At 69.6% G+C, this 110,530-nt stretch carries 118 protein-coding genes (1 of these 118 cut by a window edge); 37 read left to right on the top strand and 81 right to left on the bottom strand.

Translation table 11 applies throughout. The annotated features are described in order from the left end of the window. Nucleotides 1–403: 403 nt before the first annotated feature. The gene (gene tyrS, locus ABD736_RS12865) at nt 404–1,708 is read right to left on the bottom strand and encodes a tyrosine--tRNA ligase (RefSeq protein WP_344792258.1); all 1,305 of its coding nucleotides are present in this window, start codon (nt 1,706–1,708) and stop codon (nt 404–406) included. A gap of 117 nt (nt 1,709–1,825) precedes the next feature. On the opposite strand from tyrS, the gene ABD736_RS12870 reads away from it, so the two are divergent. Beyond that, nucleotides 1,826–2,449, top strand: coding sequence for a DNA-binding protein (locus tag ABD736_RS12870; RefSeq protein WP_344792259.1), 624 nt, complete (start codon nt 1,826–1,828; stop codon nt 2,447–2,449). Nucleotides 2,450–2,452: 3 nt separating this feature from the next. Continuing rightward, on the top strand, nt 2,453–3,034 hold the full coding sequence (locus tag ABD736_RS12875; RefSeq protein ID WP_344792260.1) for a hypothetical protein: 582 nt from the start codon (nt 2,453–2,455) through the stop codon (nt 3,032–3,034). On the opposite strand, the gene ABD736_RS12880 is transcribed toward ABD736_RS12875, so the two are convergent. The 14 genes from ABD736_RS12880 to infC all read right to left on the bottom strand — a co-directional run bounded on the left by ABD736_RS12880 (nt 2,982) and on the right by infC (nt 16,462). Next, the gene (locus ABD736_RS12880) at nt 2,982–3,638 is read right to left on the bottom strand and encodes a DNA-3-methyladenine glycosylase (RefSeq protein WP_344792261.1); all 657 of its coding nucleotides are present in this window, start codon (nt 3,636–3,638) and stop codon (nt 2,982–2,984) included. The two genes, ABD736_RS12875 and ABD736_RS12880, sit on opposite strands and share 53 nt — an antisense overlap. A gap of 1 nt (nt 3,639) precedes the next feature. Next, on the bottom strand, nt 3,640–3,783 hold the full coding sequence (locus ABD736_RS12885; RefSeq protein ID WP_344792262.1) for a hypothetical protein: 144 nt from the start codon (nt 3,781–3,783) through the stop codon (nt 3,640–3,642). After that, on the bottom strand, nt 3,783–5,228 hold the full coding sequence (argH, locus tag ABD736_RS12890; RefSeq protein ID WP_344792264.1) for an argininosuccinate lyase: 1,446 nt from the start codon (nt 5,226–5,228) through the stop codon (nt 3,783–3,785). The genes ABD736_RS12885 and argH overlap by 1 nt, the downstream gene beginning before the upstream one ends. Then, nucleotides 5,221–6,162: an ornithine carbamoyltransferase gene (gene argF, locus ABD736_RS12895; protein ID WP_344792265.1), complete on the bottom strand. Its 942-nt coding sequence runs from the start codon at nt 6,160–6,162 to the stop codon at nt 5,221–5,223. Before argF ends, argH begins: the two co-directional genes overlap by 8 nt. Further along, nucleotides 6,159–7,409, bottom strand: a complete 1,251-nt coding sequence (locus tag ABD736_RS12900) for an acetylornithine transaminase (protein ID WP_344792266.1) — start codon at nt 7,407–7,409, stop codon at nt 6,159–6,161. Before ABD736_RS12900 ends, argF begins: the two co-directional genes overlap by 4 nt. Further along, nucleotides 7,406–8,338: an acetylglutamate kinase gene (gene argB / locus ABD736_RS12905; protein ID WP_344792267.1), complete on the bottom strand. Its 933-nt coding sequence runs from the start codon at nt 8,336–8,338 to the stop codon at nt 7,406–7,408. The genes ABD736_RS12900 and argB overlap by 4 nt, the downstream gene beginning before the upstream one ends. 4 nt (nt 8,339–8,342) lie before the next feature. Beyond that, complete coding sequence (gene argJ / locus ABD736_RS12910) at nt 8,343–9,503, bottom strand: bifunctional glutamate N-acetyltransferase/amino-acid acetyltransferase ArgJ (RefSeq protein ID WP_344792268.1); 1,161 nt, start codon at nt 9,501–9,503, stop codon at nt 8,343–8,345. After that, nucleotides 9,500–10,540, bottom strand: coding sequence for an N-acetyl-gamma-glutamyl-phosphate reductase (argC, locus tag ABD736_RS12915; RefSeq protein WP_344792269.1), 1,041 nt, complete (start codon nt 10,538–10,540; stop codon nt 9,500–9,502). The genes argJ and argC overlap by 4 nt, the downstream gene beginning before the upstream one ends. Nucleotides 10,541–10,743: 203 nt before the next feature. Then, entirely contained in the window at nt 10,744–13,257 is a 2,514-nt protein-coding gene (gene pheT, locus ABD736_RS12920; RefSeq protein WP_344792270.1) for a phenylalanine--tRNA ligase subunit beta, read from the bottom strand. Beyond that, entirely contained in the window at nt 13,257–14,303 is a 1,047-nt protein-coding gene (gene pheS / locus ABD736_RS12925; RefSeq protein WP_425555028.1) for a phenylalanine--tRNA ligase subunit alpha, read from the bottom strand. Before pheS ends, pheT begins: the two co-directional genes overlap by 1 nt. A 47-nt stretch (nt 14,304–14,350) precedes the next feature. Then, complete coding sequence (locus ABD736_RS12930; RefSeq protein WP_344792272.1) at nt 14,351–15,151, bottom strand: TrmH family RNA methyltransferase; 801 nt, start codon at nt 15,149–15,151, stop codon at nt 14,351–14,353. 105 nt (nt 15,152–15,256) lie between these two features. Continuing rightward, the gene (gene rplT, locus ABD736_RS12935; protein ID WP_344792273.1) at nt 15,257–15,640 is read right to left on the bottom strand and encodes a 50S ribosomal protein L20; all 384 of its coding nucleotides are present in this window, start codon (nt 15,638–15,640) and stop codon (nt 15,257–15,259) included. Nucleotides 15,641–15,672: 32 nt separating this feature from the next. Further along, nucleotides 15,673–15,867 (bottom strand): 50S ribosomal protein L35, encoded by a 195-nt coding sequence (gene rpmI, locus ABD736_RS12940; protein WP_344792274.1) that lies wholly within the window; start codon nt 15,865–15,867, stop codon nt 15,673–15,675. A gap of 4 nt (nt 15,868–15,871) precedes the next feature. Next, nucleotides 15,872–16,462 (bottom strand): translation initiation factor IF-3, encoded by a 591-nt coding sequence (gene infC / locus ABD736_RS12945; RefSeq protein WP_425555029.1) that lies wholly within the window; start codon nt 16,460–16,462, stop codon nt 15,872–15,874. A gap of 345 nt (nt 16,463–16,807) precedes the next feature. Here infC and ABD736_RS12950 point away from each other — a divergent pair, with 345 nt between their 5' ends. Both ABD736_RS12950 and ABD736_RS12955 read left to right on the top strand, forming a co-directional pair. Further along, nucleotides 16,808–17,140: a DUF1844 domain-containing protein gene (locus tag ABD736_RS12950; RefSeq protein ID WP_344792275.1), complete on the top strand. Its 333-nt coding sequence runs from the start codon at nt 16,808–16,810 to the stop codon at nt 17,138–17,140. A gap of 99 nt (nt 17,141–17,239) precedes the next feature. Further along, nucleotides 17,240–18,115 (top strand): hypothetical protein, encoded by an 876-nt coding sequence (locus ABD736_RS12955; protein WP_344792276.1) that lies wholly within the window; start codon nt 17,240–17,242, stop codon nt 18,113–18,115. A 21-nt stretch (nt 18,116–18,136) separates the two neighbouring features. Here ABD736_RS12955 and ABD736_RS12960 read toward each other — a convergent pair whose 3' ends face one another. The 6 genes from ABD736_RS12960 to ABD736_RS12985 all read right to left on the bottom strand — a co-directional run bounded on the left by ABD736_RS12960 (nt 18,137) and on the right by ABD736_RS12985 (nt 22,590). Continuing rightward, nucleotides 18,137–18,961 carry an SseB family protein gene (locus tag ABD736_RS12960; protein ID WP_344792277.1) on the bottom strand — a complete coding sequence of 275 codons (825 nt, stop codon included), beginning with the start codon at nt 18,959–18,961 and terminating at the stop codon, nt 18,137–18,139. Then, complete coding sequence (priA, locus tag ABD736_RS12965; RefSeq protein ID WP_344792278.1) at nt 18,945–19,691, bottom strand: bifunctional 1-(5-phosphoribosyl)-5-((5-phosphoribosylamino)methylideneamino)imidazole-4-carboxamide isomerase/phosphoribosylanthranilate isomerase PriA; 747 nt, start codon at nt 19,689–19,691, stop codon at nt 18,945–18,947. The genes ABD736_RS12960 and priA overlap by 17 nt, the downstream gene beginning before the upstream one ends. A 62-nt stretch (nt 19,692–19,753) precedes the next feature. After that, entirely contained in the window at nt 19,754–20,404 is a 651-nt protein-coding gene (gene hisH / locus ABD736_RS12970; RefSeq protein ID WP_344792279.1) for an imidazole glycerol phosphate synthase subunit HisH, read from the bottom strand. Beyond that, the gene (gene hisB, locus ABD736_RS12975) at nt 20,401–21,009 is read right to left on the bottom strand and encodes an imidazoleglycerol-phosphate dehydratase HisB (protein ID WP_344792280.1); all 609 of its coding nucleotides are present in this window, start codon (nt 21,007–21,009) and stop codon (nt 20,401–20,403) included. The genes hisH and hisB overlap by 4 nt, the downstream gene beginning before the upstream one ends. Nucleotides 21,010–21,013: 4 nt before the next feature. Then, on the bottom strand, nt 21,014–22,138 hold the full coding sequence (locus tag ABD736_RS12980) for a histidinol-phosphate transaminase (RefSeq protein ID WP_344792281.1): 1,125 nt from the start codon (nt 22,136–22,138) through the stop codon (nt 21,014–21,016). Between the two features lie 41 nt (nt 22,139–22,179). Next, complete coding sequence (locus tag ABD736_RS12985) at nt 22,180–22,590, bottom strand: LysM peptidoglycan-binding domain-containing protein (RefSeq protein ID WP_344792282.1); 411 nt, start codon at nt 22,588–22,590, stop codon at nt 22,180–22,182. Nucleotides 22,591–22,818: 228 nt separating this feature from the next. On the opposite strand from ABD736_RS12985, the gene lexA reads away from it, so the two are divergent. After that, complete coding sequence (gene lexA / locus ABD736_RS12990; RefSeq protein ID WP_344792283.1) at nt 22,819–23,520, top strand: transcriptional repressor LexA; 702 nt, start codon at nt 22,819–22,821, stop codon at nt 23,518–23,520. A 21-nt stretch (nt 23,521–23,541) separates the two neighbouring features. Here the strand turns inward: lexA and ABD736_RS12995 are convergent, their stop codons facing one another. Beyond that, a complete protein-coding gene (locus ABD736_RS12995) occupies nt 23,542–24,534 on the bottom strand; it encodes a methylenetetrahydrofolate reductase (protein WP_344792284.1) in 993 nt (330 codons plus the stop codon). Continuing rightward, nucleotides 24,531–26,081 carry a GTPase HflX gene (gene hflX / locus ABD736_RS13000; protein ID WP_344792285.1) on the bottom strand — a complete coding sequence of 517 codons (1,551 nt, stop codon included), beginning with the start codon at nt 26,079–26,081 and terminating at the stop codon, nt 24,531–24,533. Before hflX ends, ABD736_RS12995 begins: the two co-directional genes overlap by 4 nt. A 45-nt stretch (nt 26,082–26,126) precedes the next feature. On the opposite strand from hflX, the gene ABD736_RS13005 reads away from it, so the two are divergent. Continuing rightward, nucleotides 26,127–26,741, top strand: a complete 615-nt coding sequence (locus ABD736_RS13005) for a class I SAM-dependent methyltransferase (RefSeq protein WP_344792286.1) — start codon at nt 26,127–26,129, stop codon at nt 26,739–26,741. Nucleotides 26,742–26,804: 63 nt separating this feature from the next. Here ABD736_RS13005 and dapF read toward each other — a convergent pair whose 3' ends face one another. From dapF to dapA, 12 genes are all read right to left on the bottom strand, one after another. Then, a complete protein-coding gene (gene dapF, locus ABD736_RS13010; RefSeq protein WP_344792287.1) occupies nt 26,805–27,689 on the bottom strand; it encodes a diaminopimelate epimerase in 885 nt (294 codons plus the stop codon). Then, complete coding sequence (gene miaA, locus ABD736_RS13015) at nt 27,602–28,618, bottom strand: tRNA (adenosine(37)-N6)-dimethylallyltransferase MiaA (RefSeq protein WP_344792288.1); 1,017 nt, start codon at nt 28,616–28,618, stop codon at nt 27,602–27,604. The genes dapF and miaA overlap by 88 nt, the downstream gene beginning before the upstream one ends. 2 nt (nt 28,619–28,620) lie before the next feature. After that, entirely contained in the window at nt 28,621–30,258 is a 1,638-nt protein-coding gene (gene miaB / locus ABD736_RS13020) for a tRNA (N6-isopentenyl adenosine(37)-C2)-methylthiotransferase MiaB (protein WP_344792289.1), read from the bottom strand. Nucleotides 30,259–30,325: 67 nt separating this feature from the next. Beyond that, entirely contained in the window at nt 30,326–31,033 is a 708-nt protein-coding gene (locus ABD736_RS13025; protein WP_344792291.1) for a regulatory protein RecX, read from the bottom strand. Nucleotides 31,034–31,044: 11 nt separating this feature from the next. Beyond that, nucleotides 31,045–32,112 carry a recombinase RecA gene (gene recA, locus ABD736_RS13030; protein ID WP_344792292.1) on the bottom strand — a complete coding sequence of 356 codons (1,068 nt, stop codon included), beginning with the start codon at nt 32,110–32,112 and terminating at the stop codon, nt 31,045–31,047. Between the two features lie 202 nt (nt 32,113–32,314). Next, nucleotides 32,315–32,548: a DUF3046 domain-containing protein gene (locus ABD736_RS13035; RefSeq protein WP_344792293.1), complete on the bottom strand. Its 234-nt coding sequence runs from the start codon at nt 32,546–32,548 to the stop codon at nt 32,315–32,317. 70 nt (nt 32,549–32,618) lie between these two features. After that, complete coding sequence (locus tag ABD736_RS13040) at nt 32,619–32,933, bottom strand: helix-turn-helix domain-containing protein (RefSeq protein WP_344792294.1); 315 nt, start codon at nt 32,931–32,933, stop codon at nt 32,619–32,621. Between the two features lie 145 nt (nt 32,934–33,078). After that, nucleotides 33,079–33,588: a CinA family protein gene (locus tag ABD736_RS13045; protein WP_344792295.1), complete on the bottom strand. Its 510-nt coding sequence runs from the start codon at nt 33,586–33,588 to the stop codon at nt 33,079–33,081. Beyond that, complete coding sequence (gene pgsA, locus ABD736_RS13050; RefSeq protein WP_344792296.1) at nt 33,581–34,177, bottom strand: CDP-diacylglycerol--glycerol-3-phosphate 3-phosphatidyltransferase; 597 nt, start codon at nt 34,175–34,177, stop codon at nt 33,581–33,583. The genes ABD736_RS13045 and pgsA overlap by 8 nt, the downstream gene beginning before the upstream one ends. A gap of 38 nt (nt 34,178–34,215) precedes the next feature. After that, entirely contained in the window at nt 34,216–37,044 is a 2,829-nt protein-coding gene (locus ABD736_RS13055) for an FtsK/SpoIIIE family DNA translocase (protein WP_344792297.1), read from the bottom strand. Nucleotides 37,045–37,147: 103 nt separating this feature from the next. Continuing rightward, entirely contained in the window at nt 37,148–38,824 is a 1,677-nt protein-coding gene (locus ABD736_RS13060; protein WP_344792298.1) for a ribonuclease J, read from the bottom strand. 44 nt (nt 38,825–38,868) lie between these two features. After that, a complete protein-coding gene (gene dapA / locus ABD736_RS13065) occupies nt 38,869–39,846 on the bottom strand; it encodes a 4-hydroxy-tetrahydrodipicolinate synthase (RefSeq protein ID WP_344792299.1) in 978 nt (325 codons plus the stop codon). A gap of 97 nt (nt 39,847–39,943) precedes the next feature. On the opposite strand from dapA, the gene ABD736_RS13070 reads away from it, so the two are divergent. The 3 genes from ABD736_RS13070 to ABD736_RS13080 all read left to right on the top strand — a co-directional run bounded on the left by ABD736_RS13070 (nt 39,944) and on the right by ABD736_RS13080 (nt 41,430). Continuing rightward, on the top strand, nt 39,944–40,396 hold the full coding sequence (locus ABD736_RS13070; protein WP_344792300.1) for a TlpA family protein disulfide reductase: 453 nt from the start codon (nt 39,944–39,946) through the stop codon (nt 40,394–40,396). A 42-nt stretch (nt 40,397–40,438) separates the two neighbouring features. Then, on the top strand, nt 40,439–40,927 hold the full coding sequence (locus ABD736_RS13075) for a DUF4395 domain-containing protein (RefSeq protein ID WP_344792301.1): 489 nt from the start codon (nt 40,439–40,441) through the stop codon (nt 40,925–40,927). Nucleotides 40,928–40,998: 71 nt separating this feature from the next. Further along, nucleotides 40,999–41,430 (top strand): OsmC family protein, encoded by a 432-nt coding sequence (locus ABD736_RS13080; protein WP_344792302.1) that lies wholly within the window; start codon nt 40,999–41,001, stop codon nt 41,428–41,430. A 9-nt stretch (nt 41,431–41,439) separates the two neighbouring features. Here ABD736_RS13080 and ABD736_RS13085 read toward each other — a convergent pair whose 3' ends face one another. From ABD736_RS13085 to dapB, 3 genes are read right to left on the bottom strand one after another with little or no spacing between them, the layout of a single operon-like run. Further along, a complete protein-coding gene (locus ABD736_RS13085) occupies nt 41,440–41,976 on the bottom strand; it encodes an adenine phosphoribosyltransferase (RefSeq protein WP_344792303.1) in 537 nt (178 codons plus the stop codon). A 9-nt stretch (nt 41,977–41,985) separates the two neighbouring features. Then, a complete protein-coding gene (locus ABD736_RS13090; RefSeq protein WP_344792304.1) occupies nt 41,986–42,468 on the bottom strand; it encodes a tetratricopeptide repeat protein in 483 nt (160 codons plus the stop codon). Further along, nucleotides 42,465–43,229, bottom strand: coding sequence for a 4-hydroxy-tetrahydrodipicolinate reductase (dapB, locus tag ABD736_RS13095; protein ID WP_344792306.1), 765 nt, complete (start codon nt 43,227–43,229; stop codon nt 42,465–42,467). Before dapB ends, ABD736_RS13090 begins: the two co-directional genes overlap by 4 nt. Before the next feature lie 25 nt (nt 43,230–43,254). On the opposite strand from dapB, the gene ABD736_RS13100 reads away from it, so the two are divergent. Continuing rightward, nucleotides 43,255–43,734, top strand: coding sequence for a GNAT family N-acetyltransferase (locus tag ABD736_RS13100; RefSeq protein WP_344792307.1), 480 nt, complete (start codon nt 43,255–43,257; stop codon nt 43,732–43,734). Nucleotides 43,735–43,738: 4 nt separating this feature from the next. On the opposite strand, the gene ABD736_RS13105 is transcribed toward ABD736_RS13100, so the two are convergent. After that, the gene (locus ABD736_RS13105) at nt 43,739–44,248 is read right to left on the bottom strand and encodes a winged helix-turn-helix transcriptional regulator (RefSeq protein WP_344792308.1); all 510 of its coding nucleotides are present in this window, start codon (nt 44,246–44,248) and stop codon (nt 43,739–43,741) included. Between the two features lie 84 nt (nt 44,249–44,332). On the opposite strand from ABD736_RS13105, the gene ABD736_RS13110 reads away from it, so the two are divergent. Then, nucleotides 44,333–44,845 (top strand): pyridoxamine 5'-phosphate oxidase family protein, encoded by a 513-nt coding sequence (locus ABD736_RS13110; RefSeq protein WP_344792309.1) that lies wholly within the window; start codon nt 44,333–44,335, stop codon nt 44,843–44,845. A gap of 22 nt (nt 44,846–44,867) precedes the next feature. Here ABD736_RS13110 and ABD736_RS13115 read toward each other — a convergent pair whose 3' ends face one another. Both ABD736_RS13115 and ABD736_RS13120 read right to left on the bottom strand, forming a co-directional pair. Further along, the gene (locus ABD736_RS13115; protein WP_344792310.1) at nt 44,868–45,227 is read right to left on the bottom strand and encodes a nuclear transport factor 2 family protein; all 360 of its coding nucleotides are present in this window, start codon (nt 45,225–45,227) and stop codon (nt 44,868–44,870) included. Nucleotides 45,228–45,254: 27 nt separating this feature from the next. After that, nucleotides 45,255–45,731, bottom strand: coding sequence for a carboxymuconolactone decarboxylase family protein (locus tag ABD736_RS13120; RefSeq protein ID WP_344792311.1), 477 nt, complete (start codon nt 45,729–45,731; stop codon nt 45,255–45,257). Between the two features lie 92 nt (nt 45,732–45,823). Here ABD736_RS13120 and ABD736_RS13125 point away from each other — a divergent pair, with 92 nt between their 5' ends. After that, a complete protein-coding gene (locus tag ABD736_RS13125) occupies nt 45,824–46,732 on the top strand; it encodes a LysR family transcriptional regulator (protein ID WP_344792312.1) in 909 nt (302 codons plus the stop codon). Between the two features lie 32 nt (nt 46,733–46,764). On the opposite strand, the gene ABD736_RS13130 is transcribed toward ABD736_RS13125, so the two are convergent. Continuing rightward, complete coding sequence (locus tag ABD736_RS13130; RefSeq protein ID WP_344792313.1) at nt 46,765–47,367, bottom strand: histidine phosphatase family protein; 603 nt, start codon at nt 47,365–47,367, stop codon at nt 46,765–46,767. Further along, complete coding sequence (locus ABD736_RS13135) at nt 47,364–48,719, bottom strand: M16 family metallopeptidase (RefSeq protein WP_344792314.1); 1,356 nt, start codon at nt 48,717–48,719, stop codon at nt 47,364–47,366. Before ABD736_RS13135 ends, ABD736_RS13130 begins: the two co-directional genes overlap by 4 nt. Nucleotides 48,720–48,926: 207 nt before the next feature. Here ABD736_RS13135 and ABD736_RS13140 point away from each other — a divergent pair, with 207 nt between their 5' ends. Beyond that, on the top strand, nt 48,927–49,541 hold the full coding sequence (locus tag ABD736_RS13140) for a TetR/AcrR family transcriptional regulator (protein ID WP_344792315.1): 615 nt from the start codon (nt 48,927–48,929) through the stop codon (nt 49,539–49,541). Nucleotides 49,542–49,571: 30 nt separating this feature from the next. On the opposite strand, the gene ABD736_RS13145 is transcribed toward ABD736_RS13140, so the two are convergent. The 4 genes from ABD736_RS13145 to ABD736_RS13160 form a co-directional block, all read right to left on the bottom strand. Continuing rightward, the gene (locus ABD736_RS13145; RefSeq protein ID WP_344792316.1) at nt 49,572–50,705 is read right to left on the bottom strand and encodes an aldo/keto reductase; all 1,134 of its coding nucleotides are present in this window, start codon (nt 50,703–50,705) and stop codon (nt 49,572–49,574) included. Nucleotides 50,706–50,904: 199 nt separating this feature from the next. Next, nucleotides 50,905–53,157 (bottom strand): polyribonucleotide nucleotidyltransferase, encoded by a 2,253-nt coding sequence (locus ABD736_RS13150; RefSeq protein WP_344792317.1) that lies wholly within the window; start codon nt 53,155–53,157, stop codon nt 50,905–50,907. Between the two features lie 228 nt (nt 53,158–53,385). Then, nucleotides 53,386–54,162, bottom strand: coding sequence for a fructosamine kinase family protein (locus tag ABD736_RS13155; protein ID WP_344792318.1), 777 nt, complete (start codon nt 54,160–54,162; stop codon nt 53,386–53,388). Nucleotides 54,163–54,175: 13 nt separating this feature from the next. Beyond that, on the bottom strand, nt 54,176–55,393 hold the full coding sequence (locus tag ABD736_RS13160) for an MFS transporter (RefSeq protein WP_344792946.1): 1,218 nt from the start codon (nt 55,391–55,393) through the stop codon (nt 54,176–54,178). Nucleotides 55,394–55,483: 90 nt separating this feature from the next. On the opposite strand from ABD736_RS13160, the gene ABD736_RS13165 reads away from it, so the two are divergent. After that, the gene (locus ABD736_RS13165) at nt 55,484–56,386 is read left to right on the top strand and encodes a LysR family transcriptional regulator (RefSeq protein WP_344792319.1); all 903 of its coding nucleotides are present in this window, start codon (nt 55,484–55,486) and stop codon (nt 56,384–56,386) included. On the opposite strand, the gene ABD736_RS13170 is transcribed toward ABD736_RS13165, so the two are convergent. The 4 genes from ABD736_RS13170 to rpsO form a co-directional block, all read right to left on the bottom strand. Beyond that, on the bottom strand, nt 56,368–56,865 hold the full coding sequence (locus ABD736_RS13170) for a VanZ family protein (RefSeq protein WP_344792320.1): 498 nt from the start codon (nt 56,863–56,865) through the stop codon (nt 56,368–56,370). The genes ABD736_RS13165 and ABD736_RS13170 overlap by 19 nt on opposite strands. Continuing rightward, nucleotides 56,865–57,497 carry a hypothetical protein gene (locus tag ABD736_RS13175; protein ID WP_344792321.1) on the bottom strand — a complete coding sequence of 211 codons (633 nt, stop codon included), beginning with the start codon at nt 57,495–57,497 and terminating at the stop codon, nt 56,865–56,867. Before ABD736_RS13175 ends, ABD736_RS13170 begins: the two co-directional genes overlap by 1 nt. Next, a complete protein-coding gene (locus ABD736_RS13180) occupies nt 57,478–58,167 on the bottom strand; it encodes a lysoplasmalogenase (protein ID WP_344792322.1) in 690 nt (229 codons plus the stop codon). The genes ABD736_RS13175 and ABD736_RS13180 overlap by 20 nt, the downstream gene beginning before the upstream one ends. A gap of 123 nt (nt 58,168–58,290) precedes the next feature. Further along, nucleotides 58,291–58,560: a 30S ribosomal protein S15 gene (gene rpsO / locus ABD736_RS13185; protein WP_344792323.1), complete on the bottom strand. Its 270-nt coding sequence runs from the start codon at nt 58,558–58,560 to the stop codon at nt 58,291–58,293. Between the two features lie 181 nt (nt 58,561–58,741). Here rpsO and ABD736_RS13190 point away from each other — a divergent pair, with 181 nt between their 5' ends. After that, nucleotides 58,742–60,727: an acyltransferase family protein gene (locus ABD736_RS13190; protein ID WP_344792324.1), complete on the top strand. Its 1,986-nt coding sequence runs from the start codon at nt 58,742–58,744 to the stop codon at nt 60,725–60,727. A gap of 9 nt (nt 60,728–60,736) precedes the next feature. Then, nucleotides 60,737–62,083 carry an MFS transporter gene (locus ABD736_RS13195; protein WP_344792325.1) on the top strand — a complete coding sequence of 449 codons (1,347 nt, stop codon included), beginning with the start codon at nt 60,737–60,739 and terminating at the stop codon, nt 62,081–62,083. Between the two features lie 69 nt (nt 62,084–62,152). On the opposite strand, the gene ABD736_RS13200 is transcribed toward ABD736_RS13195, so the two are convergent. The 3 genes from ABD736_RS13200 to ABD736_RS13210 form a co-directional block, all read right to left on the bottom strand. Next, nucleotides 62,153–62,527 carry an FKBP-type peptidyl-prolyl cis-trans isomerase gene (locus tag ABD736_RS13200; protein WP_344792326.1) on the bottom strand — a complete coding sequence of 125 codons (375 nt, stop codon included), beginning with the start codon at nt 62,525–62,527 and terminating at the stop codon, nt 62,153–62,155. A 223-nt stretch (nt 62,528–62,750) separates the two neighbouring features. Beyond that, nucleotides 62,751–63,923 (bottom strand): PrsW family intramembrane metalloprotease, encoded by a 1,173-nt coding sequence (locus ABD736_RS13205; protein ID WP_344792327.1) that lies wholly within the window; start codon nt 63,921–63,923, stop codon nt 62,751–62,753. Between the two features lie 7 nt (nt 63,924–63,930). Beyond that, entirely contained in the window at nt 63,931–65,313 is a 1,383-nt protein-coding gene (locus ABD736_RS13210; protein ID WP_344792328.1) for an FAD-binding oxidoreductase, read from the bottom strand. Nucleotides 65,314–65,364: 51 nt separating this feature from the next. On the opposite strand from ABD736_RS13210, the gene ABD736_RS13215 reads away from it, so the two are divergent. Further along, nucleotides 65,365–66,168, top strand: coding sequence for a glycosyltransferase family 2 protein (locus ABD736_RS13215; protein WP_344792329.1), 804 nt, complete (start codon nt 65,365–65,367; stop codon nt 66,166–66,168). Here ABD736_RS13215 and ABD736_RS13220 read toward each other — a convergent pair. From ABD736_RS13220 to ABD736_RS13245, 6 genes are all read right to left on the bottom strand, one after another. Further along, nucleotides 66,155–67,060: an alpha/beta fold hydrolase gene (locus ABD736_RS13220; RefSeq protein WP_344792330.1), complete on the bottom strand. Its 906-nt coding sequence runs from the start codon at nt 67,058–67,060 to the stop codon at nt 66,155–66,157. The two genes, ABD736_RS13215 and ABD736_RS13220, sit on opposite strands and share 14 nt — an antisense overlap. Continuing rightward, nucleotides 67,057–67,953, bottom strand: coding sequence for an alpha/beta fold hydrolase (locus ABD736_RS13225; protein ID WP_344792331.1), 897 nt, complete (start codon nt 67,951–67,953; stop codon nt 67,057–67,059). Before ABD736_RS13225 ends, ABD736_RS13220 begins: the two co-directional genes overlap by 4 nt. A 122-nt stretch (nt 67,954–68,075) precedes the next feature. Next, a complete protein-coding gene (locus tag ABD736_RS13230) occupies nt 68,076–69,461 on the bottom strand; it encodes an HNH endonuclease signature motif containing protein (protein ID WP_344792332.1) in 1,386 nt (461 codons plus the stop codon). A gap of 179 nt (nt 69,462–69,640) precedes the next feature. Next, nucleotides 69,641–71,035, bottom strand: coding sequence for an aspartate ammonia-lyase (locus ABD736_RS13235; protein WP_344792333.1), 1,395 nt, complete (start codon nt 71,033–71,035; stop codon nt 69,641–69,643). Nucleotides 71,036–71,053: 18 nt separating this feature from the next. Further along, nucleotides 71,054–72,472, bottom strand: a complete 1,419-nt coding sequence (locus tag ABD736_RS13240; RefSeq protein WP_344792334.1) for an aldehyde dehydrogenase family protein — start codon at nt 72,470–72,472, stop codon at nt 71,054–71,056. A gap of 16 nt (nt 72,473–72,488) precedes the next feature. Then, complete coding sequence (locus tag ABD736_RS13245) at nt 72,489–73,898, bottom strand: serine hydrolase domain-containing protein (RefSeq protein WP_344792335.1); 1,410 nt, start codon at nt 73,896–73,898, stop codon at nt 72,489–72,491. Nucleotides 73,899–73,939: 41 nt separating this feature from the next. Between ABD736_RS13245 and ABD736_RS13250 the strand changes: the two genes are divergently transcribed. Further along, nucleotides 73,940–75,259, top strand: a complete 1,320-nt coding sequence (locus tag ABD736_RS13250; RefSeq protein ID WP_344792336.1) for a uracil-xanthine permease family protein — start codon at nt 73,940–73,942, stop codon at nt 75,257–75,259. A gap of 94 nt (nt 75,260–75,353) precedes the next feature. After that, the gene (locus tag ABD736_RS13255) at nt 75,354–77,267 is read left to right on the top strand and encodes an APC family permease (protein ID WP_344792947.1); all 1,914 of its coding nucleotides are present in this window, start codon (nt 75,354–75,356) and stop codon (nt 77,265–77,267) included. Here ABD736_RS13255 and ABD736_RS13260 read toward each other — a convergent pair. Next, nucleotides 77,236–78,234, bottom strand: a complete 999-nt coding sequence (locus ABD736_RS13260; protein WP_344792337.1) for an alpha/beta hydrolase — start codon at nt 78,232–78,234, stop codon at nt 77,236–77,238. The genes ABD736_RS13255 and ABD736_RS13260 overlap by 32 nt on opposite strands. Beyond that, a complete protein-coding gene (locus ABD736_RS13265; protein WP_344792338.1) occupies nt 78,215–78,637 on the bottom strand; it encodes a hypothetical protein in 423 nt (140 codons plus the stop codon). The genes ABD736_RS13260 and ABD736_RS13265 overlap by 20 nt, the downstream gene beginning before the upstream one ends. Before the next feature lie 128 nt (nt 78,638–78,765). On the opposite strand from ABD736_RS13265, the gene ABD736_RS13270 reads away from it, so the two are divergent. Then, the gene (locus ABD736_RS13270; protein ID WP_344792339.1) at nt 78,766–79,233 is read left to right on the top strand and encodes an Hsp20/alpha crystallin family protein; all 468 of its coding nucleotides are present in this window, start codon (nt 78,766–78,768) and stop codon (nt 79,231–79,233) included. 68 nt (nt 79,234–79,301) lie between these two features. Here the strand turns inward: ABD736_RS13270 and ABD736_RS13275 are convergent, their stop codons facing one another. Beyond that, a complete protein-coding gene (locus ABD736_RS13275) occupies nt 79,302–79,997 on the bottom strand; it encodes a response regulator transcription factor (RefSeq protein ID WP_344792340.1) in 696 nt (231 codons plus the stop codon). 28 nt (nt 79,998–80,025) lie between these two features. Further along, the gene (locus ABD736_RS13280) at nt 80,026–81,321 is read right to left on the bottom strand and encodes a sensor histidine kinase (protein ID WP_344792341.1); all 1,296 of its coding nucleotides are present in this window, start codon (nt 81,319–81,321) and stop codon (nt 80,026–80,028) included. Between the two features lie 170 nt (nt 81,322–81,491). Here ABD736_RS13280 and ABD736_RS13285 point away from each other — a divergent pair, with 170 nt between their 5' ends. After that, nucleotides 81,492–82,145, top strand: a complete 654-nt coding sequence (locus ABD736_RS13285) for an MmpS family transport accessory protein (protein ID WP_344792342.1) — start codon at nt 81,492–81,494, stop codon at nt 82,143–82,145. Between the two features lie 12 nt (nt 82,146–82,157). On the opposite strand, the gene ABD736_RS13290 is transcribed toward ABD736_RS13285, so the two are convergent. Beyond that, nucleotides 82,158–83,114, bottom strand: a complete 957-nt coding sequence (locus ABD736_RS13290; RefSeq protein ID WP_344792343.1) for an NADP-dependent oxidoreductase — start codon at nt 83,112–83,114, stop codon at nt 82,158–82,160. Nucleotides 83,115–83,138: 24 nt separating this feature from the next. On the opposite strand from ABD736_RS13290, the gene ABD736_RS13295 reads away from it, so the two are divergent. After that, nucleotides 83,139–85,274, top strand: coding sequence for a S9 family peptidase (locus ABD736_RS13295; RefSeq protein ID WP_344792344.1), 2,136 nt, complete (start codon nt 83,139–83,141; stop codon nt 85,272–85,274). A gap of 70 nt (nt 85,275–85,344) precedes the next feature. Continuing rightward, entirely contained in the window at nt 85,345–86,001 is a 657-nt protein-coding gene (locus ABD736_RS13300) for a hypothetical protein (protein ID WP_344792345.1), read from the top strand. Nucleotides 86,002–86,198: 197 nt separating this feature from the next. Here the strand turns inward: ABD736_RS13300 and ABD736_RS13305 are convergent, their stop codons facing one another. Both ABD736_RS13305 and ABD736_RS13310 read right to left on the bottom strand, forming a co-directional pair. Next, nucleotides 86,199–87,224: a 6-phosphofructokinase gene (locus tag ABD736_RS13305; RefSeq protein ID WP_344792346.1), complete on the bottom strand. Its 1,026-nt coding sequence runs from the start codon at nt 87,222–87,224 to the stop codon at nt 86,199–86,201. A gap of 40 nt (nt 87,225–87,264) precedes the next feature. After that, nucleotides 87,265–87,906 (bottom strand): CYTH domain-containing protein, encoded by a 642-nt coding sequence (locus tag ABD736_RS13310; protein WP_344792347.1) that lies wholly within the window; start codon nt 87,904–87,906, stop codon nt 87,265–87,267. A gap of 80 nt (nt 87,907–87,986) precedes the next feature. Here ABD736_RS13310 and ABD736_RS13315 point away from each other — a divergent pair, with 80 nt between their 5' ends. Then, the gene (locus ABD736_RS13315) at nt 87,987–88,220 is read left to right on the top strand and encodes a hypothetical protein (protein WP_344792348.1); all 234 of its coding nucleotides are present in this window, start codon (nt 87,987–87,989) and stop codon (nt 88,218–88,220) included. 47 nt (nt 88,221–88,267) lie between these two features. Here ABD736_RS13315 and ABD736_RS13320 read toward each other — a convergent pair whose 3' ends face one another. From ABD736_RS13320 to ABD736_RS13340, 5 genes are all read right to left on the bottom strand, one after another. Further along, nucleotides 88,268–90,433 (bottom strand): DEAD/DEAH box helicase, encoded by a 2,166-nt coding sequence (locus ABD736_RS13320; protein ID WP_344792349.1) that lies wholly within the window; start codon nt 90,431–90,433, stop codon nt 88,268–88,270. 200 nt (nt 90,434–90,633) lie between these two features. Then, entirely contained in the window at nt 90,634–90,969 is a 336-nt protein-coding gene (locus ABD736_RS13325; RefSeq protein ID WP_344792350.1) for a DUF6804 family protein, read from the bottom strand. A gap of 72 nt (nt 90,970–91,041) precedes the next feature. Next, on the bottom strand, nt 91,042–91,482 hold the full coding sequence (locus ABD736_RS13330) for an RbsD/FucU family protein (RefSeq protein ID WP_344792351.1): 441 nt from the start codon (nt 91,480–91,482) through the stop codon (nt 91,042–91,044). A gap of 186 nt (nt 91,483–91,668) precedes the next feature. Next, nucleotides 91,669–92,187: a GDSL-type esterase/lipase family protein gene (locus tag ABD736_RS13335; protein WP_344792353.1), complete on the bottom strand. Its 519-nt coding sequence runs from the start codon at nt 92,185–92,187 to the stop codon at nt 91,669–91,671. Nucleotides 92,188–92,254: 67 nt separating this feature from the next. After that, nucleotides 92,255–93,103 (bottom strand): LysR family transcriptional regulator, encoded by an 849-nt coding sequence (locus ABD736_RS13340; protein WP_344792354.1) that lies wholly within the window; start codon nt 93,101–93,103, stop codon nt 92,255–92,257. A 97-nt stretch (nt 93,104–93,200) separates the two neighbouring features. On the opposite strand from ABD736_RS13340, the gene ABD736_RS13345 reads away from it, so the two are divergent. Together ABD736_RS13345 and ABD736_RS13350 are read left to right on the top strand one after the other, a co-directional pair. After that, nucleotides 93,201–94,505 (top strand): MFS transporter, encoded by a 1,305-nt coding sequence (locus ABD736_RS13345; RefSeq protein ID WP_344792355.1) that lies wholly within the window; start codon nt 93,201–93,203, stop codon nt 94,503–94,505. Nucleotides 94,506–94,549: 44 nt separating this feature from the next. Then, nucleotides 94,550–95,491 carry an ROK family protein gene (locus ABD736_RS13350; RefSeq protein ID WP_344792356.1) on the top strand — a complete coding sequence of 314 codons (942 nt, stop codon included), beginning with the start codon at nt 94,550–94,552 and terminating at the stop codon, nt 95,489–95,491. Nucleotides 95,492–95,617: 126 nt separating this feature from the next. On the opposite strand, the gene ABD736_RS13355 is transcribed toward ABD736_RS13350, so the two are convergent. The 5 genes from ABD736_RS13355 to ABD736_RS13375 all read right to left on the bottom strand — a co-directional run bounded on the left by ABD736_RS13355 (nt 95,618) and on the right by ABD736_RS13375 (nt 99,090). Continuing rightward, a complete protein-coding gene (locus ABD736_RS13355) occupies nt 95,618–96,556 on the bottom strand; it encodes a bifunctional riboflavin kinase/FAD synthetase (protein WP_344792357.1) in 939 nt (312 codons plus the stop codon). Beyond that, entirely contained in the window at nt 96,553–97,059 is a 507-nt protein-coding gene (locus ABD736_RS13360) for a hypothetical protein (RefSeq protein WP_344792358.1), read from the bottom strand. Before ABD736_RS13360 ends, ABD736_RS13355 begins: the two co-directional genes overlap by 4 nt. 133 nt (nt 97,060–97,192) lie before the next feature. Next, nucleotides 97,193–97,555, bottom strand: coding sequence for a hypothetical protein (locus tag ABD736_RS13365; RefSeq protein ID WP_344792359.1), 363 nt, complete (start codon nt 97,553–97,555; stop codon nt 97,193–97,195). Beyond that, on the bottom strand, nt 97,556–98,485 hold the full coding sequence (gene truB / locus ABD736_RS13370) for a tRNA pseudouridine(55) synthase TruB (protein ID WP_344792360.1): 930 nt from the start codon (nt 98,483–98,485) through the stop codon (nt 97,556–97,558). Then, nucleotides 98,482–99,090, bottom strand: coding sequence for a TetR/AcrR family transcriptional regulator (locus ABD736_RS13375; RefSeq protein ID WP_344792361.1), 609 nt, complete (start codon nt 99,088–99,090; stop codon nt 98,482–98,484). Before ABD736_RS13375 ends, truB begins: the two co-directional genes overlap by 4 nt. 73 nt (nt 99,091–99,163) lie before the next feature. Between ABD736_RS13375 and ABD736_RS13380 the strand changes: the two genes are divergently transcribed. Then, nucleotides 99,164–100,600: a DHA2 family efflux MFS transporter permease subunit gene (locus ABD736_RS13380; RefSeq protein WP_344792362.1), complete on the top strand. Its 1,437-nt coding sequence runs from the start codon at nt 99,164–99,166 to the stop codon at nt 100,598–100,600. A 10-nt stretch (nt 100,601–100,610) separates the two neighbouring features. Then, nucleotides 100,611–101,594, top strand: a complete 984-nt coding sequence (locus ABD736_RS13385; RefSeq protein ID WP_344792363.1) for a ketopantoate reductase family protein — start codon at nt 100,611–100,613, stop codon at nt 101,592–101,594. Here the strand turns inward: ABD736_RS13385 and ABD736_RS13390 are convergent. Both ABD736_RS13390 and ABD736_RS13395 read right to left on the bottom strand, forming a co-directional pair. Continuing rightward, nucleotides 101,572–101,784: a helix-turn-helix domain-containing protein gene (locus tag ABD736_RS13390; RefSeq protein WP_344792364.1), complete on the bottom strand. Its 213-nt coding sequence runs from the start codon at nt 101,782–101,784 to the stop codon at nt 101,572–101,574. The two genes, ABD736_RS13385 and ABD736_RS13390, sit on opposite strands and share 23 nt — an antisense overlap. After that, nucleotides 101,784–102,452, bottom strand: a complete 669-nt coding sequence (locus ABD736_RS13395; RefSeq protein ID WP_344792365.1) for a hypothetical protein — start codon at nt 102,450–102,452, stop codon at nt 101,784–101,786. Before ABD736_RS13395 ends, ABD736_RS13390 begins: the two co-directional genes overlap by 1 nt. Before the next feature lie 76 nt (nt 102,453–102,528). Here ABD736_RS13395 and ABD736_RS13400 point away from each other — a divergent pair, with 76 nt between their 5' ends. Together ABD736_RS13400 and ABD736_RS13405 are read left to right on the top strand one after the other, a co-directional pair. Continuing rightward, complete coding sequence (locus ABD736_RS13400) at nt 102,529–103,059, top strand: P-loop nucleotide/nucleoside kinase family protein (protein ID WP_344792366.1); 531 nt, start codon at nt 102,529–102,531, stop codon at nt 103,057–103,059. Nucleotides 103,060–103,066: 7 nt separating this feature from the next. Then, nucleotides 103,067–103,591, top strand: coding sequence for an AAA family ATPase (locus tag ABD736_RS13405; protein WP_344792367.1), 525 nt, complete (start codon nt 103,067–103,069; stop codon nt 103,589–103,591). On the opposite strand, the gene ABD736_RS13410 is transcribed toward ABD736_RS13405, so the two are convergent. Beyond that, a complete protein-coding gene (locus ABD736_RS13410) occupies nt 103,588–104,004 on the bottom strand; it encodes a TIGR03668 family PPOX class F420-dependent oxidoreductase (protein ID WP_344792368.1) in 417 nt (138 codons plus the stop codon). The two genes, ABD736_RS13405 and ABD736_RS13410, sit on opposite strands and share 4 nt — an antisense overlap. Before the next feature lie 18 nt (nt 104,005–104,022). Beyond that, nucleotides 104,023–104,592 carry a nucleoside/nucleotide kinase family protein gene (locus ABD736_RS13415; protein WP_344792369.1) on the bottom strand — a complete coding sequence of 190 codons (570 nt, stop codon included), beginning with the start codon at nt 104,590–104,592 and terminating at the stop codon, nt 104,023–104,025. A gap of 71 nt (nt 104,593–104,663) precedes the next feature. Here ABD736_RS13415 and ABD736_RS13420 point away from each other — a divergent pair, with 71 nt between their 5' ends. From ABD736_RS13420 to ABD736_RS13450, 7 genes are all read left to right on the top strand, one after another. After that, a complete protein-coding gene (locus ABD736_RS13420) occupies nt 104,664–105,551 on the top strand; it encodes an HhH-GPD family protein (protein WP_344792370.1) in 888 nt (295 codons plus the stop codon). A 46-nt stretch (nt 105,552–105,597) separates the two neighbouring features. Further along, nucleotides 105,598–106,185, top strand: a complete 588-nt coding sequence (locus ABD736_RS13425) for a GNAT family N-acetyltransferase (protein ID WP_344792371.1) — start codon at nt 105,598–105,600, stop codon at nt 106,183–106,185. A gap of 73 nt (nt 106,186–106,258) precedes the next feature. Beyond that, nucleotides 106,259–107,209 carry a J domain-containing protein gene (locus ABD736_RS13430; protein WP_344792372.1) on the top strand — a complete coding sequence of 317 codons (951 nt, stop codon included), beginning with the start codon at nt 106,259–106,261 and terminating at the stop codon, nt 107,207–107,209. 60 nt (nt 107,210–107,269) lie between these two features. Continuing rightward, nucleotides 107,270–108,259 carry a siderophore-interacting protein gene (locus tag ABD736_RS13435; protein ID WP_344792373.1) on the top strand — a complete coding sequence of 330 codons (990 nt, stop codon included), beginning with the start codon at nt 107,270–107,272 and terminating at the stop codon, nt 108,257–108,259. A gap of 1 nt (nt 108,260) precedes the next feature. Beyond that, nucleotides 108,261–109,265, top strand: a complete 1,005-nt coding sequence (locus tag ABD736_RS13440) for a FecCD family ABC transporter permease (protein ID WP_344792374.1) — start codon at nt 108,261–108,263, stop codon at nt 109,263–109,265. Continuing rightward, a complete protein-coding gene (locus ABD736_RS13445) occupies nt 109,262–110,317 on the top strand; it encodes a FecCD family ABC transporter permease (protein ID WP_344792375.1) in 1,056 nt (351 codons plus the stop codon). Before ABD736_RS13440 ends, ABD736_RS13445 begins: the two co-directional genes overlap by 4 nt. Beyond that, nucleotides 110,314–110,530 carry the 5' end (the start) of an ABC transporter ATP-binding protein gene (locus tag ABD736_RS13450; protein WP_344792376.1) on the top strand. Its footprint extends 608 nt past the window's final position, so 217 of the gene's 825 nt are visible here — the first part of the coding sequence; it begins with the start codon at nt 110,314–110,316; the stop codon falls past the right edge of the window. The genes ABD736_RS13445 and ABD736_RS13450 overlap by 4 nt, the downstream gene beginning before the upstream one ends.

A 110,530-nucleotide genomic window follows, 5' to 3' on the forward strand; every position in this document is an offset into this window, starting at 1 on the left:
AAAACTGACATTCAAATAATCAAATAAACCAAAAGGAATCCCATGCCCAACCAAAAAGGCCAGACACCGGGGTATTGGCATTGACAATGTGCACGCTGTTGAGTTCTCAAGGACCGTACGCACCCGGCCTAGACCTTTCGGCCATCGCACCGGGGCAACTTTCCAAAGTTACCACACTCGCGGCCCTCACCTGGCCGCTAGACGCGACCGGGAGCCGGTGTGGACTTCCCATCCTAAGCACTCGACTCGGGTCAGACAAGTGACCTTCGGAGGCTTGTGATGAGGTCCCGCTTGAGGCCGGCGAGCCGACCGGCTCAGCCGCACCTTTGGGGTGACAAGTAAGTAATTTACGTGGATCGGGCGGGGTGCTCAAATCCGGCTCGCACCCCGGGCGTGTCGCGCCCTAGTTCGCCGCGAACACGCCCGCCAGGGTCTTCTTCCCACGGCGAAGCACGGCCAGCCGGCCGTCGATCAGGTGCGCGCCGATCGTGGCCTGGTCGTCGTCGATCTTGAGGTTGTTGACGTAGACGCCGCCCTGGGCGATGGCGCGACGGGACTCGGAGAGGCTGCCGGTGAGCCCCGCGTCGACGAGCAGTTGAGCGACGCTTGACGTCGGCTGCGCGTCAGCGCTGGGTAGCTCTCGCAGAGCCGCCTCGAGAGTCGCGGAGTCGAGGGCGCCGAGGTCGCCGTTGCCGAAGAGAGCCTGCGACGCGAGGATCGCCGCGTTCGCGGCATCCGCCCCGTGCACGAGCGTCGTGACCTCGAGCGCAAGCGCGCGCTGCGCCTCGCGCCGGAAGGGCTCATTCGCCACCGCCTGCTCGAGACGCTCGATCTCGGCGCGATCGAGGAAGGTGAAGATCTTGAGACGCGCGATCACATCGGCATCGTCGGTGTTGAGCCAGAACTGGTAGAACGCGTAGGGACTCGTGAGCGACTCGTCGAGCCACACCGCATTGCCTTCGCTCTTGCCGAACTTGGTGCCGTCGCTGTTCGTGATCAGCGGAGTGCCGATCGCATGCGCCGACACCCCCTCGACCCGCCGGATGAGGTCCGTCCCGCTCGTCAGGTTGCCCCACTGATCGCTACCGCCCGTCTGCAGGACGCAGCCGTGCTGCCGGTAGAGCTCGAGGAAGTCGAGACCCTGGAGGATCTGGTAGCTGAACTCGGTGTAGGAGATGCCGGCGTCGGAGTTGAGCCGGGCCGCCACTGCGTCCTTCTTCAGCATGGTGCCGACGCGATAGTGCTTGCCGATGTCACGCAGGAAGTCGATCGCGCTGAGCTGACCGAACCAGTCGAGGTTGTTCACGAGGCGCGCGGCGTTGTCGCCCTCGAAGCTCAAGAACTTCGAAACCTGCGCCTGGAGGTAGCCGACCCACTTCGCCACGGTGTCTTTGTCGTTGAGCGTGCGCTCGGCGGTGGGGCGCGGATCGCCGATGAGGCCCGTCGAGCCGCCGACCAGTCCGAGCGGGCGGTGGCCGGCGAGCTGGAGGCGCCGCAGCAGGATGAGCTGCACCAGGTTTCCAAGGTGCAGGCTGGGCGCGGTCGGGTCGAAGCCGCAGTAATACGTGATCGGGTCGCCTGCGAGGAGCTGCTTCAGCTCGTTCTCATCGGTGGAGACATGAATGAGGCCGCGCCAGACGAGCTCGTCCCAGATGGTCTCGAAGGACGGATCGTTGTGCTGCGCTGCCAGGATCTCAGGCGTTGACACGCGCTCAACGGTATCAGCGGGCGGACGCCGGGATTCCAGGATTCACCTAGAGGCGACAGTGGTTAAGGGTCTAGGCTTTATTTGACCGTAATTAGGTGTAGAGGCTTAAGGAGGCGGATGTTCGTCATCACAGCGGACCAGATCGACTCTCGCACCGGCGACGACCTCGCGGGAGCCGAACGAGACCGGATCCAGTCGAGCTACGGCGCACGGCTCGCGCTTCCGGTCGACCGCACCGCGGGCGATGAGTTGCAGGCGCTGACGGCGGATGCGGAGACGGCGCTCGCGCTGGCGCTCGAGCTGACCCGCACACGGGCCTTTCACGTCGGCATCGGGATCGGGCCCGTGCGGTCGCCGCTGCCGGAGTCCACACGTGAGGCCAGCGGGCCCGCGTTCTTCGCGGCGCGGGATGCCGCGACGAGGGCGAAGCGGGCAGACATCCGACTCGCCATCCAGACCCAGCGCGAGGCGAACGGGGACAGCGCGCGCGCGGACGAAGCCGAGGCCCTGCTCGCTCTGCTGCTGATCGTTCGCGAGCGCCGATCGGAGGCCGGATGGGAGCTGTTCGATCTGATCGTCGAAGGGCACACCCAGGCCGAGGCCGCCGCACGGCTCGGAATCTCGGCGCCCGCCGCGAGCGCGCGCGCCAAGGCCGCGCACGTGAAGGCGGAGCTCGCGGCGATCCCTGCGCTCACTAGGCTCTTGGAGCAGACCGACCTCATGACGAGACAGGAGCCGTGAGCCGTGAGCTACGCCGGACCGGGACTCATTCTGACCGTGCTCTTCTGGGCTGTACTGACGCTCGTCGTCGCCGGCGGAGTGGTCTTCTCGGTGCTCGCCGTCAAGGGCGGCCGATGGCCGGTGATCGCCGCGGCTGCGTTCCTGCTGGTGGCCGTGGTGATGGTCGGGCTGCCACACCCGCAGGGGCCGGCGCTGCTCGGCGCGCTGGTCGCGCTCGGCGCCGTCGCGATCTCTGCCTTCGGCGGCTCGCCTGCGGTGCGCACCGTGCTGTCGCTCGCGACACGGCAGGTGGTCGAAGGCGAGGCCGGCGGCATCCTGGTGGCACCGCGCGACGCCGTCGATGGTGAGCCCAAGCGCGAGGTGCTGCGAGGCGGCCTGACGATCGGCATCCTCGAGCGGATCGCGACGACGGCGTCGATCCTGGCCGGAGTCCCCGAGGCGATCGCCGTCGTGATCGCGGTCAAGGGCGTCGGCCGGTTCAGCGAGCTCGGGGCGTCAGAAGCGCAGGAGCGCTTCATCATCGGGACGTTCGTCAGCTTGGGTTGGGCCGCGGTGTGCGGGGCGCTCGCGCACCTCGCCTGGTAGCCGGACGATAGACCGAAACGGTCGGGTCACCGGCGATCCAGAACCGCCACGGGAACGCCTCTCCCCCGCCCTCTCCCGAGACGCCGACGCGCGGGCCGGTCAGGTGCGCCGACGGATGCGTCTCGAGTTCGATGGCGAACGGAGGCGCGAGCAGGTCGGCGCCGTTCTCATCGAGGCGGATTCCGGCTGCGACGGTGAGGCGCGCCGGCCCACGGGCGAGGTCGCGTGGCGGAACGGAGCCACGGCGGAGCTGTGCGAGCGGCGCGCCGTCGACGACCTCTGCGGCGCGCAGCAGCACCGCAGAGGCGCTGCCCGGGGGTGAGCACACGATGTTCGCGCACGCGTGCATGCCGTAGGTGAAATACACGTAGACGTAGCCCGGGTCATCGAACATCACACCGTTGCGGCGCGTGCGGCCGCGGAACGCGTGGGAGCCGGGGTCGGCGCCGTCACCGAGGTACGCCTCGACCTCGGTGATGCGCAGGACCACGGCCCCGGCATCCGTCTCATGCGTCAGCCGAGCCCCGAGCAGCAGCGGCGCGATCTCGGTAGCCGGCCGCGCGAAGAAATCGCGGTCGGGGGTGAAGAGGCCGCCCTCTGCCACGTCAGAAGAGGTGGCCGCCGACGGCGTAGGTCACGATGATCCCGGCCACGATGATCGCGACGGCGACGCCGAGGATCGCGTACCAGAGCCAGGGCGCCATCGCCTTCTTCGGGCGCGGGGTGCTGTCGAGCCGGAAGCGGGCCATCACAGCGCCTCCTGCGTCGCGCCGATACGCGCGGTGACCTGGCGCACGCGCTCGGCGAGCAGGGCGCGCTGCTCGGCGACACGAGCCGGGGCCGTGCCGGCGATACCGTCGCGGCTGCCCACCGAGCCCTCGATCGTCAGCACCTGGCGCACCTCGGGGGTGAGGTGCGGCGAGATCGCGGCGAGCGAGTCGTCGTCGACCTCTTCGAGGCCGATGCCGCGGGATTCCGCGAACGAGACGAGCGAGCCCGTGATCTCGTGGGCGTCGCGGAAGGGGACGTGCTGCTTCACGAGCCACTCGGCGACGTCGGTCGCGAGCGAGTAGCCCTCGGGTGCCAGCTCGCGCATGCGGTCGGTGTGGAAGCGCAGTGTCGCCACCATGCCGGTGAAAGCGGGCAACAGGATCTCGAGCGTCTCGATGGAGTCGAAGACGGGCTCCTTGTCTTCCTGCAGGTCGCGGTTGTACGCGAGGGGCAGGCCCTTGAGCGTGGTGAGCAGGCCCGTGAGGTTGCCGATGAGGCGGCCCGACTTGCCGCGCGCCAGCTCGGCGATGTCGGGGTTCTTCTTCTGCGGCATGATCGACGAACCCGTCGAATAGGAGTCGTCGAGCGTGACGAACCCGAACTCGCGGGTGTTCCAGAGGATGATCTCTTCCGCGAGGCGGGACAGGTCGATGCCGATCTGGGCCGTCACGAACGCGAACTCGGCGACGAGGTCGCGCGACGCCGTCGCATCGATTGAGTTGGGAGCGACGGCCGCGAAGCCGAGTTCGTCGGCGATGAGTTTCGCATCGAGACCCAACGTGTTGCCGGCGAGTGCGCCGGAGCCATAGGGCGAGGAATCCGCGCGCCTGCGCCAGTCATCGAGTCGTTCGAGATCGCGCACGAGCGGCCAGCAGTGCGCCAGCAGGTGGTGCGCGAGCAGCACGGGCTGGGCGTGCTGCAGGTGGGTGCGGCCCGGCATGATGGCCGAGCCGTTCGCCTCGGCCTGAGCGGCGAGGGCGTCGATGAGGTCGACGATGAGGCGCGCCAGCTCGGCGGAGTGGTCGCGCAGCAGCATCCTGATCAGCGTCGCGATCTGGTCGTTGCGGCTGCGGCCTGCGCGCAGCTTGCCGCCGAGCTCCGCGCCCGCGATCTCGATCAGGCCGCGCTCGAGCGCCGAGTGCACGTCTTCGTCGGTCGCGGCGGGCACGAACTCGCCCGCGTCGACGCGACGCTGCAGCTCATCGATAGCGGCGATCATGCCCTCGAGCTCCGCGTCGTCGAGATACCCGGCGCGATTCAGCGCGCGGGCATGGGCGCGCGAGCCGGTGAGGTCGTAGCCCGCGAGCTGCCAGTCGAAGTGCGTCGACTTGCTGAGCCGCGCGAGCTCGGGCGACGGGCCGCCCGCGAATCGGCCGCCCCAGAGCGCGCCGGCCTCGCCCGCGCGGTTGACCTGATCAGGCATCCGTGCCCCCTTCGTTCTCGGCAAGCAGCCAGGCCAGCAGCGCCTTCTGCGCGTGCAAGCGGTTCTCGGCCTCGTCCCAGATGACCGACTGCGGGCCGTCGATGACCTCGGCCGTGACCTCGTAGCCGCGATAGGCCGGCAGGCAGTGCAGGAAGATCGCATCGGGCGCCGCCGTGGCCATCAGCTCGGCGGTGACGGTGTAGCCGGCGAAGGCGACGGCGCGGGCTTCCTTCTCGTCTTCCTGGCCCATCGAGGCCCACGTGTCGGTGACGACGACATCGGCCCCGGCGGCGCCCTCCCCCGGCTCGGCGAGAACCGAGACGCTGCCGCCCGTCGCAGCCGCGATGCGCGCCGCTTCGGCGAGGATGTCCTGCCGCGGCTGGTAGGCCGCGGGGGTGACGATGCGCACGTTCATGCCGGCGGTCGCGCCCGCGAGCAGGTACGAGTGCGCCATGTTGTTCGCGCCGTCGCCGAGGTAGCTCAGGGTGAGGCCGGCGAGAGTTCCCTTGTGCTCGCGTATCGTCAGCAGATCGGCGAGCAGCTGGCAGGGGTGGAAGTCATCGGTGAGGGCGTTGATGACCGGAACCCCGGCGTACTGCGCCATCGTCTCGAGATCGGACTGCGCGTAGGTACGCCACACGATCGCAGCGACCTGTCGGCCGATGATGCGCGCCACGTCCGGCACGGACTCGCGCGTGCCGATCTGGGCCTTCGCTCCGTCGACGAGGAACGGCGCGCCCTGCAGCTCGGTGACGCCCACCGTGAAGGAGGTCTGGGTGCGCAGCGTCGGCTTGTCCATGATGAGGGCGACGGTCTGCGGCCCGGCGAGCGGCGCCGCCGCGAACCGGTCTGCCTTGAGGCGGGCGGCGAGATCGAGGATCTCGGCCTGTTCGGCCGGGGTCACGTCGTCGTCGCGCAGGAAATGGCGGGTCACGCGGTCACCTTCCGGGTCGTGGGCTCGCTGTCGGCGGTTGTCGCGGCGACCTTCGCGAGGGCAGCGCCGAAGCGGTCGCGGAACTCACGGAGCTCGAGGTCGCCGATGATGAGCGGTGGAGCGAGGCGGATGCTGTCCGGGCCGGTCGCGTTGATGATGAGGCCCTGATCACGCGCCGCTGCGACGAGCTCGCCGCTCACCGGCTGGGCGAGCGCGATGCCGATGAGCAGGCCGCGACCGCGGGTGCCGGCGACGAGGGGTGAGCCGAGCCCGGCGATGAGCTGCTTGAGCTGCTCGCCGCGAATGCGGGCGTTCTCGACCAGGCCCGCGCGCTCGATCTCGCCGAGCACGGCGTTGGCCGCCGCCGTGGCGAGCGGGTTGCCGCCGAACGTCGTGCCGTGCTGACCGGTGTGGAACAGCTGCGACGCTGCGCCGAAGGTGACCAGGGCACCGATGGGCACACCGCCGGCCATGCCCTTGGCGAGCGTGATCGCGTCGGGGGTGATGCCCTCGTGCTGGAACCCGAACCAATCGCCGGTGCGGCCAGCGCCGGTCTGCACCTCATCGAGGATGAGGAGCGCGCCGTTCCGCTCGGTGAGTTCGCGCGCTTTGGAGAGAAAGCCTGCGGGCAACTCGATGACGCCGGCCTCGCCCTGGAGCGGCTCGATGAAGACCGCCGCGACCGACGCGTCGATCGCCGCCTCGAGCGCCTCGAAAGTCGCCGGGATGTGCTCGACGCCCGGAACCATCGGCAGGAACGGCTCGCGCATGTACGCCTTCCCGGTGAGCGCGAGCGCGCCCATCGAGCGCCCGTGGAACGCGTTCTCGAGCGCGATGATGCGCGTCCTCGAGCCGGTGCCGCGGTTGAGCCTGGCCAGCTTGAAGGCTGCTTCATTCGCCTCGGTGCCCGAGTTGGCGAAGAAGACGCGCCCTGCCTCGCCTGCGCCGGTGAGCCGCTTCAGACGCTCGGCGAGCTCGAGCTGAGGCGCGGAGGCGAACAGGTTCGAGACGTGCGCCGCGAGCGACACCTGGCGGGTGACTGCCTCGACGAGCGCGGGATGCGCGTGGCCGAGTGAGTTGACGGCGATGCCGCCGAGGAAGTCGAGGTACTTCCTGCCTTCGGCGTCCCACACCCAGGCGCCCTCACCGCGGTCGAGCAGCAGGGGCGGCGTCGAGAAGGTCGAGACGAGGTCGTGCTCGTAACGCTGCTTCCAGGGCGCGTTCGCCGCAGATGGCTGGTCGTTCACGGGGTGACCTCCGTTCCGATGCCCTGCTGGGTGAAGATCTCGAGCAGGATCGAGTGCGGGATGCGGCCGTCGATGATCGCGGCCTTGGGGACTCCCCCGTCGACGGCGTCGAGGCATGCCGACATCTTGGGGATCATGCCGGACTCGAGGCCTGGCAGCAGTTCGCGCAGTTCGTCGGCGGGGATGCTCGTGAGCATCGACGAGCGATCCGGCCAGTCGCGATACAGGCCGGCGACATCGGTGAGGACGACCAGCTTCTCGGCGCCGAGCGCGACGGCGAGAGCCGCAGCCGCGGCATCCGCGTTCACATTCAACGATTGCCCGGGAACGTCCGCGTCGGGCGCGACCGAGGAGACGATCGGGATGCGCCCCGCGTCGAGCTGCGTGAGGATCGCCTCGGGGTCGACCGCGACGACGTCGCCGACGAGGCCGAGGTCGACCTCGACGCCGTCGACGATCGCGCCGCGCTTCCGGCCCGTGAACAGGCCGGCGTCTTCGCCGGACATGCCGAGCGAGAGCGTCGGGTTGAGGTCGTTGATCGAGCGCACGATGCCGCGGTTGATGTGGCCGGTGAGCACCATGCGCACGACCTCCATCGCCTCAGGCGTCGTCACCCGGTAGCCGCCCTTGAATTCGCTCTCGATGCCGAGCTTGTCGAGCATCGCGGAGATCTGGGGGCCGCCCCCGTGCACCACGACGGGCCGCAGGCCCACGTAGCGCAGGTAGACGAGGTCTTCGGCGAAAGTGCGCTGGAGCTCGGGGCGCACCATGGCATTGCCGCCGAACTTGATGACGACGATCTTGTCGTGGAACTTGCCGAGCCACGGCAGCGACTCGATGAGGATCGCGGTCTTGTCGAGCGCTTCCTCGCGGGCGGCGACGATCTCTGCGTCTTCCGGATCGATCGTGGTGAGGGTCTCGTCTGCCATGGTCTCAGCTCGAATACGCACTGTTCTCGTGCACGTAGTCGTGCGTGAGGTCGTTGGTCAGGATCGTCGCGGTCTCGGTGCCGACCTTCAGGTCGATGCGGATGTCGACCCGGCGAGGTGTGAGGTCGACCAGATCGCGCGGCTGGTCGGGCTCACCCGCTGCGCACACGCGGATGCCGTTGAACCACACGTCGACGTCGTAGGGATCGAACTCGGCCGAAGTCGTGCCGACCGCTGCGAGCACGCGGCCCCAGTTGGGATCGTTGCCGAAGATCGCGGCCTTGAAGAGGTTGTTGCGGGCGACGGCGCGGCCCACTTCCACTGCGTCGCTCTCGCTCCTCGCGTTCTCGACGCGGATGGCGATGTCGTGGGATGCTCCCTCCGCATCGCTCTGCAGCTGCTCCGCCAGGCTCTGGCACACCTCGGTGAGCGCCGCCGTGAACTCGGCTTCGTCGGCCGTCACGCCGCTCGCACCTGAGCCGAGCAGCGCCACGGTGTCGTTGGTCGACATCGCCCCGTCGGAGTCGAGCCGGTCGAACGTGACGCGGGTCGCCGCGCGCAGCGCGCGGTCGAGCTGGGCGCTCGAGAGCTCGGCGTCGGTCGTGATCACCACGAGCATCGTCGCGAGGCCGGGGGCGAGCATGCCAGCGCCCTTCGCCATGCCGCCGACCGTCCAGCCGGCGGGTGACGTATGCACCGCCTGCTTCGCGACGGTGTCGGTCGTCATGATCGCCTCGGCCGCGGCCTGACCGCCCTCAGCCGTGCCGGCGAGTGCGGCCGCGGCATCCGTCACACCTGCCGTCACCTTGGCCAGATCGAGCTGCTCGCCGATCAGGCCGGTCGAGCACACGAGGACGTCTGCGGCGGACACGTCGAGCAGCTCTGCCACCCGCTCGGCGGTCGCGTGCGTCGTCTGGAAGCCCTGCGCCCCGGTGTAGCAGTTGGCGCCGCCCGAGTTCAGGACGATCGCCGAGACGGTGCCGTCTTTGATGACCTCTTTGCTCCACAGCACGGGGTTCGCGAGACACCGGTTGCTCGTGAACACCGTCGCTGCGTTCTGCAGCGGGCCGACGTTGCGCACGAGAGCGACGTCGCGCTTCCCTGTCGACTTCAGCCCTGCGGGGACACCCGCGGCGAGGAATCCGGCGGCGGCGGTCACGCTCACGGGGCGACTCCGTTCGTGGTCAGCGCGGTGCCCTCAGGCAGACCGAGCGCGATGTTGGCGGATTGGATCGCGGCACCGGCGGTGCCCTTGACGAGGTTGTCGACGGCGATGATGGCGACGACCTTGCCCGCCGCTTCATCGACGGTCACGCCGATGAGCGCGGTGTTCGCGCCGAGCACGTCGGCGGTGCGCGGCCAGACGCCGTCGGGCAGAAGCTGGACAAAGGCCTCGCCGTCGTAGGCGGCCTGCCATGCCTCGCGCACCTGGGCGCCGGTGACGCCCGGCTTGAGCGGCGCGGTGACAGTGGCGAGGATGCCGCGTGCCATCGGCACGAGCACCGGGGTGAACGACACCTTCGGATCGGTCGCGCCTGCGAGCTTCAGGTTCTGCACGATCTCGGGGATGTGCCGGTGGCCGCCGCCGACGCCGTAGGGATTCGCCGACCCGAGCAGCTCGCTCGCGAGGTACTGCACCTTGAGGTTCTTGCCGGCGCCCGATGGCCCGACGGCGAGCACCGCGACCACGTCTTCCTCGATGAGTCCGGCGGTGATGCCGGGGGCGATCGCCAACGAGACGGCACTCGCGTTGCATCCCGGCGCTGCGATCTTCTTCGCACCGGCGAGCCGGTCGCGCAGCTTGCCACCGTCGGCAGCGAGCTCGGGCACGCCGTAAGCCCACGGTTCGTTGAATTCGCCGCCGTAGAACTTCGCCCACGCCGCCTCATCGGTGAGGCGGTGGTCGGCGCCGCAGTCGATGACGAGCACGTCATCGGGCAGCTGGGCCGTGATGGCGCCGGATGCCCCATGCGGCAGCGCGAGGAAGACGACGTCGTGGCTCCCGAGGACCTCGGCCGTGGTCTCTTTCAGGATGAGATGAGCGTACGACCGCAGGTGCGGCTGCAGCTCGACGAGCGGTTTGCCCGCGTTCGATGAGGCGGTGACGGTCGTCACCTCGAGTTCCGGGTGGCCTGCGAGCAGCCGCAGGACCTCCCCGCCGGCGTAACCGGATGCTCCGGCGACGGCGACCGTGTACGTCATGTGGGTTCCTTGTTCTATCTGGACGGCGACGGAATCGTTGTCACGGCGACGCCTGCGTGGAACCGACAGTGGTGACGGTTACGCGAGCGCCGCCGAGATTCGGCCGGCCAGAAGACGTCGACGCAGCACGCGACGAGCGCGCTGACGCGCGACGACGGTGCGGCGGACGGAAGTCATGCGGTCAGCATATCGGTCGTCGCGGCTCACTCGCGAACCACCGCGCCGAAGCGCTCGCCCGCGAGCCGCGCACCGGCGAGCTTCGCCTCGGTCGCCTCGGCCGCGGTGAGCGTGCGGTCGTCTGCGCGGAAGCGCAACGCGAAGGTGAGGCTCTTCGCCTCCTCGGCCACCCCCTGCCCGCGATAGTCATCCACGAGGTGCGCGCGCTCGAGCAGCTCGCCGGCGCCCTCGACGACGGCGGCGAGGACCTCGCCGGCCGGAAGCTCACGGGGCACGACCAGCGACAGATCCTGCGTCGCCGCCGGGTACGACGAGATCGGCTCGATCTCGAGCTGCACCGGCGAGGCCGCGATGAGCTTGCCGAGGTCGAGCTCGAACACGGCGACCACGCGCGGCAGGTCGAGCTCGGCGGCGAGGGCCGGCAGCAGCTCGCCCGCGTACCCGACGGATTCCTCACCGGCCGGCGTCACGACGAACAGCTCGGCGGTGCGGCCCGGGTGCAGGCTCGCGTGCGAGCCCTGTCGCACCTCGACCTCGACGCCCACGGAGGCCGCCAGCGTGCGCACCGCCGCCAGCGCGTCGGCGAGGCCAGCCGGCACGGCCGCGCGGCCCGGCTGCTTGGGCGTCGCGTTGCCGAGGAAAAGGCCAGACGCGAAGCGCGGCTGGGGCGGGATGCTGTCGTTGAGCGCTGCCAAGGTGGCGTCGTCCGGCCGCGCGTTCCCGATCGGCAGGCCGTCGATGCCGTAGCGCACGCCCGCTTCGGGGCGGAACACGAGACCGAGCTCGTAGATCGCCAGGTCGGTGAGCCCGCGGGACAGGTTGCGCTGAGCGATGTCGATCAGACCAGGCAGCAGCGACGTGCGCAGGAACGGAACCCGGGCGTCAAGCGCATTGGCGAGCTTGACCGCCGGGACCGGGCCGCCGGCCGCTGAGCCGAAGGCGTTGTTCTGCGCTGCCGTGACGAACGGCATCGCGAGTACCTCGGTGAGGCCGCTGCCCGCGAGCGCCCACGCCGCCTGGCGGCGCAGCTGCTGCTCGCGCGTGAGGCCGCGGCCGGGCGGTGCGACCGGGATGACGCTCGGAATCCGGTCGTACCCGCCGACACGCGCCACCTCTTCCGCGAGCGTGGCCGCGTCGATCAGGTCGGGGCGCCAGCTCGGGGGAGTCACCGAGAAGCCGGCATCCGTCTTGGCGACGTCGGCGCCGATCGCGGTCAGCGTGCGCTCGATCTCGGCGTCGTCGTAGTCGACGCCGATCAGGCGGCTGACCGCACCGTCGGCGAGCTCGATCGGCTGCGGCGCGCGCTCGTTGTGGATGCGCGCCCCCAGCGGAACCGCATGCCCGCCGGCGAGCTGCTCGAGCAACTGCACCACGCGGGCGGCGGCTGCCTCGGCCACAGCCGGGTCGACGCCGCGCTCGAAGCGCCGCGACGCCTCGGAGGGCAGCTTGTGACGGCGGGCCGTGCGCGCGATCGACACGGGGTCGAAGTTCGCGGCCTCGACCAGCACGCGCGTCGTCGTGTCGGACATCTCGGTCTGCGCGCCACCCATGACGCCGGCGAGCCCGATCGCGCCCGAGTCGTCGGTGATCAGCAGATCCTCCGGGTCGAGCGTGCGCTCGACTCCGTCGAGGGTCGTGAGCTTCTCGCCCGGCTGAGCGCGGCGCACGGTGATGCCGCCGCGCAGCTTGTCGAGGTCATAGCCGTGAATCGGCTGACCGATCTCGAGCATCACGTAGTTCGTGATGTCGACGGGCAGCGAGATCGAGCGGACGCCTGCGAGCCGCAGTCGCGCCGCCAGCCACGGCGGCGTCGGCCGGGTCGCGTCGATGCCCTCGACCGCGCGCGCCACGAAGACCGAGGCGCCGACGTTGCCGCGCACCGGTGCGTCGTCGGAGATCGCCAGCGGGAAGCCGTCGGCTGGGGCATCCGTATCGACCTGCTCAGCCGGGTCGCGGAAGACCGCGCCGGTCGCGTGGGAATACTCGCGTGCGATTCCGCGAATCGAGAACGCGTAGCCGCGATCAGGGGTGACGTTGACCTCGACGGCGGCGTCGTCGAGACCGAGCAGCGTGATCGCGTCGGTGCCGACCTCGGGGTCGAGACCCAGGGTCGAGAGCACGAGGATGCCGGCGTGCTCGTCGTTGAGGCCGAGCTCACGGCCGGAGGCGATCATGCCGTCGCTCGTGTGACCGTAGGTCTTGCGCGCCGCGATCGGGAACGGACCGGGCAGCACCGCGCCGGGAAGCGTGACCGCGACCTTGTCGCCTGCCGCGAAGTTGTGGGCGCCGCAGACGATGCCGCGCACTCCCCCGTTCGCCTCGCCGACGTCGACCTGGCACCACCGGATGGTCTTGCCGTTGCTCTGCGGCTCTTCCACGAACTCGAGCACCTGGCCGACGACGATCGGCCCGCTCACCTCGAAGCGGTGGATCTCCTCCTCCTCAAGGCCGACCTTGACGAGCGCTGCGTGCACGTCTTCAGGGGTCGAGCCGGGGAGCAGCTCGACGTATTCGGCGAGCCAGCTGAGTGGGACGCGCATCAGACCACCATTCCGAAAGCGTGCGAGAAGCGGATGTCGCCCTCGAGGAAGTCGCGCATGTCGCTCAGGTCGTTGCGGAACTGCAGCGTGCGCTCGAGGCCCATGCCGAAGGCGAAGCCGGTGTACACCTCGGGGTCGACGCCGGCGGCGCGCAGCACATTGGCGTTGATCATGCCGCAACCGCCCCACTCGATCCACCGCGCGCCGCCCTTGGCGGACGGGTGCCAGACGTCGAGCTCGGCCGAGGGCTCGGTGAACGGGAAGTAGTTCGGCCGCAGGCGGATCTTCGCCTCTTCGCCGAACATGACGCGGGCGAAGTGCTCGAGCGTGCCGCGCAGGTGCGCCATGGTGAGGCCCTTGTCGACGGCGAGGCCCTCGATCTGGCTGAAGACCGGCAGGTGGGTCGCGTCGATCTCGTCGGTGCGGAAGACGCGACCGGGGGCGACGATGTAGACGGGCAGCTCGCGGTCGAGCAGCGAGCGGACCTGCACCGGGCTCGTGTGCGTGCGCATCACGAGGTGGCCTTCGGCCGGCTCGACGAAGAACGTGTCCTGCATGGCGCGGGCGGGGTGGTCCTCATCGAAGTTGAGCGCGTCGAAGTTGAACCACTCGTTCTCGAGTTCGGGGCCTTCCGCGATCTCCCAGCCCATGCCGATGAAGATGTCACTCACCTTCTCTTGGATGAGCGAGAGCGGATGCCTCGAGCCGACGCGGCCCGGCACCGCAAGAGCCGTGACATCGACAGCCTCTGCCGCGAGCTGGGCGCGCTCTTCTGCCGCCGAGATCTCGGCCTCCTTGGCGGCGAAGGCCTGATTGACCTGACCACGGGCGCCGCCGACCAGCTTGCCGAGCACGGCTTTCTGCTCGTTGGGCACGCTGCGCAGCTGGCCGTTCAGGCGAGCGAGCGGCGAATGCTCGCCGAGGTGCTGCGCGCGCACGTCCTTCAGGGCTGCGGAGTCGTCGGCTGCAGCGATGGCCGCGAGGGCGGCGTCGACGGCGGCGCGGACGGACTCCTCGTTGAGCTCGGGAGTGTCTGACACGATCATCAATCCTATCGGGGCCGCTCTGGGCGCCCCGACGACCGCGAGCGAGGTCAGCTGCGCTGCGCGAACGCCGATTCGTAGAGGCAGACGGACGCCGCGGTGGCGAGGTTCATCGACTCCGCGTGCCCGTACACGGGGACGGTGATGACGCGATCGACGAGCTCGAGGTCGTCGTCTTCGAGGCCGCGCGCCTCGTTGCCGAATACCCAGGCGGTCGGTGCGGCGAGCAGGTTCTCGTGCCGGGCGAGCAGAAGGTCCTCGCCCTTCACATCGGCGGCGAGCACCTGCAGGCCGGCGGAGTGGGCGCGGCTGACGACGTCTGCGAGCCCGGCCCCGACCGCGACCGGCAGATGGAAGAGGGACCCCGTGGTCGACCGCACGACCTTCGGGTTGTAGAGGTCGACCGAGCGGCCCGTGAAGATCACGGCATCCGCCCCCGCCGAGTCCGCGGCACGCACGATCGTGCCCGCATTGCCCGGGTCGCGCACCTCTTCGAGCACCGCGATCAGCTTCGGCTCTGCCGAGAAGATGTCTTTCACCGAGGTCGGGAACTGGCGCACGACGCCGACGAAGCCCTGCGGCGTGACCGTGTCGGCCATCGCGTTCAGGACTTCTTCGGTGACGAACTCGACGTCGATGCCGGCATCGGATGCTGCCCGCGCGATGTCGCCGTAGCGCTCGAGCGCCGTCGGCGTCGCATAGAGCTCGATGACCAGCTCTGGGCGGTAGGCGAGAACCTCACTCGCGGCCTGCGGGCCTTCGAGCAGAAATGCGCCCGTCTCGGCCCTGGCGGTCTTCTTCGCGAGCTTGGCGACGGCGCGAACGCGCGGAGAGCGGGGATTGTCGAGCACAGCCGCAAGTGTACGGAAACCGCCCGTCGCATTCCGGATGCGGCGCGGGGGAACAGCAGAAGGCCCGGTCACCGTGCGGTGACCGGGCCTTCCTGAGCGAGATGCTTACGCAGCCTTGGGGGCCGAGGTGTCGGCCGGGAGCGCCTTCTTCGCGGCCTCGACGAGGCCCGCGAAGGTGGCGGGCTCGTTGACGGCGAGGTCAGCGAGGATGCGACGGTCGACCTCGATGCCGGCCAGGTTCAGGCCCTGGATGAGACGGTTGTAGGTCAGGCCGTTCTGGCGCGACGCGGCGTTGATGCGCTGGATCCACAGGCGACGGAACTCGCCCTTGCGAGCGTGACGGTCGCGGTAGGCGTAGACGAGCGAGTGGGTGACCTGCTCCTTCGCCTTGCGGTAAAGGCGCGAGCGCTGGCCGCGGTAGCCCTCGGCGCGCTCCAGGATGGTCCGACGCTTCTTGTGTGCGTTTACTGCGCGCTTGACACGTGCCATTTCTGTACTTCCTTAAACGTTCGGGGCCGGGCTCAGCTGGCGAGCAGGCGCTTGATGATCTTGGCGTCGCTCTTCGGGAGGACCTGGTCCTCGTTGAGGCGACGGGTGCGGCGGCTCGACTTGAGCTCGAGGTTGTGGCGCATGCCGGCCTGCTGCTTCATGACCTTGCCGCTGCCGGTGACCTTGAAGCGCTTCTTGGCGCCCGAGTGGGACTTCTGCTTGGGCATCTTGTTATTCCTTCTCGTTCGTCGCCTGGGGCTGAGGGGCCTCAGCGGGCGAGTCGTTCGTGTCCTGCGCGCGTGCGTCGGCTTTCGCCTCTGCCCTGCGCGCGTTGGCCTCGGCCTTCGCCTCCGCCTTGTTCTTCAGCGGGCCGATGACCATGACCATGTTTCGACCGTCGATGGTCGGGTTCGATTCCACAGAACCGAATTCCGCGACATCCTCGGCAAATCTCTGGAGCAGGCGGACGCCCTGCTCGGGGCGGGACTGCTCACGACCACGGAAGAGGATCATCGCCTTCACCTTGTCCCCCGCCTGGAGGAAGCCGATGGCGCGCTTCATCTTCGTCTCGTAGTCGTGCTTGTCGATCTTGAGGCGGAACCGAACCTCTTTGAGGATCGTGTTCGCCTGGTTGCGCCTGGCCTCTTTGGCCTTCTGCGCAGCCTCGTACTTGAACTTGCCGTAGTCCATGATCTTCACCACGGGCGGCTTGGAGTTCGGGGCGACCTCAACGAGGTCGAGGTCCGCTTCCTGCGCCAGGCGCAGGGCGACCTCGATCTTCACGACACCGATCTGCTCGCCACTGGGGCCGACGAGTCGCACTTCGGGGACGCGGATGCGGTCATTGGTACGGGGATCGCTGATGCGTAGCTCCTCTGTTAGAGAACTTCCGGCTGCCTTGCGCAACGAGAGGAGAACGACTTTCACCGCGACGCCCGCGCACCTGCGCGTGCAATCACTCGGCACACCCCCAAGAGCTTGCGCCCTGTGCCGGCGAGCCGGCCTACCGGAGAACCGGCGGAGGGTATCGACCCGGTAACCTGTTGAGGCGGTCAACGCGGGTGGGAAAGAGATTCCACTTTCGTTCCGGCGCACTGAGACACCGGAGCCAGTGATCGAGTCTACCAGACGGCGCTGCCCCGACGAAGCACGCATGAAAGCAGGAAGATGAGCGACCTCGAGGATGCCACGCGAGACATCGCCGAAGTGCCGGCAGCCGAACTGATCACCACGGTGTCCGTTCACTTGATGAGCGCAGCCGCGGTCAAGCTCGGTCTCGCCGAGAACGGCGAGAAGGACCTCGATCTCGACGAGGCGCGGAAGCTGATCGACGCGCTGGCCGGTCTCGTGACGGCATCCGCCCCGCATATCGGCGACCAGCACGCCCGACCGCTGCGGGACGGGCTGCGCACGCTGCAGCTCGCCTTCCGCGAGGCGTCGACCTTCCCGGACGAGCCGGGCAAGGGACCCGGCGAGAAGTGGACCGGCCCGGTCAACTGACCCCTTATCTGAGGATCGCCGCCGATCCCCCGGCGATACCTAGGTCCTTCGGCGCTCGCGTCCGGGTTCCTGCCAGACGACCCGGTTAGCGTCATCGACGTGGGTAGGCGACAGGCTCTCGGGTGGCTCGGTGCGGCCGTCTGCTCTGTCGCCCTCGTCATCGCCGGCGGCCTCGTTCTGAGCAGCGTCGCCGTGCACCGCTACCTTCAGGCATCCGCCTCGCAGCTGCAGAGTGGCGACGCGCGCGACACCGGCGCCACGCCGCTTGCCGCCGAGGTCGCCAGCCTGCAGCACACCGTCTCGGCGCTCGAGTCGATGCCCGGGGTCGCTGCGGCAAGCAGCACCGTCACCACCGGCTCGCACGCGAAGACCGTCAGCTACGACGTAGCCGTGACAATGGATGCCGACGCCACAGCCGCGGAGAGCACCGACGTCGTCTACGCCATGACTCAGCAGCTGCGCAACGGGCGAGTGAACCTCGAGCTCACCCTGCCGGCGAACGCGCGGCACGCGGCATCCGTCATCGAATACCGAAATGCGTTCGACACGCCGGTCGCGCGCTCCACGGTCGAGTCGGTCTCCCGCGCGGTCGAGGTCGCTGCTTCCGTCCCCGGCGTCACGTCGGTCCACGTGACCGTGCCCTACACCTGGAACCTCGCCTCAGGCGACCTCGATGTCGAGATGGCCGGCGATGATTCGAGCGGCAGTGCCGCGCTGCGTCATGCACTCGCGCGCACCGCGCTGGCCGACGTCGACTGGTCGGGCACGGGTGCGCCGGCGTCACCGAGCTCGTCCGGGCGCACGAAGGCGCCGAGCGTGCCGCCCGCGCCCGCCCCGACGACGTCGCCGGATGTCGATGATTCGCCGACCTCCCCCGCGGTGAGCGATTTGCCGACGCCCGACTCGCCTGTTCCGACCGCCTCGGCGACGCCGACCGCCCCGCCTTCGTCGGGCGGCAGGCACGGCTCGCACTAAGGCTCAGTCGCGCTCGCGCCGTCAGGCCCGAACCAGCTGAAGGGCGAGCGAATCGACGCTCGTCGCGATCGCCGGCGAGGCCGCCCAGCGAGACGACAGCCGCGAGGTCAGCGCCTGCAGCGCCGCCTGATCGAGCCCGTCACGCAGCCGCAGCCGGATCGCCAGCTCCGCCGCCCGCATCCGGTGCTGCGGGTCGCCGGGGATGAGCTCGAGGCCCAGAACGTCGGGCTCATCGGCTCGGGAGCGCTCGAACGCCGCGCGCACGGCCGGGTCGCGCTCCGGCGACCGCCACGGTTCGCCTTGGGCGAGGGCGAAGACGGCGGGCCGACGCAGCACGAACTCGGTCGGGCTCGCCGGGTCGATGACGATCAACTCCGTCTGCTCGCTCACCGCGGCGAGAGCGACGCGGGGACCGGCCGCGGGGACGGGCCGTGCCTGGGGATCCCAGGCCGCGAGCGTCTGCACCGAGGTGAAGGCAGGCAGGACCTTGCGGCCGTCGGGCCCTGCGACCGTGACGATCGAGAGCTCCTGCGTCTTGTCGACCAGGTGACCGTCGGCCGCGACGCCGACCTCGCCCGCGTGGGCGAGCAGCGGGATGAGCACGCGTGCGGAGCGGAATGCCTCGACGACGTCTTCCGGGCGGGCTGTGCCGGCGGCGAATCCGTTCAGCGCATGGAGAAGCGCGGGATCTGCAGAGCCGTCATCGGCCGCCGCCGGATTCGGCGTGAAGCTGCGGCCGGCCCACGGCTGGCCCGCGGAATCCGTCGGCGCCGGATCGTTGCGGCCACCGTGGTGGCCATGGTGGCCGTCGCCGACGCCGTTGTGCGACTCAGGCGCCGGCGACACCGAGCGCCTCGGTCAGCGTGAAGCGGCCCGAATAGAGGGCCTTGCCGACGATCGCCCCCTCGATGCCGTTCGGCACCAGTGCGCGCAGCGCCGCGATGTCGTCGAGACTCGAGATGCCGCCCGAGGCCACGACCGGCTTGTCGGTCTTCGCCGCGAGCTCGGTGAGCAGCTCGACGTTGGGGCCGCGCAGCGTGCCGTCTTTGGTGACGTCGGTGACGACGTAGCGGCGGCAGCCGGCATCCTCGAGGCGCGAGAGCACCTCCCACACATCGCCGCCCTCGCGGGTCCAGCCGCGTGCGGCGAGGGTCGTGCCGCGCACGTCGAGGCCGACAGCGATCGCCTCGCCGAACTTCCCGATGACGGCGTCGGCCCAGTCGGGGTTCTCGAGGGCGGCCGTTCCGAGGTTCACGCGCGTCGCGCCGAGTTCGAGGGCATGCTCGAGCGACGCGTCGTCGCGGATGCCGCCCGAGAGCTCGATCTTCACGCCCTGCACCTCGCGCAGCACGTCGCGCATGACCGACCGGTTCTCACCTCGGCCGAATGCCGCGTCGAGGTCGACCAGGTGGATCCATTCCGCGCCCTGTTGCGCCCAGTCGAGCGCCGCGTCGATGGGGCTGCCGTAGCTGGTCTCGCTGCCGGCCTCGCCCTGGGTCAGGCGCACGGCCTGACCGCCCGCGACGTCGACTGCGGGCAGAAGGACGAGCTTGGGCGAGGTGGTGGCGTCAGTCATTCGGGTCTCTCTTGTGATGCGTGTGGATCGTTGGGGGCGCGAGCCGGCCGCCGGTGCGCTGATTACTTGCGCAGCGAGTTCACCCAGTTGGTGAGCAGACGGATGCCTGCCTGCCCGGACTTCTCGGGGTGGAACTGCGTGGCGCTGAGCGGCCCGTTCTCGACGGCGGCGATGAACCGCGCGCCGTGCTCGGCCCAGGTGACGCGCGGGGCCGGGAAGGGCGGCTGCGTCTCGAGCCGCCAGTCCTGGGCGGCGTAGGAGTGCACGAAGTAGAACCGCTCCCCCTCGAGCCCATCGAAGAGCACCGAGCCCTCTGGTGCCTCTACCTCGTTCCAGCCGATGTGCGGAAGGACCGGCGCATCGAGTTCGGTGACGTCGCCGGGCCACTCCCCCAGTCCGTCGGTCTCGACGCCGCGCTCGTCGCCATGCTCGAACATGACCTGCATGCCGACGCAGATGCCGAGTACGGGGCGGCCACCCGCCAGCCTGCGCTCGATCAGCTCGTCGCCGCGCACCGACTTGAGCTGGTCGACGACGGCGCGGAAGGCACCGACGCCGGGGACCAGCAGCCCGTCGGCATCCATCACGGCCTGGCGGTCGCGCGTGATCGTGACCGCTGCACCCGCCGCCTCGAGCGCTTTGGCCGCCGAGTGGACGTTGCCGCTGCCGTAGTCGAGGATCACGACCGTGGGGCGCGATGGCGCGTCGGTCACAGGGCGCCCTTGGTGGATGGGATGCCGCTGACCGCGGCGTCGAAGGCCTTCGCCTGGCGGAAAGCGCGGGCGAATGCCTTGAACTCGGCTTCAGCGATGTGGTGCGGGTCACGCCCGTCGAGCACGCGCACGTGCACCGTGAGAGCCGCGTTGAAAGCGATCGCCTCGAAGACGTGCCTGACCATCGAGCCCGTGAAGTGGCCGCCGATGAGGTGCAGCTCGAACCCGGCGGGCTCGCCGGAGTGGACGAGGTAGGGCCGGCCGGAGATGTCGACGACCGCCTGCACGAGCGCATCATCGAGCGGCACGAGCGCGTCGCCGAACCGGCTGATGCCGCTCTTGTCGCCGAGCGCCTGGCGGATCGCCTGACCGAGGACGATGCCGGTGTCTTCGGCGGTGTGGTGGACGTCGATGTGGGTGTCGCCGGTCGCGCGAACGGTGAGGTCGGTGAGCGAGTGCTTGGCGAAGGCCGTGAGCAGGTGGTCGTAGAACGGCACAGCGCTCTGGATGTCGCTGCGCCCGGTGCCATCGAGGTCGAGGCTCAGCTCGATGCGCGACTCACTGGTCTCTCGCGTGATGGAGGCGGTGCGGGGGCCTGCGGTCATGCGCTCAGCCTACTGGGGCGCGCTCGGATGTTTCCGCGAGCGGGCTGCCGTGACGCTCGACGTAGCGAGCCATCGCGTCGAGGAACTCGCTCGTCTCAGACTCGGTTCCCGCGGAGACGCGGAGGCTGTTCGGGATGCCCATCTCACGGATGATGATGCCCTCCGCCAGCAGCTCGTCGAACACCTCGCGCGGGTTGGCGACGCGATCGAAGAGGACGAAGTTGGACCACGTGCGGTAGGGGTGGAACCCGAGCGCCGTCAACTCGGTGACGATGCGGTCGCGCTGCACCTTGATCTCGTCGACCATCGCGAGCATCTCGCGCGCGTGGGCGAGCGCCCCAAGCGCCGCCGCCTGCGTCAGCGCGGACAGGTGGTACGGCAGCCGGACGAGGCGGAGCGCGTCGGCGATGGCGGGGTCTGCCGCGAGGTACCCGAGTCGGACGCCCGCGAAGGCGAACGCCTTGCTCATCGTTCGCGAGACGACGAGGCGCTCACGACCAGGCAGCAGCGTGAGCGCACTCGGCTCACCGGCCGGGAAGAACTCGGCATATGCCTCGTCGACGATCACGATGCCGGGCGCCACCTCGTAGACCGCCTCGACGACGTCGAGAGACAGAGGCGTGCCCGTGGGGTTGTTCGGCGAGCACAGGATCACCACGTCAGGCTGAGTGCGGCGCACCCAGTCGGCGGCTCGCTCAGCCGACAGCTCATAATCGGCGTCTCGGTCGCCCGCGACCCACTCGGTGCCGGTGCCGGAGGCAAGCAGCGGATACATCGAGTATGTCGGCGCGAAGCCGAGCACAGTGCGGCCCGGGCCACCGAACACCTGGAGCAGCTGCTGCAGGATCTCGTTCGAACCATTCGCCGCCCAGAGGTTGTCGCGCGTCAGGCCGTGGCCCAGATAGCCGGCCAGCGCGTCGCGCAGCTCGACGAACTCGCGGTCGGGGTAGCGATTCGCGCCGCTCACAGCCTTCGCGAGCCGCTCGAGCACGTCGGCCTGCACGTCGTCGGGGATGGGGTGAGTGTTCTCGTTGACGTTCAGCTCGACCCTGACATGCTTCTGCGGCGCGCCATACGGCTCACGGCCGCGCAGGTCGTCACGGATCGGGAGGTCTGAGAGAGACGTCACGCCTCTATCGTAGGCGGCGCCTTGACAGGCCTCCGCTTGAGCTACCTCGCGTACTGCGCGGGGATCGCGAGCGATTCGCCGGGCGTCACGACGGTGCTCTGCAGCCCGTTCATGTCAACGATTGCGTCGATCACTTCACGCGGGTCGGCGTGAGGGGCGACACGCTCGGCGATCTGCCACAGCGACTCACCTTGCGCGACAGTGACGTGCTCGACGCTGCCGTGTGCGGTCGCCGCCGACGGCGCCTGCGCGGACGCGGCCCCGGTGCTGACGCCGAACCAGAGCGCGGCGGCCAGCAGAGGCGCCGACGCCAGCGCGACCAGCGCGAGCCTGCCGCGCCGGGTCACACGGAGTCGCGAGCGAACCGCCGGGCCGGGATGCGCCGGCGTGCCGACGGGCCGTCGCACGTTGAACGCTGCCCTCGCGGACGTGTGAACAGTGAAGCTGCTCATCTCAACCCTCAACCTTCGTCACCTGGTTCGGAACGCCTGTTCGATATTTCGGACGCTTACGAACCTATCTTCGATCTAAACTTGATGCAAGCCCCGCATGATTCACGAACTTATCCACCGGTTTCGGCGACTCGCTCGAACAAATCCCCTACACAGAGGGGGTTTGTCGCTAGTGTGTGGCTCACTGGTGGAAATGCAACCAGCGACCACTGACATTGGGGATTTGACGTGACCACAGATGCCGTCAGCGCCGACACCGGCGCTGCACCGAAGCGCCGTACCCGCCGCCGCAAGAACCTCAGCGACAAGCAGCTCGCGATCCTCGACGTGATCAAGAAGTCGCTCGCCGCGCGCGGCTACCCGCCGAGCATGCGCGAGATCGGCGACGCGGTCGGTCTCGCCTCACTGTCGAGCGTGACGCACCAGCTCAACCAGCTCGAGCTCTCCGGCTACCTGCGCCGCGACCCGAATCGGCCACGCGCGCTCGAGATCCTCATCGACCCTCCGTCACCGGCCGAGCAGACCGACGACTTCGAGACCAAGGCGCCCGTCGGCGACGCGATGCTCGTTCCCCTCGTCGGGCGCATCGCCGCAGGCATCCCCATCACCGCCGACCAGCAGGTGGAAGAGGTGTTCCCCCTCCCCCGCCGCCTCGTCGGCAACGGCGACCTGTTCATGCTCAAGGTCGCCGGCGAATCGATGATCGACGCCGCGATCTGCGACGGCGACTGGGTGGTCGTGCGCCAGCAGCAGGACGCCGTGAACGGCGAGATCGTGGCCGCGATGCTCGAGGGCGAGGCCACGGTGAAGGTGTTCCGTCAGCGTGACGGCCACACCTGGCTGCTGCCGCGCAACTCGGCCTTCGAGCCGATCGTGGGCGACGAGGCGGTCATCCTCGGCAAGGTCGTCGCCGTTCTGCGCGCGGTCTGACGCTCAAGCACGTCGGGGGGCCTACGAGGCGGGCTCCCCGACGATGGCCTGCGCCTCGCTCGTGAACTCGGGCGCGATCAACTGCGCATAGCGCGCGTCGTCGATGAGGCCGACGCGCGCAAGCACGGCGAGGGGTACCTCGTGCATGTTCCGCGTGTACAGATGGATGCCTGGCGCCCCGCCTTCGATGAGGCGCTCGGTGAGCTTCGCGGCGAAGTCGATGCCGATCTCGCGCCGACCGGCCTCGGTCGGCTCGACCTCGAGCGCCACGGCGAAGTCGGCCGGTGCTTGCTCGCCCGAGAGCTCGAGATTGCGCGCCAGTCCCGCCGGTGTCGTCACGGGCGTGATCGCGGGCAGGATCGGCAGCTCGACACCGGCGGCGCGCGCGGCGTCGACCATGCGGAAGTAGTCCTCGGCGTGGAAGATCATCTGGCAGATCGCGAGGTTGGCGCCGGCAGCTTGCTTGGCGAGCAGCGTGTCGATGTCCTGCTGCCAGGAGCGGGAGGACGGGTGTCCGTTCGGGAACGCGGCGACGGCGATGGCCGCGCGCTCGCGCCCGTCGCGGTCGACCGTGATTCCCGGCGTGCCCGGAACCGCGACCTCGCGCCACGGCCTGCGCTCGTTCTGGACTGCATGGATCAGCTGGACGAGTTCGGCTGCTGTGCGGATGTCGCCGGGGAAGGCATCCTCAGGTGCGCCGACGGGCAGATCACCGCGGACGGCGAGGAAGCTGTGCACGCCGGCATCCATGAAGGTCCGCACGGTTTCGTGCGCGTGCTGCACCGTCGACCCGACGCAGGTGAGGTGCGCCATGGTCCGCACTCCGGGGTGGTTCTCGATCACGTGCTTCAGCACGTCCAGCGATGCGTCTTGCGACGAACCGCCCGCGCCGTAGGTCACCGAGACGAATTCGGGCCCCGCGGCGACGAGGCGCGCGATGCGGTCGGGCAGCTGCTTCGCGATGTGCTCGGAGCGGGCGGGATGCAGCTCGAACGAGAACGGCACCTTCCTCATGCGCGCGGAGCCGCCTCGAGGCGATACGGCTCGAACGGCGCGACGCGGCTCGGGTCGATGAGCGCCGAGATGCGCGTGCCCTGCTCGGTGTAGCTCTGCGAGGTCACGCGGCCGTGATCGTGGAGCGCCGCGATGATCTCGCCGTGCTCGTAGGGGACGAGCAGCTCGATCGGGACCGAGTGGTCGGGAATCAGGTACGCGATGCGGGCGAGCACCTCGTCGATACCCTCGCCGGTGCGGGCGCTCGCGAAGACGGCGCCGGGCACGAGTCCACGCAGCACGAGGCGGGTGTCGTCATCGATCAGATCGGATTTGTTGAACACCACGAGCTCGGGGATGTCTCGCGCACCCACCTCGCCGATGACGTCGCGCACCGTCTGCAGCTGGCTCGCCGGGTCGGGGTGAGAGGCGTCGACGACGTGCACGATCACGTCGGAGTCCTGAACCTCCTCGAGCGTCGAGCGGAAGGCCTCGACGAGCTGGTGGGGAAGGTTGCGCACGAATCCGACGGTGTCGGCCAGCGTGTACGGTCGGCCGTCGAGTGTCTGCGAGCGGCGCACCGTCGAGTCCAGCGTCGCGAAGAGGGCGTTCTCGACGAGCACTCCCGCACGCGTGATGCGGTTGAGCAGACTCGACTTGCCCGCGTTGGTGTAGCCCGCGATGGCGACCGATGGCACCTCGTTGCGGCGGCGATTCGCGCGCTTGGCGTCACGGGCCGGCTTCATGTCCTTGATCTGACGGCGCAGCTTCGCCATGCGCGAGTGGATGCGGCGGCGATCGAGCTCGATCTTGGTCTCACCGGGGCCGCGGCTCCCCATGCCGTTTCCGGCGCCGCCGACCTGGCCACCGGCCTGACGGCTCATGGACTCGCCCCACCCGCGCAGACGGGGCAGCAGGTACTCGAGCTGCGCGAGCTCGACCTGCGCCTTGCCCTCGCGGCTCTTGGCGTGCTGGCTGAAGATGTCGAGGATCACGGCGGTGCGGTCGATGACCTTCACCTTGACGACGTCTTCGAGCGCACGACGCTGGCTCGGCGCGAGCTCGGTGTCGGCGATCACCGTGTCAGCGCCGAGGTGCGCGACGATCGCGGCGAGCTCTTCCGCCTTGCCGCGGCCGAGGTAGGTGCTGGGGTCGGGGTGCGGACGGCGCTGCAGCAGGCCGTCGAGCACAACCGCCCCGGCCGTCTCTGCCAGCGCCGCGAGCTCGCGCAGCGAGTTCTCTGCATCTTCGAGCGAGCCGCCCGAGTAGACGCCGATCAGAACGACGTTCTCGAGGCGCAGTTGCCGATATTCGACCTCGGTGACGTCTTCGAGCTCGGTCGAGAGTCCGCCCACGCGGCGCAGCGCCGCGCGCTCATCGCGGTCGAACTGCTCGCCGTCGGCGTCGCCGAAGGGTGAGGCATCCGTCGTCGCCTGCAACGCCTGCGCGCGCTGGCCGAACAGGGAATACCCGGCCGCCTTCGAATCGGCGTGCGCGAGAACGCGAGCAACGACGTCGTCGTCGACGCGGCTGTCGTTCTCGGAGGAGGTGGTGTGATCTGAGGTCATATTTGAGGATTAACTCTAGTTCTGTCGGTGCTGTACGTTTCTGACATGTCTTCCGGTGACCACTACTTCAGCGCGTCACCGGGAAGCGACCCGAAGCTGAGGCCTATCGATGTGCGCCTCGCCGGGCGCGACCTCACGGTGACGACCGGCGCCGGGGTGTTCAGCCCCGACCATGTGGACACCGGAACCGCCGTGCTGCTCGGCAACACCCCGGAGCCGCCACCGGGAGGTCATCTGCTCGACCTCGGCTGCGGCTGGGGGCCGATCGCGCTGTCACTCGCGCTCAACTCCCCGCATGCGACGGTGTGGGCCGTCGACGTGAACGAGCGGGCACTCGATCTCGTCAGCCGCAACGCGGCCACCCTCGGACTCACCAACGTCAACGCGGTGCGCCCTGAGGATGTTCCGGCCGACGTGTTTTTCATGACGATCTGGTCGAACCCGCCGATCCGCGTGGGCAAGAACGAGCTGCATAGCCTGCTGCAGACGTGGCTGCCGCGACTCGAGGTCGGGTCGGATGCCTGGCTGGTGGTCGCGCGCAACCTGGGCTCGGACTCGCTGCAGCGGTGGCTCGAGGCGTCGCTGCCGGCGTTCGGCACCACGCGCGCGGCGACCAGCAAGGGCTTCCGCGTGCTGCGCGTGCGCCGGCATCAGGACTGAGACGCCGCCTCAGCCTCAGCCTCAGCCTCAGCCTCAGCCTCAGCCTCAGCCTCAGCTTCAGCTTCAGGCGAGGGTGACCTCGCCGTCGAAGACGAGCTCGGCCGGCCCGGAGAGCGAAACATGCTCGCCGTCTTCCTCGGTCGGGAACATGCGCACGGCCACCGTGCCGCCTGGGATGGTAACGCGCCACTCGTCCGGTGCGCGCTCGCCCGCCCAGTGTCGGATCGCGAGCGCGGCAGCGACTGTGCCCGTGCCGCACGACAGCGTCTCGCCGACGCCCCGTTCGTGGACGCGCATGCTGATGTGGCCGACACCGTCTCTGATGAGCGGCTCCCCCGGCACGACGAACTCGACGTTCGCGCCGTTCACCGGCTCGGGATCGATGACGGGCACGTACGCGAGGTCGAGCGCCTCGAGCTCTGCGTCATCGGAGAGCGCGACGACGACGTGCGGGTTGCCGACGTCGATGCCGAGGCCCGGGCGGGCCACCTTGAGGCCTTTGGCGCTGACCAACGGCTCATCGTCTTCGAGCCACCAGCGGCCCATGTCGACCTGGTAGCCGAGGGCGGAGCGCTGCACATCGCGCACGCCTGCGCGCGTGCCGATCGGCAGGATCTCGCCCTGGGCGAGCTCGGCGAGACCGCTGCGGGTCAGGAACTCCGCATAGACACGCACGCCGTTGCCGCACATCTCGGCAACCGAGCCGTCCGCGTTGTAGTAGTCCATATACCACTCGGCGCCCGGGTTCTCGACGAGGGCCGCGGCCCCTGCGTCGAGGTTCGCGGACCGCACAGCGCGGATCACGCCGTCGGCGCCGATGCCGAAGTGCCGGTCGCACAGCGCGCGGATCTGCTCGGCGGTCAGCTCGAGAGAGCCGTCGGGGTCGGCGAAGAGGATGAAGTCGTTGCCGGTGCCGTGACCCTTGCTGAAGTGGAGCTTGACCGCCATTCGTCCAGCCTATCGACGGCGGCGAGCGCCCTGTGCGTGGCATCCGTCGCCTCGGTGTCGAACCACGTGACGTGCTCGTAGCGCTTGAACCAGCTGACCTGGCGACGGGCGTAGCGGCGCGTCAGCGCCTGCGTCTGCGCGATCGCGTCCTGCTCGGCGAGCTCGCCGCGCAGCTGGGCGAGGGCCTGTGCGTAGCCGATCGCGCGCGAGGCGGTGACGCCCCGCTCGATGCCGGCGGCGCGCAGGCGGTCGACCTCGGCAAGCATCCCGCCCGACCACATCGCCGTGACGCGTGCGTCGAGACGCCCGACGAGGATCTCACGCGGCGTCGTCAGTCCGATGATGAGCGAGGGATGCCACAGCCGCGGCGACTCTGGCAGGGTGGCTCCGTGGCCGCGCTCGGCGAGCTCGTGGATCTCGAGGGCTCGCACGATCCGCCGGCCGTTCGCAGGGTCGACCTTCGTGGCGGTCTCCGGGTCGGAGGCCTTGAGCCGAGCGTGGAGCGCGCCCGGCCCGAGCTCGTCCAGCTCGGCTTCGAGGCGCGCGCGCAGCTCGCGATCACGACCGGGAAACCGGAAGTCGTAGATGACGCTCGAGACATAGAGACCCGAGCCGCCGACGAGAATCGGCACCGCGCCGCGCGCGCCGATGTCGTCGATCGCCGCACGCGCGTCACGCTGGTAGGCGGCGACACTCGCCTCTTCCGTGACGTCGAGGACATCGAGGAGATGATGCGGGATGCCGCGGCGCTCACCTTCCGGGACCTTCGCGGTGCCGATGTCCATGCCGCGATAGAGCTGCATCGCGTCGGCGTTGACGATTTCTGCCGCCTCGCCTCGGGCGCGCAGCAGCTCGCCGATGCGCAGGGCGAGTTCGGACTTGCCCGTGCCCGTCGCGCCGACGATGACGACAAGCGGCGCGGTACTCACGGTCAGCGCAGCTCGTCGTGCGGGTCGTAGATCGGCGTGGTCGCGACCGAGATGGTCGTCTCGCCGAGGGGGCGAAGTGTCGGCATGCCGAGCGAGACCGAGCCCGCTGCGGCGGTGGCACCGTGACCGTGGCCGCTCGGGATGCCGCAGGACTCCGCCTGCTCCAGGTCCCAGGCGTCGCCGGCACGGGTGCGCCGGATTGCGAGCGGAGCGCCGTCGCGCGAGTCTGCCAGCAGGTGGAACGGCGCCGCGTGCGTCACCTCGACGGTGACGACGTCGCCGGGCCGGGGCACGGGCGAGCCGGCAGGGACCTCGAAGTGCACGAGGCGGCTGTCTTGCGCGCGACCGCTCATGCGGTGCGTCTCGCCGTCTTTCTTCCCCTCGCCGGTGGAGACCAGAACCTCGACCGTGCGGCCGAGCTGCTTCTGGTTCTCTTCGAGCGAGATGCGCTCCTGCAGAGCGACGAGTCGGTCGTAGCGCTCCTGCACGACCTGCTTCGGCACCTGGTCACCCATGGTGGCGGCCGGGGTTCCGGGGCGGATCGAGTACTGGAAGGTGAACGCCGACGCGAACCGAGCCTGCTCGACGACGCGCAGGGTGTCTTGGAAGTCCTCTTCGGTCTCGCCGGGGAAGCCGACGATGATGTCCGTCGAGATCGCCGCGTTAGGGATCTTCGCGCGCACGCGGTCGAGGATGCCGAGGAACTTCTCGGAACGATAGGAGCGGCGCATCGCGCGCAGCACCCGATCGGAGCCGGACTGCAGCGGCATGTGCAGCTGCGGCATCACATTCGGCGTCTCGGCCATCGCGTCGATGACGTCGTCGGTGAACGCCGCAGGATGCGGGCTGGTGAAGCGCACGCGCTCGAGTCCCTCGATCGCGCCTGCTGCCCGCAGCAGCTTCCCGAAGGCCTGGCGGTCGCCGAACTCGACACCGTAAGAGTTCACGTTCTGCCCGAGCAGCGTGACCTCGATGGCGCCTTGATCGACGAGCGATTGGATCTCGGCGAGGATCTCGCCGGGGCGGCGGTCGCGCTCTTTGCCGCGCAGCGACGGGACGATGCAGAAGGTGCAGGTGTTGTTGCAGCCGACGGAGATGGAGACCCAGCCGCTGTAGCTCGAGTCCCGCTTCGTCGGCAGCGTGGAGGGGAAGGTCTCGAGCGCCTCGAGGATCTCGATCTCTGCGGCGTCGTTGTGTCTGGCCCGCTCGAGCAGGCTCGGCAGCGAGCCCATGTTGTGCGTTCCGAAGACCACATCGACCCACGGAGCCTTCTCGAGGATGACGTTCTTGTCCTTCTGCGCGAGGCAGCCGCCGACCGCGATCTGCATGCCCGCGTGCCGGCGCTTCACCGAGGCCAGGTGACCGAGGTTCCCGTAGAGCTTGTTGTCGGCGTTCTCTCGCACCGCGCAGGTGTTGATGACGACGATGTCGGCCTCGGCGCCGTCGGCCGGGACGTAACCGGCCGCCTCGAGAGAGCCCGCAAGACGCTCGGAGTCGTGCACATTCATCTGGCACCCGTAGGTGCGCACTTCGTAGGTTCGCCGACGACCCGCCTGGTCGACGGCGGCGTCGGACTCGGCGATCAGCGTCGGCGCTTCGCTGGGCCGGCTCGCCTCACGGCTGGGGGTGACGGTGCTCATGGTGCGTCAATTCTACGTACGCGTCGGCTCTGCGCACGCCGGACGAGGACGAGCGCACACTCGGCACTCAGTGCCTCGTTGCCATCGCATCGCCGACCGCGATGCAGATCGCCTCGCCCGAGTAGCCGCGCCGCTGCAGGTAGCCATACAGGCGGCGCTGTGCGGTCTGGTCGTCGAGGTCGTGCAGCTGCGCGACCCGCTTCTTCGCCATCTCGATCGCCCGGTCGAGCTCTTCCTCTTGGTCGTAGTCGGCCAGAGCCGTCTGAATCGCCTCTTCATCGATATGGCGCCGGCGCAGCTCGTGCTCGATCGCCTGCCTGCCCTGACCCTTGCGGGCCCTTGCGGCGTAGACGAGCGAGACGGCCAAGGCCTCGTCGTCGAGCAGCCCGACGCTCTCGAGCCGGTCGAGCTCGGCCTCTGCGACCACCTCGTCGACCTCGCGCTTGCGCAGCACCTGCTCGAGCTCCCACCGGGACATACCGCGACGCGCGAGCTGATGCAAGGACACATTGGTGGCGCGCTTGCCGGCCTTCTCGCGCACCTTGTCGAGAGCGCGCTCTGCGGCGTCTTTCTCGGCCGCGGCGGCCGCGTCTGCCTCGGCGACCGAGCGAACGGCCGCGACTGCCGCCTGGGCCCGCTCGCTCGGGGCCGCCCCGGGCAGATAGGCGACGGCCGCTTCGCCCGCCGGGCGTCGCGACGCGCGCTTCGGGCTCTTGCGGCGGCCGTCGCCGTCGCCGGAGCGCTCGTCTTCCGACGGAAAGAACCGGACGACCATGGCGGAACCCGCTAGGCGCCCTTGCGCTGCGGCAGCTTGGCCACGTTCTCAGCGGCGGGAGCCTCGACAGCGGCGTTCGGGTCCTTCACGACCCCGAGCTTCACGAGGATCTTCTGCTCGATCTCGGCCGCGACCTCTGCGTGCTGGATGAGGAAGTTGCGCGAGTTCTCTTTGCCCTGGCCCAACTGATCGCCCTCGTAGGTGTACCAGGCGCCGGACTTCTTCACAATGCCGTGCTCGACGCCGAAGTCGAGCAGGCTGCCCTCACGCGAGATGCCGACACCGTAGAGGATGTCGAACTCGGCCTGCTTGAAGGGCGGGGCCATCTTGTTCTTGACCACCTTGACGCGCGTGCGGTTGCCCACCGCGTCTGCGCCGTCTTTCAGGGTCTCGATGCGACGGATGTCGAGGCGCACCGAGGCGTAGAACTTGAGCGCCTTGCCGCCCGAGGTGGTCTCGGGGCTGCCGAAGAACACGCCGACCTTCTCGCGCAGCTGGTTGATGAAGATCATCGTGGTGTTGGTCTGGTTGAGCGCACCGGTGAGCTTGCGCAGCGCCTGCGACATGAGGCGCGCCTGCAGACCGACGTGCGAGTCACCCATCTCGCCCTCGATCTCGGCGCGGGGCACGAGCGCGGCGACCGAGTCGATCACGATCAGATCGATCGAACCGGAGCGCACCAGCATGTCGGCGATCTCAAGCGCCTGCTCACCGGTGTCTGGCTGCGAGACGAGCAGCGAGTCGATGTCGACGCCGAGCTTCTTCGCGTATTCGGGGTCGAGGGCGTGCTCTGCGTCGATGAAGGCGGCGATGCCGCCGTTCTTCTGCGCATTGGCGATCGCGTGCAGCGTCAGGGTCGTCTTACCCGACGACTCAGGGCCGTAGATCTCGACGATTCGGCCGCGCGGCAGGCCGCCGATGCCGAGCGCCACGTCGAGCGCGATGGAACCGGTCGGCACCACCTCGACGGGGGCGCGCTCATCGCTTCCGAGGCGCATGACCGAGCCCTTGCCGAACTGGCGGTCGATCTGCGCGAGAGCGGTCTCGAGCGCCTTTTCACGATCGGCTGGAGTAGGCATTGGATTCCCTTTCGACACGGACTAGCGGGTGACGTCTGCGACAGTACGCGCAGGGTCTGACATTGGCCGCCCGTGCACGCGTATCGGTGTGAAACTCGGCGAGGAGCCCGCCTGTGCTGGTCAAGTCCCCGCTGAATCCACGATAGCAACGGTCGAATCCGTGTTCGACATGAACACGGCGTGTCGTGAAGCGAATTTCGTATCAGCCCTGGCGCTTCTTCGGGTCCGCGAGACCGACGCCGTGTCGCCGTGCCACGGGCACATCCATCGCCTCGCACAGCGCGAGCCAGGCGTCGCGCGGTGGCACGCCCGCGGTGATCGCCTGCTCGGCCGTGCGCGAACCGAGCTCGAGAATCACGAGCTCGCGCACGAGCTGACCGCCATAGGCGGCGCCGAACTCGCCTTCGACGGCCCGGTTGAATTCACTCAGTCGCATCGCTTTCCAGGGTAGACAGACGGATGCCCCGGGCCGAAGCCCGGGGCATCCGTGATGAAAGAGAAGAAGATCAGCGCTGGCTGACCAGCTCGCCGTCGAAGCCGGCTGCGAAGTCCTCGGGCAGAGCATCGGGCACGATGGACTCGATGCCCTCGAGGACGGCGAGGCGATCGCCCACCTCGCGCATGATGACCGAGATGGGGGTGTCGAGCGCTTCGGCGACCGAGGCGAGGATCTCGCTGGACGCCTCTTTCTGCCCGCGCTCCACCTCGCTCAAGTAGCCGAGAGCGACGCTCGCCTTGCTCGCGACCTGCCGCAGCGTGCGGCCCTTCTGAAGACGGAAGTCCCGCAGAACGTCACCGATCTCCTGACGTACCAGAATCATGGGAGCCCCCTTCTTCATTGGTCGGCCGAGCATTCGGCCCTTGGGCGAAGCGCTCATTCCGAGCCCTTCTTGCGTTGCACTGTAGTTCACGTTCCCTGCAATCCGCTGGCTAATCGTATGAAAAGTAACGTGAGCGAAATGGTGCCTATTCCGTGACCCTGCTGATGAGGGCACTGACCGCCGAGGCGACGGTCTCGGCGCGGATGTCGGCGCGGTCGCCACTCAGCCGAAGCTCGTCCACCCACGTCTCCTGGCCGATCGCGAGACCGACGAACACCGTGCCGACCGGTCGCCCACCCTGCGGGTCCGGGCCGGCCACGCCCGTCGTCGACAGGCCGATGTCGGCCGCCTTGCCATCGACCGCGAGCACGACGCGCACGCGCTCCGCGAGCTGTCGCGCGACGTCGGGATGCACCGGGCCGTGCTCACTGAGCAGGGTTTCGTCGACTCCGACGACGCTGTGCTTCAGTTCGGTCGCGTAGGCCACCACTCCCCCGTTGACGACGGCCGAAGCGCCCGCCGGCCTCGTCAATTCGGCAGTCAGCTGACCGCCGGTGAGGGACTCGGCAACGGCCACGGTCAGACCCCTCGCCGCGAGCAGCGCAATGAGCGCTGCAGTGTGGTCGGTCGTCGGAGCAGGCTGCTCGTCAGGCATCCGTCTGCCCCTTCTTCTCTCGGTGCAGCTTCACCGCGTTCCACAGGTAGTCGAGACCAGAGATGATCGTGAGGACGAGCGCGATGCCCATGAACACCCAGTTGACCCAGTGCACCCAGTCGCCGAGCGGAACCCAGAGCGGCACGAGCGCCAGAGAGATCGCGATCGCCTGAGCGACGGTCTTGAGCTTGCCGCCGCGGCTCGCCGGGATGACGCCGCCACGGATCACCGCGAAGCGGTAGACCGTGATGCCGATCTCGCGAACGAGGATCACGATCGTGACCCACCACCACAGCTCGCCGAGGATCGAGAGGCCGACCAGCGCAGCGCCGGTCAGCACCTTGTCCGCGATCGGATCGAGCAGCTTGCCGAGCTCAGTGACGAGGCCGCGACTGCGCGCGAGGTGGCCGTCGATGCCGTCGCTCGCGATGCCCACGATGAACAGCACCGCCGCCCACCACCGCAGCGGGCCGTCGTGGCCCGCGTCGGCGAGCAGCAGCCAGAAGAAGACGGGCGCGAACAGGATTCGCACGATCGTGATCGCGTTGGGCAGATTCCAGTTGCTCACCCGCGGTGGCTGTTCGGTCACAGACCCAGCCTAGGCACTCGCACGCCGACGGTCGTGGCTCAGTCGCGGCCCGTCAGGCCCCAGGCGTCCTCATCGGAGGACGCCTCGACCTCTTCGAGTCCGTCGTAGTCCTCCGCGAGCGGGTCGCTGCCGTAGCGGTCGTCGGCGGGCCCGCCCGCTTCCTGGTCGGCTGAGCCGGTCGGCCCGGCGGCACCGGATGCCGGGGCCGCAGCCCTCGGCGCGGGTGCGGCCGACGGCACGTCCTCTCCACGGATCTTCGCGAGCACTCCGGGCAGCTGCTCGGCCGTCACGAGCACATCGCGGGCCTTCGACCCCTCTGACGGACCGACGATCTCACGCGACTCGAGCAGGTCCATGAGACGGCCCGCCTTCGCGAACCCGACACGCAGCTTGCGCTGCAGCATCGACGTCGAGCCGAACTGCGTCGAGACCACGAGCTCGGCGGCGGCGAGCAGCAGCTCGAGGTCGTCGCCGATGTCGGAATCGATCTGCTTCTTCTCGGCGGCGGGCACGACGTCTTGCCGGTAGTCGGGCCGCGCCTGGCGCGTCACATGGTCGACGACCTTCTGGATCTCGGACTCGTTGACCCAGGCGCCTTGCACGCGCAGGGGCTTGCCGGCCCCCATCGGCAGGAACAGGGCGTCACCCTGGCCGATGAGCTTGTCGGCACCCGGCTGGTCGAGGATGACCCGCGAGTCGGTGACCGAGGTGACCGCGAACGCGAGGCGCGACGGCACGTTCGCCTTGATGAGGCCGGTGACGACGTCGACGGACGGGCGCTGGGTCGCGAGGACGAGGTGGATGCCCGAGGCGCGCGCCAGCTGCGTGATGCGCACGATCGAGTCTTCGACGTCACGCGGGGCGACCATCATCAGATCAGCGAGCTCGTCGACCACGACCAGCAGGTACGGGTACGGCTTGAGCTGGCGCTCGCTGCCCGGCGGCAGGACGATCTCGTTGTTGACGACGGCCTTGTTGAAGTCGTCGATGTGACGGAAGCCGAACGACGCGAGGTCGTCGTACCGCATGTCCATCTCTTTCACGACCCACTGCAGTGCCTCTGCGGCCTTCTTGGGGTTCGTGATGATGGGCGTGATCAGGTGCGGCACACCGCCGTAGATCGTGAGCTCGACGCGCTTCGGGTCGATGAGCACCATACGCACCTCTGACGGCTTGGCGCGCATCAGCAGCGAGGTGATCATCGAGTTCACGAAGCTCGACTTGCCGGAGCCCGTCGAGCCTGCGACGAGCAGGTGAGGCATCTTCGCGAGGTTGGCGACCACGTAGCCGCCGCCCACGTCTTTGCCGACGCCGATGGTCATCGGATGCTTGCTGTTCGTGGCCGCGGCCGAGCGCAGCACGTCGCCGAGCGACACCGTCTCGCGGTCGGAGTTCGGGATCTCGATGCCGATGGCGCTCTTGCCCGGGATCGGCGAGAGGATGCGCACCTCATTGGAGGCGACCGCGTACGACAGGTTCTTGGACAGCGCGGTCACGCGCTCGACCTTGACGCCGGGACCGAGCTCGATCTCGTACTGGGTGACTGTCGGGCCGCGCGAGAACCCGGTGACCTTGGCGTCGACGCCGAACTGCTCGAGCACCGACGTGATGGCGCGCACGACTTCGTCGTTGGCGGCCGACCGCGTCTTCGGCGGCGGCCCCGCCGACAGAGTGTTGGCCGAGGGCAGCACGTAGGGGCGGGTGGGCTCGGCCGGCTTGATGATGGGCGCGTTCTCTGCGGATTCCTCGAGCGGCAGCTCGTCGACGGGCACGACCTCGGTCATGTTGTCGCTGCGCAGCCCGGCGGCACCGTCGGGGATCTCGCCCGTGAACCGCTTGACCGCCTCTTCCGCGTTGGCGAGTTCGGCGAACACGTCCAGAGCGCCCTGCGCCGGCTCAGGGTCCGGCTCGAGCGCGGTCGAGAAGCCGCCCTGCGCCGGGGCGCCGTCGCCGAAGACATCCGTCAGCGCGTTCTCATCGGACGCGAAGTCGGGATCCTCTTCGCGGCCGCTCTTGTTGCGGCGCCACCACGGCAGCTTGTCGGAATCGCTCGGCTCGTCGTCGAGGCCGTCGAGCTCGACCTGGGCGGTCTTCTCTGCCTTGGCGGCCTTCGCCGCCTCACGCTCTTCCTCGGTGGGAAGAGTCGTGCCGAACAGGTAGGCGTAGAGCTCGTGCAGTCGACGCCCGATGCGATTCGGCGGCGTCTTGGTGATGATGAGCAGGCTCAGCGCGAGCAGCACGATCATGATCGCCGTCGCCCCGTATTGCGTCGTCACGTGGATGAGCGACGCCCCGATCATCCACCCGATGACGCCGCCGGCCCCGGCGAGCACGTCGATGCCGTCAACCGCCTGCGGGCGGCTGCTGAAGATGTGGCAGAGCCCCGAGATGCTGATGAGCGCCAGGACGAGGCCGATTCCGATGCGCGTGTTGTCGTGAACAGACGAGGGATGCCGGAACAGCCACACCGCGAACAGGAACAGCACCACCGGCAGCACGAAGGCGACGCGGCCGAGCAGGCCGCCGAACGACCACGCGTCGAGCGCGTGCGCCCACGAGGCATTGATGAAGAACCACTCGACGCCCGCGCCGGCGACGGCGAGCAGCACGAGGAAGAACGGCAGCCCGTCGCGGCGCTCCTCTTTTGCGAGCGTCTCGGGGCCGAGAGCGCGCGCGGCGCCGCCCACCAGGTGGGCGAGCCCCATCCACGCCTTGGCGATCAACGCGTGCTCTGTGGTCTCGATGACGACGGTCTGATTCGTCGGAAGCTTCTTCGTTGCGGCGGTCTTCTGCCTGGTCGATTGACCGCGCGTGCCGCCGCTGCTCGCGGTGCGAGCGCGCGCTGACGACTTGGTGCTCGTGGCCATGGTGCGAACCTAGCCGCAACCTGTGACATCGCCCCGGAAGGGGGTCGGAGAGTCTGGGACGCGCGGTCTCCATTCGGCTGCGCCGAGTCGACCAGCGGAGCGGCTAGGCCTCGATGACCAGCGGCACGATCATCGGCCGACGGCGGTAGCTGGTGTTCACCCAGCGGCCGACCGTGCGGCGCACGAGCTGGGTGAGCGCGTGGTTGTCGCGTACCCCGTTGCCTGCGGCTTCCTTGAGCGCAGCGGCGATCTTCGGCTTGACGTCGTCGAACACGGCGTCGTCCTCGGCGAAGCCGCGCGCGTGGATCTCGGGCCCGGCGACGATGCGGCCGCTCGCGGCCTCGACGACGACGATCACCGAGATGAAGCCCTCTTCGCCGAGGATGCGGCGGTCCTTGAGGTCGGCGTCGGTGATCTCGCCCACGCTCGACCCGTCGACGTAGACGTAGCCGATGTCGAGCTGGCCGACCACCTTCGCCACGCCCTCGTGCAGGTCGACGACCGTGCCGTTCGAGGCGAGGATCGTGTTGTCCGCGGGGATGCCGGTCTGACGCGCGAGCTTCGCGCTGGCATCCAGATGCCGGTATTCGCCGTGCACGGGCATGACGAACGTCGGCTTCAGGATGTTGTAGCAGTACAGCAGCTCGCCGGCCGACGCGTGGCCGGAGACGTGCACCTTGGCGTTGCCCTTGTGCACGACCGTCGCACCGAGCTTCGTCAGCCCGTCGATCACCCGATAGACCGAGTTCTCATTGCCGGGGATCAGGCTCGAGGCGAGAATCACCGTGTCGCCGGGCCCCAGCTCGATCTGGTGGTCGAGGTTCGCCATGCGCGCGAGCACCGCCATCGGCTCGCCCTGCGACCCGGTCGACATGTAGACGATCTTGTTGTCAGGGAGGTCGGCGGCCTTCTTGTAGTCGATCAGCACGCCGTCGGGCACCTTGAGGTACCCGAGCTCGGCGGCGATGCCCATGTTGCGCACCATCGAGCGCCCGAGCAGGGCCACCCGGCGGCCGTTCTGCGCCGCGGCGTCGAGCACCTGCTGCACCCGGTGCACATGGCTCGAGAAGCTCGCAACGACGACGCGTCGCGGCGCGTTCGCGATCACATTCGCGATCACCGGGCCGATCTCGCGCTCGATCGGCGTGAAGCCCGGCACGTCGGCGTTCGTCGAGTCGGGCAGGAACAGGTCGACCCCGTTCTCGCCAAGGCGGGCGAAGGCGCGCAGGTCGGTCAGACGGCCGTCGAGGGGCAGCTGGTCCATCTTGAAGTCGCCGGTGTGCAGCACGACGCCGGCCCACGTCGTGATGGCGACGGCCAAAGCATCCGGAATCGAGTGGTTGACCGCGATGAACTCGAGCGTGAACGGCCCGAGCGTCTCGACGTCGCCTTCTTTGACCTGCAGCGTGTACGGCTTGATGCGGTGCTCTTTGAGCTTCGCCTCGACGAGCGCGAGCGTCAGCCCCGAGCCGATCAGCGGGATGTCACCGCGCAGCTTGAGCAGGTAGGGCACCGCGCCGATGTGGTCTTCGTGGCCGTGCGTGAGAACGATGCCGATCACGTCGTCGAGGCGATTCCTGATCGGCCCGAAGTCGGGAAGGATCAGGTCGACGCCGAGCTGGTCGGGCTCCGGGAAGAGCACGCCGCAGTCGACGATGAGGATCTTCCCGTCGATCTCATACACCGTCATGTTGCGCCCGACCTCACCGAGGCCGCCGGTGGGGAAGACCCGCAGCGTGTGCGGCTCGAGTGCGGGCGGATCGAAGACGGCTTCTGCCATGAGTCCTTCTCTTTTGGGTACGGATGCCTGCCCGGGCGTCGCGCTCAGCGGGTGGTGCCGGCGACCTTGGGCAGTGCGCCGCCCGCGGCCGCGTTGCGGTCGGGGCGGAAGTTGCGGAAGTCGACGCCCTCGACGTCGCGCACGAGGTCGAGCTCGTCCTCGATGATGGCTGCCTCGAAGTCCTCCGGGCCGACGAGCGGCAGGCGCACCCGCGGCGACTCGATGCGGCCGAGCCCGTGCAGGATGTACTTGACGGCCACCGTTCCCGGCACGTGCGTCATGACCGCGCGCACCAGCGGCTCGAGCTTCTTGTGCTGCGTGGTCGCCGTCGCGAGATCGCCCCGGTTCACGGCGTCGACGATGATGCGGTACGGGCGCGAGGTGATGTTCGAGGTCGTCCCGACCAGTCCCGCCGCGCCGATCGCGAGGTGCGGCAGCACGTTGGCATCGTCGCCGGAGAAGTAGAGCAGATCGGTGTTGTTGAGCACCCGGCTCACCTCGGCGAAGTTGCCCTTCGCGTCCTTGACGGCGCGGATGTTCGGATGCTTCGACGCGCGCACCAGGGTCTCGTAGGTGATCGGGATGCCGGTGCGGCCAGGGATGTCGTACAGGATGACCGGCAGGTCGGTCGCGTCGGCGATGAGCCGGAAGTGCGTCAGGACGCCCGCCTGGGTCGGCTTGTTGTAGTACGGCGTGACGATCATGATGCCGTCGATGCCGAGCTTCTCGCTCTTCTTGTAGAGCTGGATCGCGTGGGCGGTCTCGTTCGAGCCGCCCGCCTGGATGATCTTCGCGCGGCCGGCGGCGACGTCTTTCGCCACCTCGATGGCGCGCAGTTTCTCGGCGTCGGTCAACGTCGAGGTCTCGCCGGTCGTGCCCGACACGATCAGTCCGTCTGAGCCGTTGGCGACGACGTGGTCGACGTGCTTCTCGAACCCGGCCCAGTCGACCTCGCCGTCGGCGGTCATCGGGGTGACCAGGGCGGTGAGCACCTGGCCGAAGGGGTTCTCAGCGGCCTGCATGGCATTCAGATTACCGGTTCGAGCTGTCTGCGACTTCCGTCACTATTCGTCACGCGCCCTGCGCTCGCGCTCCACGCCGCGTACCGTTAATAGCGGTATGTCCCCTCTGGAAGCTGTCCTCGCGGTCGTCGGCCTCATCGCCGTCACGACCGTCGTCGGCCTGATCTGGAAGGCGCGTACGGGCCGCGTGACGACGCCCGCGCGCGCGACGAGCGACAACGTCGTGACGCCGGCGGATGTCGGCACAGACGCTCCCTTCGGCGAGAAGGCGACCCTGCTGCAGTTTTCGACGGAGTTCTGCGCCTACTGCCCCGCCACGCGCCGCGTGCTGGGTGCGCTCGCCGAGAGGAACGACGGCGTCGAGCACATCGACATCGACCTGACCCACTCCCCCGAGCTCGCGCAGCGCTTCAACGTTCTGCAGACGCCGACGACTCTCGTGCTCGACGGCAGCGGCGCCGTTCGCGCGCGGATCGGCGGCGCTCCGAAGCGGCCTGAGCTCGAGGCATCCCTCGCTGAAATCCTGCTCGGCGAAACCCGAGCCGCCTAGCCGCGCCGCCGCAGGCGGCGCTCGACCGAACTGGAGACGACCGTGTCGCAGCCTGATCTTCGCCCTCTGCCCGGAACCCAGGGCATCGACCCCCGCGGGCCCCGCTTCTCGGCCGGCATCACGGCAGTGCTGCTCGCCGTCGACCTCGTGCTGGGGCTGGTCGGGCTTCAGCTCGCCGCCTGGATCCTGCTCGCCGTCATCGCCGTTCTGTTCCTGTGGGGTGCCGTGGCCGGCGTGCAGAAGCACCCGTACGGCGCGCTCTATCGTGCGGTGCTGCGGCCCCGACTCGCAGCGCCGACCGAGCTCGAGGACCCGGCTCCGCCGACCTTCGCGCAGCTCGTCGGGCTCATCATCACCGGCCTCGGCGTCATCCTCGGCATCTGGTTCCCGGTGATCGTCGTGATCGCTGCGGCGCTGGCCTTCGTCGCCGCTTTCCTCAACTCGGTGTTCGGCTACTGCCTCGGCTGCCAGATCTACCTGCTGCTCGTGCGCGCCGGCCTCATCCGCCGCGGCGCAGGGACTGCCGCTTAGCCGCCACGCCCTCCTAGGCTGAACGAGGACCGCGGTCGACGGCCGTGGCCGACAATCCAAGGAGGCACAACATGGCACTCACGAGCGAAGCTTCGGCTGTCTGGAACGGCGATCTGCCGAGCGGCAGCGGGCAGATCACCCTCGACTCGTCCCAGCTCGCGACCTTCTCGTACAACTGGAAGGCGCGCTCCGAGGGCGAGAACGGCGTCTCGACCCCGGAAGAGCTGATCGCGGCCGCGCACGCGGGCTGTTTCGCCATGGCGTTCTCGAACGAGCTCGCGACGGCGGGTCACACCGCGACGCGCGTGTCGGCGAAGGCCGCCGTCACCTTCGATCCGTCGCAGGGCGGCATCACGGGCAGCCACCTCGTCGTCGACGCCGAGGTGCCCGGCATCTCTGAGGACGAGTTCCAGCAGATCGCCGCCGCCGCGAAGGCTGGATGCCCCGTCTCGAAGGCCCTCGCCGGAATCACGATCACCCTCGAAGCCACGCTGGCTTCGTAACACCCCGCTTCAGTACTGAAGCAGCGAGAACGTCTCGACGCCGCGCTCCTCGAGCTTCGACCGGCCGCCGAGGCCGTCGAGCTCGAGGGCGACGGCGAACCCCGCGACGTGCCAGCCGGCCCGCTCGATCAGGTTGACCGCGGCGAGGGCCGTGCCCCCGGTCGCGAGCACGTCGTCGATGATGAGCACCCGACTGCCTGCCGGCAACTGGCCCACGTGCACCTCGAACGCGGCCGTACCGTACTCGAGGGCGTATTCCTGGCTGAGCACGGCCCGCGGCAGCTTGCCCGCTTTGCGGACGCTGAGCACGCCGGCGCCGCTCACCACCGAGGCGGCGCCCGCGATCAGGAATCCGCGCGCCTCCAGGCCGCCGATCGAGTCGAAGTGGCCCTCGAACGGCCGAGTCAGCGCCGTCGCGAGTGCCTTCAGGGCCGCGCCGTCAGCGAAGACGGGGGTGAGGTCGCGGAACGTCACGCCCTTCTGCGGGAAGTCGGGGATCGCCTCGATGAGTCCGTCGACGAGGGCGGCTTCGCTGCTGAGAGTCACGCAGGAAGCCTACGGGCGATCGCTTCGAGACGCGGCCTTCGGCTGCTGGTCACTAACGGCGGAGCGCGACAGCTTGATGGCCTCGCGCAGCGCCCAGCGCGCGCGGCGGCGGTCCCCAGAGGCGTCGTACGCGAGTCCCAGACGGAACCAGGCGCGCCAGCTCTCCGGCGCCGCCTCTACCTCGGCCTTGTAACGCGGGAACTCCTCGTCGGCGACCTCGCGCACGGCGCGACCGGATGCCGTGACCGCGGTCTCGACGGGAAGGGCCCCCTCTGCCGCCAGCACCTTCACGAGCTTCTCGGTCTGGAACCCGAACCACAGCTCACGGCCCAATGCCCAGATCGCGATCAGCGGGAAGACGATGAGCGCACAGCCACCGGCGATGCCGAGCGCCGTGCCGCCCTCGAACAGCAGCACGGCCCGCTGCCCCGCGACGACGATGTAGAGCAGCAGCAGCACCGCCATGAACAGCGCGGCGAAGCGGTTCTTCATCGCTCGCCCGCGGCGATCCCGAGGTCGATGAGCGCGTCGAGACCGACCGTGAGTCCGGTGCGGTCGGTGGCGGCACGCAGCGCGAGCAGGATGCCCGCGGAGTACGCGCTCGGGCTGATGACGTTGTGGCTGATCACGAGCGTCTCGCCGTCGGCGCCGAAGGTGACCTCCTGCCGGGCGGAGACGCCGGGCAGCCTCAGGCTGTGGATCGGCACCGAGCCGACCTGCTGCCCGCGCGCCCGCTGGTCGATGTGCGGTGCGGCCACCGGCCCGAGCTCGCCGCGCGCGGCCTGGATCAGCTCGGCCGTGCGCACCGCGGTGCCCGACGGCGAGTCGATCTTGCCCGCGCCATGCGTCTCGACGATCTCGATCGCGTCGAAGAAGCGGCTCGCGGCGGCCGCGAACGCCGTGCCCAGCGCACTGCCGAGCGAGAAGTTGGGAATGACCACGACGCCGCGCTCGGGGTGCCTGCCGAGCAGTGTGTTCAGCGTCGCGAGTCGCTCAGCCGACCAGCCGGAGGTGCCGACGACCACGTTGCGGCCGTGCGTGACCGCGAAGTCGACGACCCCGGGGCTCACCTGCGGCAGCGTCACGTCGAGAACCACGTCGCTCGGGGCATCCGCCGACCCCAGCATCTCGTCGAGCTCGCTCGACGACCCGAGCCGCGCAACCACCTCGAAACCTTCTGTGCGCTCAAGCAGCGCCGTCGCCGCCGAGCCGAGCTTGCCGGTCGCACCGACCACGGCCACGCGGATCGTCATGGCTTCGAGTTTAGTGTTGGGTCTCGTGCCCTTCGAATCCGTACCGGTCACCGACGAGCGTGCCCAGCAGCTGCTGAGTGACTATTTCGCGTACCGCTCGGCGACCTTCCCCGTTGCCGACGGCTACGTCGTGAAGCTGCCGGACCCTACGGCCTTCACCCCGCCCGCGGGCGAGTTCCTGATCGCCCTCGATGACGGCGGCGTCGCGATCGGGTGCGGCGGCATCCGCCGCCTGCCCGACGACGTGCTCGGCGCGCCTCGCGTCGTGTGGGAGGTCAAGCACCTGTGGGTCGCGGATGCCGGGCGGGGCCGCGGGACGGGCCGTGCGCTGCTCGCTGAGCTCGAGCGCCGGGCCGCGGCGCGTGGCGCCACCTCGATCGTGCTCGACACGAACGCGAGCCTTGTCGCCGCGAACAACCTCTACACCTCGAGCGGCTACCTCTCGATCCCCGCCTACAACGACAACGGCAACGCGACGACGTGGTTCCGCAAGGACCTCGCGTAGGCACTCAGGGCGCCGTGGCGATGGCAGCCGCATAGGCGGTGTTCAACTCGGCGAACACGGATGCCTGACCTGCACGTCGTGGCGTGCCGAGATGCTGCTCTCGCAACTCATCCATGAACCGTTCCCAGAGCTCGGGGCCGCCCCGCTCTAGCACCTCGGCGCGGACCGACAGCTCGTGGCTCGCGGGCAGGTGCCGCCGCCCCCACGAGCCCAGCGCTGCCATTACGGGGACGAGTTGGATGCCGGCCTCCGTGAGGCTGTAGCGGATCTTCTGCTTGTGGCTCGCGTCGTCCGATGTCCAGAGAAGGCCGTTCGCCACGAGGCGGCGGAGCCGGTCGGCCAGGATGTTGGACGCGATCCCCTCTTCGGAGCCCGTCAGCAGCTCGCGGAAGTAGTGCCGGTCGCCGAACATCACGTCGCGCAGTACGACGAGTGACCACTTGTCGCCGAGTACCTCGATCGACAGATTGATCGGGCAGCCGGAACGGTGCTCGCCTACGCCTGGGTTCGCCATGAGTCTGATTGTAGTTTGCAATCGGAACTGCTAGCTTGGGGTCACCGCTTTCAAACCGCAATCAGTTTCAGTTGAGGAGAGGCAATGGAGCCGACGAGCGAACGGATCGATTCGCGTTACAGCGACCCGGCGGCAGATGCCGTGCCCTGGAAGCAGGCCGTGGCGCGTCTGGCCGCCGCGGAGGTCGCGTGGATCGTGACCGTGCGACCGGACGGCCGGCCGCATTCGACGCCGATGACGCCGGTGGTGCGCGACGACAAGGTGTATTTCCACACCGGTGCGCCCGAGGTCAAGCACACGAATCTCGAGTCCAACCCGCACGTCCTGGTGCTCGCCGGCGACACCGCCTGGGAGTGCGGCCTCGACGTCGTCGTCGAGGGCGTGGCTGCACCCGTGACCGACGAGGCAGTGCTGCGCGAGGTGGTCGAGCTCTATGCGTCCCGCTGGGACGGGCGCTGGAAGCTTCGAGTGCTCGAGGGTCGCTTGGACGACTTCCGAGACCGGGAGTTCCCGCTGGTGCCCTTCGAGGTCACGCCGACCAAGGCGTTCGCCCACTCCAAGGGCGACCCGTTCAGTCAGACGAACTATCGCTTCTGATCGGCGGAATCCGTCAGGCAGCTCAGCCGGCTGCGAACAGCGGCCTCGGGTCGAAAGCGGCGCGGATGCGCGTGATCAGACCGTGCTCGACGTGGCTCCAGTTGGCGGTCGGGATCGGCGCGGTGCGAGCGGTGACGAGGTCGAACCAGGTGATCGCGTCTGAGCCGTCGACGACGCGGGCGCGAAGCACGAGGTCGACCATGATCCGCTCAGCCATTCCCTGCAGGCCGGCGATGCATTCATCGACCCCGTCAGCGGTTCCGAGCGGGCCCACGAAGCTGACGGCAGGGTCGAGCACGGTGCGCAGCCGGTCGAAGTCGCGGGCGCGCCAGGCGTCGAAATAGGCCGTCACTGCCTCACGGGTGCGGTCGGTGTCGGACATCTCGGACTCTCCTCTCTGCCCTCGGGGTCAGAGCTCGGGCGCCCACGGACGCGCGGTGACGCCGACGGTGTTCCAGGCGTTGATGACGACGATGAGCGCGATGAGCGCGCCGAGCTCTGGAGGGCTCAGGAACGCCGCGGCCTCGCGCCAGTCAGCGTCAGAGACGTGCGTCTCGGCGACACGAGTCATGGCGTCAGTCAGGCCGAGCGCGGCACGCTCGCGCGCGGTGAAGAACGGCGACTCCCGCCAGACGCTCACCGCGGCGACGCGACCGACCGGCTCGCCCGCGCCGAGCGCCGCCTTGGTGTGCTGGTCGACGCAGTATGCGCACCCATTGAGCTGCGATGCGCGCAAGCGGACGAGCTCACGCAGGCCGGGCTCGATGCCGGCGGCGTCGAGCTCGCGCGTCGCGGAGGCGTCGAGAGCGGCGAGAGCCTTGGAGAACACGGGTGCGGCGGCGTCGACGTCGAGCCGCACCGGGATGTCGACGGTGGTCGTGGTCATGTTCGTGGTGATCCTTTCCTCACGACCAGCGTCGGGCCGGGGCATCCCATCTGTCCAACAATTGATTCACATGGAAACTATGCTTTCTGCGCATGGAACTGCATCAGCTGCGGTACGTGCTCGCCGTCGTCGAGCAGGGGTCGTTCACCGCGGCCGCCGCGGCGGTCCGGGTTCACCAGTCCGGCGTCAGCACACAGGTGCAGAAGCTCGAGCGCGAGCTCGGGGTGACGATCTTCGATCGCTCGGCGCGTCGGGTCACCCTGACGCCGGAGGGCGAGCGGGTGGTGGCGCAGGCGCGTGCGGCGGTCGCGGCGGTGGACGAGGTGGCCGAGACCGCGAACGCCCTTCGTGGGCTCGTCATCGGCTCGCTGCGCGTCGGCACGGTGACGGGGTTCGCATGGGGCCCGCTGTTCGACGCACTCGCCGACATCCATGCCCAGCACCCGGGCGTCGACATCCGCGTTCAGGAAGGTGAGTCCGACGATCTCATCAGCCAGGTGCGCTCGGGAGCGCTCGACGTCGCCTTCGCTGCCTGGTCGGGCGACAGCCCCGACGGGCTCGAGGTCGACGTCGTGTTCGACGACGTGCTCGTCGCCGTCGTCGCGCGCGACCACCCCTGGGCGGCACGCACGCGCGTGCGGCTCGCCGAGCTGGCCCGCGCGGACCTGATCGCGCTGCCGGTCGGCACGGGCGCGCGCTCAGCACTCGACCGAGCACTGAGTCGAGTCGGGGCGCTTCGAGCGCCGCGCTGGGAGGTCGCGTCTCCGACGTATGTGGCGGCGCTCGCCTCCCGAGGGCTCGGCGTCGGCATCGTCAGCTCGACGACGGCGCTCGGCTGGGACGAGCTCGTCACGCTCCGTATCGCCGACGACGAGTGGGGCTCCAAGCTCGGCGTCCTCCACCGGCCGGCGCCGATGCTCGCTGCGCGGGCATTCCTCGACAGGCTGGACGCCGCGCGATCGGGTTCCTCCCGTTCGATCACGCCCGCGGCCCCGCACTGACGTTCGCCTCACGCCAGCTCGGGCGACGACGCCTAGAAGGGCAGCACCTCCGGCAGGCCCGTGCGCAGCTCGGCGGGCAGGTGCCCGAGGTCGTTGAAGACCAGCAGCTCGGGCTTCTTCGCCGGGCGGTGGCGGATCACGGTGAGCGAGGCGTTCGCGGCGTTCAGGCCGAGCCACCGCCAGGTCGGGGCATCCAGCACCTCGCGCACGAACCAGGCGATCACGAAGTTGTGCGTGATCAACAGGTCGTGGTGGTCGGCGCGCGAGGGCGAGAGGAACTCGGCGACGGCGTCGTCCATCTGCGCATGGCCGGCTTCGATCTGCGCCTCGCTCACGCCGTGGAAGAACGGCTCGAACGACTTGGGCGTGCCGGGCTCGGGGCCGGACGGGATGCAGTCGAAGAGCAGGTTCGACGGTTCGGGGTCGATCGCCGGAAGGCGCTCGGCAAGCACCTTCGCCGTCTGCTCGCCGCGGGTGAGCGGCGAGTGATAGGCGCCGGTGAACGGCACGCCGCCGAGGCGGTCGGCAAGCATCCGCACCTGGCGAACGCCACGCGGAGACAGGGGGCCGTCCTGCATGCCATGCTCTGCGTCCTGCTGCTCGCCGTGGCGGACGAGGTAGAGATAGTGCGTCATCCGAGGCCCAGCCCTGCGAACGCCTCGGGCTGCACGTCGCCGACCGCCGCGAGCGCGGGCGGCACGGCCGCGAACTCGGCGGCGAGCTCCTGCACCTCGCCTGCCGTCACCAGCGCAAGACGGCGCAGGCTCTCGTCGAGGTCGCTGAACTCCCCCATGGTGATCTCGGCGCGGCCGAGGCGCGTCATGCGCGTGTCGGAGTCCTCGAGGGCGAGCGCGGATCCGCCAGAGAGCTGGCCGACCGCACGACGCAGTTCCTCGCCGGTGATGCCGTATTCCGCGATCCGCTCGAGCTCTGCACGCACGAGCTCGACGACCTGCGGGGCCTTGTGCGGCGCGCACCCCGCGTAGACGCCGAACAGCCCGGCATCCGCGAACCCCGACGCGAACGAATACACGGAGTACGCGAGCCCGCGCTTCTCCCGCACCTCTTGGAACAACCGGCTCGACATGCCGCCACCGAACACCGCGTTCAAGACGGCGAGCGTCGTGCGGCGCTCGTCGGTTGCGACGAGACCGGGCACGCCCAGAAGCAGGTTCACCTGCTCGACCGGTCGCGTGATGGTCACCACGGAGGATCGGTACCCCAGCTCGGCCGGCTCTATCGGCCGCCGCGGCGCAGGCGTGCCCGGCTCATCGAGCCCGCCGCGCGCGAGCGCCGCCGTGACGTCGGCGACGAGGCGGTCGTGGTCGACCGCACCGGCCGCGGCGATCACGAGATGCTCGGGCCGATGAGTCGCGCGATAGTGCTGCCAGACGCCGTCGCGGGTCGCGGTGCGGATGGTTGCGGGGTCACCGCCGATGGGGCGACCGAGAGGATGCCCGCCCAGCACGGACTTGTAGAGCTGCTCGCTCGCCACATCCGCCGGGTCGTCGTCGGCCATGGCGAGCTCTTCGAGGATCACCTGGCGCTCGTTGTCGAACTCGTCGGGGTCGATCAGGCTCGCGGTGATCATGTCGCCGATGACCTCGACCGCCATCGACAGGTCCTTGTCCTGCACCTTGGCGTAGTAGCAGGTGTACTCCTTGGTCGTCGCCGCGTTGTGCTCGCCCCCGACGGCGTCGAACGAGACCGCGATGTCGAGGGCCGTGCGCGTCTGCGTGCCCTTGAAGAGGAGATGCTCGAGGAAGTGAGTCGAGCCGAAGCTCGCGCTGTGCCCGGCATCGGCGCCGGTCTCGTCACGCGAGCCGACGGTCACCCAGAAGCCGACCGTCGCGCTCCGTGCGCCCGGCACGCGCTCGCTGAGCACACGCGCGCCGTTCGGCAGCACGGTGCGGCGCACCAGAGCGTCGCCGGATGCCGCGAACGCCAGCTCGGCCTGGTCGAGCGGAAGTGTCACGGCGCCGTTCATCACCGACCACTCTATGGCGCGCGCCGAGCGGGCCGCACCGCCCGGCCCCGTCCCCCGAAGTTGTGACACGCGGAAAGGCCTTGTCCCCCGCAGTGAGGACTCCAAGCCGCCGGTCTAGATATACTGGCGACCTCGCACCACCTTTACCCCCGCGCTGGATTTCCCCCACGACCAGCACTTTCACAGCCCTTCAGAAGGACTCGCTGAATGATCCCCGCAGCTGTCGCCCCTCGTCCACCCGCCCCTGCGAAGTTGAAGATCCTCGAGGTCGCCGACCGGCTGTTCTACACCGAGGGCATCCACACCGTGGGCGTCGACCGCATCATCAATGAGGCTCACGTCACGAAGGCCACCTTCTACAAGCACTACCGCTCCAAGGACCTGCTGATCGTCGCGTACGTCGAGGGGCGGCACTACCGGGCGAAGAACCTGGTCGACGAGGCGCGGGCGAACCTGACGGACCCGGCGAGCGTGCTGCGGGCCCTCGCGGCGCTGATCGGGCAGATCGCGGTGCGCACCGGATTCCACGGCTGCCCGTTCATCAACGCCGCGGCGCAGTTCAGCGACGTCGACCACCCCGTTCGGCAGGCGGTCGCCAGGCACCGCGCCTGGGAGCGCTCGGTCGTCGCCGAGCTCGTGACCGAGCTGGGCCACCCTGCCCCTGAGGACGCGATCGACGACCTCATCCTGTTCCGCGACGGCGCCCTGTCTGGCAGCAATGTCGGCGACCCCGAGCGCGCCTATCGCGCGCTCGCACGCGCGGTCGAGCGCATCATCGCCGAGCGCTCCGCGGGCTCCGGCACCCACCTGCGCACGGCGTAGGCAAGGCTCGGTTCGGGCCGCCGCCGCGGCTCAGCGCAGCGTCTCGACCGAGCGGTCGAGCTCGAGCATCTGCGCCCGGGTGAGACGCACCGCCGCGGCGTCCATCAGCACATCGACCTGCTCGGCACGGGTCACGCTCACGATGGGCGCGACCACCCCGCGCTTGGCGAGCAGCCAGGCGAGCTGCGTCGTCGCGGGCGGCACGTCAAGCTCTGCGGAGACGCGGTCGAGTGCCACGGCGATGCGGTGCTCACGACCGCGGCTCGCGAACACCCCGATGGCGCGCTCGCGCTCAGGCTTCGCGATGCGGGCGCCCGCCGCCTGGCTCAGCCGCGCGCCACGGCTCGCGAGCACCTTGGGCGGCAGCGAGGGGCTGGTGAGCGCAAGCGAGGCGGTCGTCGCATCGGGGAGGATTCCGAGCTGCTGGGCGGCGGCGCCCATGCGCACCTCGGCGGCGTCGCCGACCTTGTCGGTGATGGCCCACGGCAGGCGGATGGCCGACAGCCGCGGCAGGCCGTTGCCGGCGAGCACGCGCGCCTCGAGCAGCTGCTGCCCGGTGGCACCTGTCGCACCCAGGTAGCGCACCTTTCCCGCACGCACGAGCTCGTCGGCGGCGCCGAGCACCTCGTCGATGGCGAGCCCGAGCTCTGCCGATTCACGCAGGTCGAGCATCAAGAGATCCACACGCTCGAGGCGCAGCGCGCGCAACGACGCCTCGACCGCGCGCACGACGCGGTTGGCGCCGCTCGCGCGACCACCATCGCGCTGCACGGCGGGCGTCAGCACGGTCAGCGCCTTGCTCAGCCGCTCTGACCCCAGCCAGCGGCCGACCAGTTCCTGATTGCGACCGGAGCCGTCTTCGTCGCCGACGTCGTAGAGGCTGCCACCGCGCACCGCGAACCGATTCAGGATGCGGCCGGCGACGACGTCGTCGACGGCCGCGAGACGGGCAGTGCCGAGCGCGAACGGGAACGTCGTCAGCTCGGTGTCAGCGAGCCGGCGCTCGGCGACGATCGGCACCGGTCGCGTGAACGCGGCGTCGTCGGCGGCGAAGATCGAGCCGGAGCCCGCAGCCCCGCTCAACTCCGCGTCGCGGCTCGTCAGAGCCCCCCGCCCCGTGTGACTGATGTGCTCGCGCGCCCCGACCGGCGAGTAATCGCTCATGCGGGCCCCCTTCCCGTGAGAGCAGCCCCACCGCCGCTCTCACGCTGAGGTTATGTCAGACCTCCGACACGGGGCGCGGTGAATCGCGTAAGCGTTACGAAAAGTTCGCACACCGGCCAGTGCCCGGTGCGGTACAACGACGGATGCCTGCCCCGACAGTGTCGGAGCAGGCATCCGTTCGTCTGCGAAGCGACGCGCCTTACTCGGCCGCGCCCTCCGTGGCGGGCGTGGCAGCCTCGGCCTCGGCGATCACCGGAGCGAGCGAGAGCTTGCCGCGGTCGTCGATCTTGGTGATCTCGACGAGGATCTTCTGGCCGACGCCGAGCACGTCCTCGACGTTCTCGACGCGCTTGCCGCCGGCGAGCTTGCGCACCTCGGAGATGTGCAGCAGGCCGTCCTTGCCGGGCAGCAGCGAGATGAACGCACCGAAGGTCGCGATCTTGACGACCGTGCCCAGGAACTGCTCGCCGACCTCGGGGTTGGTCGGGTTCGCGATCGCGTTGACCTGCGCACGCGCGGCCTCTGCGCTCGGGCCGTCGGTCGCGCCGATGTAGACGGTGCCGTCCTCTTCGATCGAGATCTCTGCGCCGGTCTCGTCCTGGATGGCGTTGATCGTCTTGCCCTTCGGGCCGATCAGCTCGCCGATCTTGTCGGTCGGGATCTGCACGCTGATGACGCGCGGCGCCGTCGGCGCCATCTCGTCGGGGCCCTCGATGGCCTGGTTCAGGACGCCGAGGATGGTGATGCGGGCGTCGTGCGCCTGCTGCAGCGCGCCGGCCAGGACCGACGACGGGATGCCGTCGAGCTTGGTGTCGAGCTGGATGGCGGTGACGAACTCGCTGGTGCCGGCGACCTTGAAGTCCATGTCGCCGAGGGCGTCCTCAGCGCCGAGGATGTCGGTCAGGGCGGCGAACTTGGTCTCGCCGTCGACCGTCTCGGAGATGAGGCCCATCGCGATACCCGCGACCGGCGCCTTCAGCGGCACACCCGCGTTGAGCAGCGAGAGCGTCGAGGCGCAGACGGAGCCCATCGAGGTCGACCCGTTCGAGCCGAGGGCCTCGGAGACCTGGCGGATCGCGTAGGGGAACTCGTCACGGGCGGGAAGCACCGGGACGAGCGCGCGCTCCGCGAGGAAGCCGTGGCCGATCTCGCGGCGCTTGGGGCTGCCCACGCGGCCGGTCTCACCGGTCGAGTAGGGCGGGAAGTTGTAGTGGTGCAGGTAGCGCTTGCTCGTGACGGGGTTCAGCGAGTCGATCTGCTGCTCCATCTTGAGCATGTTCAGCGTGGTGACGCCCAGGATCTGGGTCTCGCCGCGCTGGAAGATCGCCGAGCCGTGGACGCGCGGGATGACCTGCACCTCGGCGTCGAGCGGCCGGATGTCGCGCAGGCCGCGACCGTCGATGCGGATGCCTTCGCTGAGCACGCGGCCGCGCATGACCTTCTTCGAGACCGACTTGTAGGCGGCGGAGACCTCGTTGATGGCCGACTCGGGCAGCTCGCCCGCCTCGACCTTCGCGGCGATGGCCTCCTTGACGCGCGCCTTGAGTGCGTCGTCGGCGTCCTGGCGCTCGATCTTGTCGGCGATCCGGTAGACGGGGCCGAGGTCGGCGAGCGCGAGCGACTCGACGGCCGCGTAGGTCTCGTCGGTGTAGGGCAGGAAGACGGGGTAGTCCTGCACTTCCTTCGCGGACTGCGCGGCGAGCTTCGCCTGCGCCTCCACGAGGGTCTTGATGAACGGCTTGGCCGCCTCGAGGCCCTGCGCGACGACCTCTTCGGAGGGCTTGGTGGCACCGGCCTGGATGAGGTCCCAGCTGTGCTCGGTAGCCTCCGCCTCGACCATCATGATCGCGACGTCCTCGTTGCCCTCGGCGTCGGTGACCACGCGGCCGGCGACGACGATGTCGAACACGGCCTCGGAGAGCTGGCTGTGCTTCGGGAAGGCGACCCACTGGTCGCCGATGAGGGCGAGGCGCACACCCGCGATCGGGCCGCTGAACGGCAGGCCCGAGATCTGCGTCGAGGCCGACGCCGCGTTGATCGCGAGAGCGTCGTAGAACTCGTCGGGCGCGATCGAGAGGACCGTGATGACGATCTGGACCTCGTTGCGCAGGCCGTCGACGAACGACGGGCGCAGGGGGCGGTCGATGAGGCGGCAGACGAGGATCGCCTCGGTCGAGGGGCGGCCCTCACGGCGGAAGAACGAGCCGGGGATCTTGCCGGCGGCATATGCGCGCTCTTCGACGTCGACCGTCAGCGGGAAGAAGTCGAACTGGTCTTTGGGGTGCTTGCTCGCGCTCGTCGCGGAGAGCAGCATCGTCTCCTCGTCGAGGTAGGCGGCGACGGCGCCCTGCGCCTGCTGCGCGAGGCGGCCGGTCTCGAACCGGACGACGCGCTTGCCGAACTTGCCGTTGTCGAGAACGGCTTCGGCGAACTTGATTTCGGGACCTTCCATCGAGGTCTTACTCCTTTGTGGTTCCGCGCCGCCGTGTTGCGGACGCGGGCGTACACGAGGAGCAGGGATCGGACAGGAGTGAGCACGAGGCGATGTTCCTCGAACTCATGCTGGCCACCAGTAGAAGAGCGCGGATGCCGCGCAGTGCTGCGCGCTTCCGAAATCCACCACCGAGGACCAGCTCCCTGTCGGCCTGCCCCTACGGCTGAGATCTTATCAGGCGGCCCCTCACCGGCCCCGGAGCGCCAGCGTTCTGCGCGCCGCGTCGGCGAGCTCGACGCCGTAGCCACGGCCGTAGCCCGCGGCGTGCACCGCGAGCGGGTGCAGCTGGTGGACGGGAATCCGCTCGCGCCAGCCCTCGACCAGCGGGTGAACCGACTCGTACCCCGCGACGATGTCGCCGAGGTGCGGCGCCCCGAACAGCGCGAGCATCGCGAGGTCCGTCTCGCGGTGGCCGCCGTGCGCGGCCGGGTCGATCAGCACTCCCCCGGCCTCGTCCCACAGCAGGTTGCCGTTCCAGAGGTCGCCGTGAATGCGAGCGGGCGGCTGGTCGTCGTCGAACTCGCCGCGCGCGACCAATTCACAGGCGGCGCGGATGCTGCGGGCTTCGGTCGCCGTCACGCTGCCGGCCTGCTCGGCGATCTCGAGGAACGGCAGCACGCGCTCGCGTGCGTAGAACAGGCCCCAGCGCGTCTCGGTGGCGTAGAGCTGTCGCCTCTTTCCGATGAAGCCCGGGCCTTGCCAGCCGCGAGGCGGTGCTCCGAAGGCATCCGCCCCGGCATCGTGCGTGCGCGCGAGCGCCGCACCGAATGCGCGCGCCATCTCCGGTGTGGGGCGAGCGGCGTGGATGCGCTCGAGCTCGATGTGCGCCGGCGAGACGTCGATCACCGCCACGACGCGCGCGCCACCGCCCTCCGTCGCCTCGGCGAGCCAGCGCAGGCCGGCGGCCTCCGACTCGAAGAAGCCCTCTGGCGCGTCCGGGTTCTCTTTGACGAGGGTGTCCACTCCCCCAGTCTCGTCAGCGACGGCGCAGCAGGGGAACCCCCGCGAGCACCACGATCACGAGGACCACCAGGGCGAACACGACCAGCACGTTCGGGATCGGGAAGAACGCGAGCGCGACGCCGACCGCGATCACGGGGACGGTGAGGCCCGCGTAGGCGGCCAGGAACATTCCGGCGAGCACCTCGCCGCGGTTGTCGGGGCGAGCGGATGCTGCGGCCACGCCGATGGACGACGTGAAGACGAGCCCCACCCCAGACCCCGCGATCACGCCTCCGACGATCAGCAGAGCGAGCGATGGCGCGAGGCCGACCATCGCGACGAGCGCGAGCCCGATCACCATGAGCGCGACACCCAGCTGCAGCTTGCGGCGGCCCTCGACCCGCGCCAGTGCGAACTGCGACGTGGCGCTCGCGCCGACCACGCCGAACACCACGGCGCCGGCGACGAGGTGGCCGCCGAGGTGCAGCAGCCCCACCACGATGCTCGCGGTGAGCGCGGTGAAGAAGCCGAGCACGCTGAAGGCGGCCGCCGCCCCGATGGCGGCCGCGGCGAAGGTCGCTCGCGCCTCGGCCGGAACGCTGACCCGCTGCGGCGCGTAGCGGCGGCGGCTGCCCGCGACGTCGACGGTCTCTGGCACGAACAGCACGAGGCCGAGCGCCACGACCAGCAGCACGAGGAACACCGCGAACGGCGTGACGACCGGAGCCGGCAGGAACTGGGCGAGCAGGCCACCGATGAGGGGGCCGAGGGCCAGGCCGCCGGTGTTGATCACCGTCGCCGCGGTCGCCGCCTTCGCGCGCGGCTCACCGGGGTGCGACACCGCGCGCAGCTCGGCGAGGTAGGCCGTCGCCGTCGCCGTCAGAGTTCCGACGCCGATGCCCGACACGAAGCGCGCCGTGAGCAGGCCAGGGAGGGCGTTCCAGACCAGGAACAGCACTGCCGCGATCGCCTCGATCGCGACAGACGCGATCAGCAGCCTGCGGCGCCCCAGCCAGTCGCTGACATGACCCGCGAGATACAGCGCCGCCATGACGCCGACGGCGTAGGCCGCGAACACGAGAGTGACGACGAAGCCCCCGAAGCCGTCGCGCTGCTCGTAGATCGGGTACAGCGGCGTCGGCACGGTCGTGAACGCCATCGAGAAGAGGAACGCCCCTGCGACGATCCAGAAACCGGTGTGGTGCGCCGCCCGGCTCGGGGCGGCGGTCGTGTGTGCTGACACGGTGCTCATGCTCGTCACAACCACATCCTGAGCCGCGATATTCATCAGCACCAGCGAAGATCATTGAACAGATCAATCGAATTCCTCGATAATGACTGCGTGGATGCCCGTCAGCTCGAGATCTTCGCCGCCGTCGCCGAGGAGCGCAGCTTCACCCGTGCCGCCCGCCGGCTGTTCGCTGCCCAATCGACCGTCTCTGCAGCCGTGCGCGCTCTCGAGGCGGAGCTGGGCGCGCCGCTCTTCGAGCGCTCGACCCGCTCGGTCGAGCCGACCGCCCTCGGTGAGTCGACGCTCGCCGACGCCCTCGAGGCGCTGGAGGCCATCGACCGCATCCGCAGCGCAGCGGCACCGGAGGCCGGCGGCCTGCGCGGCCGCGTGCGGCTCGGCATCTTCTCGAGTCTCGAGTTCCTCGACCTGCCGCAGCTCATCGGCCGCTTCCACCGCGACAATCCGCTCGTCAACCTGCGTCTCGCCGTCTCGCCGACCGGCTCCAGCGGGCTGCTCGACGACGTGCGGCATGGCCGGCTCGACGTCGCGCTCGTCGGCATGCCGCGCAACGAGCTGCAGGGCCTCGAGAGCGTCGAGATCGGTGAGACCGGATTCGTCGCGGTGCTGCCCGCCGGGCATCCGCTCGCCGCACGCAAGACGGTCACGCTTGCCGCGCTGGCGGACGAGCGCTTCGTCGACACCCCGCCCGGCTTCGGCAACCGTGTGGCCGTCGACCGGGCGTTCGAGGCGCTCGGTCGCCCGCGCACCGTCATCGCCGACGTGCCCGAGCTGCCCGCAGTGCCGCGCTACGTCGCAGCGGGGCTCGGCATCGCGGTGGTGCCCACCGTCACATCCGTCGATGCCCGCGGCGTCGTCGCCGTTCCGCTGCGCGATGGGCCGCGCTGGGTGCTGTCGGTCATCGCGTCGGCGCGCCGGGGTGCCGCGGCGAACGCGCTGCTCGAGGTTCTCGCCACGAAGCGAGGAACCCTGACGGCTCAGGCCACGTTGCGGTAGCGCGAGAGCTCTGCCTCGAGCTCGCGGATGCGATGGCGATCGCTCTCGCGACGGTATGCCGGGATCGTCACGATCAGCGCGATGATGACGCCCACGATTCCGCCGACGCTGTTCGCGACGAGATCGCGCACGTCGGACACGCGGCCCGGGATGAAGCGCTGCGCGGTTTCGATGGCCCCGGTCAGCGCGACGCAGAGCAGCACGGCGGCCCACCAGAACCGGCGACCGAGAAGCAGCACGAGGAACAGGCCGATCGGCAGGAACATCAGGATGTTGCCGGCGAACTCGGCGTGCGCGTAGGTCAGCTGCGCCGCGAGCCTCGGCCAGTGCGACTGCGTGAGCAGGCGCCCCTCGTGCAGCAGCACGTAGACCCAGTGGGCCCCGCGGTGATCCAGCGGCTGCGGTCCGAGGGTCACCCACGCGACGATCGCGAGATAGATGAGCGTGAGCGGTGCGAGAACGGGGTGGCGGCGGAACATCAGGCGGTCACCCCGGGTTCGGTCGCGCCGGCGCCGGCGGCCTCCACCGCCCGCAGGCCCTCCAAGCGCACATCGACGGCGAACTTCGGCGCCACTCCCGTGACGACCGCAGGCACGACGGCGAAGCGGCCCTGAGCGCGCAGCTCATCGAGCTCGCGCTGCCAGGCGACCTGCGCCTGATCGCCGATGCGGCCGACGTGGTGGAAGTCGTGGTCGGACAGCAGGTACACGCCGATGTCCGAGCGCCGGTTCCACCAGTTGCCGACGTCAGGCACCAGGATCGCGCGCGGCTCGCGCGTCGAGCGCGCGAGCGCGGCGCCGATCGAGATCTGGTGCCGCCGGACGTCGGCGACGGTGATCGGATGCCCCGCCGCAGGCGCCTCGATGAGCTCGAGTCCCTCGAGCCGCGCCAGGTGGCCCTCCGCGGTGAAATTCGGGCCGCGACGACGGGCGGCGACGGTGATGCCGATGATGAGCGCGACGACGAAGAGCACCGTGACGACGATGCCGACGACGTATAGGGCGTCCGCGCCGATGTCGTGCAGCGAGCCGGTCACGAGCATGAGCAGCACCAGCACGAGCCAGGGCAGCGGAGCCCAGCGCAGGAAGGGCTTACGACGTGGCCTGGGCATCCTGCAACGCTAGTGGAGCGGGGCTGGGCGCACGCCGCACGGCACGTGTGAGACCGATGGCCAGCAGCAGCTCGGCCGCGATGTAGGTGAGCATCACCCAGAAGCTCGCCTGCGGCACGTGCAGGTCGGCACGGAAGAGGTGCACCGCGAGCAGCCCGTCGGAGACGACGAACACGACGCCGCCGAGCTCGAGCACTCGTGAGGTGAAGCCCGCGACGCAGGCCATCGTGCACAGCGCGAGTCCGTAGACGATGACGGCCGGAAGCATGGCGCCGACGTGCGTGACGACAAGGCTGAGCAGCGCAAAGAAGAGCGCGACGTAGGGCCAGATACGGCGCGGCCGCCACTCGGGGTTGCCGCCCCGCACCGTGCGCCGCGTGAACGCCACGATGAAGCAGACGTGCGCCAGCAGGAATGAGCCGAGCCCGAGCGCGAACGAGACGCCGAGCAGCACGTCGCCGCCCCACGAGAAGACCAGCGCCGCGATGAGCCAGGGCGTCACCGGGTTCCGCAGAGGGCGCATGGCCTGCAGCACCGCAAGGACGAGCAGCGGCATGAGGAGCCACTGGGCGCCCGTGGCGACCGCGGTGGCGTGAGCGAGATTCGCGCCGAGGTTGATCAGGGCGGCGAGGGCGTACGGCACGTACGACAGGAACGTCTTTGTTCGCATGGTGAGGGGATACTAGCCGGGCGGTGACCGGTAGCCGAAGGGCGCTGCGGTCAGGCATCCCCTGAAATCACAAAGGCCGCCACCCGAAAACGGGTAGCGGCCCTGTGAAGCCGTGAAGGCGTCTTATCGACGCAGACCCAGGCGCTCGATCAGCGCGCGGTAACGCGCGATGTCGATCTCCTGCAGGTAACCCAGCAGGCGGCGACGGTGACCGACCAGGATCAGCAGACCACGACGCGAGTGGTGGTCGTGCTTGTGCTCCTTGAGGTGCTCGGTCAGGTCCTTGATCCGCTTGGTGAGGATCGCGACCTGGACCTCAGGGGATCCGGTGTCACCGGGGTGGGTAGCGTACTCGTCGATGATCGCCTTCTTGGCCTCTGCATCAAGTGCCATGAATGGATCCCCTTTCTCTCGTTGCGCGGTGCCCGGGGCAGGATGCCTGAGCTCTCTTATTCCGCGGCCGTTGGACGGCAACCTTCACAGTCTAACAGAGCAGAAGCGCCGCTCTCGATGGGGGCCGGCCTCGACGCCCTCCTGAGCACTTCGGCCACCTTCGCTTGGCATCATGTGCCGCATGCGGGGGACGAGATGGGACATCCAGGGTCTGCGAGCATTGGCGGTCGGGGCGGTCGTCATGGACCACGCGGGCGTACCGGGGGTGGGCGGCGGCTACGTCGGCGTCGACATCTTCTTCGTGGTCTCAGGGTTCCTCATCACGGGCCAGCTCGCGCGTCGGCTCGGGGACACCGGGCGCGTCGGCTTCGCCGACTTCTACGCGCGCCGCGCCCGCCGCATCCTGCCCGCGTCACTCGCGGTGCTCGTGCTGACCGCGCTCGGCGTGCTGCTGTGCGTTCCGCCCACACTGAGGTCGCGGGCGATGACGGATGCCGCAGCCGTCGCTGTCTACGCGCCGAATTATGTCTTCGCGGCCCGCGGCACCGACTATCTCGCGAACACGACGCCGTCGGTGTTCCAGCACTACTGGTCGCTCGGCGTCGAGGAGCAGTTCTATCTGCTCTGGCCTGCCCTACTCGGGGTCTCGTGGTTCGTGCTGCGTCGGCGCCGCGGCGCCGTGGCCGGGGTTCTCGGAGTACTCGCCGCCGCATCCTTTGCCGCGGGGCTCGTTCTCACCCGGACGAACCAGCCATGGGCGTTCTTCGCCCTGTGGCCGCGCGCGTGGGAGCTCGCGGCCGGCGGCCTGCTCGCCCTCGCCGCGCCGGCGGTGGCTCGGCTGCTGCCACCGTGGGTCGCCCGCCTGCTCGGTTGGGCCGGGCTCGCCGGGATCGTCGCCGCGTGCACGCTGTTCACCGCAGACACGGTGTTCCCCGGGGCAGCGGCGCTGCTGCCCGTGATGTCTGCGGCCGCGGTGATTGCGGCGGGCGGCGTGTCCGTGCGCGGCTCCGTCGGGGCACTGCTGTCGCTCAAGCCGCTCGTGTTCCTCGGCACGATCTCGTACTCGCTTTACCTGGTGCACTGGCCGCTCGAGCAACTGCCACAGGCAGCCGTGGGGTATGAGAACCCGCTGCCGCTGTCGGTGAAGGTCGCCCTGGCACTGCTCGCCGTGCCGCTCGCCTGGCTCATGTACCGGCTGCTCGAGAACCCCGTTCGGCATGCGCGCGTCCTCGCCGAGGCGGGACCGCGTCGCAGCCTGCTGGCGGCCCTCGGTGGCAGCGGGGTGCTGGCCGCAGCATCCGCCATCGCCATCATCATGACCGCGAACCCGCCCCTGCACACAGGGCGCGCCGTCGCCGATCAGACCCCTACGGCGCCGGTGAAGGCCACCGGCTTCGTGCCGAAGAACCTGAAGCCGTCGCTTGCCGCGGCGCCGAACGACAACCCGTCGCTGTACGCGGACGGGTGCGAGCTGGATTTCTCGACGTCGCGGCCGAAGCCATGCAGCTTCGGCCCGGACGACGCGCCGACCGTGGTGCTGTGGGGCGACTCGGCCGCAGCGCAGTGGGCACCCGGGTTGCAGCAGGCAGTCGTGTCCTCAGGAGACCGGCTGGTCACCCAGACGAAGAGCGGCTGCGCCTCGACCCTGATCACGCACGTGCGCGACGGCGGCCCGTACCCCTCGTGCGACGCCTGGCGGAAGAAGGTGCTCGAGCAACTGAATGCCGATCCGCCCGCCGTCATCGTGCTCGCCGACTACGCCAACGAGGAGCTGCCCAAGGGCAGGGACGCCGAGAAGACGTGGGCCGATGGTCTTGCCGACACGATCAGCCGGTTGCCGGCGCAGTCGCGCGTGCTGCTGCTCGCCGACAGTCCTGACTTCGGCACGAGCCCGATCGAGTGCCTGTCGCAGCACGTCGACGACGCCGATGCGTGCGCGCGTTCGGCGGCGAAGGCGCTGAGCTCGCCGGGGCGCGTCGCGGCGTACCGCGCGGCCGCGTCGACCAGGGCCGACATCGTCGACCTCACCCAGTACTTCTGCGCGGACACGTGTCCGGCGATCGTCGGCGACACGCTCGTCTACCGCGACTCGCACCACCTGACGGCCAGCTACGCGAGCAAGCTGTCGGCACCGCTCAAGACGAAGCTCGCGCCTTACCTGCCGTAGCCTTGATCGGTGAGCGACCCGGACCATCCCGCCCCTGCCGCCCCCGCTGAGACCCGCCGCCGCTCGCTGTTCGTCGACATCGCTCCCCTGCGCGAGAGCCCCGAGTTCGCGCGCCTGTGGGCAGGCAATGCCATCGCCGGCATCGGCAGCCAGATCACCGTCGTCGCGGTCGGGCTGCAGATCTACGACCTGACCCACTCGACGCTCGCCGTCTCATTCGTCGCGCTGTTCGCGCTCGGCCCGATGGTCGTGTTCGGGATCTACGGCGGCATGCTCGCCGACGTCTTCGACCGCCGCAGGGTCGCACTGATCTCGGCGCTCGTCGCGTGGGTGTCGACGGCGGGCATCTGCGCGCTCGCCTGGCTGCACAACGAGACGGTGTGGCCGCTCTATGTGCTCACCATGCTCAACACGGTGGGCGCGACGGTGTTCTCGTCGGCGGACACTGCGATCACCCCGCGCCTGCTGCGCCCCGGGCTGCTGCCCGCGGCGGCCGCGCTGGGCGGCATCTCGGCCGCGATCTCGATCACCGTCGGCCCCGCGGTGGCGGGCGTGCTCGTGGCCGCGGTCGGCTACGCGCCGACCTTCTCGATCGACGTCGTCACCTTCACCTGCGCGTTCCTCGCCGTCGTGCTGCTGCCGCCGATCGTGCCGGAGCCCGGCGCCGAACGGCCCGGCCTGCGCTCGCTGCTCGAGGGCGCACGCTTCCTGCGGCGGGCGGCGAACATCCGCACCTCGTTCATCGCCGACATCATCGCGATGACCTTCGGCCAGCCGCGCGTTCTGTTCCCCGCCGCCGGCGCCGTGCTGATCGGCGGGGGCGCCGTGACCGTCGGCGTGCTGACCGCCGCATACGCGGTCGGCGGCCTGCTGTCGAGCGTGTTCTCGGGCCCGCTCGGGCACGTGCGCGCGCAGGGCCGCGCGGTCGGCCGGGCGATCACGGTGTACGGCGCGGCGATGCTGGCCTTCGGCATCGTGCTGCTGGTGCAGACGACCGGGGGCCACGGGCGCGTCTCACAGCAGTGGGGCGACGTGCACTGGCCGGCGCTCGTCGCCGCGGCCGCCGCACTTCTCGTCGCGGGCGGCGCCGACAACGTGAGCGCGATCTTCCGCGGCACGATCCTGCAGGCGGCCGCGCCCGATGCCATGCGCGGCCGCATCCAGAGCGTCTTCATCGTCGTCGTGACGGCCGGCCCGCGCGTCGGCGACCTCTACATCGGGCTCATGAGCACGATCGCGGTCGCGCTGTGGCCGGGGCCGGTGCTCGGCGGCATCCTGATCGTCGTCCTGATCTTCCTGCTCGTGCGCGCGCAGCGGTCGTTCCGCGAATACGACGCACTGCACCCGGTCGCGTAGCCAGGCACACAGGCGGTACGCAAAAGCCCCGGGCGGAAAGCCCGGGGCTCTTGCGTCATGACCGCTGGATTACTGAACGCCCAGCAGGTCGATCACGAAGATCAGGGTCTGGCCGCCGAGCGGGTGGCCGCTGCCGGCGGGTCCGTACGCGAGGTGCGGCGGGATCGTGAGCTTGCGGCGACCGCCGACCTTCATGCCGGGGATGCCTTCCTGCCAGCCGGCGATCAGTCCGCGCAGCGGGAACTGGATGGACTGGCCGCGGCTCCACGACGAGTCGAACTCCTCGCCGCTGTCGAAGCCAACGCCGACGTAGTGCACGTCGACCGTGGCGCCGGGCACGGCCTCTGCCCCGGTGCCGACCTCGAGGTCGACGATCTCGAGCTCGGTCGGAGCCGGGCCCTCGGGCGCCTCGATCTCGGGCTTGGTCTTTTCGGTATCTGCCATGCCGTCAATCAAACCGGTTCGGGCGCTGCGCGCGCAAAGCGGTCAGTGGATCCACAGCCCGCTCTTGCCTGTTCGCCACGACGGCGCGACACTTGAGGAAGGAACTCGTCGACCGCTCGGCTGCAGGCTCAGCCGCACCAGGGTCGGCGAGTTTTCATGTGCGCGAAACGCTGAGTCCGTCTCTGACGCAGTCGTGCGGCCCGGGCATCCGCTCGCCCGCCGGTCAGCCCGTGAGAACGCGCTGGCGATCCTCGGTGACGGCGTGCAGCAGCCGCAGCTCGTCGCGCTGCGCCCGCGCCCGCCCGTGATCGCTCTGGATGCGCTGCCGCGTGTACGCGAGCTCTGTCGCATCGCGGATGAAGCGCCGCATCGCCTGCCGCACGCGGACGCCGTGAGTGCGCGCCCATAGCCGCGCCTGACGACGGCCCCCGCTCGTGCCGAGCAGATCGACCTCGGCCGCGGTGAACCAGCCGGCCCGCGCATACAGCGTCAGCGCCTGATAGGTCAGCTGCGCGTCACGCCGCCTGGCGATCAGCACGAAGATCGCCACGAGGGCGAAGATCGGCAGTTCGACGATCAGATAGAAGAAGAACGCGCCGTTCTCGCTGAGCGCCGAGCCGAGGTTGAAGCCGGCGTGCAGCACGATCGCGAGCGCGAGGCCCGCCAGGAACAGGCCGATGGTGCGCCCGACGCGAGCAGGGCCGCGGCCCGCATAGCCGAGGGCGATGCCGGTGCACGAGGTGAAGGTGAGGTGGGCGAAGGGCGAGAGGATGCCGCGCACATAGAACGTGTAGGCGAGGTCGGTGTCACCGCCGTCGCGCAACGCCAGCCCGAAGTACTGGATGTTCTCGACGAAGGCGAAGCCGGCGGCGATCGTCGCGGCGTAGACGACACCGTCGACCGGACCGTCGAAGGTGCGTCGGGCGATCAGGAAGATCAGCAGCACACCGACGCCCTTCGCGACCTCCTCGACGACGGGTGATTGCACCGTGATCATGAAGAACTGGCTGCGGGTGACGCCGAGGTGGTGGCTGTAGAGGTTGAGGGTCTCGTCGACCACGAGCGCCGTGAGAATCGAGACGCCCGCACCCCACATGAAGGCGAACACCCGGGCGAGGAACGGCTCGGGCTCCCACCGGTCGACCCACCGGACGACGGCGAGCACCGCGACCAGCGGTACGAGGGCGATCAGGCCGTTGAGCACGACCCCGCCGATGCCGAGCACACTCACGAGATACGAGACGACCCACATCACGGCGATCGCGCACACGATGATGCCGACGACGATGGCGGCGTTCATCGTCACGTTGCGCGGGCGGCCGGAGAATGCGGGCAGGACCGGCGTGATGGCGCCCGTATCGGAGGTGGGCGGAGCGTACGGATCGGTCGCGTTCATCGCAGTCTCACTCGGTGATCTCGAACACCTTGCCCGGGTTCAGGATGCCCCGCGGGTCGAAGACGGCCTTCACCTGGCGCTGAAGAGCATACGAGTCGGGCCCGAGCTCGTCGATGAGGTGGTGGCGCTTGAGGATGCCGACGCCGTGCTCGCCCGTCAGGGTGCCGCCGAGCTCGAGCGCGGCGCGGAACAGCGCGTCAGAGGCGGCGCGCACCTTCGGGGTGAGCACCCCGCCCTCGACGACGAAGTTGGGGTGCAGGTTGCCGTCGCCCGCGTGCGCCACGGTCGGGATGCGCACGTCGAACTCGCGCGAGATCTCCGCGATGACGTCGAAGGCGTCGGCGAGCCGCGTGCGCGGCACCGAGACGTCCTCGATGAGCACCTCGCCACGGGAGGCGAGCGCGGGGTGGAAGGCACGGCGGATGCTGAGCAGCTGCTCCCCCGTGGCGGCATCCGTCGACACGCGCGCCTGCCCGCCCGCCTGCTCGATGAGCTCGACGGCCCTCAGCACCGTGTCCGGCGCGGGGGACGCGTCGAACTGCACGAGCAGGAATCCGTCGCCCGTCGCCGGGCCCATCGCGTCGCGGATGACCGCGTCACCCAGGTACTCGCGCACGGCGTCGAGCGCCTGGCTGTCGACGAGCTCCATCACCGCGGGGCGCAACCGGGCGCCGACGATCGCGGTCGCCGCAGTGGCCGCCTGCCGCACCTGCGGGAAGAACGCGCCGAGGGTGACGACGTCACCCGTCGGACGCGGAAGCACCCGCACCGTCGCCTCGACGACGACGCCGAGGGTGCCCTCGGAGCCCACGAACAGCGCGGTCAGGTCGTAGCCGGTGACGCCCTTGACCGTGCGGTGGCCGGTCTGGATCAGCCGCCCGTCGGCGAGCACCACCTTGAGGCCGAGCACCGCCTCGCGCGTCACGCCGTACTTGGCGCACAGCAGGCCGCCCGCGTTCGTGGCGATGTTGCCGCCGATCGACGAGATCGCCTTGCTGGCGGGGTCGGGGGCGTACCAGAGACCGTAGGGCGCGAGTGCCGCGTCGAGATCCGCGTTGATCACACCGGGTTCGACGACCGCGAGCTCGTTCGCCGGGTCGATCTCGAGAATGCGGTTCATCTTGACGACCGAGAGGACGATGACGCCCGCGCCGCCGACGGCGCCCGCGGCGAGACCCGTGCCCGCGCCGCGGGGCACCACCCCGACGCCTGCCTCGCTGGCGAGCCGCAGCGTCGCCTGCACCTGCTCGACACTGGTCGCCTCGACGAGCGCGAGCGGAGTGCCGGAGGCCAGGAAGCCTGATTTGTCGGTGCGTACCGTCGCGAGCCGCTCAGGGGCGACGGTCACCGCGTCGCCCAGCTCGGAGGTCAGTCGGGCCACGAGATCCATGTCCCGATGTTATTGCCGACATACGATGGTGGGCGGAGAGGAGAACGTCACGTGAGCTCACTCGCTGTCGTGATCCCCGCACTGAACGACGCCGAGATGCTGCAGCACGCGCTCGAGGCGCTGGCTGCGCAGACGCGGCCGGTGGATGACATCGTGGTCGTCGACAACGGCAGTACGGATGCCACGGCCGAGGTCGCCCGCAGGGGCGGCGCCCGCGTCCTGTTCCAGCCGCAGCGCGGAATCATGTCGGCGTCTGCGACGGGGTACGACGCCGTGCACACCGATCTCATCGCGCGCATCGACGCCGACTCGCGCCCCCCGGCGGATTGGGCTGCGCGCGTCGTCGCCGAGCTCGATGCGTCTCCCGCGGTCGGAGTTCTCACGGGCCCTGGCTCGTTCTACGGACCGCACCGGTGGGCCAACTGGCTCGGCGAGCATCTCTACATTCCCGCGTACTTCCACATCGTCGGCCCCTGGCTCGGCGGCCCGCCGATCTTCGGGTCGAACTTCGTCATGCGGGCCTCGGTGTGGAACGAGGTGCGCGGGCTCGTGCACCGTGATGACCCGCGCCTGCACGACGACCTCGACCTCGCGCTGCACCTGCCGCTCGACGTCGTCGTGCGCTACGACGAGACGCTGCGCGTCGGCGTCTCGGCCCGGCCGCTGGAGAGCTGGGGCGGCCTCGGTCGGCGGCTCGGCTGGGCGTACCGCACCTTCGCGGCGCACTGGCCCGAGGCATCCCCCTGGGCTCGCCGCGCGGCTCGTCGCAATTGGGTGTCGCGCGCCGTCACGCCCGCGGAGGCCACAGACCCCGACACGGCCGCGCAGCGGCCGGACGAGCTCAGCGCGCGCTGAGCTTCTCGCTGGTGCGGAACAGTTGCACCATGTCGAGCGCGAGCTGGTGCGGTGTCGTCTCGCACGGGCTGTGCCCCGTGGCATAGACCGCCACCGATGCGCCGATGCGCTTCGCGAAGCGGCGGTACAGCTTGGCGCGCCACAGGTCGTGCTCCCCCGCGACCACGAGCTTCGGGATGGCCGAGTCGCGCAGCTCCTGATAGAGGTTCGGCGTCGTCATCATCAGACCGACGATGCCGTCGACGCTTTCGCGCCGGGTGTGGTCGAGCCGCGCATTGGCGAACTTCAGGCGCTCTGGTGTGACCTTGCTGAAGTTGGTGCGCACGTTCCAGATCATCACGCCGCCGAAGTTGTGCTTCGTGAAGAACGGCAGGCGCGTGAGCCAGCCGACGGTACGGATGCCGCGGAACACCTGGCCCGTCAGCGGCGGCGTCGCCAGCAGCGTGAGGGTGCGGACGAGCTCGGGTCGCTGCACGGCGACCAACTGCGCCACGATGCCTGCGAACGAGAACCCCAGCAGGTGCACCGGCGTGGTGCCGGCCTCGATGAACGCGACCATGTCTTTGACGAACAGCTCGTAGCTCCAGCCGTCGTCACCGGCGGGGCCCGCGTCTGCCGACTCGTACTGGCCGGGCAGGTCGTAGCTCTGCACGAAGTAGCCCTCGTCGGCGAGGATCGGCGCGAGGAGCGCGAAGTCCTCTTTCGAGCCGGTGATGCCGGGCACCATGACCACGCGCTCGTTCGCCGGGTCGCCGAGATCCCAGGCCGCGAGGGAGCCGCTCGGGGCTTCGAAGCGGTACGTCCGGGTGCCCTTCGGCGCGACGGACCAGTCGATCGGCGGCAGTGCCTCATCGAGCCCGTAGGCGTGCTCGGCGGTGGTGGGAAGCGTCATGCGAGTTGCTCCGCGCGTCGGAATGTCGTGATCATGTCCAGCGCGAGTTGGTTGGGAGTCGTCTCGCACGGGCTGTGACCCGTGCGGTAGACAGCGAGTTCTGCTCCGATCCTATCCGCGTACTCAGCATGCAGCCGGACGGGCCACAGGTCGTGCTGCCCGGTGGCGACCAGGATCGGGATGCCTGCAGCGGCGACCGCCGCAGTGACATCCGGCGTCGCCATCATGAGGCTGATGATGTCGTCGACGCTCTCACGCCTGGTCACCTCGAGGCGCGCGCGCACGAAGGCGAGGCGGCGCTCGTCGACGGCATTCTTGTTGGTCTGGATGCCCCACAGCATCAACCCTGCCCCGAGGTGCGCGGTCGCGAAGCGCGCGAGCGGCCCGATGATCTTGATGCCGCGGAACACGTTGCCGGTCAGTGGCGGAGCTGTGAGCAGGGTGAGGCTCAGGAATAGCTCCGGTCGTTCGACCAGGGCGAGCTGCGCGACGATGCCCGCGAACGAGTACCCGAGCACGTGTGCTGGGCCGCCCGCCTCGAGGAAGGCGATGAAGTCGGCGAGGTAGAGGTCGTAGTCCCAGCGTCCGGTCGTGCGCGACGGGCCGGCGGCAGCGGACTCGTACTGGCCCGCGAGGTCGTAGGCCTGCACGAAGTACCCGGCCTCGACGAGCGGAGGGGCGAGCAGCAGGAAGTCCTCTTTAGAACCGGTGGCGCCCGGCACGAGCACGACGCGGGGGTTCACGGGGTCGCCGATCGACCAGGCGGCGAGGATGCCACTGGGAGCCTCGAAGCGGAACGCGGTAGCACGCGGGTCGGGCTCGGCCCAGTCGATGGGTTGCAGGGATGCGTCGAGCCGGGCCGCTTCAGCCCGCGTGTCGACCGCCGTCTGCATAGCTCTTATTGTGCTCTTCCTCACGAATCCGCCTGTTCACCGTGCCGCACCGGGGAAACCGAGCCCGTTGCACGGGTATTCCGACCGCCATGCCAAGTCTGGCCGGGGTGCGACGGGTCGCACTACCTGGCGACCGGTCCTCCGGGTGGCGCCGCTCCGGGTGGTGCTCCGGCGTGCTGGTTGAGTTTGGCGGCTGTGCCGTTGCCGGCGGGTGTCCAGTCGATGACCCGCCCGCCGTGGGCGTAGCGGGTTTCGGGGGTGCCGGTGATGATCCGGATCCGCCACGGTCCGGTGTCGATTTCGTGGTGGTGGAACCAGCACAGCAGGACGCCGTTGTCGAGGTCGGTGTTGCCGCCGTCCTTGAAGCTGATCACGTGGTGCACCTCGCACCACTGCGCGGGCACCGTGCACCCCGGGATCAGACAGGTGCCGCCGTCCCGCAGGGCGATCGCGCGCCTTTGGCGGCGGGTGAACCCGCGCACGCTGCGGCCGAGCCGCAGCACCTGCCCGTCCTCGTCGAAGATCACCGTCTGGATCCCGCCCGCGCACGCGGCCTGCTCGGCCTCAGCCACAGGCACGGGTTCGGGGGTGCCGGCGTAGAACGCCAACCCCTCACCCGACTGCAGCTCTTTGACGGTGGTGGAGATCCACACGGTGGGGTGGTCCCCGCCCATCTCCGGCACCTCGGCGGAGGGGGCCTGGGCGGCGAACACGTCCCGCAGCAGGTCGGCGTTCACCTGCCCGCGCGTGCGCCCATCAGCAGGTGCCCGCCCATCACCCGGCGTCAGCTCGTCGGACGGGGTGAAGGTGACGGTCTTCTTCCCTTTCGGGTTGACGAACGCGTCCAGCACCCCGCGGATGACGGCGGCGTGCCCGGCCGGCAGCAGGCCGGACACCTTCGCCACCCCATCCACCGTGGGGCTGATCCAGAAGAACCGCTCCGCCATCGCCTTCGCCGCCTGGTCTTCGACGACCCGAACGTCCAACAGCGCGGCCTTCTCCGCCGCCTTAGCTTTCACCTCATCCGCCCCGGCCGTGGTCGCGAGCTCCACAAGCTCCGCCTCCACCAGCGAGAGTTCAGCGGCATCCGCGCGGCCGAGGTCTTTCCCGGCCGCCTTCTGCAGCTCGCCGGTGATCGCCGCGGCCGCCTCCCGCCCGATCCGCCCGTCCAACACGGCGGCCTCGACAGTGGGAAGCTTCTTCAACTCCGTCGCCTGCGCGACGAGCTTCTGAGCCTCCTTGCCCGAGGACTTCGTGATCCCCTGCAAAGCCCCGGCGGCGGTCTTGAACCCCAACCGCCTCGCCAGGGAATCCGGCGCCTCGGGGTCCGAGCGATGCTGCACCTCCCCGGCGACCGCCAGCTCCACCGCATCCAGGTGTCGGCGGACGGCGGCAAGATCCTCCGCAAGCCGTACCAGCTGCCCATCCGTCAACGCGGCAGGGTCAACAGGCAGCGCGCCCGCCAGGCGCGCAAGCGCCCCGCACGCGGCAGACCCGACCTTCGACATGCCCCGAGTCTACCGAACACAACTTCGAATTGGAAGACGCAGTTACGAATACCTATTCACATGTGACCCGAGCACGCCGACTTCTCCACACGCCCGCGCACCCAGGCATCCGCCCGCAGAATCACGCTAAATCGAGCCACCGACACCGCCCTCACCCGGCATCAGCCCCGGGCCACCCATCAGTCGCCGGCTGGCGCACCCGACAGCCGCTCGGGCGACAGCTCGAGAGTCACCTGCTCGCGCGTCATGAGTCCGGACTCAACGACGAGATCGGCGATGCTGCGGCCCGTGAGCAGCGCCGTCTTGGCCAGCGCTGCGGATGCCTGGTAGCCGATGAACGGCGTCAGTGCGGTCACGACACTGACGCTCGAGCCGACCATGCCCGCGAGCCGCTGCTCGTTCGCGACGATGCCCTCGACGCAGTTCACGCGCAGGGTGAGGAACGCCTGGCGCATCCAGGTGATCGACTGCAGCAGTGAGTGCGCAATCACCGGCTCGAACGCGTTCAGCTGCAGCTGGCCCGCCTCGACCGCCATCGTGACGGTCGTGTCGGCGCCGACGACGGAGAAGGCGACCTGGTTGACCGCCTCGGGAATGACCGGGTTCACCTTGCCGGGCATGATGCTCGAGCCGGCCTGCTTCGGCGGCAGACTGATCTCGCCGAAGCCGGCCTGCGGCCCCGACGACAGCAGGCGCAGGTCGTTGCAGATCTTCGACAGCTTGACCGCCGCGCGCTTCAGTGCCGACGAGAAGGTCATGAACACGCCCGTGTCGCTCGTCGCCTCGATCAGATCGCCCGCGGTGGTAAGCTCGAGCTCGGTGATCTCGGAGAGATGGCGGCGCACCGCTGCCGCGTACCGCGGGTCGGCGTTGATGCCCGTGCCGATCGCGGTCGCGCCGAGGTTGATCTCCGACAGCAGCGGCAGGGTGTCGGTGATGCGGTCGATGTCCTCCGACATCGTGGTGGCCCAGCCGTGGAACTCCTGCCCGAGGGTGAGCGGGACGGCGTCCTGCAGCTGCGTTCGCCCGATCTTGAGGATGTGCGCGAATTCCACTCCCTTGGCCGCGAAGGCGTCGCGCAGCATCCGCATCTCGCCCAGCATGCTCGAGAGGGAATACATCATCGCGATCTTGATCGCCGTCGGGTAGACGTCGTTGGTCGACTGGCTGCGGTTGACGTCATCGAGCGGGCTCAGGAAGGCGTACTCACCCTTCGCGTGGCCTCCGAGTTCGAGGGCGCGGTTCGCGATGACCTCGTTCGCGTTCATGTTGGTCGACGTGCCCGCCCCGCCCTGGATGACGCCCACGATGAACTGATCGTGCAAACGCCCGCCGATCACCTCGGCGCACGCCGCATCGATCAGAGCCGCCTTGTCGGGCGCGAGTACGCCCAGTTCGAGGTTGGCTCGAGCGGCGGCCTGCTTCACAGACGCCAACGCGACGACGAGCTCGGGGTAGACCGAGATCTGCCGCTTGCTGATCGGGAAGTTGTCGACGGCTCGGGCGGTGTGAATGCCCCAATATGCCTCGTCGGGTATCTGGCGCTCGCCCAGCGAGTCTGTCTCGGTACGCACCAGACCACCCTGCCCCCGCTAGCTGATTTTGCCCAGCACCTTTCTGATCAGCCGCTCGCGTGCCGGTGTGTACGGCGGGGCGATGAGCTGGATCGTGTCCGGCTTCAGCGGCTTGGTCAGCACCGCCTTCTCGTGGCTGAACACCTCGAGCGAACGCCGGCCGTGGTAAGCGCCGGACCCGCTCGGGCCGACGCCGCCGAACGGCAGCCCGTGCACGCCGATGTGCCCGAGGGGGATGCCGAACCCGATCGCCCCCGAGGACGTCTCGGTGAGGAACCGACGGCGCGTGCGGGCATCCTCGCTGAAGACGTACAGCGCGAGCGGCTTGTCGTTGGCGTTGATGTAGCGAATTGCGTCGTCGAGACCGTCGACCGTGACGAAGGGCAGGATCGGGCCGAAGATCTCCTCGCGCATGACCGGCGCGTCGCGCGGCACGTCGGCGAGCACCGTCGGCGCGAGGTAGCGCTCAGAGGCATCCGTCTGGCCGCCCGTCACCACGGTGCCTGCGCCGAGCAGTCCGGTCAGGCGCGAGAAGTGCCGATCGTTGATCACGCGCCCGAAGTCAGGACTCCGCTGGGGGTCAGCGCCGAAGTAGCGCTCGATCCACTTGGCGACGAGCGGCCCGAGCTTGCGCTGCACGGCGGCAGTCGCCAGCACGTAGTCGGGGGCGATGCACGTCTGACCGGCGTTCAGGAACCTCCCCCACGCGATGCGCGCAGCTGCGGCATCCAGATCGACGGTGTCATCGACGTAGGTGGGCGACTTTCCGCCCAGTTCGAGCGTCACCGTCGTCAGGTTCTTGGCCGCGGCCTCGAGCACGATGCGGCCCACCGCGCCGTTACCCGTGTAGAAGATGTGGTCGAGCCTCTGCGCGAGCAATTCGGTGGTCTCCGGCACCCCGCCCTCGACGACGACCACGGCCGAGGGGTCGAGGTAACGGGGCACGAGCTCGGCCAGCACGCGCGCGGTCGCCGGGGCGAGCTCGCTCGGCTTCAGCACTACCGCGTTCCCCGCGGCGAGCGCGCCGATCGCGGGCGCAAGAGTCAGCTGCACGGGGTAGTTCCACGGCGCGATCACGGCGACGACGCCGAGTGGTTCGAGCACGGTCTTCGCGGTGGCCGGCAGCAGCGCGGCAGGAGCCGCGACTCGAGTCGGCCGCAACCAACGGCGCAGGTGCTTCTGCACCGAGTTGAGCTCAGAAAGCGTGAACCCGATCTCTGAGTACTGCGCCTCGGCCGGCGCCTTGTGCAGGTCGGCCCAGAGCGCCTGCTCGAGCGCCGGGCCGTTCTCGGTGAGCAGCGCGCCGAGCGCCTTGAGCTGCGCGAGGCGCCAGGCGAGCGGCTTGGTGCGGCCCGTCTCATAGCTCGCGCGCAGGCGCGCGACCGTATCGGCGACGGATGCCTGACCGGCGCCACGCGCCACAGAAGTGCTCGTCATGCGCGCCAGCCTAGCCTTACTGACCTGTTGTCAATAGGAGGTCCTGGCGGGAGCGCAGGCCTAGATCCGGTACGAACGCCGCGGTCAGGCGCGGCCCCTCCGGGCTGTTCGGCTCGAGCCGCCACAGCCACCGGAACGGTGTGCCGGTGAGTTGCAGGTGGAGTTCGAGGACGCCCGCGCTCCACCCCGCGCGCGCCGCGCACGGCACGTCGGTCAGCGACTCGAGCGGCGACGAGGTGCGCCCCGCAACCCACTCGCGGCGGCCCGCGACGATCTGCTGTGCGCCCGCGGCGCTCGCGAACTGGAAGGTGATCGTGTCGTCATCGAACGCGAGCGAGAGGCTTTCGATGCCGGCCTCGTTGGCAGGCAGGCTGAAGACGCGCCCCGTCAGCGACCGCTCAGCCGTGGCATCCGCCGCCTCGATCTTCGGCTGGGGCACGTGCCGGCCCCCCACCTCGAACAGCTCGCCGTCGGCATCGCCCGTGACCACGTAGCCCGGCTGGACACCGGGCAGCAGCTCCGTCCAGATCGCCTCGAGAATGCGGTTGGCGTCGGCGGACCCCGACGTCGTGGCGACGACGAGATCGAGTTCCGGAATGACGACGGCGAACTGGCCGCACATGCCGTCTGCGCGGAAGCCGTGCGTCGATCGCCACAGCTGGAACCCGTAGCCGAGGCGGGACTCGTGGCTCTCGAACCACGGGTTGCGCGTCTGGCTGGCGCTGGCCTGGTCCACCCACTCGGCCGGCACGAGCTGCGCGCCGTCCCACCGGCCGCGCTGCAGCAGCAGCTGGCCGAACTGCGCGAGCTGTCTCGTCGTGAGCTTGAGCCCTGTGCCGCCGTGCTCGATGCCGCGCGCGTCGCGCTCCCAGTGCGGAGTCGGCCACTCGAGGGGAACGAACAGACGGTCTTCCAGGAACTCTGTCAGGCTCACGCCCGCGCGGCGCACCACTGCCGCGGCGAGCACGTAGCTGCAGGCCGTGCTGTAGACGAAGTGGCTGCCAGGGGCACTCGTCACGGGCGACTCGAAGAACAGCTCGACCCAGTCACGCTCGGGCAGCGCCATGAACACGCCCCACAGATCGTCGGGGTGGCCGCTCGTCATCGTCAGCAGATGCCGCACCGTCTGCCCGGGGATCTCGCGGAACTCGGGGAAGATGTCGTGCGTCGGCTCGTCGAGCGCGAGCAGGCCCTCGTCGATCGCGAGCCCCACCGCCATCGAGGTGAACGCCTTGCTGACGGAGAACATCATGTGCGGCTCGTCGGGCCGGTACGGGTGCCACCACCCCTCGGCCGCGACGCGACCGTGGCGCATCACCACCAGGCCGTGAACGCCGAGGCCGCGCGTGTCTGACGCGTCGGCGAATGCCGTGATCGCCGCCGGGTCGATGCCAAGGGATGCCGGACTCGAATGCTCCATCGCCATGGGTTCGACGTTACCCGCCCGCTACCGACAAGATTGCTCTCATGCCACAGCAGCCGCCTGCCCCGAGTCGACTCACCTGGTCCCTGCACGGCGACGGGAAGACCATCGCACCGCACGCCATCGTCGGCCCCGGCGAGCGGCTGAGCTGGCCCCGCACCATCGGCATCGGCGCACAGCACGTCGTCGCCATGTTCGGCGCGACATTCCTCGTTCCGGTGCTCACCGGCTTCCCGCCGGCGACCACCCTGCTGTTCTCCGGCATCGGAACGCTGCTGTTCCTGCTGATCACGAAGAACCGACTGCCCAGCTACCTCGGCTCCTCGTTCGCGTTCCTCGCGCCGATCGCCGCCGCGATGGGCGCGAAGTACGAGCACGCCGACCACTTGCCCGCCGCCCTCTTCGGCATCGTCGCGGTGGGTGTGCTGCTCGCGATCATCGGCCTGCTCGTCATCATCACCGGCACCGCGTGGATCGACGCACTCATGCCGCCTGTCGTCGCCGGCGCGATCGTCGCGCTGATCGGCTTCAACCTCGCACCGACGGCCGGTGGCAACTTCACGCAGGCGCCGCTCACCGCCGGAATCACGCTCGCGGCGATCATCCTGATCGCCGTGGTCTTCCGCGGCCTGCTCGGCCGCCTCTCGATCTTCCTCGGCGTGGTCGTCGGCTGGATCGCGGCCGCGATTCAGGGACAGGTGGATTTCTCGGCTGTCGGCAAGGCGGCGTGGTTCGGGCTTCCCCAGTTCCACCTGCCGGCGAATCCGTTCAGCGATGCCCTGCCCACGTGGGGCCTGCTGCCCGCGTTCCTGCCGATCGTGCTCGCTCTGATCGCTGAGAACGTCGGGCACATCCGCGGCGTGGCCGCCATGTCGGGGCATCCGGAACTCAACCGGCTGACCGGCCGCGCGCTGTTCGCCGACGGCCTGTCGACCGTCATCGCCGGCATGTTCGGCGGGTCGGGCACGACCACCTACGGCGAGAACATCGGCACCATGGCGGCGACGCGCGTCTATTCGACGGCGGCCTACTGGGTGGCCGGCGTCATCGCGATCACCCTCGGCCTCTGCCCCAAGATCGGCGCGATCATCTTCTCGATCCCCGCCGGGGTCCTCGGCGGCGCGACGATCGCGCTCTACGGACTGATCGGCGTCATCGGCATCAAGATCTGGATCGACAACAAGGTCGACTTCGCGCGCCCGCGCAACCAGTTCACCGCGGCGATCGCCCTGGTCATCGGCATCGCGAACGTCACCCTGACGCTCGGGAAGGTGCAGATCACCGGAATCGCCTTCGGCGCCATCGCGGCCGTCGTCATCTACCACGTCATGACCTGGATCGGAACGCGGCGCGGAACCGCGTGAAGATCCAGATCGCCCGAAAGCGCGCTCCCGTAACATCTGGCCTGTGACCAACGACGCCGCCCGCCCCACCGCGCGGGAGTGGTTCCTGACCGGCATGACCGACATCCGCGGCACGCAGGTCGGGCCGCATTCCGCGGAGGCCGAGAAGCCGGCGTCGTGGTGGCGGGTCATGTGCCTCACCGGCCTCGACTACTTCTCGACGCTCGGTTACCAGCCGGCGATCGCGGCGCTCGCGGCCGGTCTGATCGCGCCGTTCGCGACGGTCGTGCTCGTGCTGCTCACCCTGTGCTGCGCCCTGCCGGTCTATCGCCGGGTGGCCCGCGAGAGCTTCAAGGGCTCCGGATCGATCGCCATGCTCGAGCGCACCCTGCCCTACTGGTGGGGAAAGCTGCTCGTGCTTGCACTGCTCGGCTTCGCGGCGACCGACTTCATGATCACGATGACGCTCTCGGCGGCCGACGCCACCGCCCACGCCATCGAGAACCCGCTTACGCCGACGTGGATGTCGGGCACCGGCTGGCAGATCGGCATCACGCTGTTCCTGCTCGCGATCCTCTCGGCGGTCTTCCTGCGCGGGTTCCGCGAGGCGATCGGCATCGCCGTGGTGCTCGTCGCGGCCTACCTGCTGCTGAACGCGGTCGTCGTGATCGTCGCATTCGCGCACATCGCCGATCATCCGGTGCTGGTCGACGACTGGTGGTCGGCCATGTTCCGCCAGAACGGCAACTGGGCCCAGATCATCGGGATCTCGCTGCTGGTCTTCCCGAAGCTCGCCCTCGGCATGTCGGGCTTCGAGACGGGCGTCGCCGTCATGCCGCAGATCAAAGGCGGCCCGCACGACACGGCGAAGCTGCCGATGGGGCGCATCCGCGGCACGCGGCGCCTGCTCGGCACCGCCGCGGCCATCATGAGCGTGTTCCTGATCACCTCGAGCATCACGACGACCCTGCTGATCCCGCAGAAGGAGTTCCAGGCGGGCGGTCAGGCCAACGGCCGCGCCCTCGCCTATCTCGCCCACGAGTACCTCGGGCCTGCCTTCGGCTCGGTCTATGACGTCTCGACGATCGCGATCCTGTGGTTCGCCGGGGCCTCGGCCATGGCCGGCCTGCTGAACCTGGTCCCCCGATATTTGCCGCGTTACGGCATGGCACCGCAGTGGGCGAGCGCGGTGCGCCCGCTCGTGGTCGTGTTCGGACTCATCGCCTTCCTGATCACGATCGTCTTCCGCGCGAACGTCGACGCGCAGGGCGGCGCCTACGCGACCGGCGTGCTGGTGCTGATGTGCTCCGCCGCCTTCGCCGTCACCGTCTCCGCGTTCCGGCGCCGTCAGCGCAAGCGCGTCTGGGCGTTCGGCTTCGTCACCGTCGCCTTCCTCTACTCGACCGTCGTGAACGTCATCGAGCGGCCGGACGGCGTGCGCATCGCCGCACTGTTCATCCTCGCGATCCTGATCATCTCGCTGGCCTCGCGCGCGAAGCGCTCGTTCGAGCTGCGCGCGTCGTCGGTGACCTTCGACCCGGTCGCCGAGGCGTGGCTGCAAGAGGATGCCGAGGACGAGTCCGGCGTCATCCGCATCGTGGCGCACGAGCCGGGCCCCGACACGAGGGACGAGTACAGCGACAAGAGCAGGTCAGAGCGCTACTTCAGCCACATCCCGCAGGGGGCCAGGCTGCTGTTCATCGAGGTGCTGCCGAAGCCGCGCACCAAAGAGGACTCCTCCGACTTCGTCGAGGATCTCGAGGTGAAGGGCGTCGAGAAACACGGCTACCGCATCCTGCGGGTCGAGTCGATCTCGATTCCCAACGCGATCGCCGCGGTGCTGCTCGAGATCCGCGACCAGACCGGCATCGTGCCGAGCATCTATTTCCAGTGGAACGAGGGCAACCCGATCTCCAACATGGCGCGGTTCCTGCTCGACGGCACGGGCGAGATCGCCCCGGTGACGCGCGAGGTGCTGCGCGAGGCCGAGAAGAACCCTAAGCGCCGGCCGATCGTGCACGTGAGCTGACCTGGGCGATGAAGTTCTGCAGGCGCTCGTACACCTCTGCTGATTCCGGATGCCCGGCATCCTGCTGCCACGTGTGCTCGGTGTTGCGTGAATCCCAGCCGTAGCTGACGAATTCGACGGGGATGCCCGCCCGCTCCGCCGCCTTCGCGAAGTTGACGTTGGCGTGATAGAAGATGTCGCGCTCGCTCGTCGTGACGAGCACGGGCGGGAAGTTCTCGTCGACCCATTCGATCGGGCTGAGCCACCGCGAGGCCCTCTGCAGCGAGGCCGGCTTCATGCGGTGCCGTCGGTAGCCCGGAAGAAGCATCCGTACGAAATCGTGGCTCATGATGAAGCCGGGCTCGAACACGACCGAGAAGTCGACGGCGCCGCAGTGCAGCACGAGCCCGCCGATCTCGTCGCGGGTGACGGCGGGCCGCAGCCGGAAGTGGGAGGCGAGCTCGGGGCGCGTCGTCGTCGCCGCCAGGAGCGCGGCGATCTGCGCGCCCGCAGAGTCGCCGCCGAGCACGATCGTGCTCGGGTCGCCGCCGTGCTCGGCGATGTGCGCTACGACCCAGCGCAACGCCTCGTTCGCGTCGTGCAGCATGTGGCGCATGCCGAAGCCGCCGCCGCGCAGCCCGGCGCGCCGGTAGTTGACGTTGACGACGACGATGCCGGTGGATGCCTGCACCGCGCAGTACTTCGTCAGGGCTGACTTGTCGCCGCTGGTCCAGCCGCCGCCGTGGAAGTAGACGTAGACCGGCAGCTTCTCGGTCGCCCCCGACTCGCGACGCGGGGTCAGCACGTCGAGCCGGTGGCCGTAATGGCGATCGCCGACGTAGTCGATGTCGAGCAGATAATCGACCGTCCGCACCGGAGTGGCGTTGAGTCTGCGCGACTGCAGCGGTGCGAACGGCAGCATCATCGCCGTCCACAGCCATGGCCCGACCGGGAACGGCGCCGAGCGGCTACCGGAGCGCCGCGACATCGATCAGCGCCAGAAGAGCGAGGGCGTAGGCGGTTTCCGCAGCTGCGGCGTCGAAGACGGCCTCGCCCGTGTCATCGTCACCACGGGTGGTGACGCGCCACCCGCCGTCGGGCAGCGTCGTCAGCGACCGGAACGAGGCGCCGAGGCGCTCGCGCAGCTGGTCCTCGCGGGGCAGCCAGAGCGCCTGCTCGAGCGCGACGGAGTCGAGGGCCCACTCGGTGGTGCCGTTGAAGCCCAGGATCGTTCCAGTGTCGAACTCGTGCGGTTCGACGGTCATATCCGAGACCGTGAAGGTCTCGTCCGAGGCGAATTCCGGGCCCTCTATGCGGAAGAAGTCGCCCGGAGCGGGATGCCATTCCAACCCGGCGTCCCGCAGCTGCCGGGCGAGTGAGCTCGCGATCACAGGCTCATTATTACGCCCGGAACCTGGAAGGAATGGATCTGGCACTCTCGGTGTTCGAGTGCTAATGTAAGTCACAGTTGAGTCGATGGGGCTCAACTTTGGGACTACTGAGTAAGGAGCTGATTCCTATGGCCATGAACTTCGACCCGTTCCGCGAGTTCGACCGCCTGGCGGGCTCGTTCCTCGACCGCCCCGCCGGTCCTCGGCTGATGCCGATGGACCTCTACAAGGACGGCGAGACCTACGTCCTGTCCGCTGATCTGCCCGGCATCGACCCGGGTTCGGTCGACATCGATGTCGACGGCCAGCTGCTGACCATCCGCGCCCAGCGCACCCTCGCCACCGGCGACGGCGTGAAGTGGCTGACGCGCGAGCGCCAGGGCGGCACCTTCCTGCGCCAGCTGAGCCTCGGCCAGGGCATCGACACCGAGAACATCACCGCCGACTACTCGAACGGCGTGCTCTCGATCACGATCCCGATGAGCGAGAAGGCCAAGCCGCGCAAGATCGCGGTGAACTCCCGCGCCGAGACCATCCAGCCGGCCGTCGAGAGCAGCCACGCAGAGGGCGCTCACGTCGAGACCGCCGACGCCTAACTCGCAGTGACGGAAAGACCCCGGTTCACCGGGGTCTTTTCTTATGCAGGCGGGATGCCCGGCAGCCACTACCCGAAGCCGACGGGGCCGAACCCCGCACGCTCGACCAGCACGCAGACCAGCGCCCGGTTGGCAGCGCCGAGCTTGAGGCGCGCCTGCTCGAGGTGGGTCTTGACCGTCGCCACCGACAGGTGGAGCTCGGCCCCGATCTGCTGGTTCGATGCGCCCGACGCGACGAGCACCGCGATGTCGCGCTCGCGCTCGGACAACGCCTCGAACCTCTCCCGCGCCTCCTGTCGGTGAGCCTCGCCGCGGCCGCTCACATAGCGGCGGATCAGCCGCGCCGTCGCCGCAGGCGAGACGAAGCCATCGCCGCGCGCCACCGTGCGCACGCCGTCGATCAGCTCGTGTGGCGGCTGGTCCTTCAGCAGGAATCCCATCGCACCAGCGACCAGCATCTGATCGACGATGTCATCGGTCGCGTAGCTCGTGATCGCGACGACGTTCGTCTGCACCTGCGCCAGCATCGTCTCGGTGGCCGCGGGACCGGCGACATGCGGCATCTGCACGTCCATCAGGACGACGTCGGGGCGGTGACGCCGAGCAGCCTCAACCGCCGCGGCGCCGTCGGGCGCCTGCGCGACGACCTCGAGGTCGGCCTGCGAGCTGAGGATCTCTGCCATGAAGCGGCGCGACATCGCATCGTCGTCGGCGATCAGCACGCGCCACGGTCGCGAGTCGGCGGGAAGGGGGTCAACACTCACGTCGCGAGCGTATCGACGGCCGCCGACATCACCCGGCGCTGCGCGACGAGGCGGGCTCGCGGTCGCTCCACGGCAGCGTCACGTCGACGATGAACGCGCCCGCGTGCTCGCCGAGCCACGCTGTGCCGTCGAGCTCGGCCACGCGCTCTCGGATGCCCTGAGTGCCGCGGCCGGCACCCGGCACGCGCAGCCCAGAAGGGGCGAGCGGGTTGCTGACGCGGATGCGCGCGCCGACCGTCGCGGCCGCCTCGAGGAAGAGCGACACTCGTGACCCCGGCGCGTGCTTGATCGCGTTCGTCAAGCTCTCTTGGACGATGCGGTAGACGGATGCCTCGAAGGCGGCGGTCGCCCGCTCTGCGTCTTCGATCAGCACGTGCGAGTCGATCACGACGCCGTTCTCGCGGTAGTGCCTGATCAACGCGCCCAGAGACTTCAGCGAGGCGCTGGAGGCGCTCGACGCGGCACCACCACCGGGCCCGGAGCTGCGCAAGCCGCCGAGGAGCACCCGCAGGTCTTCGAGCGCGGAATGCGCCTGCTCCCGAAGGCCGCGAGCGCGCGCCTTGAGCTCGGCAGGCCCGGCGCTCTCGGCCGTGAGCTCGAGGGCGCCGGCCTGCAGCGACAGCACCGACAGCCCGCTGGCCAGGGTGTCGTGGATGTCGCGCGCGACGCTCTCGCGCTCACGCTGGCGCGCCAACTCGATTCCGAGCTCGTCGGCGCGGCGGCTCTCACGCGCGGCGAGCCGTCGACTGGAATCCACCTCGACGCGCGTGCGCCCGTACAGGTAGGTGACCAGGGTCAGCCCGAGCGCCACGAGCGCGATCAGGACGGTGACGAGGTTCCAGACCGCCGGGTGTGCGGATGCCGTGCCGGCATCGGTCGTGAAGATATACGCCAGCGCGCCACCCCACGGGCCGACGAGCTCGCGAACCACGTACAGCCCGACACCGGCCAGACCGATCGCGGCCAGGCGCGTGGTGCGAGATCGCCACGCGAGAAGCGCCTGCAGTAGTCCGACGAGGAACAGCAGGTAGGAGACGCCGACGAGCAACAGCACAGCACCGGCGATCACCGTGAGCAACGGCACCTGCCGTCGCCAGAAGACGGTCACCCATGCGGCAAGCGCGACGAGGCACAGCAGCGTGCCGAACCCGGTGACCGTCAGCGTTCCGTCGCCGCCGGGGCCAGCCGCGCCGGGCACATTGATCACGCCGACGATGTCGACGACCGCGCCCATGATGAACAGCCCGGTCGACCAGCCGCCCGCGAGGACGCGCCGCAGGACGCCGCCGCGACGAGGGGCGGCCACGATCGGGGTCGAGGTCATGACGCGAGCGTAGGGGCGACCGACGACATCGCGCTCCAGCCACCGGGCCGACGATGCCAGCCGATCGGCTGGCGATCACGAGCCCGAAGGACGATCCGTGCGGCATGCGCGGCGCACGAGGGTGATCACGTCGCCGGAACACCCCGGCGCCACGTCGCCAAGGAGTACGCATGTCCGAGACCCAGTCCCCCGTTCCCCCGCAGGCGCCGGTCGGCGCGAACCCGCCTCAGGCGCCCCAGCTCAAGCGCCGAAGCGGCCTCGGCGTCGCAGCCCTCGTGCTCGGCATCATCGCCTTCGTCCTCGCCTGGATCCCGTTCGCGAGCTACGTCGCGATCGGACTCGGCGGTGTCGGGCTGCTGCTCGGCATCCTCGCGCTCGTCCTGCGCGGCCATCGGGGCGGAATCGCCGTCGCCGGCACGATCGTCGCGGGCATCGCCCTGCTGGCCGCGATCCTGATGACGGTCGTGTACGCCGCCATTTTCTCCGCCGCACAGTCGGTCGGTCACGATCTCGACAAGAAGGCGAACAAGCAGGTGACCGTCGTGTTCCAGGTCACGGGCACGTCCACCGACGCCACCGTGACCTACTCATCGGCCTCGGGGTCCGGCATGTCCCAGGCCACGGGTCAGAAGCTGCCGTTCTCGAAGACCATCACCGAGAAGCAGGGCCTCATTCCCGTCTATTCGCTCACTGCCACCAACGGCACGACCGGCGCCGATATCGCCTGCAAGATCACCGTCGATGGCAAGGTCGTCGCGCAGCAGACGAGCTCGGGACAGTTCGCCACGGTCGACTGCACGGCCACCCCGGACGCCGACAAGTAGTCCCACCGCCGCTCAGCGGGTCACGACGACGAGCTTGCCTCGCACGTGACCCGCTTCGAGCCGCGCGTATGCCTCGGCCACGCGCTCGAGCGGGTACACCGCCTCGATCGGCACCACGATCGAGCCGTCGGCGACCAATCGGACGATCTCGGCGAACTGCTGCATGGTGGCCTGCGGGTTGCCGACCCCCTGGGCGCCGCGGTGCCCGCGGGCCGCGATGGTGTTGATCCGCTCCACGGGAACTCCCACGGCGAGCGCGGCATCGACCGAGTCCGGCCCGTTGTTGTCGAGCGCGGCGGTGAAACCCTGGGGCGCGGCATCCTTCAACCGCTCCACCAGTCCGTCGCCGTACGTGACCGGCGTGACGCCCAGGCTGCGCAGGAAATCGTGGTTGTGCTCGCTGGCCGTGCCGATCACGGTCGCCCCGCGCAGCACGGCGAGCTGCGCGGCGATGAGGCCCACTCCCCCGGCGGCCGCGCTGACGAGCACGGTGTCGCCGGGGCCCGCACCGACGCGGTCGATTGCGGCGATCGCCGTGCGGCCCGCGACGGGCAGCGCCGAGGCCGTGTCGTAGTCGAGCGCGGCGGGTTTCTCGATCAGGATCCCGTCGCTGCCGGCATCCTCTGCAGCCGCCTTGATGATCACGAAATCGCCGATCGCGTGATGGCGGCGGCCACCGAGCACGGCGTCGCCGACCCGGAACCTGGTGACGCCCTCGCCGATCTCGTCGATGTCACCCGCGAAATCGAAGCCGACGCCGGCGCCACCGGGTATCGAGCCGGGGTCGGTGAGCCCGTAGTTCGCCGCGCTCTGCGCCGATCGCACGATCTTGTAGTCGACCGGGTTCAGTCCGTTCGCGCACACGTGCACCCGTACCTCGCCTGGGCCCGGGTGGGGCGGCTCCTCGTGCACGATGCGCAGCACCTCGGCCGTGGGGCCGAACCGGTCGAATCTCGCGAAACGGGCCATGCACGCAACGCTAACGTGGTCAAGGTGACCGACACCGCTCCCGTCGTGAAGAAGATCCCCACCGAGCGCACCTTCCACGGCGACACCGTCATCGATGACTACGAATGGCTGCGGGCGAAGGACGACCCCGAGGTCATCGCGCACCTCACCGCCGAGAACGCGTACGCCGAGAGCCGCAACGCGCACCTCGCCGGGCTGCGCGAGACGATCTTCACCGAGATCAAGTCGCGCACGCTCGAGACCGACCTGAGCGTGCCCGTGCGCGAGGGCGACTGGTGGTATTACTCGCGCTCGTTCGAGGGGAAGCAGTACGGCGTGCAGTGCCGCGCGCCGATCGCGAGCCCGGATGATTGGAGTCCCCCGCGGCCCGCCGAGGTCTCGGCCGAGGTGCCGGCGCTGCCCGGCGAGCAGGTGCTCTTCGACGCCAACCGGGAAGCGGAGGGACACGACTTCTTCTCGCTCGGCACCTTCGATGTGTCGGCGGACGGCACCCTGCTCGCCTACGCCGTCGACGTCGAGGGTGATGAGCGCTACACCCTGCGCGTCCGAGACCTCGCCACCGGCGAGGACCTCGACGACGAGGTTCCCGGCACCGCCGCGGGCGCCTTCTTCAGCCCCGACGGCCGTTTCGTCTTCTACACCACGGTCGATGAGGCCTGGCGCCCGGACACCGTGTGGCGGCACACGGTCGGCACGCCGGCATCCGACGACGCGAAGGTGTTCTACGAACCCGATGAGCGCTTCTGGGTCGGCGCCGGCCTCATGCGCAGCCGCCGCTTCATCGAAGTGGGCGCGTCGTCGTCGATCACGAGCGAATCCTGGCTAATCGATGCGGATGACCCGACCGGAGCGCCCCGCATCGTGTGGCCGCGCCGTGAGGGCGTCGAGTACTCCGTCGACCATGCTGTCGTCGCCGGCGAGGACCGGCTGTTGATCCTGCACAACGACGGCGCCCTCGATTTCGAACTCGTCGACGTGCCGGCATCCGACCCTGCCGCCACGCCTCGCGTGCTGATCGCGCACGACCCGGCAGTGCGGCTCGATGACATCGACGCCTTCGCCGAGCGCATCGTCGTCGAGTACCGGCGCGAGGGACTGACCAGGCTCGGGCTGATCCCGCTGACGGATTCCGGCTACGGGAAGCTCGTCGAGGTGCCGTTCGACGAGCCGCTGTACACCGTGCGCGCGTCCGGCAACCCCGAGTGGCGGCAGCCGACGGTCCGCCTGAGCTACGGCTCGCTCGTGACGCCGTCGACGGTCTACGACCTGGTGCCGGCCACCGGCGAGCTGCGGCTTCTCAAGCAGCAGCCCGTGCTCGGCGGGTACTCGCCCGAGCTGTACCAGCAGCGCCGCGAGTGGGCCGTCGCCGAGGACGGCACCCGCGTGCCGATCTCACTCGTGTACCGCCGCGACCTCGTGCCGCCCGATGAGCGCGGGCGACCCGTGGCGCCCGCGCCGCTCGAGCTCTACGGCTACGGGTCGTACGAACACAGCATCGACCCCGCGTTCGGCATCTCTCGACTGTCGCTGCTCGACCGCGGCGTCGTCTTCGCCATCGCGCACGTGCGCGGCGGCGGCGAACTCGGCCGCTCCTGGTACGAGAACGGCAAGAAGCTCGCGAAGAAGAACACCTTCACCGACTTCGTCGCGTGCGCGCGCCACCTGATCGACACCGGGTGGACGGCGCCGTCCAGACTCGTCGCGGAGGGCGGCAGCGCCGGAGGCCTGCTGATGGGCGCCGTCGCGAACCTCGCGCCCGAGCTCTTCGCCGGAATCCTGGCGGACGTGCCCTTCGTCGACGCTCTCACGTCGATCCTCGACCCGTCGCTGCCGCTGACGGTGATCGAGTGGGACGAGTGGGGCGACCCGCTGCACGATGCGTCCGTGTACGAGTACATGCGTTCCTACACGCCGTACGAGAACGTGAGAACGGATGTCTCGTACCCGCCGATCCTGGCAGTGACCAGCCTCAACGACACGCGCGTGCTCTACGTCGAGCCGGCGAAGTGGGTGGCGCGCCTGCGCGAGGTCGGCGCGGATGCGCAGCTGAAGATCGAGATGGTCGCGGGCCACGGCGGTGTCTCGGGCCGCTACAACGCGTGGCGCGAACGCGCGTGGGAGCTCGCCTGGCTCCTCGACCGCCTCGGCCTCGCCGCCTGAGCCCCAGCCCGCAGAGCTGCGCCTGTGGACAGCTGACGCGGCGTCGCGGCCGCTGCGCCACAGTGTGCGCATGCTGCGCTCCACAGGCGAATCCCCTCTGTGCTCCTTCGGCCACATCGCCACGCATGCCGAACTGCTGCGGACGTTCCATGGCCAGGAGTCGGCCATCATCCCATTCCGCATGGGCTACGGACGCACCGAACTGCTCAGGATGGGCGTCTACATCTGCTCGCACCTCACCGAAGAAGAGCGACTCGCGGCCTGGTGTGGCGGGCATCTGGACTGCGTCACGGTGCTCGCCGGGTTGGGCCTGCCGATAGCTGCCCCCGATCATCCCCACCTGCGCTTTCGGCGCGGTCAGCGCGGAGCCGCAGCTCGCTGGCGTGCCGATGCGCCTTTGGCTCGCGTGCATTGGAGCGGGCCGCGCACCCGCGTTCCATCGCTTGAAGCCACGAAGCGCTCAGCGCGCAAGGGAGGCCTGCCCGACCGCTTGCGGATGCCGTGGCGTGAGGCGTTGCGCCAAGCGATGACGACGTGCCTGACCTATGCCGAGAGCGGCGAACTGCTTGCTGCGATGTGCGATGACGGCTTCGCGGCCGAGGATCTCGCCCACGCGATCACCGTCGCTCCCCGTCGCGTGTACGTCGCGCTTCTCCGTCTCGGTGCGATTCCGCAGGACGTGCAGCGCATCGCCTCGGAAGCACTTGAACGAGAGCACCATTCCTAACCCGGAGAGCACCAATGGTGCACACTCCACACCAATGGTGCACAGTCAGCACCAATGGTGCTTGGTCGACACCAATGGTGCAAAGGCAACACCAATGGTGCAGAGTCAGCACCATTGGTGTCATCTGTGCGAGAAATGGGGCTCTAGTTCAACTCCGCTGAGGTCATGTGCTGGGGCCGCGGACCCGGCACGCGCGATCAGCCGAAGAGCAGGGCGGCCTCTTCCCAGCGGCGGCGCGGCACCGAATTCAGGCTGCGGGTCGCCTCGGTGATGCTGACGTCGACCACGTCGGTTCCACGCAGGGCGACCATCGTGCCCCACCGGGCCTCGGTCACCGCGTCAACCGCCGCCATGCCGAAGCGGGTCGCCAGCACACGGTCGAAAGCGCTCGGAGCCCCGCCACGCTGGATGTGGCCGATGACGGTGGCGCGCGACTCGATGCCCGTGCGCTCTTCGATCATCGGGGCCAGGATGTCCGCGATGCCGCCGAGAAGCGGGCGCCCGAACGGGTCGAGCCCCTTGTGCGAGTGCGCGCCGTCCATCGTCGGCAAGTGAAAACCCTCGCTGACGACGATCACCGGCGCACGGCCGCGGTCGCGCACCGATTCCACCCACTCGCAGATCTGCTCGATCGTCGTGCTGACCTCGGGGATGAGGATGGCGTGTGCACCGCCCGCCATACCGGCGTGCAAGGCGATCCAGCCGACGTAGCGCCCCATCACCTCGACGACCATGCAGCGCTGGTGGGACTCGGCTGTCGTACGCAGGCGGTCGATCGCCTCGGTGGCGATGCCGACCGCGGTGTCGAAGCCGAACGTGTAGTCCGTCGCCTGGAGGTCGTTGTCGATCGTCTTCGGGACGCCGACGATCTTCAGCCCGTCGTCGGAGAGACGCCGGGCGGCGGCCAGCGTGCCCTCGCCGCCGATCGCGATGATCGCGTCGATGCCGTTCTTGTCGAGCACCTTCTGAATGTTCTCGGGGCCGCCGCCGGCCTCATAGGGGTTGGTGCGGCTCGAGCCGAGGATGGTGCCGCCCTCCTTCGACAGGCCGCGCACACGGTGCCGGGGCAGCTCCATGAGGTCGCCCTCGACCACACCCTTCCAGCCCCAGCGGAACCCCACGAATTCGTGCCCGTAGACGCGGTCGCCCTTGAGGACGGCGCCCCTGATGACGGCGTTGAGTCCGGGGCAGTCCCCACCGGAGGTCAGAATTCCGATTCGCATGAAAGCTCCTTCTGCTTGGAGACTATCGACCGTTGGGGTCCTATCGAGACAGTCCGAGTGCCCGAGCCAGCTTCGACCCCGATGACGGCGGCTGCGCACCTGCGGCAACGAGGCGCACTTCGATCGCATCCAGGAGCGCGGCGCGATCGGATGCCTCGCCGGCGCTCCCCCCAGGAAGGAGTTCGACCTCCCACTCCTGCCAGCGTCGCTCGGTGCCCTGAGTCGCACCGGAGCGCAGGTCGGTGGCCACAACGTGATCATCGGCGAGCTCGACGAGAGCTTCGCCGTCGGCATCACGCAGCACGGTCGCGACCCGGTGGTTCTGGACGCGCGCGATCGGCACGAGAGGGCTGTCGCCGACGAGCCCGCCGAGCGCGGCGCGGACCTCCGCGGGAAGCTCTGCCCCCTCGCCCTCCCCCAGCGGGAACTGCTGCTCGCGGCGCCCTTCGGCAAGCGGCGGCCACTTGATGTGCCACCCGGCGTCATGCCCGCCCACGCGGCGCCGCACCGCGACGCGCTGCCCGGCGAGCGTCAGCTCGGGGGTGTCGAAGTACGTGGCGTCGAGGTCGAAGGCATCCGCCTCATCTGCGCTCGCGACGCGCCCCGCGCCGATCAGCGACGGCATGCGCGCGGCCGAGTCCACGTCGTACTTGCGCTCGATCTCGACGTCGCCACCGCTCATATGAACAGTCTGCGGCATCGTGCCGACCGAACCGGAATCGGGTATTGGCCTGCCGCGAGCCCCGGCGTAGCCTGCATCCCATGAGCGACAGCCGACTTGACGAATTCGACGATGACGACGTCGATCTCGAGGACGAGGCACCCGAGGACGTCGAGGACTACGAGCCCGAGACGGAGGCCTTCGACGAGGAAGACCTCGACCTCGACGACGACTTCGAGTCAGACGAAGAGGTCTTCCCCGACGACGAGCGCCCCACGGGTTACGGGGACGAGCTCGACGAAGAGGACGAGGAGTTCGACGACTTCGACGAGTGATCGTCCCCGCTGGTCGACTCGGCGCAGCCGAATGGAGACCGGCTGGCTCAGTCGAGCGCGTCGCGCAGCAGGGAGACCAGCGCGTCGAGCTGAACGGATGCCTCTGAGCCCGGCTCGACGTCGATGCCGTCGAGCGCCCGCAGCGCGAGGCCCTGCTTGGCGTCGATGAGCTCGGCGATCTTCGAGTCGATCGTCTGCGCGGCGATGATGCGCCACGCGGTGACCGGCTCCTCCTGGCCGATGCGGTGCACGCGGTCGATCGCCTGGGTCTGCTCGGCCGAGGTCCACGACAGCTCGGCGAGAACCACGTTGGACGACACTTGCAGGTTGATGCCGACTCCTGCGGCGGTGAGAGAGCAGACGACGACCGAGACCTCAGGGTCGTTCTGGAACGCGTCGATCGACTTCTGACGCTCGATGGCGCTCTGGTCGCCGCGGATCGACACCGCCTTCAGCTCGCGCGCCGCGAACAGTGCCTCCGCCTGGTCCATGACGTCGATGTGCTTGGCGAAGAAGACGACCTTGCCGGTCGAGCGGGCGAGCTGCGCCGCGTAGTCGGCCGCGAGGCCGGCCTTCGCCTGGCCGATGCGGCGCACCATCGTGAAGACGTTCTCGCCGGACTTGGCGTTCTTCGACTCCTCGAGCTCGGCGTGGGCGACGACCCTGATGAGGTGCTCGCGCCGGGCATCCGTGCCGCCTTCGACGTTCTCGCCCACGCCTGCGGCCAGCGCGCGCTGGTAGCGCGACACGAGGCGGCCGGCCAGCTCGCGCTCTGCGGCCTTGATCGAGCGCCCCAGCTCGTCATCGAGTTCGACGGGCATGTCGACGATGCGGCGAGAGGGCAGGTCTGCGGCGACGTCGATCTTGCGGCGGCGCACGATGCCGAGATCGATGACCGTCTCGCGCGCCTCCGGGTAGAACTCGTGGTCGGCGGGCGTGAGACCGGTCTCTTCGAGGCGGTCCATCAGCTCGCGCGTCGGCTTGGTGCCGTCGATCCAGCCGAGGAACTGCCAGATCGCCCGGAAGTCGTCGATGTCGTTGATCAGCGGGGTGCCGGTGAGCGCGATGAGCAGCGGCTCGCCGCCCGGGGCCGTCTTGCGGATCGTGTCGGCGAGGGCGAGCACGTGCTGCGAGCGCTGCGAGTGGAGGTTCTTGATGAAGTGCGCCTCGTCGACGACCATGCCCTTGAAGCCCATCTGGGCGATCCACGACAGGTGGCGGTCGAGCACCTCGTAGTTGACGATCACGATGTCGGCGAATGCGTCGAGGCCGGCGCCGTCACCGTGGATCACGGTGGCGCGGCGCTGCGGCGTCCACCGCTCGACCTCGCGCTGCCAGTTCATCTTGACGACGTTGGGCACGACGACGAGAAGCGGGTATGCATCGGCGACGGATGCCGCCAGCAGAGACTGCGCGGTCTTTCCCAGGCCGGGCTCGTCGGCGAGCAGGAAGGTGCGGTGCCCGAGGCGTGCTGACTCGACGAACTGCGCCTGGTGGTGCATGAGCTCCATACCGGGAGGCGCGTAGCGGTCGATCTTCGGGGCGGGCGGCAGCTCCATACTGGCGATGCGGCCGCCGGCGCCCTGCTCGAACGACTTGAACAGCGGTCCGAGCAGCTCCCACGAGTCGAGGCGGCGCCGCGGGGCCGGCCGGGCCTGCTCGGCGTAGCGCGAGAAGTCCGGCGCGAGGAACGGGTTCGACAGCTGACGCGCCTTCACCGACTGCGGGATGACCTGCTTCTCGGCGAGCTCGGCAGACAGCACAGGCTTGTTGTCGAGCACCTTGGGCTCTTCGACGACGATGATCAGGTCGTCGGGGCTGAGGGCCGTTCCCGACTCGAGCAGCCAGTCGCGGCGCATCTTCTGTGCGGCGGCCGATGGCGAGGCATCCGTCTCGAGGAGCTGGATGAGGCTCGTGTCGCGGGCCGCGGTCTTGGCGAGGATCTGCGCGATGCCGTCGAGCCGCTTCAGCTGCTCTGCGCGCTGCGCCTCGCTGAGCTCCGGGTCGGACTTCGCTCGGGCGCGCTCTTCGCGCATCAGCAGGGCGATGACCTGGAACTTGGTGCGGTTGGTCGGCCCGAGCTTCTTCCCGCCCTGGGCCTTTGCTTCGACCTCGCGCACGCGGCGCGCGAGGACGGGGATGAGGCCGTCATTGTTCTGATGACGACGCCCGGAGCGCCGCTGCTGTGCGACGCGCTCTCCGGTCTGGGACATGTGCCTCCACGAACGATCTGCGGGCCGACCGGGAGGACCCCGGGGATTCACCCGATGTGCTGGACGGATTCCGGGGCCGAGGCACGAACGAGCAGCGAGAGCCTCTCGGGCCGCGGCGGAACGGGAATCCGCGCGACTCCTATCCTACCTCAGTCGGGCGAAGCCCACCGGCACCGCCTGCCGCGACGGGCAGCCGCGCATCACGACGACGGCGTGACTCTGATGACCACGCCGGCTGCGATGAAGGTCGCGGCGCCGGCGATGCTCAACCCCTGGAACGCGATGTTCGGAAGCGGCAGCGGGAAGACCGGGTTCCAGATCACGACGATGGCCGCCATCGCGGGAACGAACCACCATTGCTTCCCCTGAATCGCGAACCAGCCGATGATGGCCGCGAGAATCGCCGCGGGGTATTCGATCCAGGTGTAGTTCTTGGTGCCGATGAGCGCGAGCCCGGCCATCAGCACGATGGCCCCGAGGAAGCCGGGTGCAAGTGCGAGGCGGGCGGGCTGGGGTGCGTTCGTCGGGCGTGCCATGGCGAGGGAAGCCTATCGGGTGAGGCCTCCGGCTCAGCTGGGCGCGCAGCGGCGACGAACGCACCCGATCGCTCACGCGTACGAGACGTGCTCGCCCTTGCGCAGCAGGAAGGCGGCGGGCTCTCCACCGAGGTCGGAGCGCACGGTGAGTGCCGAGCGCTGGGCGAGCAGCGCGAAGTCCTTCTCATCGAGGCGCGACATCGGAACCCGGCGCAGCTCGGCGTCGGCGGCGATGCCGCACACGGCGAACACCACGTCGGGAAGCTCGTCGGCGGCGTCTGCACTGTCGAGGTAGACGATGGGGGCGCCGCTGTGGTCGAGCGGAAGAACGCTCAGCAGGGCGGCGGTGGCCGCTTCAGTCGAGACGCCCGTCAGATCGATCACGGTGTGGTCCGGGCCGCTGCGCGGTGTGCTGATCGGGCCGGCCGTGAGCGTCAGCCACTGGCCGGGCTCCATCTCGTCGAGGACGGATAGCAGTGCGCCAGACAGGATCGGGTCGAGGTTCTTGAGCACGACGTGCCTCTTTCAAAAAGTCGTAGAACTGACTCTCCTCAACCCCGCTACGCACGCTACTGGCAAGACCGCCGCCGGAGTATTCCCCCATGCGGGGGCTAAGACGGCGTGTCGTCGCATCCTGGCGCCCGACGTCCACTAAAGGCGCTCACCTGAAGCGCGCAGGAAACGTCGACGCGGCTTGGATCAGGCGCCCAGGGCCGGCTTGAGCGCAGCGAACCAGGCCCGATAGCCGGCATCCGTCAGATGCAGCCCGTCCGTTGTGAACTCGGGCTTCAGCCCGCCGTTCTCGTCTGCGAGAGCCGGCCACAGGTTCACATAGCTGCATGAGACGCTCGGCACGTACCGCTCGAGCTGCTCATTGACGGTGCGCACGACATGCGCGTACTCGGGCTGGCGCGGCAGGATGCTCTGCATCACGATCGCCGCGTCGGGAAGCTTCTGACGCAGGGTCGAGAGAATCGCCTGGATGTTCTCGACGACCTCTTCGAGCGGAAGGCGCCACGCGAAATCGTTCGTGCCGATCTCAACGACGACGGTCGACGGGCCGGCCGCGACCACCTCGTCGAGCCGCTCGAGCAGATCGTGCGTGGTGTTGCCGCCGACGCCGAAGTTGATGACGCTCTGGTCTGGCAGCAGCGCCTGCCAGTCGCCATGCTCGGTCAGGCTGTCGCCGACGAATGCCGTCACGGTCCCTGCGGTCATATCCATGGCCTCCTCGTGTTCCTAAGTTAGCGAACTACCCGGGTGCGCGAGGGGCGGAACGCGCCCGTCAGTGCACGAGTGTGCGGCCCATGATGGCGCTGCTGAGCGCCTCAACCGGTTCAGCTGCCGAGTGCGGGTTCGAGATGAGGGTGAAGTCGACGTCGCCGACCTCTGGGAGCGCGAGCCGGTTGCTCACCTTGACGAGGTCGCCGGGGATCAGGGTGCGTGGGAACACCGCGACCCCGAGGCCGGCCCTGACTGCCGAGAGCACGCCGTTGACCTCGCGGGTGTTGCAGGTGATGCGCCACGTGCGCCCCGCTCCTTCGAGCGCGTCGATCGCCATCCGCCTGCTCATCGACTGCTCCTGATACGAGACGAGAGGAACGGGCTCATCGGGCGCGAGCTGGATGCCGTCGAGGCCCATCCACACCATCTGGTCGGTGCTGACCCTCGTGCCCTCGCCGAGGCCGGGCGCCTGCTTGATGAAGATCAGGTCGAGCTGGCCGGAGCTGAGGCGCCGGTGCAGGCTTCCGGACTGCCCCACCGTGAGCTCGAGGTTGAGCTGGGGATGCAACGCGCGGAAGTCCCTGAGGATGCGGGGCAGCTGCGTCATCGTGAAGTCGTCGGCGGCGCCGAAACGCAGGCGGCCCCGCATGGCCTTTCCGCTGAAGTAGCTCTCGGCGGACGCATGTGCCGCGAGGATGCCTCGCGCGAAGCCCGCCATCGCGTCGCCGTTGTCGGTCAGCCGCACCTGCCGGGTGTCCCGGTCGACGAGGATGCGCCCCGCCTGCGTCTCAAGGCGGCGCACATGCTGGCTCACGGTCGGCTGGCTGAGCTGCAGCCGCTGGGCGGCACGGGTGAAGCTGCCCGTCTCGGCGACGGCGAGGAAGCTGCGCAGCAGCACGGGGTCGAACATCGGCGCCACCCTTCGGCGAGGTATTGCGTTTCCCAATGGGAGTTATTGCCATCATTCCACGGATTTATCGAATCGATCCGAATAGCCTGGAAGGGCTGTGACTGCGACGCCTGCGAATCCCCCGACCGAGCCGATGATGGTGATGACCAGCCGGCCGCGCTGGCGAGACATGTTCGCGTCGCTGAAAGTGCCGAACTATCGGCTGTATGCCTCGGGCCAGATCGTGTCGACGACTGCGCAGGGCATGCAGCGCATCGCCCAGGACTGGATCGTCCTGCAGCTGTCCGGCAACGTCGCCGACGTCGGCATCACGGTCGCGCTGCAGTTCGCGCCCATGCTCGTCTTCGGGCTCTATGGCGGCGTGATCGCCGACCGCTACCCGAAGCGGCGCATCCTGCAGGTCACGCAGACGATGATGGCGACGCTTGCCGCGACGATGGCGGTGCTCATCTTCACCGGCTCGATCCAGGTGTGGATGATCTGGTGCATCGCGCTTCTCGGCGGGTTCGCGACCCTGGTAGATAACCCGGCGCGGCAATCCTTCGTGTCCGAGGTCGTGGGGCCGGCGCTCCTGCGCAATGCGCTGAGCCTCAACTCCTCGACGTTCCAGCTCGGCGCGCTGATCGGGCCGGCCATCGGCGGCATCCTGCTCTCTGCCATCGGCGGGGGCTGGTCGTTCGGCGTGAACGCACTCGCCTGCCTCGGCACGGTGTTCGCACTCAGCCGGCTCGACCCGACGCAGCTGCTACCTGCGCCGAAGGCGCCGCGTCGCAAAGGCCAGTTGCGCGAGGGCCTCGAGTACGCCGCACGCAAGGACGAGATCCTGTTCACCCTCATCGTGCTGACCTCGGTCGCGCTGTTCGTCTACACGATGCCGGTGCTGCTCACCGCGTTCGCCGACCACGTCTACCGCGTCGGCTCGTCGGGCTACGGCATCTTCAATGCGCTCGTGGCGCTGGGGGCGCTGAGCGGCGCGCTGCTCTCCAACCTGCGGGCGACCGTCAGCCTGCGCACCGTGATCACCGGCGCCATCGTGCTCGGGTTCGTGCAGGCGCTTGCCGGTCTCGCGCCGCAGATCGCGATCTTCGGCGTGCTTCTCGTGGGCGCCGGGATGTCTCAGCTGCTGTACTTCATCGCCTCGAACTCGCTCGTGCAGATGTCCACGAACATCGCGATTCGCGGACGGGTGATGGGCGTCTTCGTCCTCATCCAGCTCGGTGGGCAATCGATCGGCGGCCCCCTCATGGGCTGGATCGTCGACCACTACGGACCGCACGTCGGCATGGCCGTCTCGGGCATCATGCCCCTGCTGACCGCGCTCGTCGCCGGCACGGTGCTGGTCAAGCGCCGCGGCCAGACGGTGTCCGGCGTCGCGAGGCGGCTCGTTCAGCGGCACGCCTGACCCGGCGCACAATCACGCCTTCGAGCGCCAATAGGCTGAGAGGCATGCCCGATTCCGTCGTCCTCGCCGTCGACTTCGGCGGCACCAAGGTCGAGGCCGCGCTCGTGCGCCCCGACGGCTCCCTCGTCGCAGGCTCGCGCAGCCGCGCCGCCACCGGCCGCTCCGCCGAGGTGCCGCAGCTCGAGGCATCCGTCGCCCAGGTGATCGACCACGCACTCGCGTCACTCGCCGGCGCCGAGTTGATCGGCGCGGGCGTCGCGTGCGCCGGCCCGATCGACCGCGCAGCCGGCGCGATCTCGCCGCTCAACGTGCCGTCGTGGCGCGGCTACCCGATGCGAGCGCTCGTGCAGCGCGTACTGGCGGGCGCCGGGCACGAAGCCCCGGTCGTGCTCGAGATGGACGGCGTCGCGATCGTGCTCGCCGAGCACTGGGTCGGGGCGGCGCAGGGCGCTCAGAACGTCATGGGCATGGTGATCTCGACGGGCGTCGGCGGCGGTCTCATCAGCCACGGGCAGGTCATCGTCGGCAAGACCGGTAACGCAGGCCACATCGGCCACATCGAAGTGGCCGGCATCGACGGCGAGAACACGTTCGGGAACCCGCACGTGCTCGAGGCGATCGCGAGCGGGCCGCACACGGTCGCCTTCGCACGCCGGAACGGGTTCGAGGGCACGACCGGCGAGGAGCTCGCCGCGGCCTACGCGGCGGGCGACCCGGTCGCCCGCGCCGCCATCGAGCGCACCGGGCGCGCGGTCGGCCAGGCGATCGCGAGCGCGACGGCCCTGCTCGACCTCGAGGTCGTCGCGATCGGCGGCGGCTTCTCGCAGGCCACGCCCGACCTGTTCGACTTCATCCGTGCGCAGATCGCGACGCACCACTTCGACTTCGTGCGCAAGGTGAAGGTCGTGCCGTCGGGACTCTCGGGCGAGGGCCCGCTCATCGGCGCCGCCGCGCTGATCTACCGCGCCGACCAGATCCCGGCATAGCCGCCGCTCGCTCACGCGTGCGCCACTGGCTTCCGCATTCCGCCACTCGGATCCGAGTAGCGCACGGCGGAAGCCAGTGGCGCACGCGAGGGGCAGGGAGCCCGGGCAGGGGCGCGGGCGGCGCCGTCAGCCAGCGATTCCGAGCAGGCGCCGCGCGACACGCACGTCGTCGGCGATCTGCTCGATGAGGGCCGGGATGCCCGTGAAGGCGGTCATTCCGCGGATGCGCGCCACGAACACGACCTCGACCTCGTGGTCGTAGAGGTCGATCGTCTCGTCGATGACATGCGCCTCGACCTGCTTCTGCGGTACGCCCTCGAAGGTCGGGTTGTTGCCGACCGAGATCGCGGCGGGGTGACGCACGCCCTGATCGATGAGCCATCCGGCGTAGATGCCGTCGGCGGGAATGAGCCCCTCGGACTGCGGTGAGAGGTTCGCCGTGGGGAAGCCCAGCTCGCGGCCGCGCTTCGCGCCGTGCACGACGAGCCCGCGCAGCATCGGCGCGCGCCCGAGCAGCCGCTCGGCCTGCTCGACCTCGCCGGCGGCGAGCAGCTGGCGAATGCGCGTCGACGAGACCCGCTCCCCCGCGGTGCCGACCACGTCATCGATCAGCTCGACGGTGAATCCGTGCGCCTCACCCAGCGCACGCAGCTGCGCGACGTCACCCGCGTTGCCGCTTCCGAAGCGGAAGTCGCTGCCGACGAAGACGCGGCGCGCGCGCAGCGCCTTGACGAGGTACTCGGTCACGAAGCGGTCGGCCGGCACCGCCGCGAACGCCTCGTCGAAGCGCACGACCAGCGTCGCGTCGACGCCGGTGCCGGCGAGCAGCTCGAGCTTCTGGTCGAGACTCGAGAGCGCGTCGGGGCAGCGCTCGGGGGCGACGACTTCGAGCGGATTCCTGTCGAAGGTGACCACGACAGAGACCACGCCGTCGTCCTTCGCCGCGGTGACGAGCCGGTCGATGACGGCGCGGTGGCCGGAGTGCACTCCGTCGAACTTGCCGATCGTGACCGCGCTCGGCCCGAAATCGGGACCGATCTCGGCCTCTGAGTGGAAGACCCTCACGCCGCCGCCTTTCCGCTCTCGCGCCGCGCACGATCGGCGCGCAGCCCGACGGGGTGCGACCTGAGCCACCACATGCCCGCGAGCGGAAGCACAAGCGGCACGAACCAGTAGCCCTGGCCGAAGACCGTCCACACCGTCGCGGTGTCGCCGAAGGCGTTGCCGGAATCGGGCCCGAGCGCGTCGGGGAAGAAGGTGGTGATGGCACCGACGATCACGACGCCGGCGAACTCGATCGAGACCGTCACCCACGCGACGCGATACCAGGCGCCGCGGTGCACGATCAGCGCGACCATCGCCAGCACGTAGACGAGGGCGGAGACACCCGAGATCGAGATCGCGATCGGCGCCTTCGCGAAGTGGTCGATGATCTGGAACGCGCTGCGCCCCACCGCCGCCATCACGAGCACCGCATAGACCGCGATGAGAACCGTCAGGGTGCCGGTGCCGACCAGGCGCGGCATAGCGGCCGAGAGCCTCTCGGTGACGGATTTGGACTCGGACATCGCAGTCACGATTCTAGTTGGGCTTGTGGTTGCGCTCCGTTGGGCGTGTGGTTGCGCTCCGGCGCCGGTGCTCGCTTCGCTCGCGCCGGGGTCATCTGGCCGAGCGGTTCGCGGCATGCCACTGGCATGCCGCTCACGCGCCTGTCCAGATGACCCACATGCGATACAGCATGATCGCCACCGCGAGCCCCGAGACCCCGAGCACGACGACGCTCCACCGCCCGCGCTCGACCAGCGCCCACACCATGGCGAGCAGCGGCACGATGACGATCGCGACCTGGTACATCCAGAACTCGAGCAGGCTGCCCGTCGGGCTGTTTCCGACCGCCGGCGCGATCGCCGCCATCACGAGCTGCGCGATCAGCAGCACCGTGACGAGGGCGATCGGCCCCATGCTGAGGTCGCTCGGGGTGCGGCCGGCGAAGCCGAGCACGAGGCAGAGCGCCCCCGCGGCGAGCGCGATGAAGATCTGCGTGAAGGTGAACCACTCGACCACTCAGGACTCCTGGCTGTTCGGGAAACCGGTCTCGACTCGCACGACGCCCGTCGCCGACACGCTGGCGAGGGCCACGAGGTGGCCGGCCGGGTCGAGGGCGGCGCGGATGCCAGGCGCGTCGGGCGCCTCGACGTGAAGCTTCTTCCCGTGCCCTAGGTCGACGGACTGCTGGGGGTCGAGCTCGAGCGTCGGGAACAGTCTGGCCGCGGCATCCCCCGGGCTCTGCAGCACGTCGGCGACCGCGATGTCGCCGGCGACCAGCGCGTCGAGCGGGGTCGCCTCGGCGACGTCGAACGGCCCGACTGCGGTGCGACGCAGAGCCGTCAGGTGGCCGCCGACGCCGAGCGCGCGGCCGAGATCACGCGCCAGCGCGCGGATGTAGGTGCCGGAGGAGCACGCGACCCGTACTTCGAGGTCGATCAGCCCAGGCATCCGCCTGGTCGCCCGCACCTCGAACGCGTGGATCGTGACGGGCCGCGCCTTCAGCTCCACCTCTTCGCCGGCGCGGGCGCGCGCATACGCGCGCTTCCCGTCGACCTTGATCGCGCTCACCGTGCTCGGCACCTGCTCGATGGGCCCGGTGAGGGCGCGGATGCCTGTACCGATCGCCTCGTCTGTGACGGCGTCGACCGCCGCGGCCTCTGCACGCGCGGTGAGCTCGCCCTCGGCGTCGTCGGTGACGGTCGACTCCCCCAGCCGGATCGTCGCCTCGTAGACCTTGTCGGTGCCGACGACGTGGGTCAGCAGGCGGGTCGCCGTGCCGACTCCGATGATCAGCAGGCCGGTCGCCATGGGGTCGAGCGTTCCCGCGTGACCGACCTTTCGGGTGTTCGCGGCGCGGCGCAGGCGCGCGACGACGTCGTGGCTGGTGAGCCCCTGCGGCTTGTCGACCAGCACGACGCCGTTCGGCGTCGGCGCGGCAGAGCTCACGAAGCGGACCCGGCGTTCAGCACGATGTCGATCTTCTCACCGAACGAGCAGCCGAGCAGTTCGCGCGCGGTGTCGTCGGTGTCGTAGAGGCCGGTCATCTGCAGCGTCAGCAGCGTGTTGATGAGCATGCCGCCGGCGAGGAAGTCCCGCACCTCATCCTGCGAGAACCCGCCCTCGTCCCGCAGCAGACGGTAGATGACGAGGAACCCCTCCCGCGCGTACTTTCCGATCACCGGGTCGTGGCCGAGCAGGAAGCCCTGCATGAGCGGAAGCACGATGCCGCCCTCGCCGATCAGGTCGACATAGGCGCGGCCGAGGAATGCCTTGCGCTCGGCCGCAGAGAGCGCCTTCACCTCAGGACGGGTCAGCGCGTTGCGCAGCCGCGTCTCGAGCCGCTCGCGTGCGCGCAGCAGCAGCTCGCAGAAGAGGTTCTCTTTGCTGCCGAACATGCGCACGACGTAGGGCTGGCTGATGCCGGCGGCCTGAGCGACCTGATCGGTGGTCGTTCCCGCATAGCCGCGCTCGCCGAAGACCTCGGCCGCGGCATCCAGAATCTGCTCGCGACGCTGCGCGGCAGGAATCCGCTCGCTCTTCGGCTCACTCACGCTTGACATGTTATCAATCCATTACTTAGCCTCTGATCTTGTAATCATCCAATTACCACCTTCGGAGGACGACGTGTCTGTTCCCGTCGCGACGGACCCGGCGCAGACTGCTGCCGTGGCCCCCACCGCTCGCCGCCGGCCGCTGTGGCTCGTGATCGCCGCAGCGTCGCTCCCGCTGTTCATGGGCACGCTCGACAACCTCGTCGTGACGAACGCCCTGCCGGTCATCGGCCGAGACCTGAGCGCCGGCATCGACGAGCTCGAATGGGTCATCAACGCGTATGCGCTGGCGTTCGCGAGCTTCATCCTGACGGCGGCGGCGCTCGGCGACCGCCTCGGCCGCCGCCCGGTCTTCGTCGTCGGCATCGCGCTGTTCACGGTGGCCTCAGCCCTGTCGGCTCTCAGCACCGAGCCGTGGCAGCTGATCGCCGCCCGGGCGCTGCAGGGGGTCGGTGCCGCTGCGCTCATGCCCCTGTCGCTCACGATGCTCGCCGGGTCGGTGAGCGAGAAGGCGCGACCTGCCGCAATCGGCGTGTGGGGCGGCGTGGCCGGCCTGGGTGTCGCTCTCGGCCCGCTCATCGGCGGCGCGGTGACGCAGGGCTGGGCCTGGCAGGGCATCTTCTGGATCAACGTCCCCGTCGGCGCCGTGGCCATCCCGCTCGTGCTGTGGGCGCTGCCGAACAGCTTCGGTGCCAGGTTGCGCGCGGATCTGCTCGGCCTGGTGCTCGCGGGCGTCGGGGTGTTCGGCATCGTCTACGGCATCGTGCGCGGCAACGACGCCGGCTGGTCGAGCGGCGAGGTGCTCACCACGCTGATCGGCGGCGGCGTGCTGCTGCTGGCGTTCATCTGGTGGGAGACGCGCGCCGCCGCGCCCATGCTGCCGCTGCGCCTGTTCCGCTTCCCGAGCTTCACCATCGCCAACGCCGTCGGCGTGATCTTCAGCTTCGGCATCTTCGGCTCGATCTTCATCCTGATCCAGTTCCTGCAGGTGGTGCAGGGCAAGAACCCGCTCGAGGCGGGCGAGATGACGATTCCATGGACGATGCTGCCGCTGATCGTCTCGCCCCTGACCGGCTTCCTGCTGGTGCCGAGATTCGGACCGAGGATGCCTGTCGCAGTGGGCCTCGCCATCTCCGCCGTCGCGATCGGGTGGATCGCCTGGATCATGGCGCCCGATCTCGCCTACGCCGACATGGTGCCGCCGTTCCTGCTCGCGGGCCTCGGCATGGGGTTGATCTTCGCGCCGTCGTCGACGGCGGTGCTCATGGACATGCCCGATGTCGACCACGCGAAGGCCTCCGGGGCGAATTCCACCCTGCGCGAGATCGGCACGGCGCTCGGCATCGCGGTGCTCACCGCGGTGTTCACGGGCGCGGGCGGGACGCTCACGCCGACCGGCTATGTGGGTGCCGCGCAGAAGGCCGTCTACGTCGGCGCCGCAGTGCTCGCCGCCGCAGCGATCGTCGCGCTCTGGCTGCCTGGCCGCCGACCTGTGGCGACTGCTCGATAGCCTGGGCGGCATGCGTGTCGCAGTGATCGGAGCCGGAGCGATCGGCGGAACGATCGCCGCGCTGCTCGACCGTGCCGGGCACGACGTCGAGGTGACCGCGCGGGGCGCGACCCTCGCCGCCATCGCCGCCGAGGGCCTGCGCCTCGACGGCAAGTGGGGTGAGCACACCGCGCGGGTGGCCGCGGGCGCGACGCTGACGCGCACCCCCGAGATCGCGTTCCTGGCGACGAAGGCGCAGGATGCGGCATCCGCTCTCACCGCGAATCGCGACCAGCTCGGAAACGTGCCGCTCGTCGTTGTGCAGAACGGGCTCGAGGGGCTCGAGACGGTCGCGCGGGCCCTGCCCGACTCCCCCGCCTTCGGCGCGCTCGCGCTCTATGCCGCGCAGAACGTCGAGCCGGGCCGGGTCACGATCACGGCCACTGGGACGACGGTGGTCGACCGATCGCGGCAGGCGGCCGCGCTGCTCTCCTCGGTCATGCCGGCGCAGGTCACGGACAACTTCCGCGGGGCACAGTGGACGAAGCTCGTGATCAACATGGTCAACGGCACGCCGGCGGCGACCGGCCTGCCGGTGCAGCGAACCGTGGCAGACCGGCGGCTGCGGCCGATCGTGACCGCGTTGATTCGCGAGGCCGCGCGGGCGGGGCTCGCACACGGGGTGCACTTCGACCCGATTCAGGGCCTGTCGCACGCCGGGGTGCGATTCGTCGCCGCCGCTCCGCTGTGGGCAGGGCAGGTGCTGCCGCGGCTCATGGCCCGGCGCATGGGCGCGGTGCCGAACCTCGGTTCGACCCTGCAGAGCCTGAAGCGCGGCCAGCTGACCGAGATCGACTACCTGAACGGAGCCGTGGTCGCGCAGGCTGCCGCGGTCGGGCAGCGCGCGCCGGTCAATCAGGCGGTGACGGATGCCGTGCACGAGGTCGAGCGCACGGGGCGGTTCTTCACCCCGGACGAGCTGGCGGAGCGGGTCAGGGCTGCGGCGCGAGGGTGAGCAGCTCGCCGATCTCGCAGCCGAGAGCTACGCAGATCGCCTCGAGCGTGCTGAAGCGAATCGCCTTCGCGCGGTCGTTCTTGAGCACTGAGAGATTCACGACGCTCACGCCGACCCGGGCGGAGAGCTCGACCAGCGTCATGCCGCGCTCGGCGAGCAGTTCGTCGAGCCGGCAGTGAACGAGCGCCACTAGACGAGGCCCTCGCTGTCCTGACGATAGACGGCGCCGACGCGGAAGACCGCGGCGAGCGCGAGGAGAGCGGCGCCGACATAGAGCGGCCACATCTCGAAGAGCACGACGTCTTGGTTGGAGTTCGTAAGATCGGCGGAATCGGGGGCGCCGGCCAGGATGCTCATGATGCCCATCGAGGCGAGGCCGTGCAGAATATCGACCGCCTCAAACCCGACGAAGACGACGCCGGCGAGCCAGAGCAGGGCGAGGTGAGACGCCCGCGCGAATGGCACACCGGCTGCCATGCGATTCATCAGCGCGACCAGGCAGACCGCGATGCCGGCGCCCGTCAGCGTCGCGACGATGTCGCCCGCGCTGTGCAGGATGATCACGCTAGCCGGAAGGTCTGCCACCGTCGCCCTCATCTGGGTGAACGTGGCCGTGCTGCCCGGCACGATGAACGGCGCGCCGTCGAACGTGCGCCCGGTGGGCTGTGGCACCGAGTAGTCGACACCCCACGTCCACTGGATTCCCGCAGTGCGGCGCGTCAGGCGGTCGACCAGGTCGATCACGTTGCCGATGAGACCCAGGGCGCAGATCGCGAGGTAGAGCAATGAGATCCAGAACACGAACCGCAGCGCGCCTGACTTTGCGAGCGGGCGGGCGACCTCGTCGGTGAGCGACATGGCCTGAACATATCGATATTCGTTATCCCTGTCGAGAGTCCCAGAGCGGGGGCAATCACGCGCTAGGGTCCGAGACATGATCGTGTGGATCAACGGCACCCACGGCGTCGGCAAGACGACGACCGCCGCGCTGGTGCAGCAGCTGCTGCCCGATTCGCGCGTTCTCGACGCGGAGAAGGTCGGCGGGGTGCTCATGGACATCTCGCCAGGGCTGCCGGAGACCGACAACTTCCAGCACTGGGACCCGTGGCGCCCGCTCGTCGTCGACACCGCCCGCCGGGTGCTCGATTACGTCGGCGGCACGCTCGTGATGCCGATGACGGTGCTGGTCGAGCCCTACTGGCGTGAGATCAGCGCCGGCCTCGCCGAGCACGGCATTCCGGTGCATCACTTCGTGCTGCACGCCGACGGCGACACCCTGCGGCACCGCATCGACAACGACGCGGTGATGGGGCCGTCGTGGTTCCGCCACGCCTACGTCGAGCCCTACCTCGAGGCCGCCCGCACGTGGCTGCATGACGAGGCAGCGGTCATCGACGTCACGCACGCAACGCCCGAAGCGGCGGCGCGTCAGATCGCGGATTCCGTGCTCGCGCCCGCTGGGTGAAACCGTCGTGCCGACGCTCGTTCTGATCAATGGCGTGCCCGCGAGCGGCAAGAGCACGCTCGCACGCGCGTGGTGCGAGCGGCATGCGGACGGCCTGCCGCTCTGCCTCGACCTCGATGCGCTCAGGTCGATGCTCGGCGGGTGGCGCGAACGGCTTCAGGAAGCCGGCCTCGCAGCACGCGACATCGCACTCGCCGGCATCACTGCGCACCTCGGCAGCGGCCACGACGTCGTGGTCCCGCAGTACCTTCGGCGCCCGGAGTTCATCGACCGCCTGTCCCTGACGGCGGCTACGTGCGGCGCGGTGTTCGTCGAGACAGCACTGATCATCGACGCGACCACCGCCGAGTCCCGCTTCGGCGAGCGCGCCGCAGCGCTCGCGCGCGCCGATCCGCACGGCGCACTGCACGCCGAGATGTCACAGATCGTCCGCGAGTTCGACGACTTCCTGCTGACCCGCCCGGCCGTGGCGCGCCTCGAGAGCGGCGGCGCGCTGGCCCAGCTCGAGACGGCGATCGCCCGAGCGCGCTAAGTCGCCGACCAGCCCGTCCACCGCTCGACGCGGATCACGACGACCGGACCCTCGGGGCGACGCGCACGGTATTGGCTGTAGCGCGCAACGAGTGAATCGATCGGATGCCGCATCGCGGCGGCATCCGTTATCACCCTCGCGCGCCCATCGGCGCGGACCCACCACAGCGCGTCCCACTCGTCGCTGTACTCGTCGGCGAGCAGGGCGACCTGCGGGTTCTGCGCGATGTTGCGCAGCCGGCGCAGGTCTCGCGTCGACTTCGGCTTGTGGTCGACGGCCGTGTAGATCAGGTCACCCTCGAGCGCGAAGGTGATCGGCACGAGGTGCGGGGCGCCGTCGCCGCCGACCGTGGCGAGGCGCGCCACACGCGCTGCGGCCAGACGGCCGCGGGCCTCCGCCTCGCTGAGTTGCACACCCGCCCCGTTCGTGCCTCAGCAGGAGTCGCTGAGGACGCGCTTCGGCAGCTCGGGGTTCGAGGTGTCGATGACCGCAGAAGCCGAGAAGAACGGCGTCTGCTCGACGAGGTAGCTGTCGTCGGCCTGCGCCTGCTGCGCGTCGACGTAGATCAGGTAGTGCCAGATGCCCTTGAGCGAGCCGAGCAGATAGGCGCCGTCTACGATCAGCACGGCGTCGGCCGGGCCGGTCTTCCACTCGGACAGCGCAGGCACGTCGCGGGACGCATCGAACGCCGCGGTCTGGAAGCCTGTGCTGCCGGCGAGCCGCCACGGGTCGAGCAGCACGCGGCGGAACGTCGTCTCGTCATAGGCCTGGTCGCCGGCGCCGCGCGAGGCCCTCGGCTTGAGGAAGTCGCCCATCGAGGCGCGGAAGGCGGGGACGCCGCCGTCGTCGAACACCGCAGCGAGGTCGTCGCCCACCTCGCGGGCGCCCGCGCCGGGGAATCCATCGATGCCGACGATGCGCCGCCCGCGCGGGTAATTGGACAGGATCTCGTCGCGCAGGCCGCGGAGGAACTCGACGCGGGGTGTGGACACGAGCTGCATGTCTCGAGCGTACGCCGCCCACGGGCACGCACGTGGGCCGAGCCGGCGTGCGGGAAAAGTAGGCTCGAACGGTGCCTGAGACCGCGACCGAGACGCTGAGCGAGACGGTCAATGCGTGGTTCCGCGAGCACGCGCGCGAGCTGCCCTGGCGTGAGCCGGGATGCTCGGCCTGGGGCATCCTCGTCTCGGAATTCATGCTGCAGCAGACACCGGTCGCGCGCGTGCTGCCGCAGTGGCAGGCCTGGCTCGAGCGGTGGCCGACCCCCGCCGCGCTCGCTGCGGTTCCCGCGGGCGAAGCTGTGCGCGCCTGGAACCGGCTCGGTTACCCGCGCCGCGCGCTGTGGCTGCACGCGTGCGCAGTCGCGATCACCGAGCAGCACGCCGGAGTGGTGCCGGCCGACGTGGATGCACTGCTCGCCCTTCCCGGCATCGGGCCGTACACGGCACGGGCCGTCGCCGCCTTCGCGTATGGCGTGCGCGTCCCGGTCGTCGACACGAACGTGCGGCGCGTGCTCGCGCGCGCGGTCGACGGGCAGGCCGAGCCCGGTCCCCCGTCGGCGACGCGCGATCTGGCGGCGATGGCCGCGGTGCTTCCGGTCGATGAGGCCGAGGCGCGCGTCTTCAACGCCGGCGCGATGGAGCTCGGCGCGATCGTCTGCACCGCGCGCGCCCCGCGGTGCGTGGACTGCCCCCTGGCCTCCGTCTGCGCGTGGCGCGCCGCCGGCTACCCGGCCTACAACGGTCCGCGGCGTGCGGTGCAGAAGAAATACGAGGGCAGCGACCGCCACGTGCGCGGGCTGATCATGCGCGAGCTGCGCGCCGCGCACGCGCCCGTGACGGATGCCGAGCTCGACGCTCTCTGGACAGATGACGTGCAACTCGCCCGCGCTCTCTCGGGGCTGCTCGCCGATGGCCTCGCGGTGCGCGATCCGGGCGGCGAGGGCTACGTGCTGCCGTAGCCGCTGGCGGTGTCCGGATGTCGGTGATCGTCGCTACCGTTGCGCCATGACGGTTGAGGTGGTGCCTGCGACCCTGGAGCGCTTCGACGACGTGGCTGCTCTGCTCGCGCCGTCGCGCCCCGGCACCCCCGCATGCTGGTGCCTCTCGTGCCGCGTCGATTCGCACGAGCGCGGGCTGCTGCGCACCGAGCCGCAGCGGCGCGAGCGAATGCGCCAGCTCACGGCAGAGCCGATCGCGCCCGGCATGCTCGCCTATGTGGACGGCTCGCCCGCCGGCTGGGTGAACTTCGGCCCGCGCCAGGCGATCGGGCGGCTGCAGCGCTCGCGCACGATTCTTCCCGTGGACGACGTGCCCGTCTGGAGCGTCCTCTGCTTCGTCATCGCCACCGCGCACCGGCGCCGCGGCCTGATGCGCGAGCTGCTGCGCGGGGCCACACAGTATGCCCGCGAACACGGGGCACCGGCGATCGAGGGCTATCCGGTCGACACAGAGGGGCGGCGGCTCAGCGGAACGCTGCTGTTCGTCGGCGTGGCCTCCGCGTTCGCCGCCGAGGGCTTCGAGGTCATCGGCGAGACGAACGCCACCAGCGCCGGGCGCACGCGCCTGGTCATGCGCAAGAGCCTGGTCAGCTAGTGGAAAGCTCACTCGGAGGCATCCGTCATGAGCCGTGAAGCGCGTTCATCGGTGCCGCCACTAATCTGAGTCGATGCCCGAATCGCCGCTCTCCGCCTCGCCCTACGAGGTGCTCGGCGTCGATGCGCGTGCGAGCGATGAGGAGCTCAAGCGCGCGTACCGGAAGCGGCTGCGCGAGACGCACCCCGACACGGGTGGCTCTGCGGCCGAGTTCCGCGCCGTGCAGGAAGCATGGGAGCGCATCGGCACACCGGAGGCGCGGGCGGCGTTCAACCGCTCGCGCTCGCCGTTCAGCGGCGAAGGCGGCAGCGCCTCGGGCGGCGGCGACGACCACGTCTGGGCGACCTCGCGCACCGAGGGGGCGAGGCGCGACACCCGCCCACGCGCCCGCGCCTACGGCCACCCGGGCGGCTGGCGGCGCGAGCGCTACCTCGCGATGATGCGCGAGTGGGCCGGCCGCGGCCCCGAGCTCGACGATCCGTACGACCCGGCGCTCGTGCGCTCGGCTCCGTACGAGATCCGGCACACGCTGGCCGATGCGCTCGCGGAGGAGGCCACGGCGCGCGCGACGGCCGAGCTCGGCATCGGCTACACAGTGTGGCACGACGTCTTGGCGCACGACGGCGGGAAGATCGACCACCTCGTGCTCGGCCCCACCGGGCTGTTCGCCCTGCAGTCCGAGGACTACGGCGGGCGCGTCGACGTGAAGCGCGGTGAGCTCGTTCCCGCAGAGTCCGGCGTGGTGCTCGACGGCCGGCCCGCGCATGACCTCGCCGAACGCGCCCGCCATCTCGGTCGCGGCCTCGGCGTGAAGTTCGCCGGCGCCATCATCGTGCTGCCCGACGACGCTCTCGAGCTGCCGGTCGCCGAGATCGGGAAGCACCGCGGCATCGTTCTGCTCGCCGTACGGCGCTCGGTGCTCGGCCACCTGCTCCGCTCGGGGGTCCCCGGGGTCCCGCGCGCCGTCGGCCTCGACCTGTTCGAGGTGCGCAGCCGCCTGCAGCGGGGCGTGCGCTTCATCTAAGCCGGGTATCCGGCCCCATGACTTGCGCGACGTGCCCTCCTCGCGTTAGCTAGTTAGGTAATGCTTACCTTAGCCGCCCCCTCCGATCGTGTCCGCGACGACCGCCCCGCCTACCGCCCGTTCCAGGTGGCGGTGCGCTCTGTCGTGCGCCTCTCGCCGTCGTTCCTGCGCGTCACTCTCGCCGGCGACGACCTTGCGGAGTTCGGCACGGCGGGGCTCGACCAGCGCATCAAGATCCTGCTCCCGCTCGAGGGCGACGGTGCTCCGACGGGCTTCGACCACCTCGGAATCTGCGATCCCGACGCGGTGGCGGCCGGCAGCTGGTACGAGCTGTGGCGCGCCGCCCCCGCCGAACTGCGCAATCCGTTCCGCACGTACACGGTGCGGGCCATCCGACCGCGCGAACGGGAGCTCGACGTCGACTTCGCCGTACACGGCGACGGCGGCCCCGCGAGCCGCTGGGTGCGTGCGGCTCGGCCGGGCGACGAGGTCGTCATCATCGGCCCTGACGACGCCTCGACCGGCTGGCGCATCGGCCTCGACTGGCACCCCGGAAGCCGCGACGAGCTGCTGCTCGTCGGCGACGAGACGGCGGTGCCCGCGGTCTGCGCGATCCTCGAGTCGCTGGAACCCGACGTACATGCCAGCGCCTTCCTCGAGATCCCGCACGCAGCCGACGCCCTCGATGTCGCCCTCGCCTGCCCGGACCACCGGGTGACGTGGCTCGCGCGCGACACCGCCGAGCAGGGCGCCCACCCACGTGGCGAGCGCCTCATCACCCATGTGCGTGACTGGGCGCTCGCGCGACGACACCTTCTCGTCCCGGCGCGCGCCGCGCAGGCATCCGATCTGGATGAATCCGACGCGGAATCCGGGATCGTGTGGGACTCACCGGCCGCCGCCGACGACTCCGGCTTCTACGCGTGGATCGCCGGCGAGACACAGACGGTCGTCACCCTGCGCCGCTTCCTCGTCAACGAGCTCGGCGTCGACCGCAGCCGAGTCGCCTTCATGGGTTACTGGCGCCGGGGCCGGGCGGAGACGGCCTGACATGTCCCCCACTCGCGCGGCCACGACGATCGTGGTCTGCTTCGCCGCGCTCGCCCTGCTCACGCTGCTGAGCCTGGGCCTGGGCGCCGAAGCGCTCACGCCTGGCCAGTTGCTGACCGCGCTGGCGCATCCGTTCGGCGGCGGCCAGGCCGAGCGGATCGTGATCGGTCTGCGCCTGCCGCGCACCGTCGTCGCGCTCGTCGCGGGGGCAGCGCTCGGCATGGCCGGCGCCGTGATGCAGGGCGTCACCCGGAACCCGCTCGCCGACCCTGGCCTGCTCGGCGTCAACGCCGGGGCCTCGCTCGCAGTGGTGACCGCGATCGGCGCGTTCGGCATCGCGACCGCGTCGGGGTACGTGTGGTTCGCGTTCGGCGGCGCGGCGGTCGCGGCGGCCGTCGTCTACGCCATCGGCGTGCTGGGGCCGGGCGGGGCGACGCCCGTGCGTCTCGCGATCGCCGGTGCCGCGCTCACCGCGACCCTCACCTCGATCGTCACGCTCGTGCTGCTCGCGCACCTCGACGTCTTCCAGCAGTACCGCTTCTGGCAGGTCGGGTCGGTGTCGGGCCGCTCGCTGCACGACGTCGGTGTCATCGCCCCGTTTGCGGCGGTCGGCGCCGCGCTCGCGCTCATCGGCGGCCGCATGCTCGACGTGCTCGCGCTCGGCGACGACGCCGCCCGCGGCCTCGGCCTCAACGTGCCGGTCGCGCGCGCGATCTGCGCCGTCGCGGTCGTGCTGCTGGCCGGCAGCGCCACCTCGATCGCAGGGCCCGTGGTGTTCGTCGGACTCGTCGCGACCCACGCCGCCCGCCCGATCGCGCGGCACGATCACCGCTGGCTCATCGGACTCGCCGCCGTCATCGGGGCGGCTGCGCTCGTGGCATCCGATCTCATCGGCCGCTTCGTCGCGCCGCCCGGTGAGCTCGAAGCCGGCGTTGTGATCGCCCTGGTGGGCGCGCCCGTCATGATCGCGCTGGTGCGCAGGCGGCGGGCGGTGATGAGCGCGTGACCGCGCAGATCGCGGCGATGGATGCCTCGCCCGCACCCGCCGTCGAGGTGCATCGTGCTCTCGCCCTCGGCCGCAGGCGCCGCATCATCACCGTGGCGGCGCTCGCGGCCGGTGTCGTCGCCGTCGCGGTGCTGAGCCTCAGTCTCGGCACCATTCCGATCTCGCCGTTGCGACTGCCTGCTGTGCTCACCGGCCACGGCGACCCGCTCGAGAACCTCGCCGTGCTGACCCTGCGACTTCCCCGCTGGACCACCGGTGCCCTGGTCGGCATCGCGCTCGGACTCGCCGGCACGCTGTTCCAGACGACGCTGCGGAACCCGCTGGCGAGCCCCGACATCCTCGGCGTCTCCGGCGGCGCGAGCCTCGCGGCCGTCACCGCGATGCTCGTGTTCCACGCGACGGGGGCGGGCGTTCCCCTGGCCGCGCTGGCCGGGGGCGCCGTCGCGGCCGCCGCCATCGGCGTGCTCTCGTGGCGCGAGGGCTTCGCCGGGCAGCGCTTCGTGCTGGTCGGCATCGCGCTCGCGTTCCTCGCCAGCGGCGGTCTGTCGTACCTCATCACCCGCGCAGACGTGCGCGCAGCGCAGCAGGCACTGGCCTGGACCGTCGGAAGCGTGAGCGACCCGAACTGGGGCGAGACGGGCATGCTCGCGATCGCTCTGGTCGTTCTCGTGCCGCTCGCACTGTGGCTGGCCGTGCCGCTGCGCGTGCTTGCTCTGGGCGACGATGCCGCGCGCGGCCTCGGGGTGCGGCCGGTCGGCACGACGATCGCCGCCACCGCGGTCGGGGTCGCCCTGGCGTCCGTCGCCACCGCAGTCGCCGGGCCGGTCGCCTTCGTGGCGTTTGTGAGCGCGCCGATCGCCCGCCGGATGGTCGGTGCGGGCGGGCTGCAGCCTGCGGCATCCGCCCTCACAGGTGCCGCGCTCGTCACGGCGGCCGACTTCGTCGCCGCGCGCCTCGGCGACTTCCAGGCCCCGGTCGGCCTCGTCACCGGCGCCGTCGGGGCGCCCTATCTGCTCTGGCTGCTCACCAGGAAGGACGGTGCTGCCGCGTGAGCGACTCCCTCTCCCCCGCCGCCGCCCGCACGCTCGCGGCGCACGGACTCGAGCTCGGCTACGACGGCCGCACGATCGTTCCCGAGCTCGAGCTCGAGCTCTCCCCCGGCCGCATCACCGCCATCATCGGCGCGAACGGCAGCGGGAAGTCGACGGTGCTGCGCGGGCTCGCCCGGCTGCTGGCGCCGCGGGCGGGCACCGTGACCCTCGACG

This window comes from Gryllotalpicola daejeonensis (assembly GCF_039538145.1).
GTDB classification, from domain to species: domain Bacteria; phylum Actinomycetota; class Actinomycetes; order Actinomycetales; family Microbacteriaceae; genus Gryllotalpicola; species Gryllotalpicola daejeonensis.

What these genes read in the sequence shown, in the direction of transcription:
- ABD736_RS12870 (WP_344792259.1), top strand. Translation starts at nt 1,826, where the DNA reads ATGTTCGTCATCACAGCGGACCAGATCGACTCTCGCACCGGCGACGAC.
- ABD736_RS12885 (WP_344792262.1), bottom strand. Translation starts at nt 3,783, where the DNA reads ATGGCCCGCTTCCGGCTCGACAGCACCCCGCGCCCGAAGAAGGCGATG.
- argH (WP_344792264.1), bottom strand. Translation starts at nt 5,228, where the DNA reads ATGCCTGATCAGGTCAACCGCGCGGGCGAGGCCGGCGCGCTCTGGGGC.
- argB (WP_344792267.1), bottom strand. Translation starts at nt 8,338, where the DNA reads ATGGCAGACGAGACCCTCACCACGATCGATCCGGAAGACGCAGAGATC.
- argC (WP_344792269.1), bottom strand. Translation starts at nt 10,540, where the DNA reads ATGACGTACACGGTCGCCGTCGCCGGAGCATCCGGTTACGCCGGCGGG.
- pheT (WP_344792270.1), bottom strand. Translation starts at nt 13,257, where the DNA reads ATGCGCGTCCCACTCAGCTGGCTCGCCGAATACGTCGAGCTGCTCCCC.
- pheS (WP_425555028.1), bottom strand. Translation starts at nt 14,303, where the DNA reads ATGATCGTGTCAGACACTCCCGAGCTCAACGAGGAGTCCGTCCGCGCC.
- rplT (WP_344792273.1), bottom strand. Translation starts at nt 15,640, where the DNA reads ATGGCACGTGTCAAGCGCGCAGTAAACGCACACAAGAAGCGTCGGACC.
- rpmI (WP_344792274.1), bottom strand. Translation starts at nt 15,867, where the DNA reads ATGCCCAAGCAGAAGTCCCACTCGGGCGCCAAGAAGCGCTTCAAGGTC.
- ABD736_RS12950 (WP_344792275.1), top strand. Translation starts at nt 16,808, where the DNA reads ATGAGCGACCTCGAGGATGCCACGCGAGACATCGCCGAAGTGCCGGCA.
- priA (WP_344792278.1), bottom strand. Translation starts at nt 19,691, where the DNA reads ATGACTGACGCCACCACCTCGCCCAAGCTCGTCCTTCTGCCCGCAGTC.
- hisB (WP_344792280.1), bottom strand. Translation starts at nt 21,009, where the DNA reads ATGACCGCAGGCCCCCGCACCGCCTCCATCACGCGAGAGACCAGTGAG.
- ABD736_RS12985 (WP_344792282.1), bottom strand. Translation starts at nt 22,590, where the DNA reads ATGAGCAGCTTCACTGTTCACACGTCCGCGAGGGCAGCGTTCAACGTG.
- ABD736_RS12995 (WP_344792284.1), bottom strand. Translation starts at nt 24,534, where the DNA reads ATGAGGAAGGTGCCGTTCTCGTTCGAGCTGCATCCCGCCCGCTCCGAG.
- hflX (WP_344792285.1), bottom strand. Translation starts at nt 26,081, where the DNA reads ATGACCTCAGATCACACCACCTCCTCCGAGAACGACAGCCGCGTCGAC.
- ABD736_RS13005 (WP_344792286.1), top strand. Translation starts at nt 26,127, where the DNA reads ATGTCTTCCGGTGACCACTACTTCAGCGCGTCACCGGGAAGCGACCCG.
- dapF (WP_344792287.1), bottom strand. Translation starts at nt 27,689, where the DNA reads ATGGCGGTCAAGCTCCACTTCAGCAAGGGTCACGGCACCGGCAACGAC.
- miaB (WP_344792289.1), bottom strand. Translation starts at nt 30,258, where the DNA reads ATGAGCACCGTCACCCCCAGCCGTGAGGCGAGCCGGCCCAGCGAAGCG.
- ABD736_RS13025 (WP_344792291.1), bottom strand. Translation starts at nt 31,033, where the DNA reads ATGGTCGTCCGGTTCTTTCCGTCGGAAGACGAGCGCTCCGGCGACGGC.
- recA (WP_344792292.1), bottom strand. Translation starts at nt 32,112, where the DNA reads ATGCCTACTCCAGCCGATCGTGAAAAGGCGCTCGAGACCGCTCTCGCG.
- ABD736_RS13035 (WP_344792293.1), bottom strand. Translation starts at nt 32,548, where the DNA reads ATGCGACTGAGTGAATTCAACCGGGCCGTCGAAGGCGAGTTCGGCGCC.
- ABD736_RS13040 (WP_344792294.1), bottom strand. Translation starts at nt 32,933, where the DNA reads ATGATTCTGGTACGTCAGGAGATCGGTGACGTTCTGCGGGACTTCCGT.
- ABD736_RS13045 (WP_344792295.1), bottom strand. Translation starts at nt 33,588, where the DNA reads ATGCCTGACGAGCAGCCTGCTCCGACGACCGACCACACTGCAGCGCTC.
- ABD736_RS13055 (WP_344792297.1), bottom strand. Translation starts at nt 37,044, where the DNA reads ATGGCCACGAGCACCAAGTCGTCAGCGCGCGCTCGCACCGCGAGCAGC.
- ABD736_RS13060 (WP_344792298.1), bottom strand. Translation starts at nt 38,824, where the DNA reads ATGGCAGAAGCCGTCTTCGATCCGCCCGCACTCGAGCCGCACACGCTG.
- dapA (WP_344792299.1), bottom strand. Translation starts at nt 39,846, where the DNA reads ATGCAGGCCGCTGAGAACCCCTTCGGCCAGGTGCTCACCGCCCTGGTC.
- ABD736_RS13070 (WP_344792300.1), top strand. Translation starts at nt 39,944, where the DNA reads ATGTCCCCTCTGGAAGCTGTCCTCGCGGTCGTCGGCCTCATCGCCGTC.
- ABD736_RS13080 (WP_344792302.1), top strand. Translation starts at nt 40,999, where the DNA reads ATGGCACTCACGAGCGAAGCTTCGGCTGTCTGGAACGGCGATCTGCCG.
- ABD736_RS13090 (WP_344792304.1), bottom strand. Translation starts at nt 42,468, where the DNA reads ATGAAGAACCGCTTCGCCGCGCTGTTCATGGCGGTGCTGCTGCTGCTC.
- dapB (WP_344792306.1), bottom strand. Translation starts at nt 43,229, where the DNA reads ATGACGATCCGCGTGGCCGTGGTCGGTGCGACCGGCAAGCTCGGCTCG.
- ABD736_RS13105 (WP_344792308.1), bottom strand. Translation starts at nt 44,248, where the DNA reads ATGGCGAACCCAGGCGTAGGCGAGCACCGTTCCGGCTGCCCGATCAAT.
- ABD736_RS13110 (WP_344792309.1), top strand. Translation starts at nt 44,333, where the DNA reads ATGGAGCCGACGAGCGAACGGATCGATTCGCGTTACAGCGACCCGGCG.
- ABD736_RS13115 (WP_344792310.1), bottom strand. Translation starts at nt 45,227, where the DNA reads ATGTCCGACACCGACCGCACCCGTGAGGCAGTGACGGCCTATTTCGAC.
- ABD736_RS13120 (WP_344792311.1), bottom strand. Translation starts at nt 45,731, where the DNA reads ATGACCACGACCACCGTCGACATCCCGGTGCGGCTCGACGTCGACGCC.
- ABD736_RS13125 (WP_344792312.1), top strand. Translation starts at nt 45,824, where the DNA reads ATGGAACTGCATCAGCTGCGGTACGTGCTCGCCGTCGTCGAGCAGGGG.
- ABD736_RS13130 (WP_344792313.1), bottom strand. Translation starts at nt 47,367, where the DNA reads ATGACGCACTATCTCTACCTCGTCCGCCACGGCGAGCAGCAGGACGCA.
- ABD736_RS13135 (WP_344792314.1), bottom strand. Translation starts at nt 48,719, where the DNA reads ATGAACGGCGCCGTGACACTTCCGCTCGACCAGGCCGAGCTGGCGTTC.
- ABD736_RS13140 (WP_344792315.1), top strand. Translation starts at nt 48,927, where the DNA reads ATGATCCCCGCAGCTGTCGCCCCTCGTCCACCCGCCCCTGCGAAGTTG.
- ABD736_RS13145 (WP_344792316.1), bottom strand. Translation starts at nt 50,705, where the DNA reads ATGAGCGATTACTCGCCGGTCGGGGCGCGCGAGCACATCAGTCACACG.
- ABD736_RS13150 (WP_344792317.1), bottom strand. Translation starts at nt 53,157, where the DNA reads ATGGAAGGTCCCGAAATCAAGTTCGCCGAAGCCGTTCTCGACAACGGC.
- ABD736_RS13160 (WP_344792946.1), bottom strand. Translation starts at nt 55,393, where the DNA reads ATGAGCACCGTGTCAGCACACACGACCGCCGCCCCGAGCCGGGCGGCG.
- ABD736_RS13170 (WP_344792320.1), bottom strand. Translation starts at nt 56,865, where the DNA reads ATGTTCCGCCGCCACCCCGTTCTCGCACCGCTCACGCTCATCTATCTC.
- ABD736_RS13175 (WP_344792321.1), bottom strand. Translation starts at nt 57,497, where the DNA reads ATGCCCAGGCCACGTCGTAAGCCCTTCCTGCGCTGGGCTCCGCTGCCC.
- ABD736_RS13180 (WP_344792322.1), bottom strand. Translation starts at nt 58,167, where the DNA reads ATGCGAACAAAGACGTTCCTGTCGTACGTGCCGTACGCCCTCGCCGCC.
- rpsO (WP_344792323.1), bottom strand. Translation starts at nt 58,560, where the DNA reads ATGGCACTTGATGCAGAGGCCAAGAAGGCGATCATCGACGAGTACGCT.
- ABD736_RS13190 (WP_344792324.1), top strand. Translation starts at nt 58,742, where the DNA reads ATGCGGGGGACGAGATGGGACATCCAGGGTCTGCGAGCATTGGCGGTC.
- ABD736_RS13200 (WP_344792326.1), bottom strand. Translation starts at nt 62,527, where the DNA reads ATGGCAGATACCGAAAAGACCAAGCCCGAGATCGAGGCGCCCGAGGGC.
- ABD736_RS13205 (WP_344792327.1), bottom strand. Translation starts at nt 63,923, where the DNA reads ATGAACGCGACCGATCCGTACGCTCCGCCCACCTCCGATACGGGCGCC.
- ABD736_RS13210 (WP_344792328.1), bottom strand. Translation starts at nt 65,313, where the DNA reads ATGGATCTCGTGGCCCGACTGACCTCCGAGCTGGGCGACGCGGTGACC.
- ABD736_RS13220 (WP_344792330.1), bottom strand. Translation starts at nt 67,060, where the DNA reads ATGACGCTTCCCACCACCGCCGAGCACGCCTACGGGCTCGATGAGGCA.
- ABD736_RS13225 (WP_344792331.1), bottom strand. Translation starts at nt 67,953, where the DNA reads ATGCAGACGGCGGTCGACACGCGGGCTGAAGCGGCCCGGCTCGACGCA.
- ABD736_RS13230 (WP_344792332.1), bottom strand. Translation starts at nt 69,461, where the DNA reads ATGTCGAAGGTCGGGTCTGCCGCGTGCGGGGCGCTTGCGCGCCTGGCG.
- ABD736_RS13240 (WP_344792334.1), bottom strand. Translation starts at nt 72,472, where the DNA reads ATGACGAGCACTTCTGTGGCGCGTGGCGCCGGTCAGGCATCCGTCGCC.
- ABD736_RS13245 (WP_344792335.1), bottom strand. Translation starts at nt 73,898, where the DNA reads ATGGCGATGGAGCATTCGAGTCCGGCATCCCTTGGCATCGACCCGGCG.
- ABD736_RS13250 (WP_344792336.1), top strand. Translation starts at nt 73,940, where the DNA reads ATGCCACAGCAGCCGCCTGCCCCGAGTCGACTCACCTGGTCCCTGCAC.
- ABD736_RS13255 (WP_344792947.1), top strand. Translation starts at nt 75,354, where the DNA reads ATGACCGACATCCGCGGCACGCAGGTCGGGCCGCATTCCGCGGAGGCC.
- ABD736_RS13260 (WP_344792337.1), bottom strand. Translation starts at nt 78,234, where the DNA reads ATGTCGCGGCGCTCCGGTAGCCGCTCGGCGCCGTTCCCGGTCGGGCCA.
- ABD736_RS13270 (WP_344792339.1), top strand. Translation starts at nt 78,766, where the DNA reads ATGGCCATGAACTTCGACCCGTTCCGCGAGTTCGACCGCCTGGCGGGC.
- ABD736_RS13280 (WP_344792341.1), bottom strand. Translation starts at nt 81,321, where the DNA reads ATGACCTCGACCCCGATCGTGGCCGCCCCTCGTCGCGGCGGCGTCCTG.
- ABD736_RS13285 (WP_344792342.1), top strand. Translation starts at nt 81,492, where the DNA reads ATGTCCGAGACCCAGTCCCCCGTTCCCCCGCAGGCGCCGGTCGGCGCG.
- ABD736_RS13290 (WP_344792343.1), bottom strand. Translation starts at nt 83,114, where the DNA reads ATGGCCCGTTTCGCGAGATTCGACCGGTTCGGCCCCACGGCCGAGGTG.
- ABD736_RS13300 (WP_344792345.1), top strand. Translation starts at nt 85,345, where the DNA reads ATGCTGCGCTCCACAGGCGAATCCCCTCTGTGCTCCTTCGGCCACATC.
- ABD736_RS13305 (WP_344792346.1), bottom strand. Translation starts at nt 87,224, where the DNA reads ATGCGAATCGGAATTCTGACCTCCGGTGGGGACTGCCCCGGACTCAAC.
- ABD736_RS13310 (WP_344792347.1), bottom strand. Translation starts at nt 87,906, where the DNA reads ATGAGCGGTGGCGACGTCGAGATCGAGCGCAAGTACGACGTGGACTCG.
- ABD736_RS13315 (WP_344792348.1), top strand. Translation starts at nt 87,987, where the DNA reads ATGAGCGACAGCCGACTTGACGAATTCGACGATGACGACGTCGATCTC.
- ABD736_RS13320 (WP_344792349.1), bottom strand. Translation starts at nt 90,433, where the DNA reads ATGTCCCAGACCGGAGAGCGCGTCGCACAGCAGCGGCGCTCCGGGCGT.
- ABD736_RS13325 (WP_344792350.1), bottom strand. Translation starts at nt 90,969, where the DNA reads ATGGCACGCCCGACGAACGCACCCCAGCCCGCCCGCCTCGCACTTGCA.
- ABD736_RS13335 (WP_344792353.1), bottom strand. Translation starts at nt 92,187, where the DNA reads ATGACCGCAGGGACCGTGACGGCATTCGTCGGCGACAGCCTGACCGAG.
- ABD736_RS13340 (WP_344792354.1), bottom strand. Translation starts at nt 93,103, where the DNA reads ATGTTCGACCCCGTGCTGCTGCGCAGCTTCCTCGCCGTCGCCGAGACG.
- ABD736_RS13350 (WP_344792356.1), top strand. Translation starts at nt 94,550, where the DNA reads ATGCCCGATTCCGTCGTCCTCGCCGTCGACTTCGGCGGCACCAAGGTC.
- ABD736_RS13360 (WP_344792358.1), bottom strand. Translation starts at nt 97,059, where the DNA reads ATGTCCGAGTCCAAATCCGTCACCGAGAGGCTCTCGGCCGCTATGCCG.
- ABD736_RS13385 (WP_344792363.1), top strand. Translation starts at nt 100,611, where the DNA reads ATGCGTGTCGCAGTGATCGGAGCCGGAGCGATCGGCGGAACGATCGCC.
- ABD736_RS13395 (WP_344792365.1), bottom strand. Translation starts at nt 102,452, where the DNA reads ATGTCGCTCACCGACGAGGTCGCCCGCCCGCTCGCAAAGTCAGGCGCG.
- ABD736_RS13400 (WP_344792366.1), top strand. Translation starts at nt 102,529, where the DNA reads ATGATCGTGTGGATCAACGGCACCCACGGCGTCGGCAAGACGACGACC.
- ABD736_RS13415 (WP_344792369.1), bottom strand. Translation starts at nt 104,592, where the DNA reads ATGCAGCTCGTGTCCACACCCCGCGTCGAGTTCCTCCGCGGCCTGCGC.
- ABD736_RS13425 (WP_344792371.1), top strand. Translation starts at nt 105,598, where the DNA reads ATGACGGTTGAGGTGGTGCCTGCGACCCTGGAGCGCTTCGACGACGTG.
- ABD736_RS13430 (WP_344792372.1), top strand. Translation starts at nt 106,259, where the DNA reads ATGCCCGAATCGCCGCTCTCCGCCTCGCCCTACGAGGTGCTCGGCGTC.
- ABD736_RS13435 (WP_344792373.1), top strand. Translation starts at nt 107,270, where the DNA reads ATGCTTACCTTAGCCGCCCCCTCCGATCGTGTCCGCGACGACCGCCCC.
- ABD736_RS13440 (WP_344792374.1), top strand. Translation starts at nt 108,261, where the DNA reads ATGTCCCCCACTCGCGCGGCCACGACGATCGTGGTCTGCTTCGCCGCG.